General features: G+C 41.6%; 77 protein-coding genes and 2 pseudogenes. 30 read left to right on the forward strand and 49 right to left on the reverse strand.

The features are described 5' to 3' along the window. Positions 1-180: 180 nt before the first annotated feature. A pseudogene (locus E0F88_RS34415) lies at positions 181-1,202 on the forward strand (Rpn family recombination-promoting nuclease/putative transposase). 39 nt (positions 1,203-1,241) lie between these two features. Here E0F88_RS34415 and E0F88_RS28575 read toward each other — a convergent pair. The 6 genes from E0F88_RS28575 to E0F88_RS28600 form a co-directional block, all read right to left on the reverse strand. Continuing rightward, a complete protein-coding gene (locus E0F88_RS28575) occupies positions 1,242-2,108 on the reverse strand; it encodes a phosphoenolpyruvate hydrolase family protein (RefSeq protein WP_131961759.1) in 867 nt (288 codons plus the stop codon). Between the two features lie 39 nt (positions 2,109-2,147). Then, positions 2,148-3,380: a Tm-1-like ATP-binding domain-containing protein gene (locus tag E0F88_RS28580; RefSeq protein WP_131961760.1), complete on the reverse strand. Its 1,233-nt coding sequence runs from the start codon at positions 3,378-3,380 to the stop codon at positions 2,148-2,150. Between the two features lie 14 nt (positions 3,381-3,394). Continuing rightward, complete coding sequence (locus E0F88_RS28585; RefSeq protein WP_131961761.1) at positions 3,395-4,249, reverse strand: sulfurtransferase; 855 nt, start codon at positions 4,247-4,249, stop codon at positions 3,395-3,397. A gap of 101 nt (positions 4,250-4,350) precedes the next feature. Then, positions 4,351-4,773 (reverse strand): response regulator, encoded by a 423-nt coding sequence (locus tag E0F88_RS28590; RefSeq protein ID WP_131961762.1) that lies wholly within the window; start codon positions 4,771-4,773, stop codon positions 4,351-4,353. A gap of 179 nt (positions 4,774-4,952) precedes the next feature. Next, on the reverse strand, positions 4,953-5,852 hold the full coding sequence (locus E0F88_RS28595; protein WP_131961763.1) for a ThuA domain-containing protein: 900 nt from the start codon (positions 5,850-5,852) through the stop codon (positions 4,953-4,955). 203 nt (positions 5,853-6,055) lie between these two features. Continuing rightward, positions 6,056-6,547, reverse strand: coding sequence for a hypothetical protein (locus tag E0F88_RS28600; RefSeq protein WP_131961764.1), 492 nt, complete (start codon positions 6,545-6,547; stop codon positions 6,056-6,058). 316 nt (positions 6,548-6,863) lie between these two features. Between E0F88_RS28600 and E0F88_RS28605 the strand changes: the two genes are divergently transcribed. From E0F88_RS28605 to E0F88_RS28625, 5 genes are all read left to right on the forward strand, one after another. After that, entirely contained in the window at positions 6,864-7,601 is a 738-nt protein-coding gene (locus tag E0F88_RS28605) for a 3-keto-disaccharide hydrolase (RefSeq protein WP_229213946.1), read from the forward strand. A 108-nt stretch (positions 7,602-7,709) separates the two neighbouring features. Beyond that, positions 7,710-8,585 (forward strand): cyclase family protein, encoded by an 876-nt coding sequence (locus E0F88_RS28610; protein WP_131961766.1) that lies wholly within the window; start codon positions 7,710-7,712, stop codon positions 8,583-8,585. 38 nt (positions 8,586-8,623) lie between these two features. Continuing rightward, entirely contained in the window at positions 8,624-9,955 is a 1,332-nt protein-coding gene (locus E0F88_RS28615; RefSeq protein ID WP_131961767.1) for a serine hydrolase domain-containing protein, read from the forward strand. A gap of 68 nt (positions 9,956-10,023) precedes the next feature. Further along, on the forward strand, positions 10,024-10,788 hold the full coding sequence (locus E0F88_RS28620; RefSeq protein WP_131961768.1) for an SDR family NAD(P)-dependent oxidoreductase: 765 nt from the start codon (positions 10,024-10,026) through the stop codon (positions 10,786-10,788). Between the two features lie 27 nt (positions 10,789-10,815). After that, entirely contained in the window at positions 10,816-11,403 is a 588-nt protein-coding gene (locus tag E0F88_RS28625) for a peptidylprolyl isomerase (RefSeq protein ID WP_374756331.1), read from the forward strand. Between the two features lie 64 nt (positions 11,404-11,467). On the opposite strand, the gene E0F88_RS28630 is transcribed toward E0F88_RS28625, so the two are convergent. After that, complete coding sequence (locus E0F88_RS28630; RefSeq protein WP_131961770.1) at positions 11,468-12,748, reverse strand: PQQ-dependent sugar dehydrogenase; 1,281 nt, start codon at positions 12,746-12,748, stop codon at positions 11,468-11,470. 219 nt (positions 12,749-12,967) lie between these two features. Between E0F88_RS28630 and E0F88_RS28635 the strand changes: the two genes are divergently transcribed. Both E0F88_RS28635 and E0F88_RS28640 read left to right on the forward strand, forming a co-directional pair. Beyond that, complete coding sequence (locus E0F88_RS28635) at positions 12,968-13,297, forward strand: hypothetical protein (protein ID WP_131961771.1); 330 nt, start codon at positions 12,968-12,970, stop codon at positions 13,295-13,297. Between the two features lie 144 nt (positions 13,298-13,441). After that, positions 13,442-14,623, forward strand: coding sequence for an AGE family epimerase/isomerase (locus tag E0F88_RS28640; RefSeq protein WP_131961772.1), 1,182 nt, complete (start codon positions 13,442-13,444; stop codon positions 14,621-14,623). A 13-nt stretch (positions 14,624-14,636) separates the two neighbouring features. On the opposite strand, the gene E0F88_RS28645 is transcribed toward E0F88_RS28640, so the two are convergent. The 3 genes from E0F88_RS28645 to E0F88_RS28655 form a co-directional block, all read right to left on the reverse strand. After that, entirely contained in the window at positions 14,637-16,811 is a 2,175-nt protein-coding gene (locus tag E0F88_RS28645; RefSeq protein ID WP_131961773.1) for a c-type cytochrome domain-containing protein, read from the reverse strand. A gap of 42 nt (positions 16,812-16,853) precedes the next feature. Next, positions 16,854-18,308 carry a DUF1501 domain-containing protein gene (locus E0F88_RS28650; protein WP_131961774.1) on the reverse strand — a complete coding sequence of 485 codons (1,455 nt, stop codon included), beginning with the start codon at positions 18,306-18,308 and terminating at the stop codon, positions 16,854-16,856. Positions 18,309-18,424: 116 nt separating this feature from the next. Beyond that, entirely contained in the window at positions 18,425-20,746 is a 2,322-nt protein-coding gene (locus tag E0F88_RS28655; protein ID WP_131961775.1) for a PSD1 and planctomycete cytochrome C domain-containing protein, read from the reverse strand. Between the two features lie 362 nt (positions 20,747-21,108). Here E0F88_RS28655 and E0F88_RS28660 point away from each other — a divergent pair, with 362 nt between their 5' ends. Continuing rightward, positions 21,109-21,846 (forward strand): DNA-formamidopyrimidine glycosylase family protein, encoded by a 738-nt coding sequence (locus E0F88_RS28660; RefSeq protein ID WP_131961776.1) that lies wholly within the window; start codon positions 21,109-21,111, stop codon positions 21,844-21,846. A 55-nt stretch (positions 21,847-21,901) separates the two neighbouring features. On the opposite strand, the gene E0F88_RS28665 is transcribed toward E0F88_RS28660, so the two are convergent. Next, the gene (locus E0F88_RS28665; protein WP_229213944.1) at positions 21,902-23,701 is read right to left on the reverse strand and encodes a DUF885 domain-containing protein; all 1,800 of its coding nucleotides are present in this window, start codon (positions 23,699-23,701) and stop codon (positions 21,902-21,904) included. A 157-nt stretch (positions 23,702-23,858) separates the two neighbouring features. Between E0F88_RS28665 and E0F88_RS28670 the strand changes: the two genes are divergently transcribed. From E0F88_RS28670 to E0F88_RS34895, 4 genes and pseudogenes are all read left to right on the forward strand, one after another. Further along, the gene (locus E0F88_RS28670; RefSeq protein ID WP_131961777.1) at positions 23,859-24,473 is read left to right on the forward strand and encodes a class I SAM-dependent methyltransferase; all 615 of its coding nucleotides are present in this window, start codon (positions 23,859-23,861) and stop codon (positions 24,471-24,473) included. Between the two features lie 7 nt (positions 24,474-24,480). Beyond that, positions 24,481-25,377: a ribokinase gene (rbsK, locus tag E0F88_RS28675; protein ID WP_131961778.1), complete on the forward strand. Its 897-nt coding sequence runs from the start codon at positions 24,481-24,483 to the stop codon at positions 25,375-25,377. Positions 25,378-25,392: 15 nt separating this feature from the next. Then, the gene (locus tag E0F88_RS28680; protein WP_131961779.1) at positions 25,393-26,331 is read left to right on the forward strand and encodes a nucleoside hydrolase; all 939 of its coding nucleotides are present in this window, start codon (positions 25,393-25,395) and stop codon (positions 26,329-26,331) included. 286 nt (positions 26,332-26,617) lie between these two features. Continuing rightward, a pseudogene (locus E0F88_RS34895) lies at positions 26,618-26,995 on the forward strand (YIP1 family protein); the annotation flags it as partial. A gap of 18 nt (positions 26,996-27,013) precedes the next feature. Here the strand turns inward: E0F88_RS34895 and E0F88_RS28690 are convergent. Further along, positions 27,014-28,246, reverse strand: coding sequence for a multidrug effflux MFS transporter (locus E0F88_RS28690; protein ID WP_131961780.1), 1,233 nt, complete (start codon positions 28,244-28,246; stop codon positions 27,014-27,016). Positions 28,247-28,490: 244 nt separating this feature from the next. Between E0F88_RS28690 and E0F88_RS28695 the strand changes: the two genes are divergently transcribed. Beyond that, complete coding sequence (locus tag E0F88_RS28695) at positions 28,491-29,351, forward strand: dienelactone hydrolase family protein (RefSeq protein WP_131961781.1); 861 nt, start codon at positions 28,491-28,493, stop codon at positions 29,349-29,351. A 77-nt stretch (positions 29,352-29,428) separates the two neighbouring features. Here the strand turns inward: E0F88_RS28695 and E0F88_RS28700 are convergent, their stop codons facing one another. From E0F88_RS28700 to flxA, 18 genes are all read right to left on the reverse strand, one after another. Beyond that, on the reverse strand, positions 29,429-32,056 hold the full coding sequence (locus E0F88_RS28700) for a sodium-translocating pyrophosphatase (protein WP_131961782.1): 2,628 nt from the start codon (positions 32,054-32,056) through the stop codon (positions 29,429-29,431). Between the two features lie 190 nt (positions 32,057-32,246). Then, complete coding sequence (locus tag E0F88_RS28705) at positions 32,247-33,182, reverse strand: M90 family metallopeptidase (RefSeq protein ID WP_131961783.1); 936 nt, start codon at positions 33,180-33,182, stop codon at positions 32,247-32,249. Between the two features lie 149 nt (positions 33,183-33,331). Continuing rightward, positions 33,332-34,492: a DUF2062 domain-containing protein gene (locus tag E0F88_RS28710; RefSeq protein WP_131961784.1), complete on the reverse strand. Its 1,161-nt coding sequence runs from the start codon at positions 34,490-34,492 to the stop codon at positions 33,332-33,334. Positions 34,493-34,532: 40 nt separating this feature from the next. Further along, complete coding sequence (locus E0F88_RS28715) at positions 34,533-34,898, reverse strand: ApeI family dehydratase (protein WP_131961785.1); 366 nt, start codon at positions 34,896-34,898, stop codon at positions 34,533-34,535. Positions 34,899-34,947: 49 nt separating this feature from the next. After that, positions 34,948-35,577, reverse strand: coding sequence for a flexirubin biosynthesis/transport protein LolA2 (gene lolA2, locus E0F88_RS28720; RefSeq protein ID WP_131961786.1), 630 nt, complete (start codon positions 35,575-35,577; stop codon positions 34,948-34,950). Continuing rightward, positions 35,564-36,334 carry a polysaccharide deacetylase family protein gene (locus E0F88_RS28725; RefSeq protein WP_131961787.1) on the reverse strand — a complete coding sequence of 257 codons (771 nt, stop codon included), beginning with the start codon at positions 36,332-36,334 and terminating at the stop codon, positions 35,564-35,566. The genes lolA2 and E0F88_RS28725 overlap by 14 nt, the downstream gene beginning before the upstream one ends. After that, complete coding sequence (locus E0F88_RS28730; protein WP_131961788.1) at positions 36,324-37,289, reverse strand: beta-ketoacyl synthase chain length factor; 966 nt, start codon at positions 37,287-37,289, stop codon at positions 36,324-36,326. Before E0F88_RS28730 ends, E0F88_RS28725 begins: the two co-directional genes overlap by 11 nt. A 15-nt stretch (positions 37,290-37,304) precedes the next feature. Further along, positions 37,305-38,489 (reverse strand): beta-ketoacyl-[acyl-carrier-protein] synthase family protein, encoded by a 1,185-nt coding sequence (locus E0F88_RS28735; protein ID WP_131961789.1) that lies wholly within the window; start codon positions 38,487-38,489, stop codon positions 37,305-37,307. Between the two features lie 33 nt (positions 38,490-38,522). Then, on the reverse strand, positions 38,523-38,792 hold the full coding sequence (locus E0F88_RS28740; RefSeq protein ID WP_131961790.1) for a phosphopantetheine-binding protein: 270 nt from the start codon (positions 38,790-38,792) through the stop codon (positions 38,523-38,525). A gap of 18 nt (positions 38,793-38,810) precedes the next feature. Continuing rightward, entirely contained in the window at positions 38,811-39,422 is a 612-nt protein-coding gene (locus E0F88_RS28745; RefSeq protein ID WP_131961791.1) for a hypothetical protein, read from the reverse strand. Then, positions 39,419-40,501 (reverse strand): beta-ketoacyl synthase N-terminal-like domain-containing protein, encoded by a 1,083-nt coding sequence (locus tag E0F88_RS28750; RefSeq protein WP_131961792.1) that lies wholly within the window; start codon positions 40,499-40,501, stop codon positions 39,419-39,421. The genes E0F88_RS28745 and E0F88_RS28750 overlap by 4 nt, the downstream gene beginning before the upstream one ends. 64 nt (positions 40,502-40,565) lie before the next feature. Continuing rightward, entirely contained in the window at positions 40,566-41,006 is a 441-nt protein-coding gene (locus E0F88_RS28755; protein WP_229213945.1) for an acyl-CoA thioesterase, read from the reverse strand. 71 nt (positions 41,007-41,077) lie between these two features. Continuing rightward, complete coding sequence (locus E0F88_RS28760; RefSeq protein WP_131961794.1) at positions 41,078-41,494, reverse strand: hotdog family protein; 417 nt, start codon at positions 41,492-41,494, stop codon at positions 41,078-41,080. Next, on the reverse strand, positions 41,494-42,363 hold the full coding sequence (locus E0F88_RS28765; RefSeq protein ID WP_131961795.1) for a lysophospholipid acyltransferase family protein: 870 nt from the start codon (positions 42,361-42,363) through the stop codon (positions 41,494-41,496). Before E0F88_RS28765 ends, E0F88_RS28760 begins: the two co-directional genes overlap by 1 nt. A 16-nt stretch (positions 42,364-42,379) precedes the next feature. Beyond that, positions 42,380-42,646 carry a phosphopantetheine-binding protein gene (locus E0F88_RS28770; RefSeq protein ID WP_131961796.1) on the reverse strand — a complete coding sequence of 89 codons (267 nt, stop codon included), beginning with the start codon at positions 42,644-42,646 and terminating at the stop codon, positions 42,380-42,382. 204 nt (positions 42,647-42,850) lie between these two features. Then, positions 42,851-44,071, reverse strand: coding sequence for a beta-ketoacyl-[acyl-carrier-protein] synthase family protein (locus E0F88_RS28775; RefSeq protein WP_131961797.1), 1,221 nt, complete (start codon positions 44,069-44,071; stop codon positions 42,851-42,853). A 3-nt stretch (positions 44,072-44,074) separates the two neighbouring features. Beyond that, complete coding sequence (gene flxB, locus E0F88_RS28780; RefSeq protein ID WP_131961798.1) at positions 44,075-44,806, reverse strand: flexirubin biosynthesis SDR family reductase FlxB; 732 nt, start codon at positions 44,804-44,806, stop codon at positions 44,075-44,077. Further along, positions 44,803-46,332, reverse strand: a complete 1,530-nt coding sequence (flxA, locus tag E0F88_RS28785) for a flexirubin biosynthesis tyrosine ammonia-lyase FlxA (RefSeq protein WP_131961799.1) — start codon at positions 46,330-46,332, stop codon at positions 44,803-44,805. The genes flxB and flxA overlap by 4 nt, the downstream gene beginning before the upstream one ends. A 148-nt stretch (positions 46,333-46,480) precedes the next feature. On the opposite strand from flxA, the gene E0F88_RS28790 reads away from it, so the two are divergent. From E0F88_RS28790 to E0F88_RS28800, 3 genes are read left to right on the forward strand one after another with little or no spacing between them, the layout of a single operon-like run. Beyond that, positions 46,481-50,320, forward strand: a complete 3,840-nt coding sequence (locus E0F88_RS28790) for a trifunctional MMPL family transporter/lysophospholipid acyltransferase/class I SAM-dependent methyltransferase (protein ID WP_131961800.1) — start codon at positions 46,481-46,483, stop codon at positions 50,318-50,320. Positions 50,321-50,372: 52 nt separating this feature from the next. Further along, positions 50,373-51,902 carry a phytoene desaturase family protein gene (locus E0F88_RS28795; RefSeq protein WP_131961801.1) on the forward strand — a complete coding sequence of 510 codons (1,530 nt, stop codon included), beginning with the start codon at positions 50,373-50,375 and terminating at the stop codon, positions 51,900-51,902. Positions 51,903-51,904: 2 nt separating this feature from the next. Continuing rightward, a complete protein-coding gene (locus tag E0F88_RS28800; protein ID WP_131961802.1) occupies positions 51,905-53,152 on the forward strand; it encodes an NAD(P)/FAD-dependent oxidoreductase in 1,248 nt (415 codons plus the stop codon). A gap of 46 nt (positions 53,153-53,198) precedes the next feature. Here the strand turns inward: E0F88_RS28800 and E0F88_RS28805 are convergent, their stop codons facing one another. After that, entirely contained in the window at positions 53,199-54,248 is a 1,050-nt protein-coding gene (locus tag E0F88_RS28805) for a beta-ketoacyl synthase chain length factor (RefSeq protein WP_131961803.1), read from the reverse strand. A gap of 30 nt (positions 54,249-54,278) precedes the next feature. After that, positions 54,279-55,922, reverse strand: coding sequence for a glycerol-3-phosphate dehydrogenase/oxidase (locus E0F88_RS28810; RefSeq protein WP_131961804.1), 1,644 nt, complete (start codon positions 55,920-55,922; stop codon positions 54,279-54,281). 214 nt (positions 55,923-56,136) lie between these two features. Here E0F88_RS28810 and lysM point away from each other — a divergent pair, with 214 nt between their 5' ends. Further along, positions 56,137-56,595, forward strand: coding sequence for a peptidoglycan-binding protein LysM (gene lysM, locus E0F88_RS28815; RefSeq protein ID WP_131961805.1), 459 nt, complete (start codon positions 56,137-56,139; stop codon positions 56,593-56,595). 116 nt (positions 56,596-56,711) lie between these two features. On the opposite strand, the gene rplI is transcribed toward lysM, so the two are convergent. The 4 genes from rplI to E0F88_RS28835 all read right to left on the reverse strand — a co-directional run bounded on the left by rplI (position 56,712) and on the right by E0F88_RS28835 (position 58,892). Then, positions 56,712-57,158 carry a 50S ribosomal protein L9 gene (rplI, locus tag E0F88_RS28820; RefSeq protein ID WP_131961806.1) on the reverse strand — a complete coding sequence of 149 codons (447 nt, stop codon included), beginning with the start codon at positions 57,156-57,158 and terminating at the stop codon, positions 56,712-56,714. A gap of 20 nt (positions 57,159-57,178) precedes the next feature. After that, positions 57,179-57,430 carry a 30S ribosomal protein S18 gene (gene rpsR / locus E0F88_RS28825; protein ID WP_015811483.1) on the reverse strand — a complete coding sequence of 84 codons (252 nt, stop codon included), beginning with the start codon at positions 57,428-57,430 and terminating at the stop codon, positions 57,179-57,181. 3 nt (positions 57,431-57,433) lie between these two features. Beyond that, entirely contained in the window at positions 57,434-57,814 is a 381-nt protein-coding gene (rpsF, locus tag E0F88_RS28830) for a 30S ribosomal protein S6 (RefSeq protein ID WP_131961807.1), read from the reverse strand. A 136-nt stretch (positions 57,815-57,950) separates the two neighbouring features. Further along, positions 57,951-58,892, reverse strand: coding sequence for a DUF8428 domain-containing protein (locus E0F88_RS28835; RefSeq protein WP_131961808.1), 942 nt, complete (start codon positions 58,890-58,892; stop codon positions 57,951-57,953). 140 nt (positions 58,893-59,032) lie between these two features. Between E0F88_RS28835 and E0F88_RS28840 the strand changes: the two genes are divergently transcribed. Beyond that, on the forward strand, positions 59,033-59,695 hold the full coding sequence (locus tag E0F88_RS28840) for a YggS family pyridoxal phosphate-dependent enzyme (protein WP_131961809.1): 663 nt from the start codon (positions 59,033-59,035) through the stop codon (positions 59,693-59,695). Between the two features lie 3 nt (positions 59,696-59,698). Here E0F88_RS28840 and E0F88_RS28845 read toward each other — a convergent pair whose 3' ends face one another. The 3 genes from E0F88_RS28845 to E0F88_RS28855 all read right to left on the reverse strand — a co-directional run bounded on the left by E0F88_RS28845 (position 59,699) and on the right by E0F88_RS28855 (position 63,299). Continuing rightward, the gene (locus E0F88_RS28845; protein WP_131961810.1) at positions 59,699-60,442 is read right to left on the reverse strand and encodes a LytR/AlgR family response regulator transcription factor; all 744 of its coding nucleotides are present in this window, start codon (positions 60,440-60,442) and stop codon (positions 59,699-59,701) included. Next, positions 60,442-62,100, reverse strand: coding sequence for a sensor histidine kinase (locus tag E0F88_RS28850; RefSeq protein ID WP_165940177.1), 1,659 nt, complete (start codon positions 62,098-62,100; stop codon positions 60,442-60,444). The genes E0F88_RS28845 and E0F88_RS28850 overlap by 1 nt, the downstream gene beginning before the upstream one ends. Positions 62,101-62,255: 155 nt before the next feature. Beyond that, positions 62,256-63,299 (reverse strand): glycosyltransferase family 9 protein, encoded by a 1,044-nt coding sequence (locus E0F88_RS28855; protein WP_131961812.1) that lies wholly within the window; start codon positions 63,297-63,299, stop codon positions 62,256-62,258. 161 nt (positions 63,300-63,460) lie between these two features. On the opposite strand from E0F88_RS28855, the gene E0F88_RS28860 reads away from it, so the two are divergent. Further along, positions 63,461-63,841 (forward strand): DUF423 domain-containing protein, encoded by a 381-nt coding sequence (locus E0F88_RS28860; protein WP_131961813.1) that lies wholly within the window; start codon positions 63,461-63,463, stop codon positions 63,839-63,841. Between the two features lie 143 nt (positions 63,842-63,984). Here the strand turns inward: E0F88_RS28860 and rodA are convergent, their stop codons facing one another. The 6 genes from rodA to E0F88_RS28890 form a co-directional block, all read right to left on the reverse strand. Continuing rightward, positions 63,985-65,268, reverse strand: a complete 1,284-nt coding sequence (gene rodA / locus E0F88_RS28865; RefSeq protein WP_131961838.1) for a rod shape-determining protein RodA — start codon at positions 65,266-65,268, stop codon at positions 63,985-63,987. 28 nt (positions 65,269-65,296) lie between these two features. Continuing rightward, positions 65,297-67,213 carry a penicillin-binding transpeptidase domain-containing protein gene (locus tag E0F88_RS28870; protein ID WP_131961814.1) on the reverse strand — a complete coding sequence of 639 codons (1,917 nt, stop codon included), beginning with the start codon at positions 67,211-67,213 and terminating at the stop codon, positions 65,297-65,299. 152 nt (positions 67,214-67,365) lie between these two features. Beyond that, positions 67,366-68,943, reverse strand: coding sequence for an NFACT RNA binding domain-containing protein (locus E0F88_RS28875; protein WP_131961815.1), 1,578 nt, complete (start codon positions 68,941-68,943; stop codon positions 67,366-67,368). Positions 68,944-68,962: 19 nt separating this feature from the next. After that, entirely contained in the window at positions 68,963-70,036 is a 1,074-nt protein-coding gene (locus E0F88_RS28880) for a PLP-dependent cysteine synthase family protein (RefSeq protein WP_131961816.1), read from the reverse strand. Between the two features lie 68 nt (positions 70,037-70,104). After that, positions 70,105-70,866 (reverse strand): MBL fold metallo-hydrolase, encoded by a 762-nt coding sequence (locus E0F88_RS28885; protein ID WP_131961817.1) that lies wholly within the window; start codon positions 70,864-70,866, stop codon positions 70,105-70,107. A 5-nt stretch (positions 70,867-70,871) separates the two neighbouring features. Beyond that, entirely contained in the window at positions 70,872-71,249 is a 378-nt protein-coding gene (locus E0F88_RS28890; protein ID WP_131961818.1) for a response regulator, read from the reverse strand. Between the two features lie 187 nt (positions 71,250-71,436). Here E0F88_RS28890 and E0F88_RS28895 point away from each other — a divergent pair, with 187 nt between their 5' ends. From E0F88_RS28895 to E0F88_RS28920, 6 genes are all read left to right on the forward strand, one after another. Continuing rightward, complete coding sequence (locus tag E0F88_RS28895; protein ID WP_131961819.1) at positions 71,437-72,087, forward strand: DUF1684 domain-containing protein; 651 nt, start codon at positions 71,437-71,439, stop codon at positions 72,085-72,087. Between the two features lie 244 nt (positions 72,088-72,331). After that, positions 72,332-74,746 carry a phenylalanine--tRNA ligase subunit beta gene (pheT, locus tag E0F88_RS28900; protein ID WP_131961820.1) on the forward strand — a complete coding sequence of 805 codons (2,415 nt, stop codon included), beginning with the start codon at positions 72,332-72,334 and terminating at the stop codon, positions 74,744-74,746. 137 nt (positions 74,747-74,883) lie between these two features. Further along, positions 74,884-75,228, forward strand: a complete 345-nt coding sequence (locus E0F88_RS28905; protein WP_131961821.1) for a hypothetical protein — start codon at positions 74,884-74,886, stop codon at positions 75,226-75,228. Then, the gene (locus tag E0F88_RS28910; RefSeq protein ID WP_131961822.1) at positions 75,225-75,536 is read left to right on the forward strand and encodes a cell division protein ZapA; all 312 of its coding nucleotides are present in this window, start codon (positions 75,225-75,227) and stop codon (positions 75,534-75,536) included. Before E0F88_RS28905 ends, E0F88_RS28910 begins: the two co-directional genes overlap by 4 nt. A 146-nt stretch (positions 75,537-75,682) precedes the next feature. After that, positions 75,683-77,254 (forward strand): ribonuclease Y, encoded by a 1,572-nt coding sequence (gene rny / locus E0F88_RS28915; RefSeq protein ID WP_131961823.1) that lies wholly within the window; start codon positions 75,683-75,685, stop codon positions 77,252-77,254. A gap of 16 nt (positions 77,255-77,270) precedes the next feature. Continuing rightward, positions 77,271-78,797: a sigma 54-interacting transcriptional regulator gene (locus E0F88_RS28920; protein ID WP_131961824.1), complete on the forward strand. Its 1,527-nt coding sequence runs from the start codon at positions 77,271-77,273 to the stop codon at positions 78,795-78,797. Between the two features lie 202 nt (positions 78,798-78,999). On the opposite strand, the gene recA is transcribed toward E0F88_RS28920, so the two are convergent. Continuing rightward, positions 79,000-80,070: a recombinase RecA gene (gene recA, locus E0F88_RS28925; RefSeq protein ID WP_131961825.1), complete on the reverse strand. Its 1,071-nt coding sequence runs from the start codon at positions 80,068-80,070 to the stop codon at positions 79,000-79,002. 233 nt (positions 80,071-80,303) lie between these two features. Beyond that, complete coding sequence (locus E0F88_RS28930) at positions 80,304-81,797, reverse strand: hypothetical protein (RefSeq protein ID WP_131961826.1); 1,494 nt, start codon at positions 81,795-81,797, stop codon at positions 80,304-80,306. 304 nt (positions 81,798-82,101) lie between these two features. On the opposite strand from E0F88_RS28930, the gene E0F88_RS28935 reads away from it, so the two are divergent. The 3 genes from E0F88_RS28935 to E0F88_RS28945 all read left to right on the forward strand — a co-directional run bounded on the left by E0F88_RS28935 (position 82,102) and on the right by E0F88_RS28945 (position 84,791). After that, the gene (locus tag E0F88_RS28935; RefSeq protein ID WP_131961827.1) at positions 82,102-82,848 is read left to right on the forward strand and encodes an acyl-CoA desaturase; all 747 of its coding nucleotides are present in this window, start codon (positions 82,102-82,104) and stop codon (positions 82,846-82,848) included. A gap of 94 nt (positions 82,849-82,942) precedes the next feature. Continuing rightward, positions 82,943-83,980 (forward strand): aminopeptidase, encoded by a 1,038-nt coding sequence (locus tag E0F88_RS28940; RefSeq protein ID WP_131961828.1) that lies wholly within the window; start codon positions 82,943-82,945, stop codon positions 83,978-83,980. Positions 83,981-83,996: 16 nt separating this feature from the next. Then, positions 83,997-84,791, forward strand: a complete 795-nt coding sequence (locus E0F88_RS28945; protein WP_131961829.1) for a DUF3108 domain-containing protein — start codon at positions 83,997-83,999, stop codon at positions 84,789-84,791. On the opposite strand, the gene E0F88_RS28950 is transcribed toward E0F88_RS28945, so the two are convergent. Both E0F88_RS28950 and dnaA read right to left on the reverse strand, forming a co-directional pair. After that, on the reverse strand, positions 84,766-85,755 hold the full coding sequence (locus E0F88_RS28950) for a GNAT family N-acetyltransferase (protein WP_131961830.1): 990 nt from the start codon (positions 85,753-85,755) through the stop codon (positions 84,766-84,768). The genes E0F88_RS28945 and E0F88_RS28950 overlap by 26 nt on opposite strands. Before the next feature lie 43 nt (positions 85,756-85,798). Then, positions 85,799-87,226, reverse strand: a complete 1,428-nt coding sequence (dnaA, locus tag E0F88_RS28955; RefSeq protein WP_131961831.1) for a chromosomal replication initiator protein DnaA — start codon at positions 87,224-87,226, stop codon at positions 85,799-85,801. 267 nt (positions 87,227-87,493) lie between these two features. On the opposite strand from dnaA, the gene E0F88_RS28960 reads away from it, so the two are divergent. Beyond that, the coding region (locus tag E0F88_RS28960; protein WP_131961832.1) for a methylmalonyl-CoA mutase family protein at positions 87,494-88,689 on the forward strand (1,196 nt) is incomplete at its 3' end.

Raw genomic sequence — 88,689 nt, forward strand, 5'->3', positions numbered from 1 at the left:
TCATATAAGACTTACCACTGGTCAATCAGGAAACACTAAAATTAGAACCATTTCCTGCAATACACTCTGCCAGCAAAGGATTTTTTAGAAACAGCGTAAAAGAAACGGATTTAATGTGTTGTTGCTCAAATATTTGAATTCTCAATTTCTAAAAAATAGAATCTTTTTTAAATTTACCAAATGAGTAAGACCAACACCACTATACACGATAACTTCATCAGGGCGATATTATCAGACAAGAATATTGCCATTGAGTATTTCCGAAATTATTTACCGGAAGCTGTTTCCAGCCGGCTGGATTTTTCATCCATGAAGCAGATTCCCGATACCTATATCTCCAGAAATTTGCAAAAAACGATGTCTGATATTGTTTACTCCTGTTCATTGAGAGGCAGGAAAAACAAGGTAGTAATTTCGTTACTGATTGAGCATAAAAGCTTTCCTGATAAATTTACCGCAGTTCAAATCGGCAGTTATCTATTTTCTGGTTATGAGAAACAGGTAAAAAACAAAGAACGGATGTAATTATACCAATATTATTGTATCATGGCAGAGGTAAATGGAAATATCAGCCGCTCTCAGGATTGTTTAAAAACCTGGATCCTGAATGGAAACAATTTATCCCCGACTTTGACTATGTTTATAATAATCTTGGTGAAATTTCGGATCAGCAGGTAGAAGCGCTTCAAAATAAGTTTTTGGCTGCCTCCTTACTTTCTCTTAAGCATAGCTTTGAGAAAAAATGGCTGGAAGGTAACGCACTGAAAATATTAATTTTGTCTAACGATGCGTCTGAGAACTTACAACGTAACCTGGCTGTTTATATATTTGCCAACAGCTCACTGACAGAGCAGAAGATAATTGAATTGATGAAATCTTTACCTTCAAACATAAAAAATACACTTATGAGCACGCTTGACTTATTGGAAAAAAGAGCAGTTGAAAGAGGACTTCAAAAAGGAATTGAACAGGGAATTGCGCAGGGACTCGAACAAGGGATAGAAAGAGGAATAGAAAAGGGAATGGAAAGAGGACTTCAAAAAGGAATTGAACAAGGCATCGAATTAGGCAAATCAGATATTGTAAAAAACCTGTTAACCAGCACTGATTTTACTACTGAAAAAATTGCGATTCTGACCGGTGTGAACGAGAAGATCATAGAAAAAATACGTAATGAGTTAAATTCCGGCAAGCAGGGTTAAGTACTTACGGGAATTTAACAAATAGTGTTTTTCAAATCACTATTTCTCTGACAATGTCAAAGATTTAAAGCTGCGGGTTAACTCTGTTAAAGATTTCTCGACTCCCATACGTTCCAGAGAAGAAGCACCAACAAAGCCATGTACATCTGTTCTGTCCAGGATTTGGCGGACATCTTCAGGAGTATTAATCGGTCCGCCGTGGGCCAGGAAAAACACATCCGGATTCACGGCCCTGGCAGCTTCAACAATTTCCTGCGTACGAAATACAGCATCATCCATGGTACAGGAGGCTTCCACAACTCCGATTGATCCGCCGACAGTGGTTCCCACATGCGCGATAATTGCATCGGCCCCAGCCTCTGCCATTTGTCTGGCTTCGTCAGGCTTAGCTACGTAAACAATGGAAAAAAGGTCCATTTTACTTGCCAGTCTGACCATCTCAACTTCTTTATCAAAACCCATCCCGGTTTCTTCCAGTACATTGCGAAAATGCCCGTCTACAATAGAATGTGTCGGAAAATTATTGATACCGGAGAAACCCATCTCCTTTACCTTCAACAGATGATGCCACATTCTGCGACGCGGATCTGACCCGTACACACCACAAATTACCGGCACTTCTTCCACCACTGGCAACACCTCAAACTCCCCTATCTCCATGGCCACTGCATTGGCGTCGCCATAGGCCATAAGACCAGCTGTTGAACCATGACCGGCCATTCTGAAGCGCCCCGAATTGTAGATAATTATTAAATCAGCACCGCCTTTTTCAATAAATTTTGCGCTGATACCTGTGCCTGCACCTGCGGCAATAATTGCTTTTTTCTGATCCAGCGTAGCCTGTAGTCTGTCTCTAACCTCTTGTCGCGTGTAAGGATTACCCTTACCTGTCCATGGATTTGGCATAATATATTTTTATGTTTTAATTCAATATTAAATGGCTCCTTACTTAATCCCCTGGTTTATCATATCCAGTAAAGTTTCAACCAGCAAATCCGCAAAGGCAGGATCATTGATATGCAGATCCGCCTCAATTAAATGCACCCTTTGATTAACACCAGACCTGATGGTTTCGAACAAAACCTGATCCGTTTCCGGTCTGTAAAAAATTCCGCCTTCCTGATCAATCTGGGAGATCCCTTTTAACGGCAATACTACAGAAACCGGCGCAGCGGCACGGTTCAAATGGGAAATAAGTTGTTTACCCAAAATAACATTTTCAGCAATATCTGTCCGCATCAAGGTAACGTCCGGTGCCCAGCTGTAAAATTCCCTGCCAGTATATTTTGACGGAATTGTATCCGGATGTGCAAAATTCACCATGTCCAGACAACCCGGAACAACAACCTGTGGTAACTTCATCTCAACTGCCGCCGTCATCCGATCAGGCCCTGCGCTGCATATACCTGAACAAAGTTCGTCTGCTAGCTCAGTTGTAGTAATATCAAGGACTGCATCAAAACAGTTTTCTCTTATTAAAGCCTCCATTGTTTTACCCCCAATACCGGTTGCATGAAAGGCAAGTACCTCATAGCCTTTATCTTCAAGTAGCCGGGTACAACGGTCGACACAGGCCGTGGTATTGCCAAACATACTGATGGCAACCCGACGGATTTCGGTATCATTTAGCAAACCACCTACTTTTGACATCGCACAGATTGAAGCAGCTGCCTGTTGAATAAGGACCTTGATGATCCCATTAAAACCGGCCACATCCACCACAGAGGGCATGAGTGTAATATCTTTATTTCCAATTTGTCTTGAAAGATCCTTGGCTGCAAGTGTGCTCAGGCAGATTTTGGGAATGCCAAGCGGAATAAACTGCATGGCTGAGAGTGCTATGTAAGTACCCCCTCCCCCTCCCATTCCGATGGCTGCTTTCACCTTTCCTTCTTCAACAAGCTTTGCTACAATTTTCCCCGCGCCTCTGCCCATCACATCCATTGCCTGCCCCCGGTCTCTTTGTTTTCTAAGATCATTAATAGTCATTCCACCCTCCAGCACTACAACATCCGATTCAAAGTCCACATGAAACTGATCCGTTGTTCCCATTACACCGGTGTTGACTGTTAATACTTTCTCTCCCAGCTCAAGAATGCAATTTCTTAAATAGGAAAAGATCTCTCCCTTTGTATCAAAACAACCCAGTATTAATATAAACTTATCTGTCGAAGACATGCTCATGAGAATTATTACATGATTATTTTGGCCTGGTCATCATCGCCTGTTTCAATAGCCTTGTCGTTGCGTGACCATTCGCTCCATGAACCAACATACAAACTCGCCTGCGGTATACCTGCCTCCGACAGAGCAAGCAAGGTATGACAAGCCGTAACGCCGGAACCACAATGCACGATTAACTTTCGTTCACCACCGATTTGGTTATATTTGTCAGCCAATTCGGAAGAGGATAAAAATTCTCCTTTTTCATTCAGATTTGATGTATACGGAATATTAACGGCGCCCGGTATGTGACCGGCTATCAAATCAATTGGTTCACTTTGGCCTATGTAACGATAATTTTCACGCACATCGATGACCAAATAATCCTTATCATCTGCTGCTCTTGCAACATCATCCAACTTCACAATTGGAAGTTTCCAGGCCTCAATAAGGTAGCCGTTTGGAAAAGGTTGGATTACCGGTATATCGCTGGTCATTTCAAAACCTGCATCGAGCAAGGCAGAAAAACCGCCGTTTACAACAAATACTTTTTCATGACCCGCGGCTTTGAGCATCCACCAAAAACGTGCAGCAGCGTTTGCTCCGTTTTTATCGTCGTAAATCACCACAGTACTAGCAGAAGTAATTCCCTTGGCAGATAATGTTTCTCCAAATTTCTCAGGTGAAGGGAGTGGATGCCTGCCGCCGTCTGCTGCATTTTCTGATTTTGCAGAAAGCTCCGTTTCCAGATCTACAAACAATGCTCCCGGTAAATGTGCCATTTTATACCTTTCCAAAGCGTCAGAACCACCTCTTGCATCGGCGATAACAACATCCTCCAACTGCACAATTGTTCGTAATTGTTGCGCACTAATAATTCCCATAAGCTGCTAATTTGGTTTATCCGGCAAACCTATAAAATTAGGGTCAAAACTATTGGATAGGCACTCGGTTAATTGCAAGTTTATCAGATATCAAGAGAAATTTATCTCGTATTGGGATGTAGGCAGTGTTGCCAGTAGTCGATAATGATCTTGACCTGACCTTTATAAGAAGCAAAATTGCTGAGTTTTTTATAAAAACCCTGTATGGTTGAATTATACGCAGCATCAACGATCTGCGGGTTGTCGGCAGTACTCAGGAAGACGAACGGGATTGCTTTTTTCTTTAAATAGGCATTTGCATCAATACGCTCACGAAGTTCAAGACCATTCATTACCGGCATATTGATGTCACAAAGAATTAGAAATGGCTGCTCCTGAGTCGTTTCAAGATACAAAAGTGCTTCAAGACCGTTTTCAAAAAAAACTAACCGGTTAGGTATACCCAATTCTGAAATTGCGGTTTTTAGCAAAAATTGGTCATCAGTATCGTCTTCAATAGCAATAATGGGCCCTTTCAGTGACATGCTTTGGTTTCAATTTAAAAAAGTCGCTGCGCAAATATCACATTTATTCGAACCATTAACAATTACTTTAAACCGGTAACACATTACCTGAGAATGAAATTACAAGATTAGAAAAAGACTAAATTCACTTACGACCTAATGTTTTGAACCGATGTTTCAGTCATTGTACAAAACAGCTTTTACAATTGTTTACTCAGCATTTCGAGTTCCTCATTTTCGGGAGTTTTACTATCGATTCCATTTTCCGGAATACTGATTTTAGCTGTCCAAGCTATCGCGTTTAAAACCAGCTTTCTAAAATTATCGTCTTTCCAGTTCGCGTGTACATGTCCTCCCGTAAACCCGAAACCTCTGCCACCATCTGTCCGCTCAAAAGTCCAGGCTAAAACCTGAGGCTGTTTATCAACCAAAACTGCCTGACGTACATATTGATTATTTGAATGTGTTCCTTCTTCACGGTTCAGAGTAGAATCCGGAGGAAGTGTTTTCAAAATGGGTGTGATTCCCTTCATCCCCTTTGAAAACCGCATGTGATAGTACCATTCATCCCTAACGCTAAATGGCTTTAAACCCTTTGCTACGGGGTGATCCGGAAAACTTTCAAAGCTCGCTGTCCAAACCGGGTTCACCGACCAGTCTGTTTCAAAATAACCTCCAATCCACTTTAAAGAGTATTTCTGCCCCAATTCCTTTGGTATTTCCAGCGTAAAATGGAGCATCGCAATCCCTACATCTTTGGTTAATATTTTATCCAGTTGTTCCAAATATGGCATCAGCATATGATCGCCGCCTCCATCGCAAAAAATGACGACTGCATCCGCCTGATCAAACACAGAACTATCTTTCGGCCAGCCGTTTTCGCATACAATTGTCTGCACATCCGGGAAGCTTTCCTTAATCTTTTGAGACATAAGTTTACTCCCTCCATTATGTTCATGCTCACCTTTTCCATGGCTATCGGGCCCGGCAATGAAGACAACTTTTTTAAAATCAGACTGTTTTTTATTTTGTCCGAAAATGTGAACGGTCGTGATCAAAAACAGAATAGCTAAACAAATAATTTTTCCGTACTTGTCCATACTTGCCGCACTTTAAGTTATTTCAAGAATTATCTTGCAGATATTAATTTCTCAGGACAAAAATTAAGCCAGTTTGTGATCCTGATTCTTTCCTTGTATTCAGGTACCGCGATTAGCTGAGTAAGTAAAATAAAAAAGGTGCATGAAATTAATTTTTCCATGCACCTTAAAAATGATTATTCTGTCAACCTGAGCATATCTCATCAAGCCACATTCCTCAAATGTCTTACGAGCGGATCCCCGCCATAATTTTCCCAAAGTCCTGCAACTATATTTCTTTCCAAAACACTATGAGGCTTGAAGTCAATTACAATCTCCCCATCATTGATCCTTGTGCGAAAATACTGTGCGTAACGCTCAGACATCACTGAACCAGTCAGAGCTCTTACGCCCCCGTCATTCAGGTCCGCAGCCACCATAAGTGCCACACCGGGGAAGGAAATATATTTACCTAGAGTATTGATTGCGTCTGAAATTGTAACACAAGTTTTATCCTTATCAATACTTGTAAAGTTTATTTGCGGGCTGTGCGGGTTATATAATTTCTCCTGAGTTTCCTCAGACATGATTAGCGTAATTTCTTCGGGTGTATAACCCAGTTCAATTAAAATATGGAAGGCATTCTCAGCGTCCTCCCGGGTTGCAAAAATACCAGTCACTGTGCAGGTATCTTGCGTGTTGTAGTTTGTTTCCATATTCCTTGTTGATAAAATGTTTTGAAAAGTATTAGGCTTTTAAAATGTTTAATAAGAATTGTTCCACAACTTACCGGAATAGGACAATAGCTTTTAGAGAAACTTTACCAAATTTTGATATATATACGGTGGTTACAACCGTAGCATCAATTCCTCATTTTGTTGGAAGTCTGTCTGTTAAAAGGAAAGTGCGGTTAAAAACAAAAAGACAGGGACTAAGAGTAATCCGAAATACAGATCTGCTTATATGTAGAAATTGATTAAACAAACTGATATGTTAAACTCCATCCGATTAAAACAATTATTGATAGGTGTTATGCTGATAATCGGCGCTGGCAATTCGCTTTATGCACAAACAGGAGTCGGGACAAAACCGCCCAAAGGTGCAGAGCTTTACATGGATGGCAGCCGTAAGATGCTTGATGAAAAATGGATTTATTGGGAAGGTCCTCGTTTTTCGGCCAAACCTCCGATTAAATGGACCGTCGTCAAGGATCCGGTCGATGCGGGCACTGTCATTAACTGTAACGATCCGGCATCCGCTGGCGGCCTTTATGGTTCAGCGGATATTGTTACCAAAAAGCAGTTCCGCGATTTTCGTGCACATGTTGAATTTTTTATTACAAAAAAAGGAGGGAACAGCGGTGTTTACCTTCAAAACCGCTATGAAATTCAGGTACTTGATGGCGATACGACTTCTCACGGTATGGCGGCAGTAATTAATGAATCCAAATCACCATATTACGCTTACAACGGAATCGGCAAGTGGAATTCTTATGATATCCTCTTTCGCGCTGCCCGTTTTAAAGATGGAAAACTGGTTGAAAAACCATTGGTAACTTTATACTTCAACGGCAAAAAAGTACACTCCAATCATGCCATCAGCCAGGTTTGGGGTGGGCCAAATTCAGGAATTGATGGCGGAAACGAAGGCGGAAAAGGGATTACCGACAGACCGGGTGGACTGAAATTGCAATCGGAGGGACATGACGTTTTGTACCGGAATATCTGGATTAAAGAAGAAGATCTCAAAAAAGCGGATACAAATTTTTAAAAACTTTGATTGAAAACTCTCACGAAACTGCTGTTTTCAATGCGATAATTTAAATTCTCACAATTCCTTAAATATGATTTAATTGCATCACAGCAAATTCAGGATGTCATGCAATACAGAGTAGTTTTTGATTTTGAAGTAACATTTACAAACGGTGGAGGTATCCAGGGCCAGGACTTCCGGCTGGACATTGAAGGTGAAAACATTTCTGACAGCGCCCTGACTAGTTACATTATTGAGGATCTGCGACTTTTGATGGTGGATCAGGTTCGGATTCTCAATAAATTTTATATTCAGGAAAAACACAAAAGACAAATAACCGATCCGTTGCAAACCGGGCAATTGATCGATTTGAGCCATACCATTTTTAATGGTCTTATAACCTACAAAGGTCTTCCCGCACCGGTCATTTGCGATTTCCTCAGCCGTCAGGATTCAGAAGGAAAATACGAAGAAGGAACTACTTTTCAGATTGGAAAAATTGAGATGGTAAGCAATACCGGCACCTACATAGATTGCCCTTTTCACAGATTTGAACACGGAACTGATTTATCTCAAACCGCTCTGGAATCTTTTGCCAATCTGGCGGCAATAACAATTGAGGCAAAAGACATATTGGAAATTGGTCCTGAATATTTTATTAACCAGGATTTAACCGGAAAGGCAGTGCTTGTCAACACGGGTTGGTCGGCCCACTGGAATACGGATCATTATTTTGAGAATCACCCTTTTCTCACAAGTGAGGCCGCGCAGTACCTGGCTGAACGTCAGGTTAAACTCGTAGGTATCGATAGTCACAATATAGATGACACAAGAGCCAACAAAAGACCCGTTCATACCATTTTACTTGGTTCAGGGATCCTGATTGTTGAACATTTGTGCAACCTGGACAAGCTTCCTGACAGCAATTATCTGTTCAGTGCCGTTCCGCCAAAGTTTAAAGGTGTCGGCACCTTTCCGGTAAGGGCTTTTGCAACCTTGTAATCTATCCAGGCGCAAATCCTTAAACAATAAACATCTGCATGAGAAATAAAATTTTACTCACGTTCGCAATCTGCACATCGATTGCCTTTACAAGCTTTGGACAAAATTTCAACAAAGCAAAACTGGACAGCCTCTTTGATATTCTATCTCAAAAGGACAAAGCCATGGTCAGTGTGGCTATTTCTAAAAACAATGCGGTGATTTACCAGAGAGCAATAGGTTTCGCATCCATCAATTCAACAGAAAAAACTCCGGCAACTACCAAAACCCGCTACCGTATAGGCTCAATTTCCAAGACTTTTACGGCTACAATGGTTTTTCAGCTGATCGATGCAGGTAAACTTAAACTGACCGACAAGTTATCTGCCTTCTTTCCAACCATCCCGAACGCCGATAAAATTACAGTTGACATATTGCTAAGTCACCGCAGCGGCCTGCATAATTTCACAACCGGACCGGGGTTTATGCAATACATGACCCAGCCAAAAACACAGGCAGAGAACATTGAGTTATTCGTTTCTCAAAAGCCTGATTTTGAGCCAGGTGCCAAATTTGAGTACAGCAACACGAATTACAATTTGCTCGGATACATCGTCGAAAAAATTACGAAGAAAAGCTATTCAGAAAATCTCAACGAGCGCATCGTATCAAAACTAAATCTGAAAGAAACCTATTATGGGGGAAAAACAGATTTGACAAAAAATGAGAGTTATTCTTACAAACCCATGGGATACTGGATTCAGCAGCCCGAGACTGACATGAGCGTTCCGGGAGGATCCGGTGCAATCGTTTCAACGCCTGCGGAAATGACTACTTTCATCACATCCCTTTTCGCCGGCAAACTGGTTTCAAAAGCAAGTCTCGAACAAATGAAAACCTTGCAGGACGGTTATGGAAAAGGCATGTTCACTGTTCCTTTCGGACCAAAAACGGGATATGGCCACAACGGTTCTATCGATGGATTTGTCTCTAATCTATACTATTTCCCTGAGGACGAGGTGGCTTTTGCCATCTGCTCAAATGGCGTTTCTTATCCGCTAAACAGCATATTGCTGGCAATGCTGAGCAGTTATTATAATTTTCCATTCGTCATTCCAACATTTAAAAGCATATCTGTAAAATCCGAAGAGCTTGACAAGTACCTGGGTGTTTACTCCGGCCCGGCGATACCAGTCAAAATCACAATTGCAAAAAATGAAAACGGGCTTACCGGACAGGCAACGGGCCAGGGCGCATTTCCTTTAACACCTACTGAACCAAACGTATTTGCCTTTGAGGCAGCAGGAATTGTTATTGTTTTTGATACTTCAAAAAATGAGCTAACTTTAAAACAAGGGGTAGGAAACTTTGTAATGAAAAAGGAACAATAAGCCTTTCTCAATGCTTTAAGGAGGTTTTTGGCATAAAATTAGTGCTGTGAAAAGTAAACTTTACCTTTATGATTGCAGAAAAGCTATGTTTATCCGGAAAAACGGCGCTGGTCACCGGTTCGAGCCAGGGCATTGGAAAAGGCATTGCCCTGGCTTTTGCCGAATATGGTGCAGATGTCATCCTGCATTACAGAAAGGATGAAAATGAAGTACAGCAAGCGGCCTCAGAACTAAAAAAATTCAATGTTAAAGTTTATCCCGTTCAGGCTGATTTATCTGAACCAGGCTCCGTTTCCAAACTTTCTGAGGCTGTTTTCGCTCAGGTTGACAAGGTGGACATTCTGGTTATCAACGCTTCTGTGCAGTTACCGGCTGTTTGGACTGAGGTTACCGAACAGGAGTTTGACACACAGGTTGATGTCAACTTAAAATCAACTTTCCTGCTTATGCAAAAATTTGCTCCCAAAATGATAGACAATGGCTGGGGACGGATTGTTACCATCGGCAGTGTTCAGCAGATTAAACCTCATCCGAACATGATCGTGTATGCAGCTACCAAATCCGCTGTATTAAACATGGTGCAAAACGTTGCGATGCAGCTGGCGGATAAAAACGTTACGGTCAACAATCTGGCACCTGGTGTAATTGACACGCCGCGAATCGGAGAAGAAGTTGGTGACAGTGAAGAGCGCATCAATAAACGCCTGGAAACGCCCGCCGGGAAAATTGGCTCACCGGAAGACTGCGCAGGTGTTGCCGTTTTACTTTGCTCGGAAGCAGGGAATTTTATAACCGGACAAAATATTTTTGTAGACGGTGGAATGAGTTTGTAAATTGTCCAAAAAAATTCACTCCATATGATATACCGATTACTATTACTTACCCTTTTCGCCACGGGATTTTCAGCTCATGCGCAAACAAACAAAAGTTATTCTGTTGGCCAGATCAAGACCAACATGGGCGAAATTCTTATATTTCTTTATGACGAAACGCCAAATCACAAAGCGAGTTTTATCAAACTGGCCAAAGAGAATTACTGGGATACGCTTACATTTAACAGGGTGATCAAGGATTTTGTAGCACAAGGCGGCTGTCCGGATACACCAGCAGGTTTTTCTGATTCACCATATCTGCTAAAACCTGAGTTTAACAGCAAATTGCGTCACGTTTACGGAGCAGTTGGTGCAGGCCGGGACGATAACCCACAGATGCTTTCTGCCGGATGTCAGTTTTACGTTGTTCAGAATAAAAAAGGAATTGCCCGTCTGGATGATAAGTATACCATTTTCGGACAGGTTTTTCAGGGTATGGATGTAATTGACCAGATTGTCAGCGTAAAAAAGGATTCAACGGATACGCCGCTTTCTCCCATTACACTGGATGTAAACATTGTCTCAATGACTGAAAAACAAATCAAACAAAAGGGGTTTGATCCTGTTTTAAAATAATATACTTCATAAAACGAAAAAAATCCGGCCTGATCGCAAGCCGGATTTTTTTATGTTCTACACCTTATTTTTTCTTGTAATCGATTTTAAATATCGTGCCGTTGAGATCGTCTGTAACATACAAAGAGCCATCCGGTCCCTGAGCTAGTCCGCATGGTCGATGCTGGATCGGCCCGGTTGGTTTTACGAGATCGGTCCCGGCAAAATTGTCTGCAAATATTTCCCACTTCCCTGCTTTCCCATTTACAAAGGGAACAAATGCAACCAGATAACCTTTGTGAAGTTCGGCAGACTGGCTATGAAAGGCAATAAAAGCGCCGTTTTTGTAGCGGGCCGGGAAACTGTTGCCCGTATAGAACATCAATGCATTCGGACCTAAATGCGCCGGAAAAGCAACAAACGGATCAACTGCTTTTTCTCCCGAAGTCTTTTTGCCATCGCCTCCGTATTCGGGAGCAAGCATTTTTTTGTTTTGGAAATGATCGTAGTAAATATACGGCCAGCCTGCATCATCACCTTCTTTGAGCTTGTACAACGCCTCAGCCGGAAGTTCTGCGCTATGTTTTGGCGTATAATATTGCGGGTAAAAATCGTCGAATTTACCCCGGCCGTGAGCGGTTGCGTAAAGCGAATTTGTTTTTGTATCCCAGTCAATCCCAACAGCGTTTTTCACACCCGTTGCGTACCGAACACCATCAGAGAAGGTTTGTCCCGATTTTTCAGCGCTAAATTTCCAGATACCGCCGGCAGAGTCCAGAATCGTGCAAGGCGACATCCCCTTGCCTGAACCCGCCTGACGGCAGTTATCACTGTATGAACCTATGGTCACATAAATGTTCGACTTCCCGTCAATAGCCAGCGGCTTGGCATTATCGCGACCATGGTCAAGAAGACCGTCGATAATCTTCTCCGGTTTATCAAAATCTATGATTTCTTCCTTTTCATTGAGCTTGTAGCGGTACACAGCCTTATTGGAAGAAGCGTACAGGTAACCATTTTTAATCATTATTCCTGTTCCCGGAAAATCTCCGAACAGCTTTTGCTCGTCGATCGTACCATCCTTGTTGGTATCCCTTAACAAATAAATCCCTTTGCCATCTTTAAGTTTGGCGAGCTTAACATAAATATCTCCGTTTTTAGCGACAGCAATATGCCGGGTTGCTCCCATATCAGTTCCAAGAATTTTGGCAGAAAATCCGACCGGCAGTTTAATTTCCTTTGCATCGACCGGCATCAGGTTAGAAGCAACCGGAAGTTTCTCTGGCTGGGTTTTTAGAAGATAAAAGCCGGTGAGCCCTGTAACGATGAGCGCCGCCGATGTTAACTGTAAAAATTGTCTTCGCATGAAATAAAAAATGGATGAATAACTGAAATGATATTTCCTTTGATGTAAAGTAAATAGAACACATGTTAATACTCAGATCATTGCAAACATATTTTAAGATCGATAAAAATTTGGAATGATTTTTTATCGATTCCCCTATACAATTCGTAAAGCTTAGGTTAAATTGCAGCCTAAATCTTAACTTCTATAAAATATTATTCAACTAAAATCTGAAACAATATGGTACCTTTTGGTGACGACGATGATGACGATTTATATGATGACGATCTGCCTGGAAACTACCCTGCCTCTGATGACATTTTCACCCGGGGTTTAGTTGATGAAGAAATAGATCCTGAGTTTATAGGTCGCGATAAGCTGGAAAACGAAGAGTCGACTGGTTGGAATGAAAAGGATTTTGAAGACGACCTGGTTGGAGACGACCTGGACGTACCGGGGTCTGATCTGGACGACGAAGACGAAATCGACGGTAACGAAGACGAAGAAAACAACTATTATAGCCTGGGTGGTGACAACCACAACGACCTGGAAGAAAATCAGGGAGACTAATTTTTAAGTTTTTTAGTTTTAAGTAATAAGTTTAAAGCGGTTGTCTCCCCGGATAACCGCTTTTTTTGTTTAAGTAGTCTTTCCAGATTTGCTCTTTACAAGTAGCTTTTTAAACGGCATCACTTTTTTCTAAAAAAGAAAACCATGGCGCAATTTACACCTGAAGCTTTTAGAAATGAACTGATCAGTATTCTTGTGTACTGGGAAAAATATGGCCAGGATAAAGATAAAGGAGGTTTTTACGGAAGGGTTGGTTATGACAACAAACCGGTTGCTAATTCAGCAAAATCGGTTGTTTTAACCGGTCGCATTCTCTGGACATTCTCAATGGCTCACCGCCTTTTTAAACAAGTTAATTACCTTACGCTTGCTGACCGGGCTTATCAGCAACTGATCAAGAATTTCGTCGATGAGGAACACGGGGGCGTTTATTGGTCGGTTACTGCAGACGGAAAACCGGCAGACAGCCGGAAACAGATCTACGGACAAGCTTTTGCCATTTATGGTTTAAGTGAATACTACCGTGTGACGAATTTTCCTCCTGCACTCGAAAAAGCAAAGCAGCTTTTTTCCCTGATTGAAAAACATGCTTTTGATGACACAAACGGAGGTTACCGGGAGGCTTTCAACAGAAACTGGACAGACACCGACGACTACATTCTGAGTAAGAAGCCTTGGATCAAAAGCATGAACACGCACCTTCATTTGGTAGAAGCGTACACAAATTTGTACAGTGTTTGGCCCGATAAACATTTAAAACAGCAAACGGCTAATATGCTCGATACCATCTTGATACATATTGTAGATAACGAAACGAACCGAATGGAGCTGTTTTTTGACGCGACCTGGAAGCCAAAGGATCATGTGATTTCTTTTGGTCACGACATAGAGGCTTCCTGGCTGCTTTATGAAACGGCGGAGGTACTGCAAGATAAAAAGCTGATTGAGAAAGTAAGACAGAATTCAATTTTAATGGCGCAGGCAGCCGTTACAGGACTAAGCCGCGACGGAGCGCTGAATTACGAATACGACCCTGAAACTAAAATTACCAACACCGACCGGAGCTGGTGGGTTGCTGCTGAACAAATGGTTGGGTTTTACAATGCCTATGAACTTACAAAACAGGAACATTTTAAGATCAAATCACAAAAAAGCTGGGATTACATTATAACTGAATTCGTCGACAAAGATCGCGGTGAATGGTTTGGCACGGTAAAAGAAGATGGCACACCGGTTAAAGGTGACAAAATCAACTTCTGGAAATGCCCCTATCACAACAGCAGGGCATGCGCAGAAATGTGGAGAAGGCTTGAGAGAAAGAAATGATATTTACTTTGTCTCAGTTAAGAAACATTTCATCAACGAGTAAAAGCGCCTTACCTCCCTTGCTTCTGTGCCATTCCGGTATCTTGCTCAGTGGTCTGGCAACTATTTTAAGACAGCTAACCGTTTCTGCCTTAAAATTACCCTCAACTGATTTTAATACAGGTTTCTCTCCTTTTACCGGTAATGAAGGTTTCATTCTCGTCAGAAGTTTTAGCTGATGCGCGTTTGGACCGCCCCAGACTTCAACCACTTCGGGTGGGAAAATGCCTGTATCTTCTTCAATCATATAATGCAATCCCACCGAAGAAAGTAAAACCGGTTTTTTAAACTCTGAAACCAGTGTCATATCATTATCCCGAACACCGGCCCAATTGTTTGCCCAAGCCGGATTGTTCGCTCCAATTACACCCAGTCGATGATCGAAAAAGGTATGCGCACCTTCGGCCTGATGTACTCGGTTAAGCGGGAAAAGTAGATTGACACTATCTGGTTTGATCGTGCTTTTAAAAAAATTGAACGTAGCCAGATCGCTTCCAAACCATCCGTTTTTGAAAGCCTTTGCCTTGATATTTGTGCTGTTAATCAAAACCGTTTTCCCGTCAAACACAGCAGACGTTAAACTGTCCGGTTCTGTACCATCCAAAGTGTAGCGAATCGTAACGCCCTTGATCGGATGTTTAAGCAGCAACGCAGTAGGCTGAGAGAAAATCACCGAAGTGTTTTTTATCTGAGGCGGATTAAGTTTTAGGGGATCCTTGCCATCATCTTTAAATCCGCCGATGAAAGTAATCTGCGGATTTGATTTTTGTAGTATAGAAATTTGAGCCGCAGTGAGTTCGGTATCCCAAACGGAAACCGTTCCCAGTTTTTTAAACGCACCAATTTGTGTTTGTAAATCTTTAAAATTGACTTTTGTTCCTGATAAGGTCAGACTTTTTAGATGTTTTAGAGAAGATAGTTCTTTTAAACCGGCGGCTGTGATATCAGTAAAGTTAAGATCCAGTTTTCGCAGATTTTCAAACTTACTGACACTTTTCAGGTCCTGATCTCTCACAGGCATTTTATTGAGATTCAGGGAGACAATCTGCTTTTTTACTTCTGAAAGTTCATCGAGCTGTTTTATACTGAAAGCATTCCGGTTGTAAATATTCACTGCCAGCGCCGGCGATTCCTTCGCTAAAACAGCGACAGTCCTATAATCTGTATTGAGCTTTTGAATCGTTTCCTCTTCCGCAGCTGCAAAGTCAAATTCCTCTTCTGTAACGGAGGGTTTTAATCTTGCCGAAGCCAGTATTCTCAGTGAATCCTGAGTAGATAGATCAATTACCTTTTTTGTGAAATCTGCATTTTCTTTTACCCAAAGAGAAAGCAGCACTATTTCTTCTGGTGTCAGCTGTGACTTACCGATTGGCGGCATGTGCTTTTTATCTTCGTCGGGCAGGTGAATGCGCTGAAGAAGTAAACTTAATTCAGTATTTCCCGATATAAAAAGTTCACCTGTTTTCCCTCCCTTTTGTATGGAAGCAACGTCAGTCAGGATGAGTTCCCCTTTCAGTTTGTCCGGATTATGGCAGCTCACACATTTCTGTTCAAAGATCGGTTGAATTACATCTTTAAAAATAACGGCTTCTTCCAGTGGAACAGCTGCAATTTCATTTTGTTTGCTGATCGGTTCGAAAATAAAATTTTCACCATGCGTTAAAGCCGCACCGTAATGCCCCGTTAAAACCAGTCCGATTACCGTCACAAACGAACTAAGCTTTGCAACCGGAGCCTTGTACCACTCCTTATTTCTGACCCAATAAATCAGCGACGAAATAAAAAAAATACCAGCACCGGTCCATTTATGCCAAAGTAATGTTTGCCCGCCGTAACCATCTTCTTTTGATAAAAACAGACCCATAACGACCGTCACTCCCGCAAACAAAGCGCCGATCAACAAAAGGTTTTGTGAAAAATTGCGATAAAAAGTGTTAGCGGAATTCTCAGGCCGGAAGCGAAAAAACTCCATCAGCATTGCTATGAGCAGGATTACAATAGGAAAATGCAGAATCAGCGGATGCATCCGCCCGATGGTTTGCAGCCAGAAGGGAATAACTAGCTTATTTTCAAACAACAATAAAAAGGCAATGAAAATATTGGAAGCAAACAGCAGCTGACCGGCAAACCTTTTTAATCTTATATGCATCAGATTTTAAATCACGAATTTGAAAGACTGTACACAAACTGTTTAGCTGATAATATCACGAACCACTTTTCCCGAAACATCCGTCAGACGGTAGCGCCTTCCCAGGTGTTTAAAAATTAATTTTTCATGGTTGAGTCCCAGCTGATGCAAAATGGTGGCCTGAAAATCGTGAACATGCACCGGATTACTGGCAATGTTGTAACCCAGCTCGTCAGTTTCGCCATAAACCATTCCGGGTTTAATGCCACCTCCTGCCATCCAGATCGTAAAACAACGCGGATGATGATCCCGGCCATAGTTATCGGCAGTAAGTTTTCCCTGGGTATAACTGGTACGGCCGAATTCCCCCCCCCAGATAACCAGCGTTTCGTCAAGCAAACCTCTTTGTTTCAGATCTGTCACCAGGGCAGCAGAAGCCTGATCGACATCTTTTGCCTGTTTAGCAATTTCAAAAGGAAGATTTCCGTGCTGATCCCAGCCCTGATGATAAAGCTGAACGAAGCGGACACCATTTTCAGAAAGTTTTCTTGCCAGGAGACAGTTGGCCGCATAGGTTCCCGGAACCAGACAATCGGGTCCATACAGTTTGATAATATCATCAGACTCTTTGGAAAGATCCATTACTTCCGGTACTGCGGTTTGCATCCGGTAAGCCATTTCGTATTGTTTTACTTTGGCAGTAATTTCAGGATCTCCAAATTGCTCATAGGACATCTGGTTAAGCTGCGACAAATTATCCAGCATATCCCGCCTGTCTTTTCTGTCCATTCCTTCCGGATCGCGCAGGTAAAGCACAGGATCCTCTCCTTTACTAAACTGAACACCCTGATGTACAGAATCCAAAAAACCATTCGACCACAATTTGGAATAAACGCCCTGTCCGTTTCCTACGCCACGGGAAAGCAAAACAGTAAAATTGGGCAGGTTTTTATTTTCGTTTCCCAAACCATAGCTCAGCCAGGAACCCATGCTGGGCCGGTTGCCCTGCTGTGAGCCGGTTTGTAAAAAAGTCAGTGCAGGATCATGATTAATTGCCTCAGTATACATCGATTTGACAAAACAAAGATCATCGACAATCTTAGATGTATACGGCATCAGGTCACTCACCCATGCCCGCGACTCACCATATTGTTTAAAATCGACAAAAGAGCCTACAAGCGGAAATGAAGCCTGATTGGCAGTCATTCCGGTAAGTCTTTGCGTCCCGCGCACAGAAGGGGGAATCTCCTGACCGAGCAGGTCCCTCAGTTTGGGTTTGTAATCAAACAGCTCCTGCTGGGACGGAGCACCATTTTGGAAAAGATAAATAACACGTTTGGCCTTCGGAGCAAAATGCGGTATTCCGGGCGCAAAAGCTTCATCGTCGGTTCCACCGCTTTTGAAAAGATCAGGCATCAGTAAGGATCCCAGCGCCACTCCGCCGATCCCCAAACTCATTGAAGACAAAAATCTCCGTCTGTTAAAATTAAGGCCGTGTTCTAATATTTCCTTTTCCATAACTGTTAGCTCATAGCTGTTAGTAATTGGCTGTTAGCTTTGCTTGTAAAATGGTTTGGTCTATTTTTTTGACTTGACTTCTTAGCGGGTTTAACAGCTGAAAGCTCATTCGCTGCCTATGATTTAGTAATTGTTTCTTCCAGATTATAAATTGTCGATACCACCCTCATGAGCGCAGCCAGGGCTTTTTTGTCCACATTTTTGATCAAGGGGTACTCTCCTACCGCCGTCATTTTTTCCGCGGCGGCCGCTGTCATTGCCTTAAGCTGTTTATCGTAGTAGGCACTTAGCAAGGTCAGTTCCTTTTCACTCGGCTTTCTGCATACGATCAGCCGGAAAGCTTTGATAATTTTCTCATTCGCAGCCGTTTTCTCCTGTAATAAACCGGCAGCCAACACACGGGAAGCTTCCAGTACAGCAGGATCATTCATCATTACCAATGCTTGCAAAGGCGTATTTGTTTTTGATCTTTTCACCTCACACAAATCCCGGTTACTTGCATCGAAAATCCCCATTGTCGGTGGCGGAACCGTCCGTTTTATCAGCGTGTACATGCCCCGGCGATAAAGGCTCGCCCCATGATCCTGGTTATAAACAGAAAGTAAACCCCTTCCCGAAGTTGCTCCTTCCCAAAGTCCTGCCGGCTGGTAAGGCTTTACACTTGGACCACCAATTGTTTTATTGAGAAGACCGCTGCTTGACAAAACCAGATCTTTGATAAACTCTGCGTGAATACGGTAACGCGGACCTCTTGCCAGCAAAATATTATCCGGATCGGTAGCTAATTTCTCTTTATTAATTACCGCAGATTGCCTGTAAGTTGCCGAGGTAACCATTTGTTTCACCAGTCTTTTCACATCCCAGTTGTGTTCCATAAAGTCCGAAGCAAGCCAGTCGAGCAGTGCCGGATGAGAGGGAAGTTCACCCTGCATGCCAAAATCACCTGAGGTTTTTACAATACCTTTTCCAAAGAATTCCTGCCAAAGAATATTGACGTAAACTCTTGACGTCAAAGGATTTTTTTTATCAAAAAGCCATTTGGACAGGCCCAGTCTGTTTTTGGGATAATTTTTATTAAAAGGTAAAATGGACTGAGGTGTTCCGGGCTGCACCTCTTCTCCTGGCGCGTCATACACACCGCGTTTGAGAATGTAAGTCTTTCTGGTCGAATCCAGATCGCCCATCACGGATACGATAAGCCGGTTCGTATCAGGTTTGTTTACGAAACTTAGAATGTCCTTCACATCCTGGTTACTGATTTCCATCAACGGTTTTTTTGCATAAGTCTCCGGTCCGCCGATGACAGATTCTATCCCGACTTCATTGACGTTGTTAAAAAAAGCAAACATCTGATAATATTCCTTCTGTGAAAAAGGATCGTATTTATGGTCGTGGCAATGTGCGCATTCGAGCGTAACACCAAGCAGTCCTTTACCAAACAGATCATTACGATCCGTCACGTACATGATGCGGTACTCCTCGGGTATGACGCCGCCCTCCTCTGTGATTTTGTGATTACGGTTAAATCCGGTAGCCAAAAGCTGCTCCTTGCCCGAGTTAGGCAGAAGATCGCCAGCCAACTGCCAGGTTACGAAATCATCATAATGCATATTTTTGTTAAAAGCATGGATCACCCAGTCGCGCCAGGGCCATTGGGTGCGGTAACCATCATCCTGATAACCATGCGAATCGGCATACCGGGCCAGGTCCAGCCAGTGAATCGCCATTTTTTCTCCATAAGCAGGATTTTTAAGCAGCTGATCAACCATCTTTTCATAAGCATTGCTGTTTTTGTCGGCCAGAAAATCATCCATCATTTTCAATGTAGGAGGCAAACCGGTAATATCCAGACTAAGTCTTTTTAAAAGTCTCTCCCTGTCTGCTTCCTCATTGGGTTGAATTCCTTTCTGTTCCTGTTTTTGCAGGATGAAATAATCAATTTCATTTTTTGGCCAATCCGTAAGATCAACCTCGGGAATGCCGGGTTTTCGCGGAGCTACAAAAGCCCAGTGTTTTTCATATTTCGCGCCTTGTTTAATCCATTTTTCAATCAGCGTAATCTCGTGGTGCGTCAGTTTGAGATTAGAAGCGGGCGGTGGCATAAGCAAGCCAGTATCCTTCGAAGTAATCCTAAGATAAGCTTGCGAAAGTTCAGGTTTGCCGGCAACCAGTGCATGGGCCTTCGGGTTTTCTTTTAAAGCTGCAAAAGCGTTTTCCGCAATATCAAGACGCAAACCAGCTTCCCGCTTGTTGGCATCCGGCCCGTGACAAGCCAGGCATTTGTCTGATAGGATCGGACGTATATCAAAATTATAGCTAATCTGCTCGGGTACTTTTTCCTGTTGGGCCTGCTGAGACGAATCTCCGCCACAGCTTTGAAGAAAACCTAGAATCACTCCCAAAATCAGGATCAAACCTGCTGATGCCTTAAAGCTCATATACCGGTAAAATAAGAAAATACCAAAAATAAATATCGCCAAAACAATAGTACATTTCTTTTAAAAATTAGCAACCTTTTAAAGAAACATCTAATCAGATAAAGAACGGGAATCAGATTCCTACTCTTTTTCTATATCCGTCAGATCAGGCAAATTTGCCTGTTTACAATTAAATGTGAATGTACAAAATGCTATTTATAATGTACTTTATGAATATTTATTTAAATTATTTTACTAGAAGCGTATCTAAAAAGCTATACTCATTAGTTCAACATTCTTAAAAAGTAAAGGATAGTACAGGCATTTTTTTAAAGCTGGCACAGATTTTAGCTAATCCATGCCACAATCTAAATTGCTAAGCCATGCCGGAAGGACCTTCCATTGTAATTTTAAGAGAAGAAGTCGCTGCCCTGAGACTAAATGGAAAGGAAATCCTGCATGTTGAAGGAAACAGCAAAATTGATAAGGACAGGCTGATTCATCAACAGGTTATTGACTTCAAATCTTGGGGCAAACATTTTCTTGTTTGCTTCGAAAATTTCACCCTGCGGATTCACTTTATGCTTTTTGGATTATACAAAATCGACGGAAGAAAGGATACACCTGCCCGGTTAAGTCTGCAGTTTGCCAACGCGGAACTGAATTTCTATTCTTGTTCGGTTAAAATTTTTGATCAGCCGGCGTATGAACTTTATGACTGGAGTGGTGATATCATGTCCGATGACTGGAACGCAGAAAAAGCCTTAAAAAAACTGAAGGACACTCCTAAAATGCTTGCTTGTGATGCACTGCTGAATCAGGATATTTTTGCGGGGAGCGGAAATATCATAAAAAATGAAGTTCTCTTCCGCACAAGAATTCATCCGCTTAGCCAGATCGGAAAATTACCTCAGGAAAAGTTGGTGGAAATTGTAAAAGAAACCAGGAATTACAGCTTTGATTTTCTTACCTGGAAATTGGAATTCACTTTAAAGAAACACTGGCTGGCGCATACAAAAAAAATGTGTCCCCGTTGCCGTATCCCGTTTATTAAGGAATATCTGGGCAAAACAAAAAGGAGAAGTTATTTCTGCACCAATTGTCAGGTCCTTTACTTCTGAAATCAAAAACGCGGCAGGAAAAACTACCTGCCGCGTTTTTTAAGAGGTCAAATGTTTATTTCTTGCTGGTTATCCAAACATTCGCTTTGTCTTCCAGTAATTTTAACGGAACACAGCCGGATTCTAAAACCAGATTGTGAAAGTCACTGATCTTAAATTTATCACCCAATTCAGATTCTGCTTTGGACCTCAGCGAACGGATTTTCAACTGGCCGATTTTATAAGACAAAGCTTGTCCGGCACCGGCCATATATCTTTCAATCTCAGCAGTAATACTTTCTTGTGACTCCGCTTCGTGATCCAGAGAATACTGGATCGCCTTTTCACGGGTCCAGCCTTTGGAATGCAAACCTGTATCCACCACAAGCCGAATTGCCCGGTGCATTTCAGCGCTTAACATGCCAAAGTATTGATATGGATCCGTGTATAAACCCAGTTCTTTCCCCAGTGACTCGCAATATAAGGCCCAGCCTTCACCGTATGCGCTGTACCACAAGTTCTTACGAAAATCAGGAAGTGCTTTGTTTTCCTGCTGAAGTGAAATCTGGTAATGATGACCGGGAATTGCTTCGTGTAAAAAAAGACTTTCATCAGAAACCACATTATAGGTTTTTGCATCCGGAACAGGCACATAAAATACCCCGGGACGTGAGCCGTCGGCCAGACCCGGATTGTATTCTGCGGAAGCCGATTTTTCCCTGAAAGCTTCCGTTCTCCTAACCTCAAATGCTGATTTTGGTGTCAGATCAAAAAGCTTTTTAAGATTCGGTTTCATGGTTTCATGAATCTTATTAAAGTTCGCAATCACCTGCTCAGGTTTGGTAAACGGCATCAGCTTTTTATTATTTCTTACATCATCAAAAAACGATTTTAAGTCTCCTTTAAAACCAACCTGCTGTTTGACTTTCTCCATTTCACCTGAAATACGCGCCACTTCATCCAGACCAATCTGATGAATTTCATCGGCAGTCATTTCAGTCGTTGTGTAATATTTGATAAAGTAATTATAAAGCGCTTTTCCATTCGGCAATGCATCAAATCCGGAAGTACTCCGGCCAGCTGTCAGATATTCAGTTTTTACAAAATCATGCAGTTTCTTGAACGTTGGTATAATCTTGCTTTCGACCATTGCAGCATACTGCTTTTCGAGTCTGCTTTTATCTTCGGCTGAAAAATCCTTTGGGAAATTTTTAGCAGGTGTATAAAACAAATGTTCAGCCACCGGTCCATGATCCATACCGGAAAGCTGAGGGATCATTTTTTCTATCAACGGTTTTGGTAATATATAACCTTGTTTCACTCCGTTTCTCATGTTGACCACTGCCGTATCGCACCATACGACAAAACCATCCACCCGTTTCAGCCAGTTATCATAATCCTTCACTGTTTTAAAAGGCTGAAGACTTGTCCCGCCAGCTATTTGCGCGATCATCAAATGGGTGGAAAATATCTGGTTCAAGGGCATAAGCTCCGTTGGAAAACTCAGTCCTTCCAGGTTGATCGAACATTCCCAACTCAAAAGATCCCAACTCACCTTTTCTTCGGATGAAAGCTTTTCACGATCATACTTTGCCAGTTCTGTCTGATATTTTTTGTAAAAAGCAATGAGTTTTTCTTTCCCTGCTTTGGTCAGATCGTCAGACATCTGGTCGTTGTAACGATTGTCTCCGTTCATGGTCGCTTCCAAAGGATACAGCGGAAGACGTTCCTGATAATACTTGTCGAAAACCTCTTTTATAGCAGGCATAGATTCTTCTCCCGATGTTTTTTTATTGCAGGATTGCATTATTAAGCCAAATGCGATGGCAAAAAGCAGATTTTTGAACATGTTGAGGTTCTTTTGATTTGAAAGCATGACAAGTTAAATTAATCCTTTCAAATTACAAATCCGGATTGTGCTCAATATCAAATTCCCGGCATAACATCGTTATAATAGTTGAAAACAATTGATACCTTGTACCAAAGAGCTGATAAGACGGCTTGTCCCCTAACAAACAAAACAAGATATAGCGATGATTAACTTTAAAACCTTTTTTGCAAAAAAGGATCCTCTTTACATTAAAGAATATAAGCCAAAGAAATACGTCAAACCCGAAAAAATGATTGACATTGTTTCTGCATGGCAGGGCCTGGAAATGATCATTGAAGACATTCAGCTACAATTCGGTCTTGGGAATAATACCTGTATAGAGTTCGGAGTTGAATTCGGTTATTCTGCTGTGGTACTCTCCAATTATTTTAATAACGTAATTGGAGTTGATACCTTTGAAGGCGACATTCATACCACTAACAAAAACCAGCATTATGAGGAAACTCAGCAAAGACTGGCTTCTTTCAATGGTATCAAGCTATTTAAATCGGATTATAAGGATTGGATCAGGCGGGATTCTGAGCACTATGATCTGGCACATGTTGACATCGTACATACTTATGAAGATACATACCAATGCGGACTTTGGGCTTCACAGCATAGCGACTGTACCCTATTCCATGATACGGAAAGCTACCCCGATGTAAAAAAAGCTGTCTTAGATATAGCAAAAAAAACAGGGCAACAGATTTACAATTATCCGCTGCATTTTGGATTAGGCATTTTAGTAAATAAACGTTCTTTACGTAAACGGTGAAGTTTAAATGAGCAAAAAAGTACTGGTGATCGGAAGTTCCAATACGGATATGGTCGTAAAAACGGCAGCATTTCCAAAGCCGGGCGAAACCGTTTTGGGTGGAAAGTTCTTCATGAACCCGGGTGGCAAGGGAGCCAACCAGGCTGTCGCCGCAGCCCGGCTGGGGGCTAATGTTCGTTTTGTGGCTAAAACAGGAAATGACATTTTTGGCAAACAAGCTGCGGAAGGGTTTGTAAAAGAAGATCTTGACACGCAGTTTTTAATTCAAACCAATGATTTTGCCTCCGGGGTGGCATTGATATCTGTCAATGAAAAAGGTGAAAATCAAATCGTCGTAGCATCAGGCGCAAACATGGACTTGAAGCCGCAGGATTTGCCGGATGCCATTTTTGAAAACGTTGAATGGGCTTTGGTTCAGCTCGAAATTCCGATGCAGACCATTGAATATGTAGTAAAAAAATGCGCGTCATTAAATATAAAAGTTATCCTGAACCCCGCACCAGCTGACACTTTAAAGGATGAACTTTTAAAAGATATATACCTGATCACACCCAACGAAACAGAAACGCAGCTTTTAACGGGCATTCTTCCTGAAAATCCTGAAAAGTTAGAACAGGCAGCATCATTTTTCCACCAAAAAGGAGTTGAAAACGTGGTTATTACACTTGGAAAAGACGGTGTTTTTTTATCAAATAACAGCTATTCTCAGATTATTCCAGCCGTTGAAGTCGATCCCATGGATACAACCGCCGCCGGAGATGTATTTAACGGAGCTGTTCTGGCGGCTTTGTCGAATGGAAAAGACTGGATTGAAGCCTGTGAATTTGCATGTAATGCGGCTGCGTTGTCGGTTACCCGTATGGGTGCGCAAAGCTCTGCCCCTTTCCTCAAAGAATTGAATTAACCTCTTCATGACCAAATGAATAAAATACCTGTAATTATCGACTGTGACCCTGGCCATGACGATGCCCTGATGCTGATGCTTGCTTTCGGAAGCGGTAAATTTGATATAAAAGCAATAACCACTTCGGCAGGAAACCAGACTCAGGAAAAAACATTAAATAATGCCCTAAAAATATTAACACTGATTGGCGCTAATGTACCCGTTTACAAGGGTGCAGAAAAGCCTATGTTTCGGGATTTGATTATTGCCGACCATGTGCACGGTGAAACCGGGCTTGACTGTCCATCTCTTCCACAACCCACAATAAAACCTGATTTCCTGTCAGCAGTTGAAGGAATTGCCAAAGTCCTGACTGAATCTGATGAAAAAGTTATACTGGTACCCACCGGGCCGCTTACCAACATTGCAACCTTCCTGCTGGCCTATCCGCACCTGAAAGACAAAATCGGGCGAATTTCTCTAATGGGTGGAGGCATATTCCGTGGAAACATAACTCCGTTGGCTGAGTTTAATATTTTCGTTGATCCGGAAGCAGCACATCTTGTTTTCAAAAGCGGAATACCCATAACCATGTGTGGCCTGGACGTGACACACAAGGCGCTGGTTTTTCAGAAGGATATCGACCTGTTTCGGTCACTCGGTAACAAATCGGGACTGGCGGCAGCAGATCTGATGGATTTCTTTTCAATCTTTTACAGAACTACCTGCACAGAACTGAATGGAGGAGCAGCTTTGCATGACCCCTGTGCCATTGCCTGGCTGATCGAACCGGATATGTTTGTCAGCAAGCCTTGTTTTGTTGATGTAGAAATCAATGGAACACTAACATCGGGAACAACTGTCGTGGATTTCTATGGAGTGACTGGAAAGAAGCCTAATGTTGAAGTTGTTTTTGATATCAACCGGGAGAGGTATATTGAAATTTTGTATAACTCGATAAAAAATCTTCCTTGACAACGATTACTTATCTCACTCAACTACAAATAATGGAAAACGACTTCAAACAAACGGAAATGCAAACTACTGCTCTATTAAAAAAAATCTGGTTAAGACCACAGGAGGTATTCCAGTATCTATTTAAATATGATCCAAAAAAGCATGTAACCTTATTACTAATTCTGGCTTCGGTAACCGGAGCATTTTCCCGTGCGTATACCAGATTTCCATTCGATGAAAATCCAATCCTAAAAGTTTTACTTATTGTACCTATTACCTCCTTTATAACTTTTTTTTATTTAACTTATGTGGGTTTCTAATAAGCTGGACAGGTCGTAAATGGCTTAAGGGAAAAGCTGAAACAGACCAGATCGTTACGGTGTTGGCATGGTCCTCGATCCCGCAAATCTGCTCTTTCATTTTTGTAATTCTACGAATTCTTATTTTAGTTCAGGACGTATTTCGTACACCGCTGAACTTTGAATTCAACATCCTGGAACTATTGCTTTTGTTACCGCAGTTAGTCTTGACTTTCTGGTCTATGTATCTGATTGTGAAGGGTATTTCAGCTGCACAGAATTTTACATTCGGCAGATCCACAGTGAATCTTCTGCTGCCTATTGTACTGGTGCTTTCCCCCTTTATTATCTTTTCTATTCTTGGCCGGATAATAATGGCTTAGAAATTAGATAGACAGTAATTACAGCAACACAGAAACACTATCCTCAACCTCACCTCTTGAAGCTCTCTGCAAAACGGTAGCATTACCCAGATACAGAATTACCAGTCCGCCGATTGAACAAAAAGCCATCATACCAACCATAGGCATAGCTGTATTGTTATGTAAAAAACTTACAATTCCGGAAATGATCGCTCCCGCTCCCATTCTCCAGCTTCCCATCAGTGCAGAAGCACTTCCGGTATGTTTCTTAAAAGGAGCCAGCGAAAGCGCCGATGTATTGGGACCAGTCAATCCCTGTCCGGTAAGGAAAATGAACATCATGGCAATCAGACTGTACAAGCCAAACCAGTTGTTGTAAACACCGGCGATTAGTACGATACCGACTATGCTTTGGTACACCAGAGTGATTTTGATGATCTCCTGGCTTTTATATTTTTTTAAAAGAAAATGATTCAGCTGCGTGGAGCCAATCATTGCGAAAGCCAGCAAACCAAAGATCCAGCCATATTGCTGAGCACTGACTTTGTAAATATTCATAAACACATCCGATGAGCCTGAAATATAGGCAAACGGAGCCGCAGTAGCCAAACCTCCGGCAAGCGTGTAAATAAGAAACTGCGGCTGGCTGATTACGGTAAAATAACTGCCCATTACCGATTTGGGTTTAAGCGAAACGGAACGATCCGGCATCTGACCAGTTGGCAGAAAGAAATAAATTCCGGCGATCATGATCGAAACAATACCAGCCAGAATGATAAACAGCCAATGCCAGCTAAAACCCATAGTAACGTAACCACCGACGGTCGGCGCTATCATCGGTGAAACGGCGATAACCAGGGTGATCATCGAAAAAACTTCAGCCCTTTTATTGGAAGGAAATATATCGCTGACAAGTGCCTGTGATGCGACTAATCCCACACAACCACCCATTGCCTGAAGAAAACGCATCAGTATAAGTGAGTCCACGGTGGATGTCATCGCGCAGCCAATGGAAGCCAACATATACAAACCCAAGCCTACATAAAGTGGAATTTTTCTTCCAAACCTATCTAAAAGAGGCCCGTACAAAATTTGTCCAAGACAGATTCCCACCAGGTAACTGGTAAGTGAAAGCTGCACTTTATCAATGGTTGTGTGCAGGTCTTTGGCAATTGTCGGGAAACCCGGCAGATACATGTCAATGGAAAACGGGCTGATTGTAGCCAGCGAGCCCAGTATCAGGATGATGAAGGAATATCGTTTGCGACTCATACTCAAAATAGAACTTAATGTAGGTCTAACGGCAAAAATGTTACTTTAAGTTCCTGTTTTCTAATAAGTACAACGATTAAACAATATAATTATATCGGAGACATTGTCTTAACAATCAAAGTAAATTTCTGACTTTAAACGCGTCGTAAATTCATTATTTTCAAACAGCACTAAAAGTAGCTACTTTTAGTTTTCAACCAAACGGCAAACTTTTGTTTTAAAAACTTAAAATCCACTTATTACTATGAAAGCAATTTTTATGTTGGTTACGTTTTTCCTGATGAATGTTTATGCACCCGAGAAACCGGTAACAACTGTGTCAACTGTAATTCCGATTTGCCACACACCTTTGGGCAGCAACGATATGGCCTTTTTAGCGGCGGATCCTTCTTTTCAGATGCTTCATGAACTTCCGGCTCCATTTCATTATCAAGGTGCAGGAGAAATGGTCAGTTTCCCAACTCCGGATGGGACGACAGCGTCAGGATTTCTTTTGAAATCAGCAAAAAAATCGAAAAAGTGGCTTTTGGTTTATCAGGAATGGTGGGGACTCAACGACAACATCAAACAAGAGTCGGCCAAGCTATATAGAGACCTGGGTGATGTAAATGTAATTGCGTTGGATATGTATGATGGAAAAGTTGGCGAGACCCGTGAAGAAGCCGGGAAACTAATGCAATCAGCAAGTAAGGAAAGACTTGCGGCAATTACCAGAGGCGCTATATCCTTTGTGGGTAAAGATGCTAAAATTGCTTCAATCGGCTGGTGCTTTGGCGGTATGCTTTCACTTCAAAGCGCAATTTTAGAACAGAAACAAATGGTTGGCTGCGTGATGTACTACGGAACGCCTGAGAAGGATGTGGAAAAACTAAAAACATTAAATACAGATGTTCTTGGTATTTTCGGAAGTCAGGATCAGGGTATTTCTCCGGCTGTGGTAGCTCAGTTTAAAAAAGATATGAAAACTGCCGGAAAACAGGTGACGATTAAAATGTATGATGCAGTTCACGGGTTTGCCAATCCGAGCAATCCCAAGCATGATCCGGCTGCAACGGCTGATGCTTACAAGCTTTCGCTGAATTATCTGAAGAAGAAATTCAGCTGAGGTTGGTTAGACTTTCCAAGTTTTTGAAACTTGGAAAGTCTTTTGAAACCTGGAAAGTCTTTTAAGTATTATTAAAATTATTTCTTTGTTACCCTAATCGAAATACGACGGTTTTTAGCTCTGCCGGCCTCAGTCTCATTTGAGGCCACCGGATGCTCCTGGCCGTAACCTTCTGATTCCAGCCGGGACTTTTCTATTCCTAAATCTGTAAGTGATTTTTTAACTGAATTGGCCCTGTCCGTGGAGAGTTTCAAATTGCTTACCGGATCTCCGGTATTATCCGTGTATCCTCCCAGTTTTACGTTAACATCCGGATACGCTTTCAAAATCTCGGCAACATTTTCGAGCTGCTCCTCCGATTCCGGTTTTAGCTTGTCACTGCCTGTTTCAAACAATAAACGGTCAAAGTCAAACCAGGTTTCCTTGTCAGCCCTGGAATCAGATTTGATAAAATCAAGCAGAGAGGTTTCCACAGGATTGCCGGAACCTGCAATGTTTAATTTGATTCCGTTCAGATCCAGTGTATTTGCGCTTACTATTGGAGGTGGTAAACTTATGACCTCTTCTTCAACAACCTGCACTTCGCTGACAATTTTTTCCACCGCAATATGAGGTGCAATTACCAATGAAACGATAGACATCAATTTGATCAAAATGTTCATCGAAGGACCAGACGTATCTTTAAACGGATCGCCTACGGTATCTCCTGTCACAGCAGCTTTATGCGGTTCTGATTTTTTATAATAAGTTACACCATTAATCACTGCACCTTTTTCAAAAGACTTTTTAGCATTGTCCCAGGCTCCGCCGGCATTGTTCTGAAAAATACCCATCAAAACACCGGAAACCGTAACGCCCGCCAAGGTACCGCCCAATACTTCAGGCCCAAAAAGGAAACCAACAATAACCGGAACCAACAATGCAATAAGCCCGGGCGCGACCATCTCGCGAATTGAGGCTTCGGTAGAAATGGCCACACATTTATCATATTCGGGCTTAGCTGTACCTTCCATAATTCCTGGAATTTCACGAAACTGGCGGCGTACTTCTTCAACCATTTTCATAGCTGCACGTCCCACCGCGGCAATAGCCAAAGAGGAGAAAATAAAAGGAATCATAGCTCCTACAAAAAGACCTGCCAGTACATTTGCCTTATAAATGTCAATGGAATTAATTCCTGCGACACCACAGAATGCCGCAAACAGTGCCAGTGAAGTAAGTGCAGCAGAAGCAATAGCAAACCCTTTTCCGGAAGCCGCAGTGGTATTTCCAACTGCGTCCAGAATATCTGTACGACCACGAACTTCCTCCGGCAAATGTGCCATTTCAGCTATACCACCCGCATTATCAGCAATTGGGCCAAATGCATCAATGGCAAGCTGCATGGCAGTTGTCGCCATCATACCAGCAGCAGCAATTGCTACACCGTATAAACCTGCAAATTCGTAACTGATAAAAATACCTGCTGCCAAAACCAATGTAGGAATAACAGTCGATTCCATTCCGACAGACAGACCACCGATAATATTGGTTGCATGTCCGGTAGATGACTGATTCACGATTGACTGAACAGGTCGTTTGCCCATTGCGGTGTAATACTCTGTTACCGTTGACATAATTGCGCCAACGATAGACCCCAACAAGATTGCCCAGAAGACATCTATTGCAGTAAAATCAACACCACGAATGGTTAGCAATCCTTCGGGCAACATCCACATTGTCAATGGATAACTCGCAATCAACACCAAAATGATTGATCCCCAGTTTCCGCGGTTCAAAGCTCCCTGCACATCACCCTGATCATTGCTGACACGAACCAATAACATACTAATGATCGATGCAATAAGTCCGATTCCGGCGATGACCATGGGCAGTAGAATTGGAGAAATCCCTCCAAAATTATCGACACCTTCGGCAACGATTTCCCGTCCTAAAACCATTGTAGCAAGGATGGTAGCCACATAAGAACCAAATAAATCCGCACCCATACCAGCCACGTCACCTACGTTATCACCAACGTTGTCTGCAATCGTAGCCGGGTTACGCGGATCATCTTCCGGAATTCCGGCCTCGACTTTACCAACAAGGTCAGCACCTACGTCGGCAGCTTTGGTATAAATCCCGCCTCCCACACGTGCAAAAAGAGCGATGGATTCCGCACCCAAAGAAAACCCAGCCAATACTTCGAGTACCTTTTCCATTCCTAATCCATTTACGTCGGTGCTGTCACCAACAAAAACAGAATAAAGAATGATAAACAACCCGCCCAAACCGATAACTGCTAAACTGGCAACACCAATTCCCATTACCGATCCTCCTGTGAAGGAAACTTCCAATGCTTTGGTAAGACTTGTCCGTGCAGCCTGCGTGGTACGAACGTTTGATTTGGTGGCGATATTCATTCCGATATAACCGGCAAAAGCAGAAATAAACGCGCCTGCGATAAATGAAGCGCCAATGAAAACACTGGAATTTTCAACCAGCGTTCCTGAATAACCCAATAAAATACTGACAATAATACCGAAGACGATCAGCACTCGCCATTCGGCTTTGAGAAAGGCCAGAGCGCCGTCGGCGATGGCATCTGCAATTTCTTTCATTTCGGGGGTTCCGCTATCCTGCCGGACAACCCACCCTCTTTTAAAAAACATAACCAGCAAGCCAATGATGCCCAACGCCGGTACTAAATAGGTAATATTACTCATGCGCGATACAGAAATTAGGTTAAGGTTGAAATTCCCGTAAATATAGAGAATGACGCCCCATAACAAAATGTCTGATCGCTTATTTTAGATCAATTCTTATGTTTTTTATAAAATTTTCATGACTTTTAATCCGCCAGCATCATACTTTTTTCTTTAACCCACTGCTTTTCAAAGCATAATACACAACCAACTACCCCGCTAACTGCTGATGATAAAATCCCGATAAAAAATTATATAATTCGGGGTGTTTTTCGTGAAACTCCTGTGGGTCGCTAAAAAAATACTCACTGACAACGGCAAGAAATTCTGCATTGTTTGTGATGGCGTATGGATTGATATCCGAATGTCCGCTTCTAATATTATTCATTTCCTTTTTAATCAAATGGAGCCATGGAAGCGTAAAACCGCTTTCCGCAAGTCTTTCCGGAATGCCGTCAGCCTCTCCGTCCTCACGGTCAAGCAAATGTACAAACTCATGGATACCGACATTTTCCTCCCCTTTTCGTCCATTGAAACCAGCCAGAAGGGAAGGCTTGGAAAGAAGCAGCGAATGATTCATGTAACGATTTCCAACCATTCCTTCAATATTTTCGGAAGATTGGTCGGCACCTTCGATTTCAAATTGCTTGCTGAAAGACTTAGGATATATCAGTACTTCGTTCAGTTCAGGATAATCAAAGGCCGGGAAGGCAAATGTGGGAATGATTGCACTTGAAGCAACCAGAAGACGAATTTGATCATTAATTTCCGTATCAATTCCTTCCACTTTTTTCTCGGCTAAAAATAGCTGAACCCTTCTCTCAAAAAGCGATTTTCTTCTTTTATCCAGCGTTTTATAAAACAAAACATGTTCATCCAGAATTTCCTGCCAGGCTGTTGGAAAAGAGACATTAAAAATTGCTACACGCCGGTAAGTCTTTCTAAAATAATTTCTGTTGACTGCTTCAATTATCCCGACTGTGATTAAACCAACAAAATACAAAACAGACTGATGGCTAAAAAATGCCAGTGCCCCAAAAAAAACCATCACCGTAAGCTGGATTCCTATCGCACGCAGCCTAACCGATTTAAGCGAAGCCTGATAAAAAGCCAAAAGATCATCGGCTGAATTGATAACTTTTGTCATTGAAGAAAGTTAAACTTCATATAAGAAAACATTGAACGAACCGCGTGTCAACTCGCAGCTTTACTGAAAATTTATACATTAACCTCCGTCTTCCGCCGGGGGATTTAAACGCATCGTTGTTCCGGCCTTAGCCGAAGAACCCCTTTCGATCAAACACTCCTTCGGAAACTTTTTAGCAGTAAAAACGAAATACCAAAACTAACCATACCTGCAAAAATAGCCAGCAACGTTCCTCCCAGCAGATACTGCACAATATTGACATGGATTGATTCAAGGGTAAGATCTTTTACAGAAGTAAGCTGAACGCCATTTTTATAAAATAACCCACCGAACTGATAACTCCCGAAGATGATAAAAGGAATAAATGGCGGTATGCTGACGTTTGCTGCGGTCAGGAAAAGCACTTTATTCATTTTAAAGTAAACTGAAAGCGGAATGCCTACCAAAAGCTGGAAACCCCATATTGGTAAAATTCCCATAAAAAAACCAAAGCCGATCGACGAAGCCTTGCGGATGTTGCTCTCCTGTGGTTTAAGCGCCTCCTGTTTTATGATTTGTAAAAGACCTTTGTTTCTAATGTAAAGAAAAAGCCGTATGGGTAAATACCAAAGTAAGGTCAGGATCACCAGCCAGGTGTTCAGGATGCTGATTCTGGTAAAGTCACGAAATGGCCGAAAATGCGTTACACGTTCGTTTTTATCATAAATTACTCTGATATTGACCGGCAGAATCTGCACGTTTTTCCAGGCAAGCTTAACGATTACTTCGATTTCAGTTTCAAATTTTCTGGTAAAAAGTCTGGTCTTTTTTAACGGATCAAGTGGATAAAGCCGAAATCCGGTTTGGGTATCGGGAAGAGTAAGTCCGGTTTCAAATTTGAACCAGAAGTTGGAAAATTTATTACCAAAAGAACTTTTCCCAGGCACACCTTCCTGTTCCATATTTCGTGATCCCATCAGCAGTGCACCGGGATTCTCTGCCACAGCTTCTATAAATAAAGGAATATCACCAGGCAAATGCTGACCATCTGAATCAATTGAAATCGCATATTGATAATCAAGCCTGATCGCTTCCTTAAAACCACGTCGTAACGAAAATCCCTTTCCGCTGTTAATTTCGTTGGTCAATATGCTGATTTTTCCCTCATAAAAGGCAAGAATATCTGCTGTCCCATCCGTTGACCCATCGTTAATAACAATCACATCAACATCCTGGGCATAAGAAAGCACACCGTCAATAACCCTTTGCAGCGTGTTTTGATTGTTGTATGTGGGAATTAGAACGCAGCAACGGATTTCTTTCAGGGTCATTATCAGTCATTAACGTAGTGATGCAGTTTGCCGGTTTATTTCAAAGTGTAAAATAAGACATCTGCGCTTTAAGATATACGTTTCCGCTGTGATTTGCAGATGCTATTACTTCAAGAAACTGTTCCTTATCTTCAAATTTAATAGCTATTGTAATAACCGGAGTTTCGATTGGATTGATGACCTGTAAAAACTTACAGCTCCGCATTGTTTTCATGCCAAGTTTCCGCCTAAGATGTATTTCGAGAACCTCTTTTACTATCTGCAGCTGCACTACACCAGGGGTAATCGGTGAACCCGGGAAATGCCCCGCAAAAACCGGGTGGGATTCGTCAATTCTGATCTCTGCTGAAATGGTTTCCGCAGTCGAGTTTAATGATAAAACCGTGTAAAGATCATTTAAAAACATCAATTGTTCTTTTAGGTAAATTAGCGTTCAGGTAAAACAGAAAAGCGGCTCACAGATTCACAAACAAGCTTTCTGCAATGGGCTGGTTAATCCTCTCATTTTGAAAACGCATGATACTTTTGTCGCCGCCTTTTTCAAAAAATGTAAGTTCCTTCAATCGTAAAGTGCTTTTTGGAAAAACCAGTGTAATTTTGGAATAGACATTTTTCAACCGCTTGCTAACCGGCAGAAGCGTAACCTGGTACAGTTCGCCGTTTTCCGCAAAACTTTGTTTGAACGCCTTGTTATCCTGAAAATCTCCGTTTACCAATCCAATCATCAGTTCCTTGATCTGCCCTGCCATACGCCCAGCTGATCCAACATTTTTTTCCTTTCCTGCATCCTGGACACGCAATTTGTCACCGTTAATTAAAATGACATATTTAAACGGCTGCTGCTGCTCCCAGCGCATTTTGTCATTTTTTTTGTAATAAAATATACCAGATGACTTCTCCGGATCCTTTAAAACGGCCAGGTATTTTTCTTCCTTGAAATCAGCCTGAATGGTATTGGCAGCAGCAGAGGATTTTTTTAGTTCCGAAAGCACTTTCGCCGGATCGGCCACAGCCTTGTAAACCTGTGCAAAGCCTGTCTGACCAACCAGTACAAGGATTGCAAAAATCAATTTATACTTTAACATAAGCGTCTTTGTTGATGATGGCAGGCAAGGGTTCGATGCCCAGTCGCCTGCTGTTGATGTGTTCAATGATATCTTCAAGCGCATGAGTGGTTACAGCCAGCCGGTCATGAAGCAAAATTATATCACTGCGTCTTAATTTTGAAATAATGTTGTCAATGAGCCGGTACTTGTTTCTGGCTTGGGTATCCATACTTCTCAAAGACCAACCTATTGAATCAAGGCCATTTTCCCTAAGCGCCTTTGGATACCGTGGGTTGGTGACGCCAAACGGCGGACGGAACAGTGTTGGCGTTTTGCCTATCGCCGCAGTAATCACCTCGTTGCAGCGCGCAAGATCATTTGTTAAACGGGCGGTTGAAAAAAAAGCAATTAATACATGATGGCTGTAAGAATGATTCGCAATAGTATGCCCCTCTTCGTCAATCCGCCGGAGCAGTTCCGGGTATTTTTCAGCTTTTTTACCAATGACAAAAAAAGTTGCTTTCACCTTTTTCTCTTTTAGAATATCCAAAATTTGCGGGGTAAATTCCGGATCCGGACCATCATCAAAGGTCAGAGCAACTGCCTTTTTTTTCCCTTTATGAATAGATGTAAAAAAATAATTCGTCTGAATCTGGTAGGAACCGTAAGCGGTTATTCCCAGATAAAGCAAGCCAAGTGCGCCCATAACAATCCACATAAAGTCGGTTTCCATGAAAATGACACTGCTTACTACAATGGTAGTGAGGGCAATAAAGGTGACGATGTTATGCTTCAAGAGATTGTATCAAAGTTAAGCCCAGGTTTTTACTATTTAAACAGTTACAAACCAGTATATTTTTTAAATTCTCATCCTGCCCCAACCTGTCAATGGCATAATGCATGGCGAATGCAGAAGTTGTCGGATAGATACCTGAAAACTGTAAGTAATCGACAATACGGTCAATTTCTACTTCATTATTGATAAAATAATCTAAAATAATTCCACTGGTGCCGAGCTCAAATCCGGGAAATAAAACCATATCAAGATCCGAAGATCTGATATTTTGTTCAGTTAAAAATCTCTGAATTTCCGTTTGAATATCTTCAACCAATCCAATTGTTTCGACAGCAGAAATCCCGGCAAGCGAATTTGCCGATCTTTCCTTCGAAAGCATAAAAAATGATGCCCCTGAACTCAGCTTTCCGCTTAACGGCAAGTGAAGATCTTGCTGAATTTTATCCAGAATTTCAATATACTCATCCGCAGCTCCTACCAACACATGATCATTATCTTCACTGAGCAGCAGCATTGAATCGATCAAAGCATGCTCAAACGAAAGCGTATTTTGCGTGTGCGTCATGTTGTAACCATGATTTCCTATGCTCAGCGAAATCTGCCCCGCAATCGTATTGTGAGTTGACTGAATAAAAGATGTTGGCGGCAACAGTCCTTCGATGGTCAGAAACGTTCCCAGGAATTTTTCTGTATCCTGCAAACAACCAAGACCGGTTCCTACCACGATCGAATCCGGCTGCGAAATTTCAGCTTCTTCCAGACAAGTTTTGGCGCAGGCCACGGACATGCGAAGAATTTTGCTCATCCTACGAAGCAATGCTGCATCAATATAATCCTTGTAATTCGGGCTTATCAGCTCAGAGTCTTCGGTAAGTTCGTGTAAAGAAGCAGAAAATCCGGCATTTTTAAATGTCGGTTGATGCGTGATTGAGGAAGCTGCTGAAATGTAAAACAAAGACTTGAAATATAATTAGTTATCACTGGAGAATACGATCGAGGAGTTGTTACCCCCGAAACCAAAACTATTCGATAATACCGCCTTTACCGGTTTATTTGTCAGTAGGGAAGTTACCGGTACAAGTCCTGTTCCCTCTATCGGATTTTGAAAATTCAGATTGGGATAAATCAGTTGATTGGTGATGGCCAGTATAGAAAATACCGACTCAATTGCTCCGGCAGCTGCGAGTGTATGCCCTGTGAAGGGTTTTGTGGAACTAAAAGGTGGGATCTGATCACCAAATACATTCTTCAAAGCAACTGACTCGGAGAGATCATTATTCTTCGTTCCGGTTCCATGCGCATTTATATAAGAAATATTTTTTACATCGATGCCCGATAAACTGATAGCCTTTTGAATCGCCAGCGTTGCACCTTTGCCATCCGGCGACGATGCTGTTTGGTGGTACGCATCGGCAGCATTAGCCCAGCCATTCACATAACACAGCGTTTTATTGCCTGACAAAGCAATGCTCTTTTCGTTTTCCAATAAAAGAAAACCGGCACCTTCTCCCAGATTTAACCCCGTCCGGGATTCATCAAACGGCCGGCACCACTGGTCATCATAAATCATTAAAGAGCGAAACCCATTGATGGTAAATTTCGTCAGCGCATCGGTGCCACCAACTAAAACCCTGTCCAGCTTGCCGTTGAGCAACAAACGGGCACCCAGCATGATCGCATTCACGCCGGACGAACAAGCCGTTGAAAGTGTGTTGATGTAACCAGAGATTCCCAACTCGGCAGCAATTCGTTCAGTGGTGTTACCACTGTCATGAGACCGAAGCAGGTTGTAGTCAGGATGATCTCCGGACAAATAATCTACATAAAAATCCTCGCTCCGGTCCATTCCGCCGACAGAGGTTGCGGAGATAATGCCGGTTTTTATGGAGGCGTCCATTCCGGTTGTTCCCAGAGCCTGCCTGGCAGCGGCCAGTCCGAGCTGGGAAGTGCGTGAAATATTCTTGTTTTTTATTTCTAAATATTCCAGTAATTCCTGGTTCGAAGCTTTTACTTCCCCAACAAGCAAACCGCGTTTTTCATCCAGATACTGAACGGGTCCAATACCGGATTTTCCTGTTTTAAGAGAAAGCAGGTTTTCCTTCACAGAAAGTCCTATGGCAGAAACAACACCAATACCTGTAATACGTACGCTCATTTAATCTCAAATTAGAATCCTGCCAGAACCCGCCTAAACCGCCTGTTCCGCTTTTCTTCTGGTGATATAGTCTGCCATGGTATTAATCGACATGAATGCTTCCTTCCCTTCCTCAGGTTTGGTTACCTGAATACCATGGAATTTTTCAAGCAGTACAATCAGCTCCAGTGCATCAATCGAATCCAGGCCAAGACCTTCGTCGTTAAATAATAAAGCATCATCTGCGATTTCGGAAACCTGAATATCTTCCAGGTTCAGCTGTTCAATGATCTGCTTTTTAAGATCTTCTTTTAATTGATCCATTACCGGATATTTTTATTATTAAATTAAACCTGCCAGTTTTTGCAGGCTTTCGATATTAAACTGATTCCCCTTTCCTTCTTTTTCAACAAAAAACAAAAAAGCGTCGATCTTTTCATCCGCGATATCCAGCCATCCGCACAAGCTCGCCCCAGATCCCGTTGACAAAAGAATTTCTACGTAATTGATATAAAAATCCGCTGCAAATTTAGGCAAAACAGCAAACATATTCTCACCATACCATTTGTTATAAATTGCCAGTTCACCCAGGACAATATTTGGCAGTGTGTAAACAAACAATGCCGGACTAGGTGAAGCCTGCTCCTGATAGGAACGTTTAAAACGCACATCACTGTCAACACTGGAAAACCGGTTGGCAAAAAGCAAAGCTATTTCATCATCCTGATATGCATTGATTATGTTAGAATTTGCCTTTTTCAGAAGCTCAGTGAGAATAAATCCGGTTTGGGAAAGTGTATCCATTTTGTAAAACTTTGGATAAACAATCTCCTGTTCCTTATATAATTGCTTAAGCCAGCTATCCTGCGAGTCAGTATCTCTGGCTGCAATGAGCTGTCCGTTTACAAAACAGGATTTATTTGTTAAATGGCAATATGAAGTTATAAAACTCATAATTTCTGAATGATCAGCGAAGCATTTCCCCCGCCAAAACCGGACGCAGTTTTTAAAATCGTTTTTAGCTCCGACGGTTTGTTTTCTTCAATAATATTCAAAGTTACGGACGTACCTTTTTGCTGAAAACCCAGACTTTTTAACAAAATATCATTTCTGATCATTTGAATTGACACAGCTGTTTCTATCACACCTGCCGCGCCCAGTGTATGTCCGAAGTATCCTTTAAAACTATTCAGGGGTACATGCGTCAGACTTAACCTGTCAAAAGCAATTGACTCCATTTCATCGTTATAAACGGTTGCCGTGCCATGAGCGGAAATAAAATCTATATCCTGATCCGAAATTCCATTGATCTCCATCGTTTTTTTCACGCTTCGAAAAAGCCCCTCCCCTGTTCTTGACGGCCCTGAAATATGGTTGGCATCATTGGCAGAAGTTCCTTTTAACAAACGCAAAGGCGCTTCTCTAAAAACCGACGGAGAATTAGAAACCAAAACAGCGCTGCATGCTTCCCCCAGTGTTATTCCGTTTCGCTCAGAATCAAAAGGCAGGCAGGGTTTTTCACTAATGGCAAAAAGAGACTGAAAACCGTATAAAACAAAATCAGAAACCAGGTCACAGCCAATGACGATGGCATGATCATACAAACCTGCACTAATAAAATTGGCTCCTGCATTAATGGCCAGTACACCTGAAATACATGCGTTGGATATCACAACAGGCTGGTGCCTAAGGGAAAAGCGCTCCTTTATAAACGCTACACTTCGGCCAAACTGATCGCCGATGATATTTTCGATTGCCCCTTTGGTAGAACTGATCAACAAAATCGTACGATCAGATGTAATTATATCAGAATCAATTTTTTCTGAAAGAGAAATCAAAACCTTTTCCAGCAAACTGTCAAAAGGATGCTCAAATTGAAGGTCGGTAATTTTTGAAAGATGAACCGGTGTTTTGTTTAATCCTGCATCCGCCACCAAAGAAATGCCTGACTGGTTATTCACCATAGCCCGGAAATTCTGGTCAGCAGTGACACCCAGCGGACTTATAATTTCTTCTGCACCGATGTAAATCATATTTCAAAAAGCCGGAAAACGGATACCGGAAAGATAAATGCTGTTAAGGTAATGTGAAGGTATACTATTGATTGTTCTTCTCCTTCCACTGACGGTAAAAATCGGGTGTCAGCAGCTCCATTGTCCGGCTTTCTTTATCCAGAAAAACCTGCATCGTTTTTCCAATCGCGCAAAGTTCTCCGGTTGTAATGTTCACAACTTCATATTCAAACATAATCTTTGCGGATTTTGAAGGAACATACTTTGTAATCACTTTAATTACCTGACCATAATAGACAGGTGCTTTGTGGTCAATTTCTGATTTAACAATGGGTGTAAAATAACCGTTATCGAAAATCGCCAGATACTCCAAATTAAAGGTTTTTCCAAAGTGCTCTCTGCCGTCCTCAAAAAATTTCAAATAGTTGCCATGCCACACAACACCCATCGCATCAGTTTCACTAAATCTTATATCAATTTCAATTTCCGAAAAAAGCATAGCAGTCATTTCATTAGAAGCAGGCAAGAATAGTCATTTTTTGCCATTTAATGCAGAAACCAGCACAATAACCTTGCCCCTTCTGCAAATTTGGCCGGTTAATTTGTAACTATTTTCATCTCGCATTCCAGCAACAGGTTACCATCCAGATAATTCCGGCCCGTTACCATAAAGATATTACCAAGCTGATGCGTTGGCGTAACAATCGTATTTATTCTGGAATGAGCCTCCGGCAGCCGAAATACTTCCAGCCGGGTTATTGCGCCAATAAAACCAATTTTAGGGTCGCCTCCTTGCTGAGCATCCAGGTAACCAAAAGAAGCAGCACAGGTTTGGGCGATATTTTCCATTAAACCACCTTCCTGAAAAAAGCCGTCTGATACCAAAACGTTATTTTCTTCAACAAAAAAATCGGTTTCAAAGCGATCCGGACTTACAGACAGCAAATTATCGATCATCACAAACGGCGGGCGGTGCGGAATAAGTGATTCAATGTGCTCCTTTGCAACAATCATTATTGAAAAAAGTTAAAATAATTAAACCATTGCTCCGGATATTGCATAACCTTATTTTCCAACTCCGTCACATAAAGCTGTGCGATTTGTTCGGGCTTCATTTTTTGAACAATAGGAGCTGTTGCACTTAAATGATAACTGTATTTCCCATTCTTAGCGGCAAATACAAAGGTCACCGGCGCATCAAATTTCGAAGCAATTACAAACGGGCCGTAGGGGAATTTAGCCTTTCTGCCCAAAAAATCCAGTTCTATAAATTTTGCACCCTCAAGGTAACGGTCGGCATGAACAGCTACAAATTCGTTGGCAATAAGCGCATTGCGAATGGCAATCACATGTGAAAGATCATCTTTGATTGCAATAATCTTAAAGCGGGATCCTCCGGTTGAGAGCTCCATAAACTTTTTGATGCTTTCCACTTCTGCATCGAGCATTACGATGTTGATTGTTGGTGTGATACGACCTTTGAGAAGATTACCAGCCGTTTCCCAGTTTCCCAGGTGTGCACTAAGTAAAATGCCACCCTTCCCCTGATCTCTTATATCGATCAGATATTGCTCATTTTCAAACTGATGCGTGAATTGTTTATTCTTGCCAAGTAAAAATGCGGCCCGGTCAACCAAAGTTTGCCCGAAAATATAGAAGTTTTTGCGGACCAGTTTTTTCGCCTGATTAACAGGAATATGAAGGGTATTCTGGTAAAAATCTAAAAGAGCTTTCCTCGGTTTACCTGCAAACAAAAAGTAATAATAGGTAACAGCCTGCAAAAGCCGGTAGGCAAAACCAAGTCCAAAAAAATTTATAAAAAACAAAAATATCTTATAACCTGCTAAGGATCCTCTGGTTTTGCCGTCCCATTTTTTATCCATAATGGCGGATCACTCCTTACAATCCAAGTTTTTGCTGAACAAGACCGTAGAAGTCTTCAAAAGTGACAATTCCTTTGAAATCTTCACCACTGATTTTGATATTGAGGTTTTCTTCAATCAGAACAACCAGATCTACGTAATCAAGGCTATCCAGATCCAGAGTATCTTTTAAACTGTTTTGCGGAAGAATCAAATCCCTGTCCACTTCGAACTCCTCAGATAGAAAATCCCGGGTCTCTTCAATAACTTCTTCCAAACTCATCTTAACGTCTTTAGCATACATAGCTGCAAAATTAATTTATTCTTTTCTGATAGTTTCACAATATTCCCAAATTTTACTGCATTACCAGCAGCAACCGGAAAGTTTGCAACAAGGCAAACGCTGGTTTTAAAGAGTTATTTGAAGTTGGAAGGTCATACAAAAATAAACATTTCCTGCAAATACCGGTAACCGTTTACGAAGTGAACTTTCCGGCAAGGTTAACATTTACCTAAACTTCCTGAAAATAAGGGTTGAATTGGTACCTCCGAAGCCAAAAGAGTTAGAAAGGAAACAGTCAATATTTTGCTTTTTGGTTTGAGCGATAATATTGATTTTGGCTGAATCCTCGTCGGGATTTTCGAAGTTAATATTGGGGGCGATAAAGTCGTTCTGCATCATCAGAAGAGAGTAAACAATTTCACTTGCTCCTGCCATCCAGCATTCATGTCCAGTCATTGACTTGGTAGAACTTACAGGCGTGTCTTTGCCAAAAACTTCATAAATCGCTTTTGCTTCTATTCCGTCGCCAACAGGCGTAGAAGTGGCATGGGCATTGATATAGTCAATATCCGCAGCATGAATATCTGCCTGGCGGAGTGCCATTTCCAGCGAACGGATTTGGCCTTCCATGCTTGGATTGGAAATATGATCACCATTGGACGAGAAACCATAACCAATAAGTTCGGCAAGTATCGGCACACCGCGTTTGACCGCGGCTTCATAAGATTCAAGTATAACCGTTGCTGCCCCGCCGCTGGGTATGAGTCCGTCACGGCTTTTATCGAAAGGCCGGGACGCTTTTCCGGGATCCGATTCGTGAACAGAAAATGTCCCCAAACCGTCAAAGCTGGCCATAGAAGCAATATTAATTTCCTGAGCTCCACCGCAAATGATACGGTCCTGCAAACCCTGACTGATCATCAGATAACCCATCCCGATTGAGTGTGATCCGGAAGCACAGGCGGCACTAAGTGTAAAATTGATACCTTTCAGTTTAAAAATCGTTGAAAGATTCATATTCACCGTGCTATTCATATTTTGAAAAATAGCACCGCTGCCAATGAGTGTGGTATCCTGTTTTTCACGCGCCTTTTCAACCGCTTCCACTACCGAGGCGGCTGTGCTGTCGTTGCCAAAAATGATACCCGTTTCTGTTTTATCCAAAAATTCGATATCCAGGCCCGACATTTCCAGCGCTTCCCTTGTCGACATATATGCATAAATCGCGGGCTGGTGCATACCCAGCCGCTGACGGCGCGATAACATACTTTTCAGATCCGGCTCCTTAACCATTCCCGTCAATGCTGAACGAAAACCAAAATCTTTTCTAACCTGATCAAAAACGATTCCGCTTTTGCCAGCATATAACGACTTAGTAACCTCATCCAGGTTTTCACCCAGGCAGGAATAAATGCCAATTCCGGTTACTACAACTCTGTGGTTCATGGGTTACGAGTAAATGCCTCCGTTAATATTAATTACCTCGCCGGTAATATAAGCGGCTTTATCTGAACACAAAAAACTTACTAAATGTGCCACCTCATCGGCTTTTCCAAACCGGTTCATCGGGATCATTTGTTTTAACTCATTTTCGTTCAGATCTTTGGTCATGTCACTGGTGATAAAACCAGGCGCAACCGCATTTACTGTAATTTTACGTTTGGCTACTTCCTGCGCAAGCGCCTTGGTTGCAGAAATGATCGCTCCCTTGGCAGCAGAATAATTGGTTTGTCCCGCAACGCCTTTCATCCCCGAAACAGATGCCACATTCACAATCCGTCCTGTGCGCTTTCTGAGCATATGCTGAATGATGTTCTGCGTAACATTAAACAAACCTTTGGCGGAAATGCTCATTACATCGTCCCAATCCTGCTCAGGCATCCACATAAAAAGGCCGTCACGGGTAATGCCTGCATTGTTCACAAGCACACTGATAAATTTTTCTTCATTTCTCTCCCGCCAGCCGTTGAGTGCTCCGTCGACCTCCGTTTTGGTCTGAACATTAAACTGCAGCAACTCTCCATCACCGCCAGCCGTCCGGATTTCTTCCAGCGCTTCTTCAGCAGCGGCAAGATTGGAAGAATAATTAACTAAAATATACAAACCGTGATCCTTTGCCAGCTGCACGGCTATGGCCCTGCCCAGTCCTCTTGAAGCACCGGTTACCAATGCACAGCTCATAATGTAAAAGGGGTTTCTTTGATATATTCGTAAACATTTGCAATACTTTCAAACTGAGGAACATCTTCTTTTACGAAGCTGGACTTGGTCCGAATTTGATTGTAAACCGAGGTTGCATTGGGTGAAAGTCTGTTTTTCTCTTCCGGATCCAGCAAATCCACCGCCTGGCAAATTGCCATGATATGGATGGACATGACCTGATACGCGTTTTCCAAAACCTGCTTTGCCAAAACCGCGCTGTTTGTTCCCATACTTACAATGTCCTGATTGTCATTGTTGTTTGGAATGGAATGTACATAAACAGAATTAGACAGGGCCTGATTCTCAGCCGTAGTAGAAGTAGCTGTGAACTGAACACCCTGAAAACCAAAGTTCAGCCCCCAGGTTCCTGCGTTTAAAAAAGGAGGAAATTTGCCATTCAGTTTACTGTTCATCAGGAAGTTAAGCTGACGTTCCATAAGCATTGAGAGCTTGGTAAGTACAATCTTAACCTTGTCCATTTCAAGAGAAATATAATCTCCGTGGAAATTACCGCCGTGAAATACGTTGTTTTCCTCAGGACTGACAATCGGATTGTCATTGGTAGAATTCAGCTCATTTTCAACCACATCCTGTGCATACAAAATCGTGTCAATAATCGGTCCGATAATTTGCGGAACACAGCGAATTGAGTAATACTCCTGAATTTTACGTTCAAATTCTATGCGCTGTAAAGCGGTGTCGTCTTTAAAAAGCTCTTCGCGGTTACGGATCATGCCGCTTCCTTTTACAAAATCCCGCATCTGGCCGGCAACGTATTGCTGACCTTTATGATGTTTTACTGCATTAAGCTGCTGAGAGAAAGAGTCATCAAAAGCCTCAATTACTTCATTTAACATCGATGAAGCAGCTATTGCCCACTGTACCAAACGTTTGGCATAGATAAGATTGATGGCAGCGATTCCTGTCATACAGGAAGTTCCGTTAATTAAACCCAACCCGTCGCGAAGCTCCATTTTTAAGGGTTCGATCTGATGTTCAACCAAAACTTCCGCAGTTTTACGCCTCACGCCGTTTTCATAAACATAACCCTCCCCGATCAGGTTAAGCCCCAGATGAGAAAGCTGAACCAAATCACCACTCGCACCAACGCTGCCGTGTTCAAAAATTTCAGGAACAATTCCTTTGTTTAAGAAAAGAACAAGCTGTTTGATCACACCGGTACTGATCCCGGAATTCGCCTGTAAAAAAGCATTCAGACGGGCAACCATGACGCTGCGCGCATACACCTCGTTTAACGGGCGCCCAATACCGCTGGAATGGCTGCGGATGAGGTTATATTGTAAACTATTGAGTTTATCAGTTTCAATCCGGTACTGGGCCATAGGGCCAAAACCGGTATTGATTCCGTAAATAATTTTATCTTTTGAAAAATTCGTTAGAAAACTAAAAGACTTTGAAACCTTGTTGAGTGCGTCGTCTGCCAGGATAAATTCTTTCTTTTCAAACGCATATTGCTCGATCTGAGCTAATGAAATACTATTCATTTATTGATACCGAAATTAAATAACATGTAAAATAAATCTTTTTTTACGGCTTTGCCAAGTAAGGTTTTTGAACGGTATTGAACATTAATAAGTTGGCATCACACTTACATTTACTTAATTTTGCCTTGCACTCACGTTTAACCTATTCATGATCGGGGATTTATTATTAAAGCTTAACCTGCTCCTTTCAAGACATAAAGCCGTTTTCTTTATTTGCCTGATCACCCTGATCGGAGCCCTGGGCTATGGTATTTCCCGTCTGCGCGTCACAGAAAGCATTTTTTCGACACTACCAAAAGGTGAAAGTTTTGAGCAGTTTACAAGGTTGGTAGAAAGCAAAAACATCATTAACCAAATTGTATTTTCCTTAGATACAGATCCTCAAATAAGTAGTGATGAAGCCTTGACTTTAACTGAAATATTTGAAGATTCACTAAAAAGAGCTTCCGGAAACTATATAAAAAACATTCAGGCAGTCCGTCCGGATATTCAGCAGGACGTTTATTCTTACAGCTACGCTCATTTTCCTGAATTCATCGATTCTGCTTATTATGCTCATATCCTGCAAAAAATACAACCGGATTCCATCCGCACATCGGTTGCTTCTGCCTATAAGCAACTGCTAACACCGGGCGGGACATTTTTAAAACAGTTTGTGGTTAATGATCCGCTGGGAATTTCAGGAAAGTATTTCCGTGAGCTGAATGCAGCCAATAATTCCTCGGCGATGACAGTTGAGGAAGGCATTATGTTTTCGGCTAACAGGAAACAAATCATTATTACCGCTTCAACGGCTTACGATTCGGGCAACTCTTCAAAACATGTAGAGTTGTTCAATAATATGGAGGATTTCCGCCTTAAATGGAATAAACAGTTCCCCAAAAACCATCTGTCCTATTTTGGCACTTTTGAAATCGCAGCACGAAATGCGATTCAGGTAAAACAGGATTCCACACGCACCATGGGCATCGCCCTGATTGCCATTATTGCGATCCTGATTCTTTATTACAGAAAAATACTTATTCCTGTTTTTATCATTTTACCCGGTATTTTCGGAGGCATTTTTGCAGTTGGCCTCATTGGCTTTTTCCGGCCGGAAGTTTCAGGAATTTCTTTGGCAACCGGTGCTGTGATCTTCGGAATTCTGTTGGATTACGCATTTCACTTTTTCACCCATCTTCGTCATACGGGATCCGTTTCCATAACGGTTAAGGAAGTCAGCGAGCCGTTGTTGACGGGAAGTCTCACAACTGTACTTGCCTTCACAGCACTGCAATTTACCAACTCAGTCGTATTGCAGGATTTTGGTTTGTTTGCTGCTCTAAGTCTGACAGGCGCCGCGCTGTTTACGCTCATTGCCCTGCCAATTATTCTGCAAACACTTTCATTTGATTATCACAAAATACCCGCTGAATCAAAGTTTTTCAACATCCCTTCTGTTCCGGCTAAGTTCAAATCTGCCAGTTTGCTGATTGTCGCTGTACTGACAGTTGTCTTTCTTTATTTTGCCAGATTCACTGAATTTGACAGCAGTTTTGAAAGCCTGAGCATGCAAAGTGATGATGTGAAACAAAGAGAAGAAAAACTGACGGGCATCAATCCTGACAAAGACAAAAGGATCTACATTTTTACGGCAAACAAACAAAAATATCAAGCCGAGCAAACCAATTACGCGGTTTATCAAAAGTTAACACAACTTAAAGCAGAGGGGAAAGTCAGAGAATTTGTGTCTTCCGTTGCATTTGCTGTCCCAACCCATATTAAACTGGAAAGGACAGTTCGCTGGAACAGGTTCTGGAATGCCCAAAGACAGGCAGGTACTTTTTCACGACTTGATCAGGCGGCTCTTGCAAATGGTTTTAACCCAACCGCTTTCGATAATTTTAAAGATTGGATTTCAGGTAAAATTGAAGATGTAACGGATGAAGATGAATTATTTTATCAGTTAGGATTAACTAATCTTGTCGATTCAAACCCGCAGCAAACGACGCTGATCACAACATTAACAGCAGACAAAAATCAACTTCCGTTTGTAAAAGCAGAATTAAGAAAAATGCCGGGTGTCGATATTTTTGACCGTGGCGAACTGGCCGGAAGTCTTTTAACAATGGTGAAGGATGATTTTAATTACATCCTGCTTATTTCCGCGTCGATCGTTTTTCTTACACTTTTGATAGTGTATGGCAGAATTGAGCTGACACTTTTGACTTTCCTGCCCATGGTCATCAGCTGGATCTGGATTTTAGGAATCGCAGCTATTTTGGGAATCAAATTCAATTTTGTCAATGTGGTCATCACCACCTTTATATTTGGCCTCGGAGACGATTTCAGCATTTTTGTCACCGACGGACTTCTAAATAAATATAAAACAGGAAAAGAAACGCTTAAATCTTACCAGTCCGCAATTATTCTGTCGGCACTGACGACCATCGTTGGAACCGGTGTGCTGTTTTTTGCCAAACATCCGGCCATTCATTCCATCGCTTTTATCAGCGTGCTTGGAATTATCTGCATTCTGATCATCTCTTTTATTGTTCAGCCTATTCTATTCGATTTATTTGTTCAGAACCGGAAAGAAAACAAACGGGCTCCGGTAACTTTCCTACCGTTTCTGCTTAGTATTACTAGTTTCACCTACTTTCTTGCCGGCTGTCTTTTTCTTCACTCCAAGCTGGTAACTATTCTGATTTTACCCATTTCAAAAAAGAAAAAACGGGAAATGATCAACCGGTCATTATCCTTTTATGCAAAAACCGTAATTTTCTCGGGTCCTCATGTAAGGAAGAATTTTTCAGGAACAGAAAACATTGAAATAGATAAACCCGTGATTTTTATAGCCAACCATACATCGTTTCTGGATATTCTCCTGGCTATCATGCTGAATCCAAAAATTGTTTTGATGGTAAAAGGATGGGTTTACAATTCACCTTTTTTTGGCCCGATCATCCGGTATGCAGGTTATGTCTACACCGACGATGGTCCGGAAGAGAATATTGAAAAAATGAAAGCGCTGGTGGCCGATGGTTATTCGCTGCTTGTTTTCCCGGAAGGTACCCGGTCAAAGGATGGTAAAATCGCCCGTTTTCATAAAGGTGCCTTTTATCTGGCCGAACAGCTGAATCTGGATATACAGCCACTTTTATTGCATGGTGCGTCGGAGGTTCTTCCGAAGAGCGATTTCCTTATCCGTCCTGGAGCGCTCAATGTGCGCGTTTTGCCGAGGATCAAGTTCAACGATCTGAAATGGGGTACTGAACTGAGGGATAAAACGAAAAATATTTCTGCCTTTTACAAATCAGAATTTGCTGCTTTTAAAAATGAAATGGAAGATACAGGTTATCTCAAACACAGAATTTTTACCAATTATGTTTTTAAAGGACCTGTTCTGGAATGGTATTTCAAAGCAAAATGGAAGCTGGAAGCCAATAACTTTTCATATTACAATGCACTGATTGAAGATAGAAAAAAAATACTGGATGTTGGTTGCGGGTACGGCTACCTTTCTTTTTTTCTCCATTATAAAAACGAAAACCGGCTCATTACAGGAATTGATTACGATGAAGATAAAATTACGATTGCAGAAAACGGTTATAATAAAACGGCCAATCTACGGTTTCTGTATGCAGATGTCATGACCACGCAAATCGGTGAGCAGGATGTAATATTTTTAAATGATATTCTACATTATTTATCTGCTGAAAAACAGCTTAATTTGTTGAAAAATTGTGCTCAAGCGCTCAATCCGGATGGAATTTTATTTATCCGGGACGGGATTACAGATTTAAAAGAGAAACACATCAACACCAAACGTACTGAGGCTTTGTCGACCGGGCTGTTTTCCTTTAACAAAAAAACCGATGAATTTCACTTTTTCTCATCTGATGACATCCGTGGATTTGCTAAAAGTCAGAACCTTACATTTGAAATGCAGCGGCATTCTGACAAAACATCTAACGTACTTTTTATCCTAAGAAAAAGTATTTTTTGAAAACCCGGAGCGTATTAATATCCATATTTAAAACACACTTTAATTTAAACCAATGTCCAAATTGACCGAAAAAGAATATGACTTTGTCATTATTGGAAGCGGTTTGGGCGGACTGGCCTGCGCCTATATTTTAGCTTCTGAAGGTCACAGTGTTGTCGTACTTGAAAAAAACCATCAGATCGGCGGCCATCTGCAGGTGTATAGCCGTGACAAAACCATTTTTGATACAGGCGTACATTACGTCGGAAGCCTGAACGAAGGCGAAAACCTCTATCAGTTCTTCAAATATTTCGGCATACTCGACAACCTGAAACTGAAAAGAATGGACGATGAGCGATTTGACGTGATTCGTTTTCAGGATGGAATGGAGTATGATTATGCACAGGGATATGATGCTTTCGAAAAAAAACTAATTTCCTATTTTCCCGAAGAAGAGCAGGCGATTAAAACATATTGTGTTAAAATTAAAGAGGTATGTAGTAAGTTTCCGTTATATAATCTCAGAATCGGCGGCGACAGTTACCAGATGGACGAGCAGCTTCTAACGCTAAACGCCTATGATTACATTGCGTCCATCACCAGCAATGAGCGACTGCAAAATGTACTGGGCGGCTCCAATTTGCTGTATGCCGGTGTAAAAGAAATGACGCCCTTTTATGTTCATGCACTGATTATGAACAGCTATCTTTCCGGTGCTTACAAGTTTATAGATGGCGGATCTCAGATTGCTATTCAGATGAGCCGGGGAATCCGGATTTTTGGCGGAGCGATTTACAAACACAAAAAAGTTATTTCCGCTAACTATGATGAGAACGGATCAATTGTCAGCATTGCACTTGAAAATGGCGAAATCGTCAGGGGCAAACAATTTATTTCCAACGTTCACCCCGCTGTTACGATTGACATTTTTGGTGAAGACCGTTTCATGAATGTGTACAGAAACAGGATCAAAAATCTGCCTAACAGCATATCCACTTTTCTGGTGCATCTTTCATTTCATGAGAATTCGTTCGAGTATTTAAATTATAATATTTATCAGCATCACATAGATAACGTCTGGGATGGTATCGACTACGAGGAAGAGACCTGGCCGCAAACTTATTTTGTGTGCACGCCCTATATTTCACGAAATAAAAAATTTGCCGAATCGATGTCTATCATGACTTACATGAAATCATCAGAAACCGACAAATGGGCGCATACGGCTAAGACAGTTTCCGAACCCGGTGAAAGGGATTTGGAATATGATTTATTTAAAAAAGAAAAAGAGGAAAAAGTACTCCGAAAAATAGAGGAGGTTTTCCCCGGGATCAGGTCAAAAATAAAGGCAGTGCATAGCGCAACGCCACTTACATTCAGGGATTATATCGGCAACCGTGACGGTTCGTTGTATGGGGTTTTACAAAACTCAAATGCGCCAACCAGAACGCAGATTAATACCAAAACAAGGGTACCAAATCTATACCTGACAGGACAAAATATTTCCATGCATGGCATTTTGGGCGTTACTGTGAGCGCTTTCGTTACTTGTTTTGCATTTGTTGATAAAGAGAAACTTATTGAAAAAGTTATAAATGCGTAATCATGCAAAAGGTTGATGTTTTGGTTATCGGAGCAGGCCCGGCAGGTACGGTGGCTGCTTCTTATTTGAAAAACCAGGGTTATAATGTGACAATCCTGGAAAAAGAAAAATTTCCCCGTTTTCAGATTGGCGAAAGCCTTCTTCCCTGCTGTATGCAGCATCTGGACGAATCGGGTTTACTGGAAGCAGTGAAAGCCAAAAATTTCCAGAAGAAAACGGGAGCCGCTTTTATGCGCGGTGACAAAAGATGTGAATTTCTTTTTTCAGAACAGTTTACCGATGGCTGGACGTGGACGTGGCAGGTAAAACGGGCAGATTTTGATCTCACGCTGGCAGAAGCTACCCGCGCCAAAGGCGTAGGCGTTAACTTCGAATGTGAGGTTTTGAACGTGGTCGCCGGTAAAGAAAAACAAACGACCGAATACCGCGACATTGACGGAAATATTCACAGTATCGAATCACGGTTTATCATCGATTCAAGTGGTTACGGACGCGTTTTGCCAAGGCTATTTGATTTGAGCAAACCGTCTGCCTTCACGCCAAGGGGAGCCGTTTTTTCCCATTTGGAAGATATTAACCGTACAGAAAAAACCAGCAACAACATCTTTGTTCATTCCTTTGACAACAATAGGTCATGGATCTGGGCAATTCCGTTTTCGGATGGTTCTACATCTGTAGGGATTGTGAGTGACAAAGAAAAAGTGGTTGAACTTGCTGCCAATGGCGGAGAGAAATATGAAAAATTCATCCGAAATTTTGGAGATTTGAATGGCCGTTTTAAGAATTCAGAACTGAAATTTGAACCCAGAAATATCCTTGGTTACTCTGTTGGTGTAAAAACCATGTTTGGAGATGGATTTGTTCTTTCAGGTAACAGCACAGAATTCCTGGATCCGATATTTTCGTCAGGTGTAACGTTTGCAACCGCTTCCGGTTTATTATCAGCAAAAATGACACACCGGCACTTGCAAGGTGAGAATGTAGATTGGAAAACCGAATATGAAGATGTTGTTCAAAAGGGCATCAACGTTTTCAGAAGTTATGTAACAGGCTGGTACAGTGGCGACTTTCAAACCATTGTTTTTGCAAAAAATGTAGATAAAGACATTAAAAATCAGATTTGTTCGGTATTGGCAGGTTATGTTTGGGATAAATCAAATCCTTTTGTAAAAAAGCATGACACCATTTTACCCACATTGGCAAAGGTTATTGTCATGAAAGAAAAAGCTGAGGAAGCACTTTTGAAATAATTCTTCCGCCGTGTCAGATTCAAACAGGATCTGAAACGGCGTGATTTTAAACCGCTTTTAATAAAATCAACCCATGCTGAACGCCCTGGTAATGATTGTAAATCAGGACATATTTGGGTGTTATTTCCGATTTCCTTAACTGCATAGCCTGGTCTGGAATATGCCTTCCTGACAAAATCTGAACACCAAGCCAGGTGGCAAAAGCGGAAGAAGTCGGATAATCGCCGGTTAAATTCTTGTAGCTGTAAACGCTGCTGTGTGAAAACATTCTCTGATGCAAATTATCGTAAAGATCATCATTCCGGCTGTCGCCGCTGTAACCTAAAACAAGCGCATCGATTTGTTCCGGATCTACTTGATTTCTTTTCAGCAAATAGTTTAGCTTTTCTGTAAGCTCATCTTCCAACGCATAACTAATCTGCTCCACATCAACAATTTCTGCCAAAGCCCTTTCAGACAGCTCAGATTCTACCACGAACATGGTCGCACCTTCACCGCAAACTGTGCCGGCGGTTCCGGACTGCAAAAGTGTTGCTGATGTTGAATCTTCCTTTTTAAAATACCCGCTCAGATAATCGATATTATAATGATATTCAGAAATCTCCTCGACACTGCCAAGCAAAAACGAATTGGCATTTCCTTCGTCCAGCCAAAGCATGGCATCCAGCAAAGCACATTCAAATGCGAGACCTTTATGCACATGGGTTGTGTTGTAACCTGTATTTTTGCTCATTAACGCCAGGTTGCCGGCAACTGCATTTGGCGTGCTTTGTACAAAGTTGGTTGGCGTTAAAGTGCCTTCTTTATAATCTACAATCTGATTTAGAAATTTAAGACAGTCTTCCAGGCCGCCATTCGCCGTGCCAAGGATAATTCCGTCCAGCTTTGGATTTTTATGGATCAATGGCAACCCTGCTCCCACGCCCATCCGCACTGCTTTACCCATTCTTCTCAAAAGTCCGGCAGGAATAAGCGAACCATACGGAGGTTCGGTGGCGACATACCGGTTTCCCAAATAAGTTTTTATTTCACCACTTAAAAAAGTGTCGTCGTAAGTTTGCTGGGGGGAAATGCAGGATAAGTCGGTAATGAACATAAATTTATAAAATGGTCGAACTGGTACCTCTCAGGCAATATGTGTTCCAGCGACAGACATGAATTGTTTGATTTGGGTTAAATAAGAAGAAATTTCCAGGTCCTTCTGCTCATCTGACCAATTTAACTCCGTAGCCATGAGTTCTGCAACTGCAGGTAAAACTTCGGAGGTAGTTTGCCAGTCCGTAATTTCAAGCCGGATTCTTCTTGCCAGAAAATCCCTTGGTGTTATTGCCATTTCTTCGCGTACCGTATGGATTACTTCTGCCCGGATATATGGGTATTTTTCGTTCAAACGCGTTTTCCAATCAGGCTTGTCAAGCGTGAGTTCGCAAACCTTCACGGCTCTGGATCCATATTTTTTTACCAAATGCTGACAGACGTCCACCGGCAAGTTATATTTTTTTTCAAGCTCTTTATAAGAATCAAATAGATAATTTTCACCTCCTGCAAGTGTATGATTTGCTGTACCACAGGTGTTTTTCCTACTAAAAACACTATCGATCTGGTCTATAGCATCTTTTGCCATGAGACGGTACGTCGTCCATTTCCCTCCCAATAAACTGACTAAACCGCTAGCCGGATCAATCTCCACTTCATGATCCCGCAGCAGGCTTTTGGTTGATTTACTGGTTTCCGCTGAAAGCAATGGCCGAAGTCCACCAAAACCAGCCTTTAATTCAGTAATATCTATTTTCTTTTCAAGATAAGGATTCAAAGTATCTGCCAGATATTGCTTTTCTTTCTCGTTCAGCCCCGCTTCCGTGTTCAGATCCTCACACTCCGTATCGGTTGTTCCCAGCATCATGGCGCCTTCAAACGGAATGGCAAAAACGACACGCCCGTCAGAAGTTTTGGGAATCAGCATCGCGTAATCGCTATTGAGTGTATCATAGGGAAGCACCACATGTACACCTTTACTCGGGCGGATTCGCTCATGTAACTCCGGATTGGCCATAAGGCGGATGGCATCAGAATATGGACCCGTGCAGTTTAGTACCAGTTTGGTTTTGATTGACAAATCCTGCCCGGAACGTGTGTCTTTTATTTGAACGGCATTTAATTTTCCCTCAGCACTTTTAGCAAAACCTTTTACTTCCAAATAATTAGCCACAACAGCGCCGGATTCAGATGCCGACTGAGACAGTGCAAGACAATACCTTGCATCATCTAATTGGCCATCATAGTAAAGCACAGCACTATGCAGCTTACTTTTGTTAAGCGTCGGAATCTTTCTCAGAACCTCCGATTTTTTCAGCCATTTGCTTTTGGGAAGCGAATCATTGGTTGCAAAACTATCATACATTTTTAACCCGATACTAAAATAAAGACCCTCTATCCATGAACTGACCGGTGTAACCAGCGCCAGCGGACGTGCAAGATGGGGTGCATTATTTAAAACCAGATGCCTTTCTTCCAGACCATGTCGAACCTGTTTTAGCTGGGCAAAGTCCAGTTTTTTGAAAGCCTGTTCAAGATAACGGACGCCGCCATGAATAAGTTTTGTTGATTTGGATGACGTTTCCGAAGCAAAATCCTGTTTGTCGATCAGGGCAACTTTGTAACCACGCAGTACCGCATCCAGTGCACAACCTGCACCACTTGCCCCTGCTCCTACGATACAAATATCAAATTCTTCATTCGCTAATCTTTCAATGGATGTTTGCCGGTTCATGCAGTGTGGTTGGTGCTTAACTTACGATGTGGTTATCGCCAATTGCAAAAGTACAAATACAGTTCTTTCCAAGCATGGCTCTGGCATAAAAATAGCTATTACAATATTGTGACCAAAATGCTATTTGTCTGTCTGAAACTTGTTCAATGCTGAAAATAGACTAGCTTTGGATTTCATAAATTAAACACTTTACTTACAAAAACCACAAATTATTATGGGCTTAATGTCATTTTTTAAAGGAGTCGGAGAGAAAATCTTCAAAAAAGAAGAGGCTGCTGTGCCTACACCGGAGGTTGAACCGTTGCGCGCAAGTGCACTGTTGGCTCACGTAAAAGCACTTGGACTTCCTTACAATTCTCTTACTGTGAAGACTTCCGGCGACACCGTTACAATTGAAGGCGAAGTAGCACAACAGGCTGATTCAGAAAAAATTGCACTTGCTGTTGGTAATGTTGAGGGGGTTGAAGTGGTTGACAACAGACTTACCGTTGCAACACCTGCACCGGAAGCTACCTACCATACCGTTGTAAAAGGCGATACGCTTTCGAAAATTGCACAGACAGTTTACGGAGATATGATGAAGTATCCGGTTATTTTTGAAGCAAACAAACCGATGCTTACACATCCTGATAAAATTTATCCGGGTCAGGTTCTTCGGATTCCGGCACTTTAATGGTTTTCAGCCTTCAGCTATCAGCTTTCGGTACTTGCTCTTTAAATTAGAGGCATAAAAAAATGACAACTCTTTCGGGTTGTCATTTTTTTATGCCTTTGTAAGAGAACCGAAGATTAATCTTCAGCAGCAATTACGTTCAGAGAGATCTTGTGTTTCACTTCTTTGTGAAGATCGATCAATGCTGAATAAACACCAACAGATTTAACATCGTCAACAGTAATTTTCTTACGGTCGATTTCAAAACCTTTTGATTTAAGAATATCTGCAACCTGTGTGTTGGTAACACGTCCGAAAATACGGCCGCTTTCTCCAACTACAGTGCGAATATCGATTGTCAGGTCACCGATTGCTGATGCGATATCTTCTGCATCTTTTTTCAGTTTTTCTGCTTTGTGAGCAGCCTGGCGAACGTTTTCAGCAACAATTTTGCGGTTCGAAGGATTAGCTAATAAAGCAAAACCCTGTGGAATAAGATAGTTACGGCCATATCCTGCTTTCACAGATACGATGTCGTTTTTGTATCCTACTCCTGCTATATCAGTTATTAGTATGATTTCCATTGTTCGTAGCTCTTTCTAATTTATTTCAATTGATCAGCAACGAAAGGCAATAGTGCCAAATGACGTGCTCTTTTGATTGCCTGTGATACTTTGCGCTGATATTTCAGGCTTGTACCTGTTAGACGACGTGGCAAGATTTTTCCTTGCTCGTTTACCAATTTAAGTAAAAAGTCAGGATTCTTGTAATCAATATATTTAATGCCTGCTTTTTTGAAACGGCAATACTTTTTGCGGTTAATGTTTTTCTCAACCGGTTCGTTTACGAGTGACATAGCTTATGCGTTTTCGGTTTTTGATTCAGTTGACTCTTCTCTTTTTCTACCTATCAGTCCCTTACGTTTCTTTTCGTTGTAAGCAATTGAATGCTTATCAAGGGCGATAGTCATAAAACGCAAAACTTTCTCGTCACGACGGAATTCCGTTTCAAGAATGTCTACCACATTAATTTCTGCCGAAGTGTATTCGAAGATGTGATAAAAACCAGAGTTTTTCTTTTGGATGGGATAGGCCAGCTTTCGCAATCCCCAGTCTTCCTCATGTACCATTACACCACCATTAGAAGTGATGATAGTACGAAATTTTTCAACGGCGTCCTTTGCCTGGGCCTCAGACAAAATGGGAGTTAAGATGAACACCGTTTCGTATTGCTTAGACATACGGTAATTGGTTAATTAATAATAATTTGTAAATAAAATACCCTCACTCCCATGCGAACATAGAAATGAGGGTGCAAAAATACGTCTTGCGATTCAGAATTCCAAACGTAATGAATACTTTAAATCGTTATTTGATCTACTTCACTGTAAAGTCGCCTTTTCCGATTTTAAAACCTTCACTGAAAACTTCAACTGCATATTTACCGTCTTTCATAGCGATACCACCTCTTCCGTAGAATATATCAACAGACTGACCTGTGTTGGTGAAATTAACTACCTGTTTCGAACTGTAAATCATTTCTTTACCGTTAAACAAAAATGAGCCGGAACCTGTGGCCATATCCGACAATACGGCTCCTTCAGGATCCAGGATACGCAGGTAAATCTCTTTTTCATTCTGTTTGGCCACTCCGTTTTCACCCAGTTGGAAATTAACCCGTAGTTTGTCAATGCGTTTTGCTTTAAACTTTTCGCCGTCCCGCTCTTTTCCTTTGGAGGAAACCGCATGGATCGTCAGATTTTCTGCCCGTAATGCAGATGCTATACTCACCTTTTCGCTCAACTCCCTATTTAAAGAAGAATAGTTGCTCACCGAATCGCTCAAACGGGTACGCTCCGATTCCAGACCGCTAACCTGCTGGCTCAGTTCTTCGTTTTTCGATGTGACAATACCAAGCTCTTGTTTTAACTGGATAATCTCGCTATCCTTTTGATTCAGGATCGCTTCATAAGATTTAATTTTCTTACTGTAATTTGCTGTGGCAAAATTGTTTACGTTTTTCAGCTCCTGCTTGTCTCTTTCCAGCTGAGCTTTAAGCGCTACCAGCGAATCAACACTTCCACCCAACTGCTGGATTTCCGCAATTTTTATATCCAGCTGTGCAGAAATGGAATCCAGCTTGGTTTTGGTGAAGAGAACCTCTTCGGTTTTAGCCGTAATGATGTTGTCTTTTAAATTATTCTCCTGTTTTTCGTGGTAAATGAAATAAACCAGGACCAGATTAAGCAATAGTAACACGGCCAGAGCTGCCCAAAGAAGGGTTTTACGATCTTGCTTTTGTTCTTGATTATAGTCCATGCTGACAGTTAAATTTTTGAATTAGTTGGTAAAAGAACTATGTTTTTTTCAATTTTGAAATAAGTTGCCAGTGATTTCTGTCTGCTACCTCAAAAATAATTTTTCCAACACCTTATTTATCAATTTTTTACACTTCAAATATGCCTTCAATAGCTCAAAATATTAACCAGATTGAACAGCAGCTACCTCAAACAACAAAGCTCATTGCGGTCACTAAAACGAAACCAGTCATGGTTTTGCAGGAAACCTACGATGCCGGGTTTCGCAGATTTGGAGAAAACAAGGTGCAGGAAATGACTGAAAAATACAATTTACTACCCAAAGACGTTGAGTGGCATATGATCGGTCATTTGCAATCGAATAAAGTGAAATACATGGCACCATACGTGTCGATGGTTCATTCCGTAGACAGTTTTAAGCTTTTGCAGGAAATTAATAAGGAAGCTAAAAAAAACGACAGAGTAATTCCCTGTTTGCTACAGATTTTCATCGCTCAGGAAGAGACTAAATTCGGTTTGTCTGAGCAGGAAGCAGTTGAAATATTGACATCTCCTGAACTTTCATCTTTGACGAACATTACGATTGCAGGTTTGATGGGCATGGCTTCCAATACGGAAAACCAGGAACAGATTACGGTGGAATTTAAAAATCTGAAAACATTGTTTGAGTCCTTTAAACAATACAACAGCTCCAACGTGGAAATGAAGGAGCTCTCGATGGGCATGAGCGGCGACTACATTATTGCGGCTCAGGAAGGAAGCACACTGATACGCGTTGGCAGTGCCATTTTTGGAAGCCGGTAGTTATTACTTTAATGCCTGTTTTATAAAATCCTTTTTCAGTCTGGAAATAGGGACCTGAACTCCGTCTTCCATTAACAGATAGCCACTGTCTTCTTTGATCCAGCTTCTAACGAATGTTTTATTAACCAGATGTGAATTATGACAGCGGATAAAACCATAATCGGCAAGCAGTTCGTCATACTCAAACATCGGGCGTGACACCAGAATTTTCTCTGAGTTTTCAAGATAAAAGATCGTGTAATTGTTTTCTGCTTCACAGCGAATAATCTGCGTCGTCCTGACAAAACGTGTTTCCTTTGCCGATGGCAACGCGATCCGGTGGTCGGTGCGCTGTTGATTTTGCTGAACCATTTTCATCAGGTTTTCCAGCTGAACGTTCTGCCGTTTCTGTAAATATTTCTCTTCAGCCCTGCCTACCGCCAATTTTAATTCCTGATAGTCAATTGGTTTCAACAGATAATCAATGGCTGAAAACTTAATCGCCTGAATTCCGAATTTATCATATCCGGTTACAAAGATCAGCTCAAATGAATACGAGGGCAAAGATTTTAGCAAATCAAAACCGTTCTCACCCGGCATTTGGATGTCAAGAAAAACCAGATCCGGATGAAGTTCACCGATGTACTTTCGTGCTTCCTCTGCATTTCTGGCTTTGGCAGCAACTGTTGTTTCCGGACAATATTTTCCAAGCAGAAAACTCAGGTTTTCAATATTATTCAATTCATCATCAACTATAAGTGCCTGCATCAGAAAGCATGTTTTAGAATTAATCTGGCGACCGTCCCGTTACCAGATTCAATTTTCATTTCAATCTTGTTTTTTGACTTATTCAGGAGCTTTATCCTTTCCCGGGTAAGCCGGATCCCCTGTCCGGATGATTCCTGACTTACATCAAAGCCTTTGCCATTGTCCCTGACTTCAACCACCAGATCATTTTCATTTTTAATGAACGAAACATCTAATAAACCAATTTCACCAAGACCTGAAATTCCATGTTTGATCGCGTTTTCAATCAGCGGCTGGATCAGAAGAGAAGGAATCTCCACATGACTGGTTTCGATATCTTCATCAATAAAAAATTTATACCGAAAATTAAATCTTAGCTTTTCCAGTCGCACATAACTGTCCAGCGTCCTCAATTCCTCCGAAAGCGGAATCATTTCTTTATCACTGTTATTTAAAGAATTACGAAGTAGTTTACTAAAATCGGTTAAGTAAATATTCGCTTTCTCTATTTCATTTTTATTGATCAAACCCTGGATGGATCCCATCGCGTTAAACATAAAATGAGGGTTAAGCTGTGCCTGAATCGCCTGTAACTCAAGTTTTGTTCTTCTGGTGGCTTCCCTGGCTTTTTTCAGACGCTTACCCCGGTTAGCAAAAAGAATTAGCCCTGTTATAATCAGTAAAATCCATGGATACATGTAAAAAAGCATCATGAAAAGATGGGCTGCATAGGTTAAATAGTGAATTGCAACTTTGTCCCAAGTTTTATTCATCACAAATTTATACGTTTCCAAATTTCCACCTGGAATATAACCTGCGGTCACTTCATGCTCCCCTGACGGCAAAATATACCACCACGCTTTTTCGCCCAGCGATTCAACGTCAAAAACAGGGTACATTTCCAACTGTGTCTTTGTCCAGAACTTGTTGTCAATCTTACAAAAGAGAGCTGCTTCGTTAACTTCACTATCATAATATGCCTTCTTGAATCTAAAAAATAAATTACCATAATTGGTTACTATACGATCAGGAACGGCATTGTTGTGGCTATAAACCGTCGGCACTTGATTTACCCGGCTGACAATTTTTCTAATTTGAGCGGTGTCTTCCCAGGATTTATTACCATATCCATTTGTTATGTCAACATACATCAGTTGTGGTTTCGGGTATGTAAATGTTACGTTAAGCGTGTAAATCGTTCTTTGCGTACTATCCGAAATTTTTATTTTAACCTTTTTGTTGCCAAAAGGAATATTTTGCGTAACAGCGCATTTTTCTCCGAGCAACGAATAATGAGCAATTTGACTCATACTTTTTGAGGAAGGACCTACAGATTCCTTATAACTGAAAGAAATATTATAGCCTTTTTCCAGCTTTTCAAAATCCCTTACCACAAAAGTCAGCTTCTCTCCCATCCGGCTGGCCGTTACGTTATATTCAGTTTCCGATACTTTGTCAAATGTGGGTTTGGTTGTTGTGTCCATTACCGCCTCTTTGCTGATCACATTTTTTTCATAATCTGTAAAGCTTTGAACAATAACATCCAACCTGGGTTTGTCACTTTTTTGGTTTATCAAAAATCTGTTGGTTTTGGTATCAAGGATCATGTCCTGTGCTTTTAACAAGCCAGACAGGTTTATCAAAACAATGAAGAGAAAAATTTTTTTAGCGTTGTACATAACTGTCTTTTTAAAGTTCCTGACAAATATGAGAGGGACCGCGACAGATAAATTATACAAATGTGTAAGCTGCAAGGGCGAATGTGTAAACTGCATAAAACAAAAAACTCTACCCGAAAACGGATAGAGTATCATAAGCAGAAAAGCTGTTTTTTCTATTCTACTAAAATCTTTTTCACTTCATCCCGCACAAATTCAAACGAAAGTTCGGCACAGGCCAGTCCCTTTTTACGAACCAGAACAGCATTTTCCTGTCTGCCATAACCACCGGAATACGGATTGTATTCGTCAAAGCCGGTCAGTGCACCCATTAAAACAATTCCGAAAGTTCCCGTTGCGTTACCAAGATGAGACGGACCGCTATCCAATCCAATAAAGTAATCAGCACGGCGGATTACTTCCGCTGTTTCCAGAATAGAAAGTTGTCCGCATAAATTCCGGTAAGATTCCGTGCCGATATTCAGGTTGCTTTTCAACCCGATTTCTACAATCTGAAAATTATAATTTACTGAAAGCCACTGGATAAGCTGCTGCCACCGATCTGCCGGCCAGTCCTTTGGCGCAAAATTGGACTGACAGTGCACAACGATATAAGGCTTATCCAGCCCAAGGGAATCGACCTTTGCCCTGTGTTTATCCTGCAGGTAAAGTAACGGCTGATCATTTGCCGGAAACACTGATTTAACAGGAGTCAGCCCGGACGTTTGAGCAAAAACTTCCAGCAGGTTCCCAAAATGAAAATAGGTATGAACATTAATTCCGCGGCTTTCTGCTACAGGATTATCTATAAATACCTGACATTTAGGGCAATGATTATTATTTTTAAACTGAAGTTCAAACACTTTATCAAAAACACCGGTTCCCAAAATTACCCTTCGCTGGGTTACGCAAAACTCTTTTAAAACTTCATCTACTGACGGATTGTAATCAACCAGTTCATGGAATACGGGTTTAACAAACCAAACGATGTAAGCATCCGGATAGTGCTGGCGGACATATCTTGAAATGGGCTCAGCCGCAACGATGTCTCCAAAATGTTCTGTGCGGATAATAGCGACTAGCTGCTGTCCCTTCTTTAACCGACTTTTTTTCAGTAAAAATTTGAGTGCTGCTAAATATCCAAGCCAGTATGCTTTGAAAATGTGCGTGTATTTGTGGTAACGATGTGTCCAGAGCTGAACGAAACGGGATATGGTCATTGGTAGATCTTTTCCTTACAAGGCAGTGTGGCGCCAAAGCGTGCAAGTTAATAAAATCCCTTTAAAGTGTTGGTTGCACTGGTGACACAAACTACCTTTGGCGTCGGGATAACGAAGTTATTGACGTTTAGTGAAAAAATTAGTACAATAAACATACCATTATGAAATTCATGTTACAGGCAGGCGGTATTTTGGGAGCATTGGCAGTTGCCCTGGGAGCATTCGGAGCGCACGCGTTAAAAGGAATGCTTGAAGCGTCGGGAAGATCAGAAACCTTTGAAACCGCTGTCAAATACCAGTTTTATCATGCCATTGCTCTCGTGCTGGTAGGATTGCTGATGAAAGGTGCCGGACAGGATGCAATTCGTTTACTGGGCTGGTCAGGAAACGCTTTTGCAATCGGTGTGATTATCTTTTCCGGCTCGCTTTACGCAATCTGCTTTACAGGAATCACCAAATTCGGAGCAACTGCACCGATCGGAGGAGTTGCCCTGATCGCAGGCTGGTTTTTTTTGATACTCGCCGCAGGAAAGCTTAGTTAGTGAATGAAAAATGAAAACCGGGTCGCCGGTGCGATCAGGAATGAAGAGTTGGCAATTATTCTTAATTGTCAACTAAGAACTGGCTTAAATTCTTAATCGCTCGGGCGATCCGGTTTTAATTCTTAATTCTTAATTAAATAAAACTATCCTCTCGAAAGCGTAAACGGCCTTTGCGCATCGATTTTTAAAAATACAAACAAAAGAATCGTAAATGACCAGAGGGATGAACCTCCATAACTAAAAAATGGCAGCGGAATACCAATTACGGGCATCAGACCGATGGTCATACCTATATTAACCAGAAAGTGAAAGAAAATAACCCCAGCCACGCAATAGCCATAAACTCTTGCAAAGCGGCTTCGCTGTCGTTCCGCAAGGATGACCAATCTGGAAATCAACAAAACAAAAAGTACAACAACCACAAAGCTTCCGATGAATCCGTGCTCCTCGCCAACGGTGCAGAAAATAAAGTCGGTACTTTGCTCGGGCACAAAGTCAAATTTGGTTTGAGTTCCTTCCAGAAAACCCTTGCCGGTAAAACCACCTGAACCAATTGCAATCTTGGACTGTATCACGTTCCAGCCGTCTCCGCGTGGGTCAGAATCCGGATCCAGCAAAACCATAACCCTGCCGCGCTGATGTTTTGCAAGCACGTTGTTCATAAAAAAATCAACTCCAAACACAATTCCGATCATGACACCTGCCAGCAGAATCGTTGCCCAGAGTCCTCCGCGTCTTCTGGTCATGGTTGGCATAATCCAGATTGTCAGTGCCGCTAAAACGACGATAACACCCACGATATACCACCGTTCATAAAGTAAAGTGATGATAAGCAACGCAGCGGTTGACATCCCAATTGCAGGAATGGCACCGGGCATACCTTCCCGGTACAGGACCACAGCAAAAGCCGCGAAAACCAGCATCAAACCTGTTTCTTTTGACAAAAGGATCAATATAGCCGGCACTAAGATGATGCCAATAATGGGGTAATAATCTTTTAACTTTCTATTGAGACTGATCGCCGGATCGCTGAGATATTTGGATATTGCCAGACTAACACCCAGAATAGCAAACTGGGCAGGCTGTAAGGAAAACGGCCCAAACTTTATCCAGGATCTGGATCCGTTGATGTTTGATCCTGCAAATAACACGACGACAAGCAGAAACAGCATAATGGCGTAGATGATAAAGGAAAAAGTTTCGTAGAACTTGTAGTCAATTACCAGAATACAAATGATCAGTACCGCCGAGGTGCCGATCCACATCAGCTGCTTGCCGGCGTTGTTAGAAAGGTCAAAAATGCTGCTGTTTGCCTCGGGATTGTAAACCGCCGCGTAAATATTAACCCAGCCAATACCCAGACAGACGATGTAAATTAATACAACCATCCAGTCTACATTTTTTGTTATGGGCTTGCCGTCAGGTATTTCTTTCAATGAAGTAGTGTTTAAAACTCTATTTTTTTAACGGATTAACAATAACCGGTGCTTTCTTTTTAGCAGTATCTGGTTTCAGCAACTTCACCGTATCTGACTTTAACAGTGACCTTTGCTGGTCCGTCAATACCACCTTGCTCATCAGGTTCGTTTCTTTCATTCTTTTCTCCATGGCCAGGTTGGTAATTTTTCTCCGAAGATATTTTTCCATGATCAGCCCTGCAATAGGTGCCGCAGCAGATCCACCAAAACCAGCGTTTTCTACAAAAACCGCAATTGCAATTTTAGGATTATCAGCAGGTGCAAAGCCAATGAAAATAGAGTGATCATCTCCCTTTTTGTTTTGAGATGTTCCGGTTTTTCCAGCAACCACCATATCCTGAATGCGGGCATTTTTAGCGGTGCCAGCTTCCACGGCACCGATCATTCCTTCAATCACCGGACTGAAATGCTGCATTGACACACCGGATTCATGTCTGGTTGTATACATCGGATCCAGCTTTTTCTGATCTCCCACACCATGAATTACGTGAGGAGTGTAAAAATAACCTCTGTTTGCAATAATAGCCGCTACATTCGCCATTTTCAAAGGCGTAATCAGAATCTCGCCTTCTCCAATACTAATGGAATAAATGTTGGAGAACTTCCATGCATTTTCACCATAAATCTTATCATAATATTTTTTATCAGGAAGATTTCCTTTTCTTTCACTTGGAAGATCTATGCCTAGCTGCTGCCCAATTCCAAATTTACTCACCCGGCTATGCCAGTCTTCCAACCCGGCAGCCGATGCTTTAAAAGTATTGCTAATCTTATTGTTGTAGATAACCCGGCGAAAGAGGTGGTAAAAATAAGGATTGCAGGAATGCGTTACCCCAAGAGCGATAGAAGTAGTTGCGGCATGATTGTGACATCCTACCGGACAGTTTGCATGACTAAAACCTGTCCCTGGTGTAACAACGCCTTCCTGTAACCCAACAAGCGCCTGAATAAGCTTAAAGGTCGATCCCGGACGATAACTCGCCATTACAGGCCTGTTGAACAAGGGCTTATATGGATTCCGCACCAATTTGGTGTAGTTTTTTGAAAAAAACCGACTTGCTAAAATGTTGGGATCATAAGTTGGTGCAGATACCATAGTCAGGATCTGGCCGGTTGAAGGTTCAATTGCAACCACACTGCCTACCTTATTGACCATCAAACTATCAGCATACTGCTGTACTTCAAGGTCGATACCGGAGTATAAATTTGCTCCTGCAACAGCCATTGTGTCCAGCTCGCCCCCCTTCCAGGGGCCTTTGTAAACACCAGCTACATTTTGCATGATGAATTTAGTCCCGCGTTTTCCCCGCAATTCATTTTCATAAATTTTTTCAACACCACTTTGGCCGATGTAATCGCTCTGACGGTAATAAGGTTCTTCCTGTTTTTCCAGCTGGCCTTTTGTGATTTCACTCACGTAACCCAGTGTGTTTGCCAAAGTCGGGGCGGTATAGGTTCTCAGAGAGCTTTTTGCAAACTGAAACCCGGAATAATCCACCATCACATCCTGTATGGAGGCAAAATCTTCCTTGGAAAGCTGTCTCAAAAATATGGACGGTTTATTGCGGCTGTAAACACTCGCAGCAGTCATCAGGCTGTCAAAATCTCTTCTTTCAATACCTAAAACGCTGCAAAAACGAAGTGTGTCCTCCACTCTCGCTTTGGACGGAGTTACAAGCAAATCATAAACCGGCGTGTTGTATACGATCAGCTTGCCCGTTCGGTCATATATTTGGCCACGAAAGGGAATTTCAATAACACGTTTGATGGAATTACTGGATGATACAATTGAGTAACTTTCATCCAAAACCTGTAAGTAGAAAAGTCGCGATAAGTATATTAAACCTATTACAGCAAAAAATCCAATGATAACAAAGCGACGATTTTCAAGCATTCTGCACTAAATATTCCTGTTCTCTCTATTTTACGCGAAGTTCGTGATATCAAAAGACTTATCAAACAAGAAGACCCTGAATATTATTAACCTTTTTAACCTTTTATTTAATATCGCGTTCTTTGATAAGTACAACGAAGAATCCATCCGGTTTATTCCCCTTTTGGCACAACCATCACCACATCTTCCTTATCTACGATCACTGCACCTTCGGGCATTCCTTTTAATTTTCGCAGGTATTTTTTGGGGGTGACTATAACAGGACACAGGCTGTCCGTCTTTCGTTTGGAATAAAATGCTGCCAGTTCGGCTGCCCTTTCGATTACGGGAGCAGGAAATTTCTTACCTGGCTGGTTTTTAATAATTACGTGTGAACCGGAAACATCCCTGGCATGCAGCCACAGATCTTCCTTAAAAGCATACTGTTTGGTGAGCAAGTCGTTATTTTTGGCGTTTCGGCCTATCAGGATTGTATAACCTAAAAAATCAACCTTTTTAAAAAGCTCGATCACAGCTGCTGCCAGGGACAACACCGCCCCGTTTAACGCATGCGTTTTAATATAACTTCTTAACTCCCTAAGCAATTCGATTTTTTCAATAACTTCAAGATGCTGTTTCATTTTCACCTTTTCAGCTTCTCTGGCCTGCAGGCTGTCATTTAATCGATCTAATTCAATTTTCTCGTTTTTAGATTTACGGTAATAAGTTTCTGCATTTTTTTGGGGCGAAAGATCTTTTTTAAGCTTTATCTTAATCGGCTGCTCTCTGTAAAAATCAAAAAGCTCCACATTTTCAGAACGCGCCGGAATCTGGTGTAAGTTAGCCATGATGATGTTGGCAAGTTCATCGTTACGAACACCTTCTTCGAGTTCGACCAGTTTTTTGAAAGTGTTCTCAAGATAGTGATCAGTCTGCTGGATTCTTTTATTCAAAATCCTGATTATTTCAGCTTTCTCTTTTTCAATTCCACTCAGGCGGATAAATGCATAGTAAAATGCATTGAGTGCCTCGAGAGGATCTGTATAAGTTGCAGAAATTTCACCTATTGGAAGCAGCAAAAGGACCGGAACCAGCTCAATTTTTGAAATATAAAATTCAGGTTTATCAAGTTCTTTCAGCAAATTCTGAATAATCTCCCAACGCTTATCGGCAGAGTTTTCATCTTTAAGTAAGTTGTTCAGATACTTGTTGATTTGTTTACCAAAAGTCGGAAACAAGGCCTCATGTTTCAGGTTGTTTGCAAGATATGCTTCGAAAGTCTGATCTATCGGACGGTTCAGTGTTTCCAGCCTGATCGTCTGATCCGTCGCCAGTTTGTTATTGAACAGCTCGATCACTTCCTGTTTGTCGTTAAAACCAATCAGGTTTGAGCGGTTACCGTAAAGTTTGAATACCAGGTTTGTATTGTCATCAAAATATATGGCAATTGCACGCTCATTCAGGAACACGCTGACGATATTTATTCTGCGGCCATAAAAGCTGGTAAAAAGATTTACACTGTTTCTTCTCGCCCGGTCAAACTTATCCGGAAAGCTAAGACATGCAAAATTCGACCGTAAAGTGGCTTTGATGAAAAAAGGATTTTGCAGCAGCCCGTCCGATTCCGAGTCTGCAAAAACAAGTACCAGCTCATCCTTTTCCTGACTGAAAGTTTCAATCAGAAGCTTTCCCGACAATTCCTGATCAAGCCGGGGAGCCAGCTGTTTTAAAAAATAATAATTTTGATGCAATGTATGTGGAGTTGGTATTCTATTCGCTAAGATTCATTTGTCTCTTCTCATCCCGCACTCCCTCTGAAAGTCCGTTTTGTTCCAGCCAGTCCGGATTGTAATACGTATTCATATAACGTTCTCCTGAGTCGCAAATTAACGTGACGATGGAGCCCGCTTCACCTCTATGACGCATTTGTTTTGCCAGCTCGAGCACACCCCAAAAATTCGTCCCGGAAGACCCACCTACTTTTTTATTCAACAATTCACTCAATGTGAGCATCGCCGCGAAGCTACCTGCGTCGGGCACCTGAATCATATGATCCACAACGGTTCTCAGAAAAGATGGTTCGACCCGGGGCCTGCCAATTCCCTCTACCCGAGAACCCAGGTCAGTGCAAAGTCTGGCATCGTTGTTTTTCCAATATTCATAAAAAACAGATCTTTCCGGGTCAACGACACAGATCTGCGTTTCGTGCTGCTCGTATCTTACATAACGCCCGAGTGTTGCAGAAGTTCCGCCGGTACCTGCTCCTGTCACAATCCAGCGGGGAACCGGATGATTCTCATGCTGCATCTGCCGAAAAATGGATTCTGCAATGTTGTTGTTTCCCCGCCAGTCTGTCGCACGTTCCGCAAAAGTAAATTGATCCATAAAATGGCCGTTAGTCCTTGCAGCAATAATTCTTGAAGCCTCGTAAACCTCGGCAGGATGATCTACGAAATGACATTTTCCACCATAAAACTCAATCGCCTGAATTTTATCCGGACTGGTGGATTTGGGCATAACGGCTACAAAAGGCAGCCCGAGCAGCTTCGCAAAATATGCTTCGGATACCGCTGTTGAGCCACTTGAAGCCTCAACAATGGTCGTTCCTTTCTGCACCCAGCCATTACAAATCGCATACAAAAAGAGCGATCGCGCAAGCCGGTGCTTTAAGCTGCCCGAAGGATGGGTCGATTCGTCCTTAAAGTAAAAATCAATATCAGGGAAGCCTGGCAGTTTCAGATAAATGAGATGCGTGTCTGCCGAGCGCTGGTAATCCGCTTCAATTTTTGAAATGGCCTTATTGATCCAGGACGGTTTTCTGGCAGGAAATATGGGATGTCTCATTGTAAAAGTGCCGGCTAATTTTTATTTTTTTGACCGATAGAACCGCTTCGATAGCAAAGCAGGTAAACTTAAAGTTCAATTACCAGCCCGTCGTAACTCAGCCGTACGTTTGGCGGAAGCTCTTTTTCAACATCTTCGTGTTTGCCCAACTTGTGGCTCATGTGAATCAGATACGCCTGAGGAATATTTAATTTATCGATCAATTCCAACGACTGGGAAAGCGTAAAGTGAGAAAGATGTGATTCTTTCTGTAAAGTATCCAAGACTAAAACACGCGAACCCTTTATCTTCTCCTGCTCACTTTCAGAAATATAATTTGCGTCAGTTATATAGGTAAAGTCGCCAACTCTGTATCCGTAAACGGCAAGCTTGTGATGCATTACCTCGATAGGAATAAATTTTATTCCCTGAATTTCAAACGGTTTATTCTCAACATTATGCAGTTCGAAATGCGGCACACCCGGATAACGGTGTTCGCTGAAGGCGTAAAAAAACTCGCTTCGGATCTGATTTAAAACTGACTCACGGCCGTACAGCGGAATATCCTGTTGCTGTCTGTGATTAAAGGCGCGGATATCATCCAGTCCTGCCGTGTGGTCTTTATGCTGATGGGTAAAAATAGCAGCATCCAGTTCCTGTACGTTTGCACGCAGCATTTGCTGGCGAAAGTCGGGACCGGTGTCAATAACAAAAGATTTTCCTTCAACCTGAATCCATACCGACGTCCGTAAACGGTTGTCCCGGGCATCAGTTGAACGGCAAACGGCACAATCACAAGCAATAACAGGTATTCCTTGTGATGTGCCGGTTCCTAAAAAAGTAATCTTCATTCAGGTTATTCTGTCAAATGCGCCACGACTTCTACAAGACGGTCAAAATTCAGAGGTTTCATAAGTGCATCGTCGAATCCAGCCGCTTTGAAATCTTCTTCTGAATAATTTTTGGCGTTTCCTGTTATTGCTACAATCGGAGTTTTTGCTTTTTTGATGTCTGACAATTTCCTGATGCTTCTTGCACATTCCATTCCATCCATAACCGGCATGTTAATATCCAGCAAAATAATATCAAAATCTTCTTTTTCAAGAAGTTGTAACACTTGTTCTCCATTTTTCACGGAGGTAATTTCATAGTGTTGAAATTCCAGAATCTTCCTTGCCAGATTTTGAATTACGGAACTGTCTTCGGCAATGAGTACTCGTTTTGTGTATGACATATGATGAATCAGGTATTGTGTTTGATTATTTGCAAGTTCAATTTAGGCATATTTCGACCAACATCACAAATCGATTGGCTGGCAAGTGCCAAAATTATCACAAAAAAGTAAATAAACATCCTATACTTTTTCAAACCCCGGCTAGAGATGTAAGTTTGTAATTGTTTTATCAACCAGAAGTACAGTCATGTTTAAAAATAAAGTGATCCGGTGGAGTACCATTGCAATGTTAATAGCCATTCTGGCATATTTTTTCATTGAAAACTTCTCGGGTTCAGGCTCTGAAAATCAGGACATTTCGATAACAAATCCGGAAGAATATGTTGCTAAGCTAACAAAAGAGCGCGCCGCAAAGGATGAACTTTTTAAGTCCGGCCCTGACTCCCCTATTGCGGATAAAGAAAGTTTTCATGGTTTGCATTATTTTAAAGTTAACCCTGCCTACCGGGTGAAAGCCAATATTTCTCCTTACATGAACGACGACAAGGAACTGGTCATCAACTACACTGATAGCACTTCCGACAAATACGAAAAGTATGGTTATGCCAGTTTTGCAATAAACGGACAGAATCAAAAGCTTCTTTTATTAAAACATGAAGGCACGATTTCCGTGTTGTTCAGAGACGAAACCAGTGGAAAAGAAACGTATGGCGGCGGCAGGTATCTCGATTACCCGGTTTCGGATATAAAAAATAATACGCTCGTACTGGATTTTAACAATGCTTACAATCCTTATTGCGCCTATCAGCCCAACTATGCCTGCCCTGTTCCCCCAAAGGAAAATACTCTTCCAATCGCCATCTGGGCAGGAGAACAGACAGAAGAAGGTGTTCATTAATACAGATTTTCCATTGTGATTATCTATAAAAAAGTTGTTGCTCTTCGAACCCTTTGGGCACTTGTAAAACTTAAATCACTAATTTTGTAAACTTTTACAAAAAGCAGTGGTTTCGGTGACATTATAGCCTGTGCTGTTTTGCAACACCTGTATCCAAAAAGACTTAGTTTAAATCATCATCACAAAAAAGCTGCACGCGTCACTGTTTAGTAAAACAAGTCCAGTTTTCAGTTATTAATACCCCATGAAAATTTCCTATAAGTGGCTTAAAGAGTTAATAGAAATCACCGAATCTCCTGAGGAAATCGGAAAATTGTTAACTGCAACAGGCCTTGAAGTTGAAAATATTGAAGAAATAGAATCTGTAAGAGGTGGATTAAAAGGAGTGGTCATTGGAGAAGTTTTGACCTGTGAAAAACATCCCGAGGCCGATCGCCTTAAAATAACCACCGTAGATACCGGACTCGCAGAGCCGCTTAACATCGTGTGCGGTGCAGCCAATGTTGCCGCAGGACAAAAAGTGGTTGTGGCTACCGTCGGCGCTATACTTTATCCAACCGGCAACGAAGAAGCTTTGGTACTAAAAAAATCAAAAATTCGCGGTGCACTTTCAGAAGGAATGATCTGTGCCGAGGATGAACTGGGGCTGGGTACATCTCATGACGGTATTTTGGTATTGGAAACCGAACTTCCTAATGGTACTCCGGCGTCGGAATATTTCGGCATTTCCTCTGATTACCTGATTGAAATCGGTCTGACGCCAAACCGGGCCGATGCCGCTTCACACTTTGGTGTCGCCCGTGACTTACGCGCTGTTTTGAACCGGAAAATCAATTTACCTTCCGTTGACGCCTTCGTTATTGGTAACGAGTCACTCAGCATGGAAGTAAGTGTAGAAAATACCGAAGCATGTCCAAGATATGCCGGACTTACGATTTCTGGAATAACAGTGACCGAGTCTCCTGCATGGCTGAAACAGAAACTTCAAACCATTGGAATCCGGTCAGTGAATAACATCGTTGACGTCACCAATTACATATGTCATGAATTGGGGCAGCCCATGCATGCTTTTGATGCAAACAAGGTTACAGGCAAAAAAGTAATTGTTAAAACGGTTGCTTCCGATACAATTTTCAAAACACTGGACGGACAGGATAGAAAGTTATCTGATCAGGACCTGATGATCTGTAATGCTGCGGATGCCATGTGTATTGCAGGCGTTTTTGGCGGTTTGGAATCGGGCGTTACAAATGAAACGACATCGATTTTCCTGGAATCAGCTTACTTTTCTCCGGTTTGGGTGCGTCGTACAGCCCAGCGTTTTTCTTTAAAAACTGATTCTTCATTCCGCTTTGAACGCGGCACGGATCCTAATATGCCTGTTTTTGCTTTAAAGAGAGCAGCCTTATTGATTCAGGAAATTGCAGGAGGAACCATTTCTTCAAATATCACCGACATCTATCCTGAACCAATTTCAGACTTCAGGGTGAATATGAGCTATCGAAATATCAACCGTCTGATCGGTAAATCGCTGGATATCGCTCAAATTGAAAACATCCTTCAGGGACTTGACATTTCTATTGAAGAAAGAACTGAAAAAGGTTTCACTGCCGTAGTGCCGCCTTACCGCGTCGATGTACTGCGCGAAGCTGATGTAATAGAGGAAATACTGCGCATTTATGGTTTCGGTCAGGTTGAGCTGTCGGAATCACTTAGCTCCGATTTTCTTTCGGACTTTCCTGTAAATGATCCTGAGAAACTGAAAATGCGTATTGCTGAATTACTTGCAGCAAATGGTTTTAATGAGATGATCAACAATTCTCTGACCAAACCTGAATACAGCGTCTTATTGGGAGAAGAGAGTGCGGGCAGTGTGGTAAAGATCCTTAATTACCTGAGTGAAGATCTTTCCGTGATGCGCCAAACCCTGATTTTTTCAGGTCTGGAAGTGATTGCACACAATGTAAATCGTCGTCAGCGTGACCTGAAACTGTTTGAATTTGGTAAAACATACCACCACATCAACGAAAAATATACGGAAAAGGAAAGACTTTCCGTTTTTCTGACCGGGAACGTTCAGGATGAAAGCTGGATAGCAAAATCAAAAGAAGTTGTTTTCCATGACCTTTCGACAATTGTTAGTCAGGTTTTGTCAGCCATGAAAATCAAAAATATTGAAAAACAGGATGCAGATGCTGCCATTTTCCAGTACGGGTTGACCCTGACTTTAAATCGCAAACCGCTTGTTTCATTTGGTTTATTAAAAGCAGGTTTGACCAGGAATGCTGATGTGAAAGCACAGGTTTTATTTGCTGACTTTGATTGGGAATATTTGCTTCGTCAATACGATTCCGCTGTTCAGTACAAAGAGGTTTCTAAATTCCCGGAAGTAAGGAGAGACCTTTCTCTGGTTGTTGACAAAAAAATCACCTTTGAAGAGCTTCGGCAGATTGCCTACAAAACAGAAAGACAGTTACTGCGTTCGGTCAATGTATTCGATGTTTACGAAGGAGCTAACCTGGAGGGGCGCAAGTCATATGCAATCAGTTTCATCCTACAGGACGATCAGCAGACACTTACCGACAAAGTAATTGATAAATCGATGTCCAGGCTGATTGCAACATATGAAAGAGAACTGAACGCGATTATCCGCAAATAAAAGAACACCGGCAAACGGATTTTAAATTTATTTGCCGGTACCATAATACTTTCATTTAACTAAATAATTACTGAATTTTAAAGTACATCCTTACCTGATCATTCATATGATCTCCACAATTTAAATTTGACAAATAAATGGACAGGAGCAGTACACGCCTTATTGAACATAAATTAGCCGATTTAGAAAAGAAATTGGAAATTTTGATCAATACGAAAGAGAATCTAACTTGGTCAGTCTCAGAATTGCAGCGCGAAAATGCCGAACTCCGTTTGTCCAACATTAAACTCAAGGAAGAAGCTAAGGAAACAAAGAAAAAATACAGTACTTTAGAAAAAGACTTTAATAAGTCTAAAAGTTTCGCTAAAATTGTCTCTAGTAAACTGACACCAACGGGCGGATTAGCCGAACTTAAAGATTCAGTTGAACGATATATACAAGAGATCGATAAGTGCATAGAAATGCTTGAAGATACCTTATGAAAAAGAATAACTTACCTAATCCTGATGTTTCTGTCTTTATAAAACTGCTGGACAGAGGCTTTAAGCTGAGCGTTCCGGCTGATCAGGAAAAATATTACAGGGATGGTTATGAGGTCTTCTCGGAACGCGTAAAGCAGCATAAATCAAAGACAAAAGGATACGACGATATTGAGGCCATGGGCCTTACAGCCATAGAATGTATGGTTGCATTGCAAAGGATTCGTGAACAGATGGATGGGCTGGTTGAGGCATTTCAGGATCGGGTGGAAAAACTGGATGCCGCGGTTGCTAACGCAATTGACAGCTAAGTTTCATTGTTTAACCTGTTAAAGAACCTTTCAAAATCTGATAAACTTTTAGTCACAGTAGTTCTCTTAAAATCGTACGACAGGAATACGTTCGGCATTAACGCTTGGTAGTCGGTTAAACCCAACTATTTGTAACCAATACGAAAATGCCAGATTCATCCATTTTTATTGTCCTCCTATCCGACATCATTGCGGTCGGGATTGGGATATTTGCAGGGAAATACATTTTTCAGAAATCTTTCGACCAAAAAGAAAAAGAAGCTCAGGAGCGTGCAGCCGAAATTTTGCGTAATGCGGAAAATTCAGCAGAAAACATTAAAAGAGACCGTATCCTTGAAGCCAAAGAAAAGTATTTGCGCCTGAAAACAGAGTTTGAAGAAGATGCCAATAAAAAAAGAGTAATTCTTCAGACCAATGAGCAAAAGCTTAAACAGCGTGAGCAAAGTCTGAATCAGACCGTAGAGCAAAACAAACGCCGCGAAACTGAGCTTGAAACCCTCAAAACCAATCTTTCGCAGCAGATTGAAACAGCGACCAAAAAGACTGAAGAAGCTGAAAAGTCATTACAGCTACAGGTAACTCAGCTGGAAAAAATCGCAAATCTTACCGCTGACCAGGCTCGTGAACAACTTGTAGATGCACTAAAAGCTGAGGCAGATACCAGAGCCGGTTCGTATGTGAAGAGCGCTATGGAAGAAGCCAGACTTACCGCTACCAAGGAAGCCAAGAAGATTGTTATTGAAACCATACAGCGTACCGCCGCAGAGCATGCGATTGAAAACTGTGTTTCTGTTTTCAATATTGAAAATGATGACATCAAAGGTAAAATCATCGGTCGTGAAGGTCGTAACATCCGTGCTCTGGAAGCAGCAACAGGGGTGGAAATCATTGTTGACGATACCCCGGAAGCAATTGTTATTTCAGGATTTGACCCTGTAAGACGTGAAATCGCCAGACTGGCCCTGCATAGGTTGGTACAGGACGGACGTATCCACCCTGCCCGTATTGAAGAAGTTGTAGCTAAAACCCGTAAAAATATCGACGATGAAATTGTTGAAATTGGGGAACGCACAGTGATCGACATGGGAATTCACGGGCTTCACCCGGAGCTTGTAAAAATGATCGGTCGTATGCGCTTCCGTTCTTCTTACGGTCAGAACTTACTACAGCACTCACGCGAGGTCGCGAAACTTTGTGCTACCATGGCTGCCGAATTAGGTCTTAATACAAAACTTGCAAAAAGAGCAGGGCTGCTTCACGATATCGGGAAAGTTTGGCCGGAAGAATCCGACCTTCCTCACGCAATTCTTGGTATGGAACTGGCCAAGAAATACAAGGAAAATCCGGAAGTTTGTAATGCAATCGGAGCTCACCATGACGAAATCGAAATGACGAGTATGTTATCGCCGATCATTCAGGTTTGTGATGCTATTTCAGGTTCACGCCCGGGAGCACGTCGTGAAATGATGGAATCATACATCCAGCGTTTGAGAGATCTGGAAAATATGGCAATGTCATTTGATGGCGTTGAAAAGTGTTATGCAATCCAGGCAGGAAGGGAACTTCGTGTAATTATTGATGCTGACAACGTATCCGATGAAAAGGCTGGCATGCTTTCTTTTGATATTTCTCAAAAAATAGAAAAGGAAATGCAATATCCGGGACAGATTAAAATCACAGTTATTCGTGAGATGCGTTCAGTTGCATACGCGCGTTAAACACAACCGAACATCAATGACTTACTCAAAGCTTACAAGTGCAGAGCGGTTGAACATTCACACGCTTGGTGATTTAAAAAAAGCAGGTTATGTATCACGTTCTATCAAACAGGAATTACGTGACAATCTGATTGAAAAGATAAAAAGTAAAGAGAATATATTTCCTGGAATTTGGGGTTACGAGGAAACTGTAATCCCTGATGTTGAGCGCGCCATTTTATCGATGCATAACATAAACTTTCTGGGGTTACGCGGTCAGGCAAAAACAAGAATTGCCAGAATGATGGTTAACCTTTTGGACGAGTACATCCCTTATGTGAAGGATTCTGAGCTGCATGATGACCCGTTGCTTCCGTTGTCAAGAAATGCAAAGGATAATCTGGCTGAACACGGAGATCTTACCAAAATAGAGTGGCTTCATCGGGACGAAAGGTATACTGAAAAACTTGCTACACCGGATGTTTCCGTAGCCGACCTGATTGGCGATGTGGATCCTATCAAAGCAGCAACGCTCAAACTGCCTTATTCTGACGAACGCGTCATCCATTACGGATTGATTCCACGTTCTCACAGAGGCATTTTTGTTATCAATGAATTACCGGATTTGCAGGCGCGTATTCAGGTTGCGCTGTTTAATATTTTGCAGGAAGGCGATATCCAGATTCGTGGATTTAAACTTCGATTGCCGCTTGATATTCAGTTTGTATTTACCGCTAACCCGGAAGATTATACAAACCGAGGAAGTATTGTAACGCCGCTGAAAGACCGCATCGAAAGCCAGATTGTAACTCATTATCCTAAAACGCTGGAAACAGGTAAAAAGATAACGGAACAGGAAGCTGTTGTTAAAGAAGAGCAAAAGGGAATTGTCGTTAATGAGCTGATCAAAACGCTTATCGAACAAATCGCTTTTGAAGCACGTGAAAGTGAATATGTGGACAGCAAAAGCGGTGTTTCTGCCCGTCTGACAATTTCTGCTTATGAGAGCTTACTGAGTACTGCCGAAAGAAGATCATTGATTAATTCAGAAGATTCAACCTATGTGCGCATATCTGATCTGTACGGTGTGGTTGCTTCAATCTGCGGAAAGGTAGAGCTTGTTTACGAAGGAGAAGTTGAAGGCCCTGTAATCGTGGCTCAAAATCTGATCGGTAAAGCCATACGTACACAGTTTCTTAACTTTTTCCCCGATCCGGAAAAGTCGAAGAAAAGCAAGATTAATCCGTACGCTAAAGTAATTGAATGGTTCGGCGGCGGTAACGAAATGGAAATGATCGGTGATATGACCAATCGTGAATATGCAGCAAGGTTAAAAACCATCGACGGACTTGATGATTTCGTGGATATGCTCAGCGCCTATGGAAGTGAAAAGGAAAAACTTTTCATGATGGAATTTGCATTGCACGGCATGGCAGAATTCTCGTTGATCGGCAAGCAGTCACTTGACCAGGGAATGAAATTCCAGGATCTGGTAAGCAGTATGTTTTCCGGCCCCGGCGATGAAGATTATGACTTTGATGATGATGACCAGAAGCCGTTTTAAGAAACTACTGTTCTTAAATTTAGTTTAACAATCAATATTCAACTTTCAATGTTCAACTTTCAATTGAGGCAAGATCTTTTGATAAAAAGACAACCGGTCTCAATCATGGTTTAACCGAACATTGATTAGTATTACCGGATAAAGTAAAAGGAGCCGCAAACTAGTGGCTCCTTTTACTTTATCCGGTAATATTTAAAACAATCTATTCAAGTGCTCCTTCATCCTTAATGTTTGGCTCACTTGTGTCTATCAGTGAATCCGGTTCATTGTTTACTTTTGCACGAACTTTTGCTTCAAGTTCATCCATCAACTCAGGGTTATCTTTAATAAGTGCTTTCACAGCATCCCGTCCTTGTCCCAAACGGTTACCTTCGTAGCTAAACCATGAACCTGCCTTTTTGACAATATCAAGTTCAACCGCAAGGTCAATGATCTCTCCTACTTTGGAAATACCTTCGCCGTACATGATATCAAATTCTACAACTTTAAAAGGAGGTGCAACTTTGTTTTTAACAACCTTCACACGGGTTCTGTTACCAAGGATATTGTCTGCACTTTCCTTAATCTGTCCAACACGGCGAATGTCAAGCCTTACCGAAGCATAATATTTCAACGCATTACCACCAGTTGTTGTTTCAGGGTTACCAAACATCACACCAATTTTCTCACGAAGCTGGTTGATGAAAATGCAGCAGCATCCTGTTTTGTTAATAACACCGGTTAGTTTACGCAATGCCTGTGACATCAAACGAGCCTGAAGACCCATTTTACTGTCTCCCATTTCTCCTTCAAGCTCCGCACGCGGAACCAAAGCTGCAACGGAGTCAATCACGATGATGTCAACCGCTCCGCTGCTGATAAGATGCTCAGCAATTTCCAGAGCCTGTTCACCATTATCCGGCTGCGAAATAAGAAGATTGCTTGTATCAATACCCAGCTTTTCAGCATAAGCCCGGTCGAAAGCATGTTCAGCGTCAATAAAAGCTGCCAATCCGCCTTTTTTCTGAGCCTCAGCAATGCAGTGCATTGATAAAGTAGTTTTACCCGAAGATTCGGGACCATATATTTCCACAACACGTCCACGGGGAACTCCGCCTACTCCAAGAGCAAGATCAAGTCCTAACGAACCGGTTGAAATTACAGGAATATCAAGTACCTTACTATCACTAAGACGCATTACTGTGCCCTTGCCATAGGTCTTATCTAACTTTTCAAGCGTTGTCTGAAGTGCTTTTAATTTGTTGTCCTTATCGGTTGTTGCTGGTGCTGCCATACTTTTTTAAAAAGTAATTTGTTTATGTAAAGAAATTGCGGCCATCGATACCTAAAACCGCCTGTTGATGGTAGTTACGTTTTGTAAATCTACCTTATTTTAACTAAATCCAAAAGGTACCTCCGTATAAATCGACCGTTATAACGATGTGTGGCTGAGTACAAATTCAACCAACGATAATATCAGTAACAAAGATATGATATTAATCGTATCAATGTTTTAACAAATTAAAATTATTTTTGTTCCCTACCTGGTGCGATATTCTTTTCATAAAAAGAATCTTTTTTTCCCAGATACTGATCCGCTTCCATCTGAGTCCATTTGTCCCTCAGCACCTCGTAAACGTTGGGATACGCATCGTAAGGTATTGGCTCAAAACGGACCTTTTCCGGATACCAGCGTTTTGTTAATCCGTTCACAGTCGCAGCCCTGTAAATGCGTTGGAGGGCAATAACCGAAGACGAGGACATAGCTATAAATAGTAACAATAGTATAGGCGTCTTTTTTAAACGGCGCCAGCTGTCCGAATAGGTGGCATCCAAAGACAAAGGATAATAAAGGTACAAACCTGCTATAATAAGCAAAGGCATCAGACCTCTGAACAGAAAATCGTTAACCTTACCAAGTCTGTATATGGGGAAGAGAGTGATAAAAAATACAATCAACAGAAATGGCAGCGCAGGTAAGAATAGTTGTCCTGTGTTTTTCAGGTAAAAATAAATCAATGCAAATATGACAACATTGATGCCTATGTTGACCGTATATTCGAAAAACCTGCTAACCATATTATTTTCAAACTGCCAAAGAAACCCGGAAATAGGTGCCTGTTCGTGAGATAAGAATAACAGCAGCACAGGCAGGCAGGCTGCAAAGGGCAGAATTACATCAATTGTAATTTCCCGCCAGTTCAAAAATGATCTTTCAGTATACCATTTTTTTAAGATCAATATGCCAACCAGAAGCCCGCTTGTAAAAGCTGGAAAAACCGCCCACCAGAATGTCAGCGCCACCGGTAATACAATGTATTCCAGTTTGAGCCTGCTTTTTAAAACATAAACAAACATTCCGCCAATTATCAGAGTAGGAATTACCTGATTGGGAACCCAGAATGAATTCTCAAGGCCGGACCATGACTCAATTCCGAAATCCTGCAGTTCATACATTTTGTCAAAAGATTTGAAGAAGATCATTTTGATCAAAAGAGGGGTGTCTCCGACTGATAATGCCAACAGCGCAAACAATATTTTTTTATTTACCGCCAGATATATCCAGCATGCTCCCAGAAAAAAACCTAAGGACGTCCAAATAAATATTATTGACTCATTTATTTCTCCCAACCATTTGAACAATAAAGCGGGAACTACATAATAACCGTAGTAATAAGAAACAATCGGACCATCCATAGGGAGTTTAAATGGCCAATCATAGCTAAAAAGTTCGTTGAACTTGGTATTGTGACACCAATAGTCCTTTGTCTGATAGCATATTCCCGAAGTTCCTGAAATGACAGTGAGTAACAGCGCCACACCTGAAAGAATCAGTAAATCCTGATGGTTTAACCCCTCTTTTTTGTCAAAGCTTTTGTCATTTAAAACCCGTAAGAAAATAAAAGATAAGATTGCAGTACCTAACGCAGCGATGTAGGAATTTGTCCAGTATAAAAAAAATATAAGATTTGGAAGTATAAGAAAAATAATACTCAAAACACGTAAAAAATAAACAGTCATATCAATATGTTGAGTAAATGGACCGAGACGCCACTAAAATTGATCAGAGCATGTCAATATTGCGGACACTCGCCTAAAAAATGATCTGATTATTTCTGGATAAAGTACTATATACCTTAATAACATAATTACAATGTTAAATTTACAAATAAAGAGATACTACGCAACGGCCAGTCTGATCTTAAAATCTCAATCCTACTGCTAAATTCATGCCTAAACCTGACCATGGTCATCTTCAATCTTAACGGCCTGAAATAACTTTGCTTTCCATAAACTTCTATTCTGTCAATTAAACAGTCATTGCGTGGAAATATTAATCTTTTTTGTTGCCCATTGGTACTTATCTCTGCTGATGCAAACCTTCTTTCTACATCGTTATGCAGCACATAAAATGTTCACAATGAGTCCTGCCTGGGAAAAAACATTTTATGTACTGACCTGGATTTTTCAGGGATCTTCTTTTCTCAGTCCATATGCCTACGGAGTTATGCACCGGCTTCACCATGCCTATGCCGACACCGAAAACGATCCACATTCTCCGGGTTTTTCATCAAGTCTGATGGATATGATGTGGAAAACAAAGAACTACTACAACAAAATTATTCATAGAACTGATACGATTGAACTCAAATTTAAAAAAGGAGTTCCGCACTGGACTTTTATGGAAAAGTTGGGAGACTCCTGGTTATCCAGGCTTGGCTGGGGAACACTTTACGTTTTATTTTACATTCAGTTTGCCACTTCCTGGTGGATGTTTCTGTTACTTCCCATTCACTTTCTGATGGGCCCCGTCCATGGTGTAATCATCAACTGGTATGCACACAGATACGGTTATATCAACTTTAAAGTAGACGACACTGCCAAAAATCTATTGCCTTTTGATTTTCTAATGATGGGCGAATCCTATCACAATAATCACCATAAGTATGGCGGTAGGGCTAATTTCGGTTTCAGGTGGCACGAATTTGACCCTACTTATCCTTTCATTCTATTGTTAAACAAGCTAAAAGTAATAAAGCTTAAACCCAATAATGACCTCAACTATATGTAAATAGCAAAACATACGATACTTTTGTTTTCCTTCGGGCCGGTTTAACAGACTGGCCTTTTCGGTTTTCGGAACATACTGTATCAAAAGAAAAATTGTGTTAAAAAAAATATTTCTTGCCCTGCTGCTTTTATTGGTCCTGCTGGGCTTTCTGTACAGAGACCTGCTCAGTTACGGATGGATGCAGGCAAAGGGACAGATTGGCATTTTATGGAATGTTCAGGATGTTGAAGAGGTATTAAGAGACCCTGTTTTTCCTGACTCCCTAAAATCAAGAATTCGCCTCATCGAAGAAATTAAGCAGTTTGGCGTTGACTCACTTGGGCTTACTCCCTCCAAAAACTATACTACCTTTTACAATCAGCATGGCAAACCTCTGATCTGGGTGATTACTGCATCAGATCGCTATCGCATCAAAGCTCATCTCTGGAAATTCCCTATTCTGGGTGCTTTTCCTTACAAAGGTTATTTTGATTCAACCCGGGCTGTCAGAGAAGAGAAGGTTTTAATTGATGAAGGCTTTGATACCGATATAGGAGAAGTATCAGCATGGTCGACGCTGGGTTATTTAAAAGACCCTATTCTTTCTAGCATGTTAAAACGAAAAGAAGGCAGCCTGGCAAACCTGATATTGCATGAACTGACACATGGTACACTTTTTGTGAAGAATGATCTTGAATTAAATGAGAATCTGGCAAGCTTTGTAGGTGATCTTGGAGCAATCCGTTTTTTAAGACAGAAATACGGAACGGACTCCAAACAGTTAAAAGCATATGAATTTTCTAAAAAATATAATGATGCCTATTCGCAGCATATTTTAAGGGGAATCGGACGACTTGACAGTTTATATAAAACATTTGGAAGCAAATTGTCTCCGGAGCCGGGTAAGGATTCGTTAAAAAAACACTTGATCCTTAAAATACTTAACGATGCGGATACACTTCTTGGTAACAAAAAAACGTTGAAAGCCAATAGTTACTGGGAAAAGCATCACTTGCCGAATAATGCCTTTTTTATCAGCTATCAGACCTACAAGTCAAAACAAAATATTTTTAAGCAAGAATATGAAACTAAATTTGGCGGGGATTTTAAAAGGTACCTCAACTATTTAAAAGAAAAGTACCCCTCTCTATAAATTTTAAATATCTGGCATGAAGCGCATACACATCATACTATTAGCCTTATTTGTAACTAGCGTATTTATTTGTTTTAAACAACTTGAACCCAACAGAACCATCGCCAACAAAAGCTTTGGTTTTGGGGAAAGAGTTGAATATCGCGTTCATTACGGTTTTATTAATGCCGCCGAAGCCAGAGTAGAAATTGCGAAAAACATAACCGTCGTCAATAACAGACCCTGTTTTAAGATTAATGTAACCGGGCGTACTGTTGGTCCTTTTGATTTGATTTCAAGGGTTCGGGATACCTGGCGTTCTTACGTGGACACCGCTGCCATACTTCCGCACATGTTTTACCAGAATATTCAGGAAAATAAATACCGGAAAGAGCAAACGACGGTTTTCCATCACAATAAGGATATGGCCGTTTCCAGTATCAAAGATGAGTCGAAAACCTTCAACGTACCCAATAATATTCATGACATTATCAGCGGATATTTTTTCCTGAGAACAATCAATTTTGATAAAATAAATGAGGGTGAGGTGATTGAAGTTCCCACATTTTTTGACGGTGATGTATATAAACTTCGTGTCAGATATGTTGGAAAAGATGTAATTAAAACCAAATTCGGCAAGACCCGTGTCTTACGCCTTAATCCGTTAATACCGGATAACAAATTATTTAAAGGAGAAGGAGCCATGCGTTTGTGGATATCCGATGACTCCAATAAAATTCCTCTGAAAGTTCAGGTTGAACTGGTGATTGGTTCTCTGGAGATGGATCTTAAGGAATACAAAGGCCTTAAAAAAGATCTTGCCTGGTTTTAAAAAACCATTTTCGTACATATTGAATCTGTTTTAAGGGAAACGGTAAGCCATTTTTGCTGATATGGATAAACGCAGCAGATTCACCACCAAAGCTTTTATAGAAAGAAGCAATTGACATAACCTGCGGACTTTCAAAATCAAAAAGAATGTCCGATCCGGAATGACTTTCAAAATACCGATTTAAAAGAAAAGTACGTGCGTTTCCTTTACGACCCATCTCATCAGAAGAATTAAACAAATAGATGGTCGTTGAACCATCATTAATAAATAAAGCACCGGCATGTGTCACACCATCTTTTGACACGTATGCAAGTTCAGCGCAGTTCTTTTCAGTCAGTTTTTCAAAAAGACATTTCAGAAGCATATAGGATTTAGGACTTACACCTCCTTCAATTGTGGCTGTATTGTTAGACACAAATAACTCAATCAATGGTTCAATATCCCGGCTCTTGCTGATAGTCCATTTCCATCCCAAACTGCGTTTGAGATTTCGTTTTTTATCAATAGAATATTGCTTTTGAATTTCCAGAAAATTATTTTTTAGCAATAGCCAAACAGTTTCATGAACTTCATACTCCAGTTCCTTTCTTTTACTGAGCAATGAAATAACGGCAGCGTAATTTTTAGGATTAAAACTGTAAGAGGAAATAAAAGGAAAATTTGATGAAAGCGCCGATAGGAAGGCAAAAGCTTGCTCTGGTGTGATTTCAGTTGAAGAGAACAAACCGAGATATTGGCAAAAGAAAGGCTGTTGAACAACTTTGAGAAAATACCTTTTCTTCAATGGCACGGGCATAAGGATTTTAAAATCAGAAGCAGATGGCCAGATCAGCGCATTCCAATCCTCGCAAACCTGGTCCAGATACCAGCTAAAGCCATAAATGACCCTCTCACGTGAACGATCTATACATTCGTCCCACAGCCGGTCATCGATTTCAGAACGCGTCAGCAAAACAGGTTCCAAGTAATTGAGATTTATTGGTTACTTCCTGATAACGAAAGTGAGGCTACTTGAAGTAGCTGCGAAGTTTTTGCAAAGTTTCTTCAACATCCGGCGTTTCATCCATCAGCAAATTAATGCTTTGAATGGAATGAATTACCGTACTATGGTCACGTCCTCCAAAATGATATCCGATCGATTTGAGCGGAAGTTCGGTATATTCTTTGGCTAAAAACATAGCAAGCTGACGCGGATAAACCACTTCCTTTTTCCTGCTTTTGCTTTTCAAATCGGCAATAGTTACCTGAAAATAATCGGCAATAACCTCCTGAATGGTATCGATGGTAACCTCCTTATCCTCGTTCATTACGATATTCCGTAATGTATTTTTGGCAAGTTCAACGTCAATTTCCCTGCGTGTAAGCGATGCCTGTGCCATTAGCGATACAATGACCCCTTCCAGTTCACGCACGTTAGAATTGACACTATGAGCCACATATTCAATTACATCATAGTCAATTGAAATTCCTTCTGACTGGATCTTCTTCTGAATAATCGCAATACGTGTTTCAAAATCAGGCGTCTGCAAATCCGCTGTAAGCCCCCATTTAAAACGAGAAAGCAGCCTGTCCTGCAACCCAACCAACTCTCTGGGCGGGCGGTCACTTGTCATGATGATCTGCTTGCCAAGCTGGTGCAGGTGGTTAAAAATGTGAAAAAAAGTATCCTGCGTTTTTTCTTTACCGGATAAAAACTGAACATCATCAATAGCCAGGACATCTACTTTCATGTAGAAATCGGTAAAATCCTGTAACGTGTTATTTTTTATCGAGTTGATAAACTGATTGGTGAATTTTTCAGAAGAGACATACAGTACCAGTTTGTTATCAAAATGGTTCATGATGTAATTTCCGATTGCCTGCACAAGGTGAGTTTTACCCAACCCTACCCCGCCATACATCATCAGCGGATTGAAAGAAGTAAGTCCGGGACGCTGCGCAACGGCAAAACCAGCTGAACGGGCAAGCCGGTTACAATCTCCTTCTATAAAATTATCAAATGAGTAATTGGGATTCAGATAAGTATCAAGATTCATGGAGTCATGATCTTTCAGCTTAATGATCGATCCCATTCTCGGATCCGTAGCAAAATTATCAGGCTTAGAATAATTGGGCGACTTGGGTGTGGAAACGTTCATAGTCAAAGGCTGATGCTTCTCATTTCCTTTATCCACGATGATTGAATACTCAAGAAGTCCGTCGCGTCCAATTGCGTAATCCAGCGCTTTTCTAAGCAGGTTCACATAATTATCTTCCAGCCATTCGTAGAAAAACTGACTGGGAACCTGAATTGTAAGCACCTTTCCATAAAGCTTTAAAGGACGAATGGGTTCAAACCAGGTCCTAAAGCTTTGATCAGGGATATGCTGCTGAATAACGCTCAGGCATGCATTCCAGATTTGGTCAACTTCTTTGTGTGCGCTTACTCTTTCCAATGTATATTACCCGTAGTCAGAATTCCTAAAAAATCAAAAGGACGCAAAGATATAAAAAATACCTGGTCCGTGCAGATGAAAGTGGTATCCAATTTAGCATCAATTCGCAGTTATCTCAAACCGATCAGTAAATCGCACTGAAATATCAAGGTTTATTGCTACGTTTCTAAAGTACCGCGATTTATATAAATATCTATACCAAATTTGTAGCTTTGTCAACACCTGTCTGGCCGTCTTAGTCGGTACCAGATCTACCAGCTGTTGCTTATGTCCAGGGATTTATTTTCAGAGTTCGAACCGTCCGATAAAGCTGCCTGGAAAACGCAGGCTGAAAAGGAAATTAACAACCCCGTTGGAAAAATATACTCCGGAAATTTTGCCGGTTTGAAACATACTGAACCCTATTACACCGGATCTGAGCTTAATGAGAAACAGGTTGTGGCAATGCAAAGCGCTCAAAAAGAGCAACCCGGCTGGTTGAACATTCCTCATATCCTGACTTCACCAGATCGTATATTTAATACCAAAATAAGGGCAGCACTTTCTTCCGGAGCAGATGGCATTCTGCTTGATTGTCCGTCAGATAAAGACTATGAACATGACTTTTCCAAAATACTCCATGGGGTACGTTTAAGTGAAACGCCTATTTTTTTTCAAACCCGGGAAAAACCGGATTATTTCTTTGATAAGATCTCAAAAATAGCACCGTATTATCTGAAAGGCGGCATTGCTCTTGACCCAATCGCTCACTGGATGACGTCTGGAAGGCCGTTTACCGATTACATTCCCTCGCTGACGGCATTGATTGATAAAACCAAAAAAATGCGGGATTTTTATCCGGTTATGGTTGAAAGCCATGTGTACCACGAGGCCGGAGCGTCGCCCGTTCAGGAACTTGCTTTTGTACTAAATACTCTGGTATGTTACATGGATTTGTTTACAAACGCAGGCATTCTGCCGGAAAAAGTTTTTAACAGCATATTTCTGTCGGTTTCGATCGGAACAGATTATCTGACTGAAATCGCAAAGTTGCGTGCTCTTCGTTTTTTACATAAAAGAATAGGTCGCGCATATGGCTTGTCAAATGATTGCCGCGCCTTCATTCACGCAAAAACCTCTTCATTCTACCACTCTCAGTCGGTACCGCATAATAACATGCTGCGATCAACTTCGGAGGCGATGAGTGCTGTGATTGGCGGTTGCGACGCGCTTACAGTTCAGGCATTTGACCATACTTTTAAAAGTACAAATGAGTTTTCAGAACGTATTGCCCGGAACACGTCTTTGTTAATCTCAGATGAAAGCTACATCAGTCATGTTGCGGATCCATCAGCCGGATCTTATTTTGTTGAAAATTTATCTTTCCAAATGGCTGATGCAGCATGGGATTTATTTCTAAAATCAGAAAAACCGGGTGGTATTGTTCAGTCGTTTGAAAGCGGTTTTATTCAGGAAGAGATTGA

Source organism: Dyadobacter psychrotolerans (assembly GCF_004349265.1).
Taxonomy (GTDB): domain Bacteria; phylum Bacteroidota; class Bacteroidia; order Cytophagales; family Spirosomataceae; genus Dyadobacter; species Dyadobacter psychrotolerans.

Coding starts and splice junctions, on each gene's coding strand:
- E0F88_RS28575 (WP_131961759.1), bottom strand. CDS start 2,108: ATGCCAAATCCATGGACAGGTAAGGGTAATCCTTACACGCGACAAGAG.
- E0F88_RS28580 (WP_131961760.1), bottom strand. CDS start 3,380: ATGTCTTCGACAGATAAGTTTATATTAATACTGGGTTGTTTTGATACA.
- E0F88_RS28585 (WP_131961761.1), bottom strand. CDS start 4,249: ATGGGAATTATTAGTGCGCAACAATTACGAACAATTGTGCAGTTGGAG.
- E0F88_RS28590 (WP_131961762.1), bottom strand. CDS start 4,773: ATGTCACTGAAAGGGCCCATTATTGCTATTGAAGACGATACTGATGAC.
- E0F88_RS28595 (WP_131961763.1), bottom strand. CDS start 5,852: ATGGACAAGTACGGAAAAATTATTTGTTTAGCTATTCTGTTTTTGATC.
- E0F88_RS28600 (WP_131961764.1), bottom strand. CDS start 6,547: ATGGAAACAAACTACAACACGCAAGATACCTGCACAGTGACTGGTATT.
- E0F88_RS28605 (WP_229213946.1), top strand. CDS start 6,864: ATGCTGATAATCGGCGCTGGCAATTCGCTTTATGCACAAACAGGAGTC.
- E0F88_RS28610 (WP_131961766.1), top strand. CDS start 7,710: ATGCAATACAGAGTAGTTTTTGATTTTGAAGTAACATTTACAAACGGT.
- E0F88_RS28615 (WP_131961767.1), top strand. CDS start 8,624: ATGAGAAATAAAATTTTACTCACGTTCGCAATCTGCACATCGATTGCC.
- E0F88_RS28620 (WP_131961768.1), top strand. CDS start 10,024: ATGATTGCAGAAAAGCTATGTTTATCCGGAAAAACGGCGCTGGTCACC.
- E0F88_RS28630 (WP_131961770.1), bottom strand. CDS start 12,748: ATGCGAAGACAATTTTTACAGTTAACATCGGCGGCGCTCATCGTTACA.
- E0F88_RS28635 (WP_131961771.1), top strand. CDS start 12,968: ATGGTACCTTTTGGTGACGACGATGATGACGATTTATATGATGACGAT.
- E0F88_RS28640 (WP_131961772.1), top strand. CDS start 13,442: ATGGCGCAATTTACACCTGAAGCTTTTAGAAATGAACTGATCAGTATT.
- E0F88_RS28645 (WP_131961773.1), bottom strand. CDS start 16,811: ATGCATATAAGATTAAAAAGGTTTGCCGGTCAGCTGCTGTTTGCTTCC.
- E0F88_RS28650 (WP_131961774.1), bottom strand. CDS start 18,308: ATGGAAAAGGAAATATTAGAACACGGCCTTAATTTTAACAGACGGAGA.
- E0F88_RS28655 (WP_131961775.1), bottom strand. CDS start 20,746: ATGAGCTTTAAGGCATCAGCAGGTTTGATCCTGATTTTGGGAGTGATT.
- E0F88_RS28660 (WP_131961776.1), top strand. CDS start 21,109: ATGCCGGAAGGACCTTCCATTGTAATTTTAAGAGAAGAAGTCGCTGCC.
- E0F88_RS28665 (WP_229213944.1), bottom strand. CDS start 23,701: ATGCTTTCAAATCAAAAGAACCTCAACATGTTCAAAAATCTGCTTTTT.
- E0F88_RS28670 (WP_131961777.1), top strand. CDS start 23,859: ATGATTAACTTTAAAACCTTTTTTGCAAAAAAGGATCCTCTTTACATT.
- rbsK (WP_131961778.1), top strand. CDS start 24,481: ATGAGCAAAAAAGTACTGGTGATCGGAAGTTCCAATACGGATATGGTC.
- E0F88_RS28680 (WP_131961779.1), top strand. CDS start 25,393: ATGAATAAAATACCTGTAATTATCGACTGTGACCCTGGCCATGACGAT.
- E0F88_RS28690 (WP_131961780.1), bottom strand. CDS start 28,246: ATGAGTCGCAAACGATATTCCTTCATCATCCTGATACTGGGCTCGCTG.
- E0F88_RS28695 (WP_131961781.1), top strand. CDS start 28,491: ATGAAAGCAATTTTTATGTTGGTTACGTTTTTCCTGATGAATGTTTAT.
- E0F88_RS28700 (WP_131961782.1), bottom strand. CDS start 32,056: ATGAGTAATATTACCTATTTAGTACCGGCGTTGGGCATCATTGGCTTG.
- E0F88_RS28705 (WP_131961783.1), bottom strand. CDS start 33,182: ATGACAAAAGTTATCAATTCAGCCGATGATCTTTTGGCTTTTTATCAG.
- E0F88_RS28710 (WP_131961784.1), bottom strand. CDS start 34,492: ATGACCCTGAAAGAAATCCGTTGCTGCGTTCTAATTCCCACATACAAC.
- E0F88_RS28715 (WP_131961785.1), bottom strand. CDS start 34,898: ATGTTTTTAAATGATCTTTACACGGTTTTATCATTAAACTCGACTGCG.
- lolA2 (WP_131961786.1), bottom strand. CDS start 35,577: ATGTTAAAGTATAAATTGATTTTTGCAATCCTTGTACTGGTTGGTCAG.
- E0F88_RS28735 (WP_131961789.1), bottom strand. CDS start 38,489: ATGAGCGTACGTATTACAGGTATTGGTGTTGTTTCTGCCATAGGACTT.
- E0F88_RS28740 (WP_131961790.1), bottom strand. CDS start 38,792: ATGGATCAATTAAAAGAAGATCTTAAAAAGCAGATCATTGAACAGCTG.
- E0F88_RS28745 (WP_131961791.1), bottom strand. CDS start 39,422: ATGAGTTTTATAACTTCATATTGCCATTTAACAAATAAATCCTGTTTT.
- E0F88_RS28750 (WP_131961792.1), bottom strand. CDS start 40,501: ATGATTTACATCGGTGCAGAAGAAATTATAAGTCCGCTGGGTGTCACT.
- E0F88_RS28760 (WP_131961794.1), bottom strand. CDS start 41,494: ATGATTGTTGCAAAGGAGCACATTGAATCACTTATTCCGCACCGCCCG.
- E0F88_RS28765 (WP_131961795.1), bottom strand. CDS start 42,363: ATGGATAAAAAATGGGACGGCAAAACCAGAGGATCCTTAGCAGGTTAT.
- E0F88_RS28770 (WP_131961796.1), bottom strand. CDS start 42,646: ATGTATGCTAAAGACGTTAAGATGAGTTTGGAAGAAGTTATTGAAGAG.
- E0F88_RS28775 (WP_131961797.1), bottom strand. CDS start 44,071: ATGAACCACAGAGTTGTAGTAACCGGAATTGGCATTTATTCCTGCCTG.
- flxB (WP_131961798.1), bottom strand. CDS start 44,806: ATGAGCTGTGCATTGGTAACCGGTGCTTCAAGAGGACTGGGCAGGGCC.
- flxA (WP_131961799.1), bottom strand. CDS start 46,332: ATGAATAGTATTTCATTAGCTCAGATCGAGCAATATGCGTTTGAAAAG.
- E0F88_RS28790 (WP_131961800.1), top strand. CDS start 46,481: ATGATCGGGGATTTATTATTAAAGCTTAACCTGCTCCTTTCAAGACAT.
- E0F88_RS28795 (WP_131961801.1), top strand. CDS start 50,373: ATGTCCAAATTGACCGAAAAAGAATATGACTTTGTCATTATTGGAAGC.
- E0F88_RS28800 (WP_131961802.1), top strand. CDS start 51,905: ATGCAAAAGGTTGATGTTTTGGTTATCGGAGCAGGCCCGGCAGGTACG.
- E0F88_RS28805 (WP_131961803.1), bottom strand. CDS start 54,248: ATGTTCATTACCGACTTATCCTGCATTTCCCCCCAGCAAACTTACGAC.
- E0F88_RS28810 (WP_131961804.1), bottom strand. CDS start 55,922: ATGAACCGGCAAACATCCATTGAAAGATTAGCGAATGAAGAATTTGAT.
- lysM (WP_131961805.1), top strand. CDS start 56,137: ATGGGCTTAATGTCATTTTTTAAAGGAGTCGGAGAGAAAATCTTCAAA.
- rplI (WP_131961806.1), bottom strand. CDS start 57,158: ATGGAAATCATACTAATAACTGATATAGCAGGAGTAGGATACAAAAAC.
- rpsR (WP_015811483.1), bottom strand. CDS start 57,430: ATGTCACTCGTAAACGAACCGGTTGAGAAAAACATTAACCGCAAAAAG.
- rpsF (WP_131961807.1), bottom strand. CDS start 57,814: ATGTCTAAGCAATACGAAACGGTGTTCATCTTAACTCCCATTTTGTCT.
- E0F88_RS28835 (WP_131961808.1), bottom strand. CDS start 58,892: ATGGACTATAATCAAGAACAAAAGCAAGATCGTAAAACCCTTCTTTGG.
- E0F88_RS28840 (WP_131961809.1), top strand. CDS start 59,033: ATGCCTTCAATAGCTCAAAATATTAACCAGATTGAACAGCAGCTACCT.
- E0F88_RS28845 (WP_131961810.1), bottom strand. CDS start 60,442: ATGCAGGCACTTATAGTTGATGATGAATTGAATAATATTGAAAACCTG.
- E0F88_RS28850 (WP_165940177.1), bottom strand. CDS start 62,100: ATGTACAACGCTAAAAAAATTTTTCTCTTCATTGTTTTGATAAACCTG.
- E0F88_RS28855 (WP_131961812.1), bottom strand. CDS start 63,299: ATGACCATATCCCGTTTCGTTCAGCTCTGGACACATCGTTACCACAAA.
- E0F88_RS28860 (WP_131961813.1), top strand. CDS start 63,461: ATGAAATTCATGTTACAGGCAGGCGGTATTTTGGGAGCATTGGCAGTT.
- E0F88_RS28870 (WP_131961814.1), bottom strand. CDS start 67,213: ATGCTTGAAAATCGTCGCTTTGTTATCATTGGATTTTTTGCTGTAATA.
- E0F88_RS28880 (WP_131961816.1), bottom strand. CDS start 70,036: ATGAGACATCCCATATTTCCTGCCAGAAAACCGTCCTGGATCAATAAG.
- E0F88_RS28885 (WP_131961817.1), bottom strand. CDS start 70,866: ATGAAGATTACTTTTTTAGGAACCGGCACATCACAAGGAATACCTGTT.
- E0F88_RS28890 (WP_131961818.1), bottom strand. CDS start 71,249: ATGTCATACACAAAACGAGTACTCATTGCCGAAGACAGTTCCGTAATT.
- E0F88_RS28895 (WP_131961819.1), top strand. CDS start 71,437: ATGTTTAAAAATAAAGTGATCCGGTGGAGTACCATTGCAATGTTAATA.
- pheT (WP_131961820.1), top strand. CDS start 72,332: ATGAAAATTTCCTATAAGTGGCTTAAAGAGTTAATAGAAATCACCGAA.
- E0F88_RS28905 (WP_131961821.1), top strand. CDS start 74,884: ATGGACAGGAGCAGTACACGCCTTATTGAACATAAATTAGCCGATTTA.
- E0F88_RS28910 (WP_131961822.1), top strand. CDS start 75,225: ATGAAAAAGAATAACTTACCTAATCCTGATGTTTCTGTCTTTATAAAA.
- rny (WP_131961823.1), top strand. CDS start 75,683: ATGCCAGATTCATCCATTTTTATTGTCCTCCTATCCGACATCATTGCG.
- E0F88_RS28920 (WP_131961824.1), top strand. CDS start 77,271: ATGACTTACTCAAAGCTTACAAGTGCAGAGCGGTTGAACATTCACACG.
- recA (WP_131961825.1), bottom strand. CDS start 80,070: ATGGCAGCACCAGCAACAACCGATAAGGACAACAAATTAAAAGCACTT.
- E0F88_RS28930 (WP_131961826.1), bottom strand. CDS start 81,797: ATGACTGTTTATTTTTTACGTGTTTTGAGTATTATTTTTCTTATACTT.
- E0F88_RS28945 (WP_131961829.1), top strand. CDS start 83,997: ATGAAGCGCATACACATCATACTATTAGCCTTATTTGTAACTAGCGTA.